This window comes from Streptomyces sp. P9-A4 (genome assembly GCF_036634195.1).
Classification (GTDB): Bacteria; Actinomycetota; Actinomycetes; order Streptomycetales; family Streptomycetaceae; genus Streptomyces.
This window is the reverse complement of sequence record NZ_JAZIFY010000001.1, coordinates 5086511-5201853: the sequence shown is the minus strand read 5'-3', so window position 1 is coordinate 5201853 and position 115343 is coordinate 5086511. Positions and strand designations below refer to the sequence as shown.

Genomic DNA, 115343 nt, shown 5'->3' with positions numbered 1-115343 from the left:
GCTCCCCCTACGGCCGGGTCATGGTCGAGCGGGCCGAGATCCGGCGCAATCCGCCGGACATCCTGATCACCAACTACAAGATGCTCGACCTCCTCCTCCAGCGGCAGCAGGACGCCCCGCTGTGGGCGGACGCCGACGTGGCGTACATCGTGATCGACGAGTTCCATACCTACGACGGCGCCCAGGGCACCGACGTGGCCATGCTGCTGCGCCGGCTCGGTGCGGTCCTCGGGGCGGCCGAGGAGGGACGGCCGCTCGGGTCGATCTGCCCGGTGGCGACCTCGGCGACCCTCGGCGAGGCCGCGGTCAAGGACAAGCAGGTGGTGGGCGGGGCCGGGCCGCGGGCGATGCTCGACGTGGCCTCGCAGGTGTTCGGCGTGCGGTTCCCCGACGATGCGGTCATCGGGGAGGACCGGCGGGATCTGAACGCCTTCCTCCGTCCTGCGGACCTGACCCTGCCGCTGCCCTCCCCCGCCGAGCTGGCGGCCCTGCCCGATCCCGCCGCGAGCCCGGACGGTCTGGACGCGATCGCCAAGGCCGTCCTCGGCTGCGATGCCTCGGACCCCCGCGAGCTCGGGCGCCGGCTGCTGGCCCATCCTCTGATGCACGAGCTGCTCGCGCGGGACGTGGACCAGCCGCTGACCGCCGTGGAAATACTCGGCGCCTTCCCCACGAGCTCCGCGTGGCGCGTGGCCGCGATCCAGGATCCCGAGATCGCCGCCGAGGCGCTGGCCCGGTTCGTCGCCCTGATCTCGGTGGCCCGCGATCCGGATGCCTCCGCGGACCGGGAGCGGCCGCTGCTGCTCGTCGAGACGCACCTGTGGGTTCGGTCCCTGTCCCGAGTACTGCGGTTCGTCGCGCCCCGGCCGGTCTTCTCCTGGTCGGACACCGATCAGGCCGCCGCCGCTGCCGTCGCGTCCGCCGCGCAGGAGGAACGGCGCCACTCGGTGGCACGCTCCGGGCGGCTGCCGTCCGCGTACTGTCGGCACTGCGGACGCTCCGGCTGGAGCGCCATCTGCCCCGAGCGCAACCCCATGTCACTGGAGAGCGCGCCGGACCACATCTACCGGCAGAGCGTGGGCAGCGGCAAGGCCCGGGTCCGGGCCCTCATCGCGGCCACCCCCGCCGAGGCCGCGGAGCAGGCGCGCCGGGCACTGGCTCGCAGCACCCGGCGCGGACGCCGGTCCGCGACCCGCGAGGCGAGCGTGCTCGTGCTGGAAGACAGCGGCGAGGCACTGCGGCGCATCGACCCCGACGAGGTGTTCCGCGCCGACGGCTCGATCGCCGAGGCACCGGAGAACGGTGTCTTCGTCAAGGTCTGGTACGACACCCCCGACCAGGACGAGTACGCGCGGCAGGACCGCTGTCCCGCCTGCGGGCAAGCCCAGGGCATCCGCTTCCTGGGTGCCGGTGTGGCCCCACTCGCCTCGGTCGCGGTCACCCAGCTGTTCACCGGCGGGGAGCTGCCCAAGAAGGACGAGGAGGGCAGGGACCGGCGTCGGACGCTGATCTTCAACGACTCGGTGCAGGACCAGCGGATCGAGGCGTACCGGATGGCCAGTCCCGACCGCTACCGCCAGGAACAGCAGAGGGCGCGCTCCCTGCTCTTCGTCGCGGCCACCCGGGCCAGGGACGAACTCGTCGTCACCTGGAACGGCAAGGCCAGCCGATTCCTGCCCGAACGCGCTGATCAGGACGCCGGGAACGCTGTGGCACTCCTGTCCGGCGACGGTCCACCGTCCGGTTCGGCCGCCGCATGAGATCCGGACCGCCGTGGGCATCGCCCGACACGCCCAGCCTGCCGATCGCAGCTCACGTGCCCGGACGGCACCCCGTGACGTCCGGAACGGCAACGGTTCCGAGCACGAAGCTCCCGTCCCCGTCCCTGTCGCCCCGGTGCCTTGTGCGCCAGACGTGGGCGCCGAAGGCGATGTCTGACGCGCGCCTCCTAGCCGGCCGCGGTGAGGGTGGCGGCCAGTAGGCGGGCGCTCGCAGGGGCGCCGCGACCCGGTTCACCGTAGGCAGCGTGAGCGTGGTCCAGGGTCGGCATGAGGGTCGGGGCGCGGTCGGTGGGGGCGCGGTCGAGGAGCGTGGTGCCTGTCTCGGCTTCCTGGGTGGGGGCGTAGCCGGCCGTGCGGAGGGCTGACAGGGTCTCCTCCGGCGGGGCTGTGGAGATCAGGACCGTGGGGGCGATCCGGCGCAGGCGGAGTTTGGCCAGGCCGCGGGCCTGGGCGACCTCGGCGATCAGGGCGGTGTCGTCCGAGCGGATGCAGCAGGCGGAGCGGACGACCTTGAGTTGTCCGTGGGTGCGGGCGGTGTCCTTGATCGTGTAGGCCAGTGGTTGGGGGAGGGGGGTGTCGCGCTCGCTTGCCTCCGTGAGGCGGTCGAGGAGTTCGTCCGCGGTCCAGCCGGCGTCCAGGGCCCAGCGGATGGAGGTTGCCGAGATGCGCCAGACCACCGCATGCCCCTCGGACTCGATGTCGCCGACAGCGGAGAGCAGGTCGGCGAGGGCGGGCGCGGGCGCGCCGGTGACCGTGGCGGTCAGGTCGCTCTGGAACCGGGCCTTGTCGCTGGGCTCGGGCAGCGCTGCGTGCAGCTCCTCGCGGAGGGTGGTCACCGCCTTCGCCAGGGTGGGGCGGAGAGCGAGATCTTCGCCCAGGCCCTCCGAGCCGCGGGCGGACGGGTCGGCGCCCGCGCCGGGCACTGCCGGATAGTGGTGGGCGGCTCCCGCCTCCAGCAGCCGGCACAGGGCCCGCCCGGCAGGGGTGAGCGCGCCGTGGGCCACCACACCGAGCAGGGCCGCCTCCGTCAGGGTGGCCGCCATGCGGTCGAGAACTTCGTCCAGGCCGGTCAGCTCCCCCGTGGCGTCTGTGGCCAGGTGAGCGCGCAGGGCGGGCTGGAACCATGCGGCCAGTGAGAGCAGTTCGGTGTATCCGCGCGCGTTCGCGGTCAGCCCGTGTCCGTCGGGGAGGACGGCGAGCGCTCGCAGGACTCCGGTGCGGAGGGTCACGGCGTCCTCGTCCTGCGGACTGATGAGCGCGACCGGGGTCTCGTCGGGGTCCGGCCAGTGGCTGAGTACTGCGGGGACCACGGCCCAGGCGACCAGGAGCGGCAGCAGTTTGCCCGCGGGCGGAGCGGCGGCCCAGGCGTCGTAGCGGTCGCTCGGCGAAGCCGGGCGGAGGGCTTGGGGCTCTTGGAGTTCCGGCGGCCGCGGGAAGCGGGGGCCGGTTCGTCGTCCTGAGGCGCGGCCAGGCCGGCGTTCACCGCGAGATCCAGCCACAGCCGGGTGCCGGCCTCATCGGCCCCGGCCGCCTTGGCCAGCCGCCGGGTGTCCCGCACGGCGATCCCGCCCGCCTTGCGGATCGCGACCGGCTGGGCGGCCAGCGCCCGCAGTACGAGTTCGGCCCGCCAGGCGGCCGCCGCGGCGGCCCTGCCACCCTCGCCCTCCCAGCCGGACGGCAGCGGCGCGGTGGCGGTGAACGGCTCCGGTTCCAGCCGGGGGCTGGGCGCCGCGCCCGCATCGCGGAGCGCACGGGCGACCTCGTACGGAAGTTCCACCAGGTCGAGGCCGGAGGGGATAAGCAGTCCGCGCCCGGCCAGCCAGTCGGTGCCCTCGTCTCCGCTGCCGCCCTCCCGGAAGACGTACTTGGCGTCCGGGCCCGCGTACTGCGACCCGTACCGGCTGACGAAGCAGTGGGTCCGCAGCAGCGGCGGGCCGGGTACCAGGTGGTCCAGCAGCTCCAGCGCCCGGACCGGGGCGTCCGCCACCAGTGCCCGCACCCGGGCGGGATCGGCGAGCAGAGCGGTGATCAGATCCTGGGCCTGGTCGCGGGTACGGGCCGCGCCCTCACCGAAGAGGGTTGCGGCGATCCGCTTGACCTCGGGGGCGTTGTAGGCGGTGGTCAGCAGCCGGTCGGCCGTACGCCCGTAACCGTCGAACCCGGCGGCGCGGACGTGCAGCAGTGGTGGGAGCGCCAGTCGGCCCTTGGGCGCGGGGAGCAACAGCGCGCGCTCCCGCAGTCGGGTGAGTGTGTGTTCCGCCCGCTGCCGCTTCTCCCCCGGCTCGAACCAGGACAGTACGTCCCGCTCAGGCACCAATCGGTCCGCGGGTTCCACCGGGGGAACGGGCTTCCGCTGTTGCCAGGGATATCCGGGCCCGTCCTCGGCCTCGCCACCGGCTGCGGGGCCGTGCCGCTCCAGGGCAAGGGCGGCGATGGAAGCGAGCAATTCCAGCTCTCCGGCGGTGCCCGCCATCAGGCCCTGCCCCACCGACTCGTCGGTAAGCAAGTGTTCGGCGAGCTCGCGGAGGGTGGTGATCCGTCGGTACCCGGCGGCGAGCGGCAGATCCCGCTCCTCCAGCAACGCGGCCAGCCGCTGAGGATCCAGGGTTCCCAGCCATTTCACAAGGGCGGTACGCGCATTCACCCGGCCAGGCTAGCGCCGTCCGGTCACCCCGCGGGGGTGAACCCGGCCGCGTCACCACCCTCGCGGTTTCCCTGACTACTGCCAGGCGCGAACAAGGTCCTCCGGACCCCAATGCGCCGCAACAGGCAGATCGTCCTCAACACCACAGCGGGACACTGCCACCAGCGCCGTGTCCGGCTCGGCACCGGGCACGGCGAGCATGTCTCGTACCAGGGCGTCGTACTCGCGTCGGCCGAACGGCTGCGACTCCAGCCACTTCACCGAGCCGATGAAGTGAACCTGCCCTGCCACGGGTTCGCGGTCGGCTCCGATCAGGTCGATCTCCGGGTTGTTCTGCCGGTTCCACCAACCCCCGACCGCCTCTGTCTGCGGCCACCTCTCATCGGGCAGCAGGCGCAGCAGCGACTCGCGGACGACCGGCTCGACGGCCCGGCCCCGCCAGGTCGTCCACGACCGCTCAATGCGCTCCAGCGCCAGATCGCCGCGACCGCGCTCGATGAGCGGGATCCCGCGCTGCAGGAAAGCCAGCCAGAACCGGAGATACGGATCGGCGATGCGATAGCGCTTGTTCTTGCTGTCCGCCTTGACCGACAGCGGCAGGTCAGCGGCCAGGACCCGCTTGGCCAGCAGCGTGTTCAACAGCGGAGACAGCGTGCCCGAGGGCAGCGCGCCCGCACCACCGGCCTGTGCGGCAATGGTGGAGAAGGTCCGCTCGCCACTGCCGACCGCTTCCAGGATCGCGCGCGAGTGGGACGCCTCGGGAAACTCCCCCAGCAGCGACAGTTCGCCCGCCACCAACAGCGGCGCAAGCGGGTTGGACACAGCCTCGCGCAGGAAGTCTCTGCGGCCCATCCCCGGCCGCCAGGACTGAACGATCTCCGGGAACCCTCCGGTGATCAGCAGCGCGTCCACCGCTTCCGCCGCGTCAAGACCGGTCATCGCCTGCACATCGGCCAGGTGCAGCGGCTGTACGGTCATCTTGGCCGCCCGGCCGAAGAACGGGCGGCCATAGGACTGCAGCGCCTCCATCACCGACATGTCACTGCCGACCAGGATCACCAGGACCGGCTTGGCGGACAGGTGCCGGTCCCAGACCGTCTGCAGCGCCCCCTCGAACTCCCCGTCCTGCTCCACCAGCCACGGCACCTCGTCGAGTACCGCAATGCTCGGGACATCGTCCGGAATCGCGACCGCCAGGGAACGCAGTGCCTGGTTCCAGTCGGAGGCCTGCAGCCCGGCCACCAGCTCAGCCCCGGGAAGAGGGGAATGCGCCAGCGTCGAGGCGAAGTCCGCCCGCTCGGCCACCGCGTTGCGTCCCCGGGTCGCCTGGAAGACCACGTACGGAAGCCCGGAACGGTCGCAGAACTCCTGGACCAGACGAGACTTGCCCACCCGGCGCCGGCCCGTCACGGTTACAGCCTGACCACGCGTGGCCCCCGTACCGCTGACCACCAGCCCCAGCTGCCGAGTCAACTGATCCAGGTCGGCAGACCTGCCCTTGAACTCCATCAGCGCCCATCCCTAGCATTCATCAAACGTAGTTTCGATATTACGTAGATTGAATCTTACTTAGATCCTAGCTCGCTTTTGGCGCTCTCCTGGCAACCCCACCGAGGCGGAGGGGAAGGGATCGGCGCGCCGGCGCATCAGTCACCGAGGCCCACACCCCTCAGATTCTGTGACATTCGGCGCATTTCTCAATCGTGGGACATGTGTGGGACAGCAAGCCTGACAACTCATCAGCTAGGCGCCTGACCTGGGCAAACACCTGGGTGCGATCCGGCCTCCGGAGCCGTGTGCGCAGGTTCGAATCCTGCCGGGGGCACTTCGCAGGAAGTGCCACACAGACCCCGTGATCAGCGGAAACGCTGAGCGCGGGGTCTTGTTGTATGTGCAGGCGTGTGCCGGGGCCGAGTCCTGGGGCACCTTCCCCCATCTATGCAATGTCACACTGCATCGATAGTTTGCTGGGGTGCGGCCCGTGGTGGTCGTGCGTGATTTCTATCGAGAGGCAGGCCATGCACCCCGCTTACGCGGTCACCGATCACGTCTTCACCGTTCCGCTCGACCACTCCTCGCCCCAGGGGGGTGTCATCGAGGTGTTCGCGCGCGAGGTGGTCGATCCCTCGCTCGTCGGGGAGCGGTTGCCCTGGCTGCTCTATCTGCAGGGTGGGCCCGGTGGTAAGTCGCCTCGGCCTTCCGTCGGTTCGCCCGGGTGGCTCGCTCACGCGCTCAAGACCCATCGGGTGCTGCTGATGGACCAGCGCGGCACCGGGCGTTCCACCCCCGTCACCGCGCGCCTCGCCGGCCGGTTCGGTTCGCCTCAGCGGCTCGCCGAGTACCTGGGGCACTTCCGCGCCGACTCCATCGTCGCCGACGCCGAGCTGATTCGACGTCAGCTCTGTGGCGACGAGCCCTGGGAGACGCTCGGGCAGAGTTACGGCGGCTTCATCACCCTGTCCTATCTCTCCCGCGCCCCCGAAGGGCTCCGCGCCTGCTACGTGACCGGCGGGCTGCCCGGGCTCGCCACCACCGCCGACGACGTCTACGCCCGCACCTATCCGCGCGTCCGCGACCGCGTCCTCGACTTCTACTCCCGCTACCCCGACGACGCCCCCCTCCTACGCCGGATCGCCGACCTGCTCCACTCCACCGACGTCCGCCTGCCCGACGGCGACCGGCTCACCGTCCGGCGGCTCCGCACCCTCGGCCTCGCGCTCGGCATGGGTGACGGCTTCGAGCGGATCCACTGGCTCCTCGACGAAGCCTTCGACGCGGACGGCGAGTTGACCGACACCTTCCTCCAGCAGGTCGCCGGCCTCACCGGCTTCGTCGACAACCCGCTCTTCGTCGTTCTGCAGGAGTCGCTCTACGGGCAGGGCGCCGGGCCCACCGCCTGGGCCGCCGACCGCGCCCTCTCCCGCTTCCCCGAGTTCGCCGAGGACGCCGATCCCCTGCTGCTCACCGGGGAGATGATGTACCCCTGGATGCTCCGGGAGATCAGGGGGCTCCGCCCCTTCGCCGACGCCGCCGACCTGCTCGCCGCCCGTACCGACTGGGCCCCGCTCTACGACCCCGCCCGGCTCGCCGCCAACCGCGTCCCCGTCGCCGCCGCCGTCTACCACGACGACATGTACGTCGACGCCGGCCTCTCCCTGCGTACCGCACGCGAAGTCGGCGCTCTGCAGGCCTGGGTCACCAACGAGTGGGAACACGACGGCCTCTCCGCCTCCTCGGGCCGCGTCCTGGCCCGCCTGATGGACATGGCTGCCGGTCGCGCCGCCGTCGCATAGACCCCGTATCGACCCGTATAGACCCCGCGCCGTCGTCGCCGCATAGACCCGCGTAGCCCCCGGGGAGTCGTCCCGCCCACGGCTCCCCGGCTTCCGCACGCCCGAGCCCCTCCCTCACAGCCCCCACGGCCTGCAGTGAGGCAGTGAAAGTTTTCTTTTTGCCCAGCAGGTTTGTCCTGCAACTTTGCAATCCAATCGTGCACAAGCGTTGACACCGCACCCGTCGAAGTCCTCAATAGGCGACACAGTTCAACTTCTTCCCACAGCACCTCGCCCTCCCCCAGAACGTAGACAACGTTGTCGCGCACGAAAGGATCCGATCGCACATGCGTCGTCGTCTTGCCTGTGCTCTCTCCGCCGTCCTCGCTTCCGTCGGTGCCGTCGTCGTCCTGCCCGGTCCACCCGCCGCGGCCACGGCGACCGCGGGGCCGTACGTGATCGAAGCCGAGAACATGTCGCTGACCAACTTCGCCACCGACACGGTCGACCACACCTGGAACGGCAACCCCGTCGACCACGTCACCTACGCCCTGGGCGCCGCCGGTCAGACGAGTACCGCCCGCACCGCCTTCTCCGGAGCCGCGGGGAGCTATGACCTCGTCACCCGCTACAACGGCAAGGCCGCGAGCGGCGTGACGTACACCCTCGCCGTCAACTCCACCACCGTGGACTCGTGGGCGACGTCCCAGCGCTACGGCCGCGACCACACCGATCCGATGAACATCGACACCCGTACGACCAGCCGGATCGCGCTCAAGGCCGGTGACACGATCGAGCTGACGGCCGTGTCCGCCGGCGAGGCGCCGCGCGTCGACAGGATCACGGTGCAGCAGCACGTGGGGCCGCCGACCAGCGCGCTGACCATCTCCTCGCCGAACGCGACGCTGAACGACGGCTTCGACTGGGGCAAGGGCCGCGCCCTCGGCATGACGTTCTATCCCGGCAACCCGATGATGGGCCACGAGCCCGAGTGGTGGCGCCTCAAGGACGCCACGCACTCCACGGTGACGCCGGGCTACTGGGGCTCGTACACCAGCCGGGAGTCCTTCTACAACCGGGACATCTCCCACCAGTCCGACGGCGCGCACGCGCTCGGTCTGGACGCCGAGACCTTCAACATGATGCGGACGTTCGCCGGCGACGCCGACGATCCGGGCCAGAACGGCTGGCCGCTGTGGGCGCACAGCTCGTACGGCGCCATGTACTACATCGACGGCACCGGCTTCCGTGAACTGCCCTCGCCGTTCAACGTGATGGCCAAGGCGTTCAAGCAGTACCAGTGGACGGGCGACGCGGCCTGGATCAACGATCCGGCCCTCTCCGCGTACTACGACTCGACGATGGGTGCGTTCCTGGACGGCCACGAGGTGACCTGGAACGACGCGAACCCGGCCGCCGAGCAGCCGGTGGCGAGGAAGCAGCCCGGGGAGTACACGGCGACGTTCTTCGAGTTCCCGAACGAGAACCTCGTCTCCGCGGCCGACGCGCTCGGGTACCAGTACCAGTCGATGCAGGCCTACGCGGAGATCCTGAAGGCGAAGGGCGACACCGCCGGCGGTGCCAAGTGGGCCGCGCGGGCGAAGCGGGTGCGCGACCACTTCGAGGCGAACTGGTGGGACGCGGCGAACAACCGGTACGTGCGCGGCAAGGACGCCGCCGGCACGGGCTACAGCAGCTGGGGCCACGAGGCCAGCTTCCTGATGATGCTGACCGGCCTCGGCGACCACGGCCCCCGGACCAGCGCCTACCTGGACTTCATCGCCGCCAACGACGACGACCTGAACGTCGAGGCGACCTCGTACCTGCCGGAGATGTACTACCAGTACAACCGGTCGGCCGAGGGCTGGGCATGGCTCAAGAAGCTCATGACCGGCAAGAACAGCTACCCCGAGGTCTCCTTCCTGGCGGTCAGCAGCGTCGTCGACGGCATGATGGGAGTGCAGCCGGACGCCCCCCACCACAAGGTGGCGACCGTCTCCCGGCTGACCTCCGACACCCCGTGGGTGGAGATCGACCACCTCAAGGTCGGTGACAGCGACCTGAAGCTCAAGCACACCGGGACAACGGCCTCCACGCTGACCAACAACTCCGGAGGGTCCGTCGACTGGGAGGCCCAGTTCTACGGGTCCCCCGCCTCGATCACCGTGAACGGCACCGCGTACACGCCGCAGACCAAGTCGCTGTACGGCAGGACGGTGTCCTACGTGACCGTTCCGGTGGCGGCCGGCGCGTCCGTGACCGCGACCGCTTCGAGCGGCGGGACCGGCGAGACGGTGGATCTGAGCGATCTCGGCTGGACCGACGCGCGGAGCGACTTCGGCACCGTCCAGAAGGACCGGAGCGTCGACTCGCACCCGCTCAGGCTGAACGGCGTCGCCTACGCCAAGGGCCTCGGCACCCACGCCAACGGCACCGTCACGTACCTCCTGAACGGCGCCTACACACGGTTCCGTTCGGATGTCGGGGTGGACGACGAGGTCGGCGCGAACTCGACGGTCCGGTTCGAGGTCTGGGGCGACGGCGTCAAGCTGTACGAGAGCCCCTCGGTGATGACGCCGTCGAGCGCGACCGCGTCCGTGGACGTCGACGTCACCGGCGTACGCACCCTGGAACTCAGGGTGCGGGACGCGGGCGACGGCATCAACAGCGACCATGCCGACTGGGCCGGGGCGAAGCTCCTGGGATAGGAGCGACGCCGGAGCCGGCGGGCCGCCCGGAAGGGCACCCGCCGGCTCATCGGCAGTCCCGGAAGGGCACTACCCCTTCGGCACCGGCCCCGTGGAGGCGCGGATGACCAGTTCGGGGTCGAAGAGGAGTTCCCCCGTCGGTACGTCCCGGTTGGTGACGAGCGCCAGGACGCTCCGCCCGACCTCCAGGGCGAGCCGGTCCGCTGGCTGGCGCACCGTCGTCAGGGGCGGGTCGACGAACTCGGTGATCATCGACCCGTCGTAGCCGACGACGGAGATGTCACCGGGCACGGAGTACCCCTGGCGGCGGATGCCCCGGATCGCGCCGAGCGCCATGTAGTCGCTCGCGGCGACGACGGCGGTGGCGCCGAGGCCCAGCAGGGAGGCGGCGGCGGCCTGGCCGCCCTCGACGGTGTACGACTGCCGGATCACCCACTGCTCGGCGTCCTCGACGCCGCGCCTGGCCATCGCCGCCACGAAGCCGCGCACCCGCCGGTCGGCGGGGTGGTTGCCCGTGGGGCCCGAGGCCATGCCGATCCGGCGGTGGCCGAGCTGGAAGAGATGGTCGACGGCCAGGTCGGCGGCGAGCATGTCGTCCGTGCTGAAGACGGGGGCGGGCACCCCGTCGGCGAACTCGCCGTTGACGCCGAGGTACGGGATGCGGCGCGCGCGGAGCAGTTCGTACGTGTCGGTGTCGGCGCCCTCCAGCGTGTTGGACGCGGAGAGGAAGACGACGGCCGCGATGCCCTTGTCGACGATGGACGTGATGAACTCGCGTTCCTGCACGCCGCCGGGGAAGGCCGGGCAGAGCACGGTCTTCAGCCCGTGCGGGGCGAGCGCGGACTCGATGCGCTCGGCGACGTCGGCGAAGAACGGGTTCGAGATGCGCTCGGTGACGACGGCGACGAGCTGGCCCTGCACCGGCCGCTCGTACCCCAGCTCGGTCATGGCGCCCTCGACCGCGTCCCGCGTCTTCTTCGCGACTCCCTGCCGCCGGTTGATCACCCGGCTGACGGTCGCCTCGCTCACTCCCGCGCGGGCCGCGATCTCGACGATGCCGACCTTCACCGGTCCCCCTTCGTCATGACGTTCATCCGATGCTCCTGACCACTGCCAGCCCCATCCGCGGAACGGGGAGGCTCCGCAGGCCGGGCCGGAGGGTGTGCGGGCTCCGCTCGATCATACGGCCGTCACAGGCGTGGATCACGATCTCCACAGCCGTCCCGGCGCCCTCGGCGCCCTCGATGTCGAGCACGATCCGGTCCGCGTCCGAGGCGTTGACCAGGACGGTCTCCGTGAACTCGGCCGGCCGGACCGGCACCGCGCGCTCGCTGTGGACGTCGACCACGCTCACCCCGTCGGCCTCCGAACGGACCAGGGTGTAGAGGTCGTCGGGACGGCCGGGCCGGACGGTCCCGTCGAGCAGCTGCGGACGCAGCCGCCGCCACTGCGCGAGCCAGAAGCGCAGCGCCGCCAGGTGGTCCGGGGGGAGCCGGTCGAGGCGTACGGAGATCTGCGGGACGGAGTGCAGGGCCCCGACGAGTTGCCGGGCGGCGGCCTCCACCGGTGCTGTCGCGTTCCACAGCAGCGGGTCGGAGTGCACGGCTCCGCCGACGGCGAGCAGGGCGGTGTCGATCGTGCGCACCCGGTTCGCGACGGCGTCGCCGGGGCAGTCGACGGACCGCAGCATGTTGCCGAAGGCCACCATGCCGGGGCCGACGTAGGGCTGCCGGAGTTCGAGCAGCAGCTCGGGGCGTACCGCTTCCAGCGCGGTCCGCAGCTCGGTGAGCAGCAGGGTGAGGGCCTGTCCGATGTCGCCGCCGCCGTCGCCCGCGTACACCATGGCCTGGTCGAGGAAGTCGAGCTTGAGCCCGTCGAGTCCGTGGTCGCGGACGAGGGTGACGCAGGTGTCGACGACATGGGCGCGCACCTCGGGCAGGCGGGGGTCGAGGACGTACGCCCCCGGTACCGTCGCGGCGAGCGGGGCGCGGGTCGCCCACCGCTCGTAGCACTCCGCCCTGGGGCCGAGCAGGAGCGGGGCGATCCAGGCGAGGTAGCGCAGGCCGGTGTCGCGGACGCGGGCGACGTGGGCCGTGAAGTCGGGGAACTTCGCGGTGTCGGGGGTCCAGTCGCCGCACCCGGCGTAACCTCGGCCGCTGCCCAGGTGCTGCCAGCCGTCGTCGAGGATGAGCACCCCGCAGCCGGCGTCGGCGGCGAGTGCGGCCTGCTGCTCGACGGAGGCCGCGTCCACCTGCTGGTTGAAGGCGTACCAGGTGGAGTACACGGGCAGCCGGGCCGCTTCGGGGACGGGCATCGCGCGCGTGCCGGCGGCGAACCGGTCGCGCAGGGCCCCGAGCGCCGTGGCGGCCGAGGGGCTCCGCGGGGCGAACAGGACGCGGTGCGGTTCCTCGGACGCGGGCAGCCGGAGGTGGACGACGTAGGTGTCGTGTTCCTCGGACACCCCGAAGCGGATCCGGACCTCGGGCACGGGGTCGGTGGCCGCGAAGGTGAGCAGGGTCGCGCCGGAGTGGTCGTACAGGCAGCCCGCGGCGAAGCCGTCGACGAGGCTGACGGTGGACCGCCCCTCCCAGTCGGCGACGATGGTGCGCGACCAGCCGGCCTGGGGGTGCCAGTAGCCGGCGGCGTCGCCCAGGGGCAGGGAGAGGCGGATCTCGACGGGTGCGCCTGCGGCGTCGACGCGCAGCATCCGCAGGCCGTCGGGGAGTTCGGACAGGGTCCAGGCCGGTTCGGTGCCGGGGGCGAGGACGGCGATCTCGACCGTGTCGAGCAGCGGCTCGTACGTCGCCGGCGTCAGCTCGGCGGTGGTGACGGCGTCGTGGGTCAGGGCGGTCACGTTACTCCTTGACGGCGCCGGCGAGCAGGCCGGAGACGAAGTGGCGTTGCAGGGCGAGGAAGACGACGGCCATGGGGATCGCGGCGACGGCCGTGCCGGCGAGGATGGCGCCGTAGTCGGTGTCGTCGACTCCCTGGAGGGAGGCGAGGGCGACGGGGATGGTGTACGAGGCTCCGTCGCGCAGCACGATCAGTGGCCAGATGAAGTCGTTCCACTGGTAGAGGAAGAGGAAGATGCCGAGGGCGGCCAGGGCCGGCCTCATCGGTGGCAGCACGACCGCGACGAAGAGCCGGAACTCTCCGCAGCCGTCCATGCGGCCGGAGTCGAGGAGTTCGTCGGGGAGCGCGGCCATGGACTGCCGCATCAGGAAGATCCCGAAGGGCAGGGCGAGGTTGGGCATGATCACGGCCTGGTAGGTGTTGAGCCATTCCAGTTCGGCCATGAGCTTGAAGAGGGGCACCAGGGTGACCTGGGCCGGGATGACCAGGCCCAGCATGATCACGCCGAACAGCGGGTCGCGGCCCCTGAAGCGGTACTTGGCGAAGGCGTAGCCGGCGAGGGTGCAGACCGCTCCCGCGCACAGGGTGTAGACGGCGGCGATGCCGGCCGAGTTGAGCACCACGCGGCCGAAGGACACCGTGTCCTGGAGGCTGGTGAGGTTCTCCGCGAGGTGGCCGCCGGGGAGCAGTGGGGGCGGGGAGTCGAAGACCTCCTGGGAGCTGTGGGTGCCGGCGATGACGAGCCAGTAGAAGGGGACGAGGACGGCGGCGAGGGCGATGGCCAGTCCGGAGGTCAGCATGATGCCGTTGCCCCGGCCCTTGCCTCGGGTACGGCTCCGGCGTGGGCCGCGGCCGGTGCGGGTTCCGGTCGTGGTGGTGGTCATTTCCTGTCTCCCAGGACGCGGAACTGGATCAGCCCGAGGATGCCGATCAGTACGGCGAGGGCGTAGGCGATCGCGGAGGCGTAGCCGAAGTCGAAGTACGTGAAGGCGTTCTGGTAGAGGTACACGCCGATGGTGAGCGTGGCGTTGTCCGGGCCGCCGCGGGTGAGGACGTAGGGCTCGTCGAAGATCTGCAGGGTGCCGATGGTGGACAGCACGGTGGTGAGCAGGAGCGCGGGCCGCAGTCCGGGGAGCGTCACGTGCCGGAAGGACTTCCAGGGGCCGGCGCCGTCGACCGAGGCCGCGTCGTACAGCTCCCCGGGGATCGACTGCAGCCTGGCGAGCAGGATCATCGCGTTGTAGCCGGTGTAGTGCCAGGTGAGGGCGAGGCCGAGGGAGATCTTCGCCCAGAGCGGGTCGACGAGCCAGGGCACCGAGTCGATGCCGACCAGCCCGAGGAGCCAGTTGACCAGTCCGTACTCCTCGTTGAGCAGGACCGAGAAGACGATGCCGTACGCCACCAGGCCGGTGACCATCGGCAGGAAGAAGCCGAGCCGGAAGACGGAGCGGGCGCGCAGCGCCGCCGAGTCGAAGGCGACGGCCAGTCCGGTGGCGAGGATCAGCATCACCGGCACCTGGACCACGAGGATCACCGCGGTGTTCCCCAGGGCGGTCCGGAACAGGGGGTCGTGGAGCAGCCGGGTGTAGTTGTCGGCGCCGACGAAGGTCTCGACGCCTCCCACCGTCTTGTGGAGGCTGAGGACGAAGGACCAGGCGATCGGGTAGAGCTTGAAGGCGGCGAAGAGCAGCAGGGCCGGCAGGACGAAGGCGTAGGGGGCGAGTCGCCGGGCGGTGAGCCGCGGCGGGCGGGTCCCCTGGGGGCCGCCCGCCGCGGGCTTCGTGCGGGCCGGTGTGGCGAGCGCGGTCATCACGCCTTCTTACGGCCGGTCTGCTGGGCGAGCTGGTCGGCGGCCTCGCGCAGCACCTTGGCCGGGTCGGCGCCCTTGAGGAGCACCTTGGTCTGGGCGTCGGTGGTGGCCTTGAGGGCGCGGGCGTAGTCGGCGGTGTAGTTGAACGCCGGCGAGTCGGCCTTCAGCGCGCCGAGGAAGATCTCGCCGGGCTTCCGGCCGCCGAAGAACGCCGAAGGGGTGTGGAAGACCGGGTCGTCGTAGGCCTTCATCAGGGCGGGGGCTATGCCCTTGCCCTTGTAGATCTTGACCTGGTTCTCGGGGCGGGTGAGGACGAACTCGACGAACTTCCAGGCGGCTGCCTGGTGCTTGCCGGCGCCGGCGAGGGCGAGGTGGGTCGAGTTGACGGTGGCGCTGGTCAGTCCGCCGCGGCGGACGGGCGGGGGCAGCCGGACGCCCCACTTGCCGGCCTCGCCGGGGACGGTCTCCTCGATGATCCCGCCGAACCAGGTGGGCCAGGGCACCACGGCGGCGGTGCCCTTCTTGATGGAGCTGATGAGCGCGTTCCAGCCGCCGGAGATGTCGTTGACGAGTCCGGCGTCGTTCATCCGCTTGATGATCGTCATCGCCCTGACGGCCTCGGGCGAGTCGAGCGTGATCCGCCCGTCCAGGTCGAAGTAGAAGGCGCCCTGGAGTTGCAGCAGCATCTGGAAGAAGTTCGCGGAGTCGGCCTGCGAGGCGGGCTTGTCGATGCCCAGGAGGTACTTCCCGGTCCTGGCCTTGATCTGCTTGCCGGCCTCGATGGCGGCGTCCCAGGTGTCGATCGCGTCGACGTCGACGCCGGCGGCCTCGAAGACGTCGGACCGGTAGTAGAAGCCGGCGGAGTTGGCTTCCCAGGGGAGGGCGCTGACGCGGCCGTCCTTGGAGGAGACGGTCCGCCACAGGCCGGCGGCGAAGGCGTCCTTGTAGGTGTCCGCGCCGAGCTTGCTCAGGTCGGCGAGGCCGTTCGGGAACTTCTCGACGTAGCCCGGCAGGTAGTCGACGCCGATGTGGAGCACGTCCGCGAGGCCGCCGCCGCCGGCCGCGAGGCCTGTGGTGATCTTGTCCCAGATGGCGGGGTTGCCGATGTCCTGGACGGTCACCTTGATGTCCGGGAACTGCTTGTTGAAGGCCGGTACGAGCGCCTTCAGCTCGGCGGCCGGGCCCGCCCAGCTCCAGACCGTGATGTCACCCTTCGCGGCGTCGCCGGCCGCGCCGCCCCCCTGCCCGGTGCTCCCCGTGCCGGAGCAGGCGGTGAGGCCGCCCAGTCCGGCGCCGGCGCTGAGCACGCCGCCCGCCCTCAGTACATCGCGACGGTTCATGACCACGGCACATCCCCTTGCCTCGCAGATCGAAGGGCCAGGCCGGCGGGCGCCAGGCTGACGAGCCGCGACGTTAACAATCAGCCAGGGAGACTTGCAATACTCAGATGAAAACTTGCTGACTGATCCTGCAATTGGATGTTGCAGGAGTCTTGTACGGCGGTGAAGTGCGCTGTTAGCGTCCGGGCGCCACCCGTACGGCCCGCTGACCCCGGAGAGCCCCCATGAGACACACGCGCCCCGCACGTCTGGCCCTCGTCGCGGCCACGACCCTGCTGACCACACTGGCCCCGGCACTCGGCGGCGGCCCCGCCGCGGCGGCCGCCCAGCCTCCGCTGACGATCACGAACCCCGGTTTCGAGCAGGGCTCCACCGGCTGGACCTTCACCCAGGGCACCGGCGTCGCCACCAACATCCCGCACGGCGGCTCCCGGCTGATCTACCTCGACGCGGGCGCGGGCCGGAAGGTCTCGCAGACGGTCACCGCCGGCGGACCCGGCACGTACGACTTCTCCGCCTGGATCGCCACCAACGGCACCGGAGCGAGGTTCGCCGTCCGGGTCAACGGCGCCGCCGCCGGGGCGGTCGACCTGCCGAACCGCTCCACCTACGCGCGCTACACCGTCAGCCGGGTGGGCCTGAAGGCCGGCGACCGGCTGGAGATCGCCTTCGAATCCGGTACGGGCTGGGTCAACGCCGACGACGTCATGGTCTCCCCCGCCGCCCCCGCCGACCCGGTCGTGACCTCGTCCGACCCGAAGATCGTCGAGATGTTCGGCTGGGCCAAGCGCAAGGCCAACAGCTGGGTCCAACTGCCCGGCACCGTCGGCCCGTTGAACGTCGACGAGCGCTACCCCTCGGGCTCCGGCACCGGCACGTACGGCCCCTCCTACTGGGCGGGGTACGCCCACCGGAGCGCCTACTACTCACGCGACATGGCCCACCAGCTGGGCGGCGCGGCCGTGCTCGGACTGCACGACGAGAACAAGAACATGCTGCGCGCGTTCGCCGCCTCGTCCACGGCCACGCACACCTACTTCCCCGTGTGGGCGGTCAACTTCGACAACCGGACCTATCTGTCGATCGACTACCGCAGCTCCACCAACTACGTACGCGAGGTCCCGGCGCCCTTCGAGCTGGTGGAGAAGGCCAACGAGGCCTACCGCTGGAGCGGCGACCCCGCCTATCTGGACGACCCCGTCCTGTGGGACTTCTACCGGCACACCACCAAGGAGTTCGTCGAGCTTCACGACGCCAGGAAGCCCAACGGCATCGCCGAGGGCACCGGCAACGGCATCTTCGCCGGAGCCGCGAGCTACAACGAGGTCGGCACGGAACGGCTCGCCGAGTCCGGCGACGCCATCGGCTCCCAGTACCAGGCGTACCTGGCGATGGCGGCCCTGGCCACCAGCAAGGGCGACAGCGCGCTGGCCGCCGGCTTCACGACGAAGGCCGCCGCCCTCAAGGAGTACTTCAACACCACCTGGAGCGGCACCGGGTCCGGCGGCTCCATGGTCCGGGGCTACACCGTCGACGGGCAGGCGCTCACCGGCTGGGGCAAGGAGAACAGCTGGTTCATGCCCATGAAGCGGATCATCGCCCCCGGAGCGAGGAACGACGCCTACCTCGCGTACGTCGACCAGCAGGCGAGCGGGAGCGGCCGGCCGGGCAACATCGAGGCGATCTCGTACCTGCCCGACACCTTCTTCGCGCACAACCGCAACGACACCGCGTGGAAGTGGATGAAGTACGTCTACGACCAGCGCGACGTCCAGCACCCGGTGTCGCGGCAGGGCCCCAACGGCGACTACCCGGAGGTCTCGTACACCCTGGTCGGCCAGACGGTGAAGGGTCTGATGGGTGTCGAGCCCGACGCGCCCGCCCGCCGGCTCACCACGCAGTCGCGGCTGCCGTCGGGCATGGACTGGCTGGGGATCGACGGGCTGGAGATCGGCGGCGAACCCTTCGCGCTGCGCCACGACGGCGCCACGCGGTCGACGCTGACCAACGACGGCTCGGCCACGTACACCTGGGAGGCCCGCTTCCCCGGCGTCCACACATCGGTCGAGGTCGACGGCGCGGCCCGGGAGGCGAGGACGAAGGTGGTCGACGGGACGACGTACACCTACGCCGAGGTCTCCGTACGGCCGGGGACGACGGTGACCGTCCAGGCCCGCTGAGAGACATCCGCCGGCCGGGGTACGCCGGGACCGGGACGCCTCACGGCCTCACCGGTCCCGGTCCCCCTCAGGGCGCCTCATCGGTCCCGGTCCCCCTCAGGGCCTCATCGGTCCCGGCTCCACGCGCCGAGCGCCGGGACGCAGCGCTCGGCGAAGTCCTCGAAGTCGGCCGGGGTGTTGTACAGGTGCGTCGAGAGGCGCAGATAGCCGACGCCGCCGAAGCTGGTGACGGCCGTGGCGACCCCCAGCTCCCGCAGCACCCGGTCGCGCAGCGCGTCGGCCTCGGCGTGCGTGGTGGCCAGCGGTTCCGGCAGCCGTACCAGCCGCAGGGCGGCGACCGGCATGCCGACGTCCACCCGGCAGTCCCGGCCCGTGAGCTCCGAGAACGCCTCGGCGACGATCCGCTCGGCGTAGTCGGCCAGTTCGCGCAGATAGGTGCGGGCCGTGTCCCATCCCCAGGTGTCCTCGATGAAGCCGAGGGCGGTGGGCGCGGCGAGGTAGCTCGTGGCGTCGACGGTCCCCTGGGTGTCGAAGCGGGCGGGGAACGGTTCGGGAGCGCCCCAGGAGTCGATCAGCGGGTGGAGGTCGTCGCGCAGCCCGGTGCGCGCCACGAGCGCGGCGGTGCCCCGTGGGGCGCAGCCGAACTTGTGGAGGTTGCCGACCCAGAAGTCGCAGGAGAGGCCGTCGAGGGGGCTCTCGGCGAGGCCGGGCACGTGCGCCCCGTCGACGAGGACCGGGATGCCGCGCCGGGCGGCCTCGGCGGCGATCCGCTCCACCGGCATCCAGCGTGCCGTGGGGGAGGTGATGTGGTCGATGACGAGGAGACCGGTGGCCTCGCCCAGCTCCCCGACGACGTGCTCGTACGCGGTGTCCGCGTCGGCGTCGAGCGGGACGCGCGCCGTGCGCACCCGGCCGCCCCAGCGCCTGGCCAGCCGCTCGGCCCCCATGGTCACGGCGCCGTAGCCGTGGTCGGTGACCACGATCTCGCCACCGGGACGCGCGGCGGCTCCGGCGTAGACGACGCTCGCGCCGGCGCTGGCGTTGGGCACGAGGGCCAGGTCGCCGGGGGCCACCCGGAGGAAGCGGGCGATCTCGGTGCGCGCCGCCGCCACCCGCCCGGGCAACTCGGGGAACCACTCGACGGGTGAGGCGTCCATCCGCCGGCGCAGCCGGTTCTGCTCCTCCTGGGCGAGGAGGGGAACCGCGCCGAACGACCCGTGGTTGAGGTGCCTGACCGCCGGATCGAGCGACCACGCGGCGGCGGCCGGACGACCGTCCGGGAGCGCCGGCGGAGTCGGTGCGGTGGTGGTGGTGTCGACCGTGCTCACGATTCTCCCGGGGACTGCCGGTGGGGCCGCCCGGCGCGATGTGCTCGCCGGACGGCCCCACGGGTGTGGTGCGGTCGCGTGCCGACGACGTGGTGCGGGTGTCGTGCGGCTACGCGGTGCTGACCGCTGTGCTGTTACTTGACGTTGATCGCCGTCCAGGCCTTCGCGACCGCGTTGTACTCGGCACTGCCGGCGCCGTACAGGTCGGTGGCCGCGCTCAGCGTAGCCGTACGCGCGCCGGCGTAGCTGGTGGACGAGGTCATGTAGGTGGACAGGGCCTTGTACCAGATCTTGTAGGCCTTGGTGCGGCCGATGCCCGTGACGGTGGAGCCGTCGGACGTCGGGGAGTCGTAGGCGACGCCGTTGACGGTCTTGGCGCCGCTGCCCTCGGAGAGCAGGTAGAAGAAGTGGTTCGCCGGGCCCGAGGAGTAGTGGACGTCCAGGCGGCCGACGGACTTCGACCAGTAGTCGGCGGAGCTGCCGTCCTTGCTGGGCTTGTCCATGTAGCGGAGCGGGGTGCCGTTGCCCCGGATGTCGATCTCCTCGCCGATGAGGTAGTCGCCCTGGTCCGAGGCGTTGGCGGCGTAGAACTCGACCGAGGTGCCGAAGATGTCGGAGGTGGCCTCGTTGAGGCCGCCGGACTCGCCGCTGTAGCGCAGGCCCGCGGTGGAGGCGGTCAGGCCGTGGGACATCTCGTGGCCGGCCACGTCGAGCGAGGTGAGCGGCTTGAGGTTGCCCGTGCCGTCGCCGTACGTCATGCAGAAGCAGGAGTCGGACCAGAAGGCGTTGACGTACGCGTTGCCGTAGTGGACGCGCGAGTACGCGGCGGCGCCGTCGCCCCGGATGCCGTTGCGGCCGAGCTCGTTCTTGTAGAAGTCCCAGGTGACGGCCGCGCCGTAGTGGGCGTCGGCGGCGGCGGTCTCGCGGTTGGTGGCGAGACCGTTGCCCCAGGTGTCGGTGCTGTTGGTGAAGAGGGTGCCGGTGCCGTTGCCCGTGCCGCCGGCCAGGTCGTACGTCTTGTGGCCGCCGCGCGCGGTGTCGTTCAGGGTGAACGAGGGCGAGGTGCCGAGCGTGACGCTGCCGCTGTACTGGGTGTTGCCGGTGCCCGTCTCGATCGCCTCGTAGGAGTAGAGCTCCTTGCCGGTGGTGGCGTCGGTGATGACGTGGCGCTCGCTCGGGGTGCCGTCGGTCTGGACGCCCGTGACGGTCGTCTCCCAGGCGAGGGCCGGCTTGCCCGTGGCGGCCCAGATGACCTTGCGGGAGGAGGCGGGGGCGGCGGAGCGCGCGTCGGAGGAGGCGGCGGCGGCCTTCCCGGCGGTCGTCGCGGCGACGGCGGGGGCCGTGCTCGCCACGGATATCCGGGCCTCGGTCGCCTTGGTGGTGGCGCGGGCGCCGTTCTTCTTCTCGTGCACGACGAGGTCGCCGCCGAGGACGGGGAGGCCCTCGTAGGTGCGCTCGTAGCGGGTGTGGACGGTGCCGTCGGCGTCCTTGACGACGTCCCGGACGACCAGCTTCTCCTTGCCGGAGAGGCCGATGGCCTGGGCGGTGGCGGCGGCACCGGCCTGGGCCTCGTGGACGGCGGCGGCACGCTGGGAGCCGGTGAGGACCAGCGCGGTGGCGCCGGCTTCGCGCTGGACATCGGCGCTGGCGGATCCGGTCTGGACTCCGACGACGACCATGGCGGCCGATGCGATCAGGGCGGCGGTGCGGGCGGGGGTGATACGGCGGTGCGAGGACTGCTGGCGGGTCACGCGGGCTCCTTCGCTGCGAAGCGTGGGGGGGGTTGTGGGGGGTGGTGCGGCTGAGAGCGTGCCAGCGAAGGATCCCGTTTGACAGGTCTGCAACAAGAATTTGACCAGCTGTTGTCCGAAGGAAAGTGAACTGTGTTCGCTATTCGGGGTGTTGGCGGTTAACGAGCGTTCCGCTGCCCGCAAACGGGCAGCGAGAAGCCCCCGGAGTGATCTCCGGGGGCTTGGGTGCGCGGGGCCGTGTCAGGCGGTTCGCTTGCGCGGGGCCGCCTTCTTCGCCGTCGACTTGGAGGCGGTCTTGGAGGCGGTCTTGGAGGCGGCCGGGGGCGTGGCCTTGGACGCGCTCTTGGAGGTGGCCTTGGACGCGGTCCTGGACGTGGCCTTGGACGGTGTCGCCTTCGACGCCGTCTTCGACGCCGTCTTGGCCGGGGTCCCGGTCCGGGCCTTCCCCGCCGCCTCGGACGTCGTCTTCGCCGTACTCTTCCTCGCCGCCGCCGCCTTCTTCGCCGGCGCCCTCGACGTCGACTTCTTGCCCCCCGTCTCCTTCGGCGTCCCGCGCGGCTTGAGCTCCGTCACCACCGCGTCCTCGCCTCGCGCCTCCCTCGCCGCCCGCACGCTGCTCTCCAGCGCCGCCATCAGATCGATGACCTGGCCGCCCGGCTCCTCCCCGGGCTCCGCGGCCGGCACGCCCTCGCCGCCCTCCGCCTTGGCCGCGATCATCTCCTCGACCGCCGTCCGGTAGTCGTCGTGCAGGCTGCCGATGTCGACCTCCCCCAGCGTGGCCATCAGCGCGTCCGCCAGGTCGAGTTCGGCCTCCCGCACGCTCACCGGGGTCTCCGGGGCCACCCCCTCCGGGGCGCGGATCTCGTCCGGCCAGAGCAGACCGTGCATGGCGATGACGTCGTCGACCACCCGGAGCATCCCGAGCCGCTCCCGGCCCCGGAGCGCGTACTTGGCCACGGCCACCTTGTCGCTGCGCTTCAGGGCCTCGCGCAGCAGGGTGTACGGCTTGGCCGCCGGCACCCCGTTCGCCGAGAGGTAGTACGCGGCGTCCATCTGGAGCGGGTCGATCTCGCCGGCCGGCACGAAGGCGACGATCTCGATCGTCCGCGCCGTGGGGAGCGGCAGCGCGGCCAGGTCCTCGTCGGTGATCGGGATCATGGCCCCGTCGGCTTCCTCGTACGCCTTGCCGATCTCCGCCGGGGCGACCTCCTCGCCGTCGAGCTCGCACACCTTGCGGTAGCGGATGCGTCCGCCGTCCTCGGTGTGGATCTGCCGGAAGGACACGGAGCGGCTCTCGGTGGCGTTCACCAGCTTGATCGGGATGCTGACCAGGCCGAAGGATATGGCGCCGTTCCAGATGGATCGCACGGTTCTTCCTTTCGGGCCGAATCATCGTTGATCGGGACGAATCGTGGGATTCTCATCGTATGACGCCGATCACAGAGGTGGAGGGGCGACGCCTGACGCTCAGCAACCTCGACAAGGTGCTCCACCCGGTCACCGGCACCACCAAGGGCGAGCTGCTCCACCACTACGCGACCGTGGGGCCCGTGATCCTGCCGCATCTGCGCGATCGTCCGGTGTCGTTCCTGCGCTATCCGGACGGTCCGGACGGGCAGCTCTTCTTCACCAAGAATCCGCCGCCCGGCACACCCTCCTGGGTGAGGACCACCCCCGTGCCCCGCTCCGAGGACCCCCGGGCCCGGCAAGTCGTGATCGAGGACCTGGCCTCGCTGATGTGGGCGGCGAACCTGGTCGTGGAGTTCCACACCCCCCAGTGGCGGGCCTCCTCCCCCGCCGTCGCCGACCGGCTCGTGCTCGATCTGGACCCCGGGCCGCCCGCGACGGTCGTCGAGTGCTGCCGGGTCGCCGTCCGGCTGCGCGAGCGGCTCGCGCGGGACGGCCTCGACGCGTACGCCAAGACCTCCGGCGCCAAGGGGCTGCACCTGCTCGTACCGGTGGTGCCGACGCCCTCGGCGCGGGTCTCCGCGTACGCGCGACAGCTCGCCGTCGAGACGGAGGCGGAGCTTCCCGGGCTCGTCGTGCACCGGATGGCCCGCGCGCTGCGGCCGGGGAAGGTGTTCGTCGACCACAGCCAGAACGCCGCCGCCAAGACCACCGCCACCCCCTACACCCTGCGGGCCCGGACCCTGCCCACCGTCTCGGCCCCGGTCACCTGGGAGGAGGTGGAGGCCTGCGCCCGCCCCGGCACGGATCCGGCGGCCCTCGCCTTCCTCATGGACGACATCGCGCCACGTCTGGAGCGGTACGGGGACCTCCTGGCGCCCCTTTTCGCGCCGGAGCGGGCGGGGGAGGTGCCGTGAGCGGGGCGGTGGGAGGGGGCGCGGGCCGGGGTTCGGACGCGGGCGCGGGTGCGGGTGCGGGCGCGGGTGCGGGCGCGGGCGCGGGCGCGGGTCCGAGTGAGGGCGCGGGGACGGGTGAGGGCGCGGGGACGGGAGCGCGCGCGGGCGCAGGGACGGGAGCGGGCGCAGGGACGGGAGCGCGTGCGGGTACGGGGACGGGAGCGCGTGCGGGCGCAGGGACGGGAGCACGTGCGGGTACGGGGACGGGAGCACGTGCGGGTACGGGCGCGGGCGCGGGCGCGTACGGGAGCGAGGCGGTCGTGCTGCCTCCGCCCGTCGACGTCATGCGGCCCCGGGCCGCCGACGGGATTCCCGTACAGGCCGAGCCGCCCCGGGAGCTGCAGTACTCCCTCAAGCTGGACGGCTTCCGCGCGCTCGCCTTCGTCCTCGGCGACGGGAAGGTCGTCCTCCAGTCCCGCTCCCGCCGGGACCTCGCCCCCGAGTTCCCCGGGATCGCCGCGCACCTGCGGGACCGGCTGCCGCCCGGGATCGTGCTCGACGGCGAGCTGTGCGCGTACCGGGAGGGGCGGCTGAGCTTCACCGACCTGCTGCGTTCGCCCGCCGACCGGGCCCGGGAGGGGGTGCCGGTCTCGTACATCGCCTTCGACCTGCTGGCCGTGCCGGGGCGGGATGTGCGCGGCCTGCCGCTCCGCGACCGGTGGGAGCTGCTCGGCACCGCCCTGCGGGACGCCGGGCCGCCGCTCCAGCGGGTCCTGGCGACGCTCGACGAGGAGACCGCGCACGGCTGGTTCCGGGACCTGCGGGCCGCCGGGGTGGAGGGGATCGTAGCGAAGCGGATGGGCTCGGCCTACCGGGCCGGGCCCACCTGGGCCTGGCGGAAGATCCGGCACGTCGACACCGACGACGGGGTGCTCCTCGGACTGATCGGCCCGCCTGGGCGGCCCCGGGCCCTGGTCGTACGGCTGGCCGACGGCCGTACGGTGACCACCTCGCCCCGGCTCACCCCGGCCCAGTCCCGCGAGGTCGGCGCGCTGGTCGGCGACCGCGCGGGCCCGCTCGCCCAGGACCCCGAGCACGGGCCGGTGCGCCCGGTGGACCCGCCGGTCCCCGTGGAGCTGCGCCGGCTCGCGGGCCGGCAGCCGCAGGAGAACGCGACCTTCGTCAGGGTCCGGTCGGAGGGCTGAGGCGCCGACGGCACCTCCCCTTCGTACGACCGCCGCAGGGCCCTGCCTCCGTACCGTCGGCGTCCCCGCCCCCACGCCCGCAACCCAGTGCAACTGCCGCGCTCCGCACCGTACATGGCGCAAAGAAGTCGCAACTGGGGCCCCCTGCGCAGTGGGTGTCGCTTGTAAGGCCTTGCTGTCCGTCACGTGGTGCACACTTGCTGCCTTGGTACAGCGCTCACGGGGAAGGCGGCCTGGCAATGCTGACGGGGATCGAGGAGGTCGACTGGGCCTCGCTGGGGCACGCCTACGGCCCCGCGGACGACGTGCCGGAGCTGCTCCGCGGACTCGCCTCCGCCGATCCCGCGGAGCGCGAGACCTCCCTCGACGGCATGTACGGGGCCGTGCACCACCAGGGCGACGTCTACGACTCCACGCTCGCCTGCATCCCCTTCCTCCTCGAACTGGTCGCCGACCCCGGCGTCCAGGACCGCGGCTGCATCGTCGAACTACTCACCAGCATCGGCGGCATCGAGCTCGACGACGAGGAGGAGCTGGACGAACTGGACCCCGACGACGAGGAGTTCATCCCCGCCGCGAACTACGCGATGGCCGCCGCCGCCATCGCCGCCGGTGCCGACGTCTTCCTCGGGCTGGTCTCGGACCCGGACCCCGAGGTACGGCTGGCCGCGCCCTGCGCCCTCGCCTCGCTGCACCCCGAGCCCGCCCGGGTCCTGACCCTGCTGCGGGAGCGGCTCACCGTCGAGCGGGACAACGAGGTACGGCTCGCCCTGGTGGCCGCCGTCGGGCGGATCGCCCTGCGGCACGCGTCGCTGCGCGCCGAGACCGTCGACTGGCTCGACTGGCTGGCCCGCGCGGCCCACGACCCCGGGCTGCGGCTCGCGGCCCTCGCCCAGCGGGCGCGCTGCGCGCCCGGCGACATCCCCGACGACGTGGTCCCGTGGGTGACGGGCCTCCTGGAGGAGATCCGGACGACCGCGCGGGGACCGGCCTCGCCCGGCACCGAGCGGGCCGCGACGCCGACCCTGATCGGGCAGGTCCGCGAGCTGCTGGAGGAGCACGCAGCCGGGCGGCCCGCGCCCTGGACGGAGGAGTTGCTGCGGACCCTGCACGCGGCGCTCGACGACCGGGTCGACGACCGCATCGCGCTGATCCTCGCGCAGCTGCGCAGCCCGGACTGGGGGCAGCGCTCGGACGCGATCTGGCTGTGCGGCGGGTTGATACGGATCTGGCGCGGGCGGTACGAGGAGGTCGTCCGGCTCGTCGGCGCGCAGCTCGACGATCCGGAGCCACGGCTCCGGGAGGCGGCCACCACCTTCCTGGAGCGGCTCTTCGAGCTGGGGGCGCCCGCCGCCGACGCCCTGGCGACCCGCCTGTCCGGGGGCCCATCGGGGGCGCAGGGGCGGACCCGGCGGGGGCGTACCGGACCGGGGAAGCCCGACCTCGGGCAGCTGGGACCGGGGAGGTCCGGCGCCGGGCAGATCGGCCCTGGGCGGATCGACACCGGGTGGACCGGCTCCGGGTTGACCGGCTCCGGGCAGTTCGGACCGGGGCAGCTCGGCTCCGGACAGTTCGGAGCCCAGCAGCCCGGCTCCGGACAGTTCGGACCAGGACGGTTCGGACCGGAGAAGCCCGGCTCCGGACAGCTCGGCTCCGGACAGCTCGACCCGGGAAAGCCGGGACCGGGGCAGCCGGGACCGGGGCAGCTCGGACCGGAGCAGCCCGGACCGGAGCAGCCCGGGACCGGGCTGAGCGACAGCGCGAGCACCGGCACCGGCACCGGCACCACCGACGACAGCACCGGCGCCGGCAGCGACAGCACCGGCGCCGACACTTCGAGCGGTTTCGCCGGCCGGTCCGGGCGGGACGGGGCGCTCCTCGCGCTGGCCCGCGCCGGCGACACCCGGGCCGTCCCGCTGCTCGCCCGCGCGCTTGAGGAGCGCGAGGTGCGGCGGGAGCTGCTGTACGCGATGGACGGCCTCGGCCCCTCGGCCGCGATGCTCGCCCCGCTGCTACGGCGCCGCCTCGCGGAGGTCGACCTCGACGAGCGGCTCTACGACCGGGCCGCCCCACTGTTGTACGCCCTCGCGGCGGTACGCGGCGCCCAGGCCGTCCCCGAGGTCCTGCGGGTCCTGCGCGGTGCGCCCTCGAACCGGCGCGACTGGGTGCGGGAGGCCGCCCTGCGGGCGCTGGCCGCCTTCGGGCCGGCCGCGCAGGAGGCCGTACCGGACATGCGGAGGCTCCTGGACGCCGAGTCCGCCACCGTCGCCACGACGGCGGCGCGCGCCCTCTGGGCGGCCGAGGGCGACCGGGGCGATGTCCTGCCCGCCCTGGAACGGTGGCTCGGCCCCGACGCCTCCGGCGCGGACCGGTGCGCCGCCGCCCAGGCCCTCGGCGAGATCGGCCCGGCCGCCGCCGGTTCGGCCGAGGCCCTCAGGCCCGGTCTGGCCTCGCGGGACCTGTGGGTCCGGGTCCGCTGCGCGGCGGCCCTGTGGCGGGTCTCCGGGGACGCGTCGGCGGCCCTGCCCGTGCTGCTCGCGGCCTGGGAGGAGAACCGGCACGCGCGCGTGGACGTCGCCGAGTGTCTGGCGGAGATGGGTCCGGCGGCCTCGGAAGCCCAGCTGGTGATCCTCACCGAGCTGACCCGCCGACGGCGTCACAACGCCCGCGAGGGGGCATCGGGCAGCCATGACATCCACCTCGACGAGAAGCTGCTGACCCTGTGCCGGGCCGCCCTGGCGCGGATGGAGCGGGGCAGGTTCTGACCACGGTGCCGGTCGCCGCCGGGGCGTACCGACGACCCCGACAACCATACGAATAGACAAAAAGGACTTCCTTCCGAATAAGGTCTACGGGGAGGAGGCCCGAACGGGTCCCCTCGGCCACCCGACCGAACGAGGAGCAGCGTGGGACCGCGCGGAGTGCCGATCGCCGCCACCGGAGTCCTGTGCGCCCTCGGCCTCGCCCTCGCCCTCACCGGCTGCGGCGACGGGAGCGGCGGCCAGGGCGGGCTGAAGAGTGCCGGGACGACGCCCACGGCCGTCGGGCCCGCGCGGCTGTGGCCCGATCTGCCGCCCGCGACCAATCCGCCGATCGACTACGGCGAGTCGAACACCGGGCGCGTCCCCGGCATCAAGGCGCCCGGCGACGACGTCCACGCCGTCGACCCCGTGGCGGTCGTCCGCGCCGAGGAGCACGCCAGGACCGCCGCCCCCGACGCGCTGGACGAGCGGACCCTGCGCGCCCTGGACGCCTGCGGCTCCGCGTCGGCCGGGTGTCCCGTCCTGCGGCCGTACTACCACGACCTCAGCGGCAACGGCCGGGACGAGCTGATCGTCGGCATCCGGATGCCGGACCAGCAGTTCGGGGTACGGGTGTACCTCGCGGAGAACGGCGGGCTCACCCGGATCATGTCCACCGTCGACCAGGTCGTGAGCGTGGAGATCGCCGGCCGGGACCTGATCATGCGGTCCAGTTCGGCGGGCATCCCGGGGTACGAGTACCGCACCGCCTGGACCTGGGACGAGCAGCAGCGGAGCATGCTGCCCACCCGGGACGAGATCATCCGCGTGAAGCCCCCGGGGACCGGCCCTTCGACCGTGCCCGCACCCCGGCTCGTGAGCCCGGCCCCGACTCCGACCCCCACCCCGGCACCGCCCCCGGGCGTGGCCCCCGACTCCCGAGCGGCATCCGCGTCCCCACCCGCGTCCGCAGCACCCGCCCCCGCCGGGTCCCGCCCGTGAGGGCTCCCCGGCTGCCCGCCTGGACCGCGACCCTCACCTGGAAGGCCGCCGTCTTCATCGCGGTGATGTGCTGCGCCCTCGCCGCGCTGCTCGGCACCCTCGTCCATGTGTCGGTGACCGGCCAGACCGTGCACGACTCGCGCGAGAAGGCGCTCGCGCGGCTCACCGACGTCAGCAGGCTGTACGAGGCGGGCGAGCCGCTCCCCCGGTTCGCCGGCATCGACCCCGCCGGGCTCCCCGCGCCGCTGCGCGCGCTCGCCGTGCGCGGGGAGCGCGGCACGATGGTCGCCGACGACCGGGGCCGCCCGACGATGTGGGCGGCGGGCCCGGCGGACCGTCCCGCCGACGGCCCGGCGAACGGCCCCACCGACGGCCGCGTCGGGGGTCGCGCCCTCGCCGTGCGCGTCGACTACACGCAGAGCGCCGAGACGATCGACGCCCTCGACCGTTCGATCGTCGGCTCCTCCGTCCTCGCGATCGGCGCGACGCTGCTCGTGGGCGCCTTCGCCGTCACCCGGGTCACCCGGCGGCTGCATCTGACCTCCCAGGTGGCCCGCCGGATCAGCGCCGGCGACCTGGACGCGCGCGTCGACGACCCCCGTACGAAGGACCCCTCGCGTCCGCAGGACGAGGTGGCCACCGTGTCCGGGGCACTCGACACGATGGCCTCCTCGCTCCAGCGCCAGCTGCAGAGCGAGCAGCGGTTCACCGCCGATGTGGCGCACGAGCTGCGCACCCCGCTGACCGGGCTCTCGGCCGCCGCCGAACTGCTGCCCGAGGGGCGGCCCTCGGAGCTCGTACGGGACCGGGTGCGGGCGATGCGCGCTCTCACCGAGGACCTGCTGGAGATCTCCCGGCTCGACGCCCGCAACGAGACCGTGGACCTCGCGGTGCACGAACTGGGCCCGCTCACCGAGCGGGTGGTCCGCGTCTCGGGCACCGACACGGAGGTGCGGATCGTCCGGGACGCGGCGGTGGTGACGGACCGGCGGCGCGTCGAGCGCGTGCTCGGCAACCTGGTGGCCAACGCGCACCGGCACGGGGCGCCGCCGGTGGTGGTGACGGTGGACGGGCCGCTGGTCTCGGTCCGGGACCACGGGCCCGGCTACCCCCGCTATCTGCTGGACTCGGGGCCGCAGCGCTTCCGCACCGAGAGCGGCGGCAAGGGGCACGGCCTCGGTCTGACGATCGCGGTCGGGCAGACGGAGGTCATCGGCGCCGAGCTGGTCTTCGCCGTCGCCCCGGACGGGGGCGCCGAGGCCCGGCTGCGGCTGCCGGAGTACGTGCCTCCCGCCCCGGCCGAGCCGGCGGACTGACGGCGCGCACTCCACGGCACACCGTCACACAAAAGGGACATAGGGCATACCGCTTGCTACGTTGCGGCCATGACCGCACCGCGCCCGGACGCTCCCCCGCCCGGGGTACGCATCCCGAAGCGCCGCGGCGTGGAACTCTCCCTCCTCGTCTGCGCCGTCCTCATCTCCGTCTACGGCTACGCCGAGGTCGGCCTCGCCCGCAGCGGAGCCGTACCGCCGGACGCGGCCCGCTACGGGGCCGGGCTCGGGCTGCTCGCGCTCCTCGCCCATCTCGCGGTCAGGTTCCGTGCCCCGTACGCCGATCCGCTGCTGCTGCCGATCGCGGTCCTGCTCAACGGCCTCGGTCTGGTGCTGATCTACCGCCTCGACCTGGAGACACCGAACGACCAGGCGGCGGCGACCCAGCTGGTCTGGTCGACGCTGGGGGTGGGCCTGTTCATCGTGGTCGTGCTGCTGCTCCGCGACCATCGGGCGCTCCAGGGGTACGCGTACGTGTCGGTGGCCGCCGCGCTCGCCCTGATGATCCTGCCGATCTTCTTCCCGGCGGTGAACGGCGCCAAGATCTGGATCCGGATCGGCGGTCTCTCCTTCCAGCCGGGCGAGTTCGCCAAGATCCTGCTCGCGGTCTTCTTCGCCGCCTACCTCGCCGCCAACCGCAACGCGCTCGCGTACACCGGCCGCCGGATCTGGAAGTTCCAGTTCCCGACCGGGCGGGTGCTCGGGCCGATCGTGGCGATCTGGCTGCTGAGCGTCGGGGTCCTCGTCCTCGAACGGGACCTGGGCACCTCGCTGCTCTTCTTCGGGATCTTCGTGATCATGCTGTACGTGGCCACCGGCCGCATCGGCTGGATCGCGGTCGGGCTCGTCCTCGCCTCCGCCGGGGCCTTCCTCGTCGGCTCCCTCGAACCCCATGTGCACAGCCGGGTGCAGGACTGGCTCGACCCCTTCGCCTCCATCCGGGCGGGCGACGGCCCCGGACAGCTCGCCCAGTCGCTGTTCGCCTTCGCGGCCGGGGGGATGCTCGGCACGGGGCTCGGTCTCGGCCGTTCCGTCCTCATCGGCTTCGCCGCCAAGTCCGACTTCATCCTCGCCACGGCCGGCGAGGAACTGGGCCTCTCCGGACTGACCGCGCTCTTCCTGCTGTACGCGCTGCTCGTCGCCCGCGGCTACCGCGCCGGCCTCTCGCTGCGCGACCCCTTCGGGCGGCTCCTCGCGATCGGGCTCGCCTCGATCGTGGCGCTCCAGGTCTTCGTGATCGCGGGCGGGGTGATGGGGCTGATCCCGCTGACCGGCATGGCGATGCCGTTCCTGGCCCAGGGCGGCTCGTCGGTGGTGACCAACTGGGTGATCGTGGCGCTCCTCATCCGCGTCAGCGACTCGGCCCGCGCGCCCCAGCCCGACGACGCCGACACCGGGACGCTCGCGCCCGTGAAGGAGGGTGCCTCGTGACCAGGCCGTACGCCCCGGGGAGAACCACGTGATCCGGTACGCCCGGCGGGCCGCCGCGCTCTGTCTGGTCCTCCTGGTGGCACTGCTCGTCAACGCCGCCCGTGTGATGGTCTTCGAGGCCGACTCGCTCGACGACAACCCGGCCAACCGGCGGATCGCCATCGACCGGTACACCGAGCCGCGCGGCGAGATCGTCGTCGACGGGAAGCCGGTGACGTCCTCCCGGGACAGCGGGCAGCAGCTGCGCTGGGAACGGACCTACCCCCAGGGCCCGTTGTACGCACCGGTGACCGGCTACTCCTCGCAGACGTACGGCACGACCCTCGTCGAGCACGCCGAGGACGCGGTCCTGGCCGGTACGGACCCGATGCTGGCGCCGCTGCCGCTCTGGAACGACCTCACCCGGGGCCGGCAGCCCGGCGGCGACGTGGTGACGACGATCCGGTCCTCGATGCAGGAGGCCGCCTACCGGGGTCTCGACGGGAAGCGGGGCGCGGTCGCCGCCGTCGAACCGTCCAGCGGGCGCGTCCTGGCGCTCGTCAGCTCCCCCTCGTACGACCCCGGCGTCCTGTCCGGCACCGGCCGGGAGGTCGAGGACGCCTGGCGACGGCTCAACACCTCGCCCAACCAGCCGATGCTGAACCGGGCGCTGCGGCAGACGTACCCGCCGGGCTCCACGTTCAAGATCGTGACGGCGGCGGCGGCCCTGGACGCGGGGGTGGTCCGCGACGTGGACGCGCCCACCGACACCCCGGACCCCTTCGTGCTGCCCGGCACCCGGCAGGTGCTGCCCAACGAGGCGACGGGCTGCGCCGACGCGTCGCTCGCCGCCGCGATCCAGTGGTCGTGCAACACGGTGATGGCCGGCCTCGGGGTGAAGGTGGGCCTCGCCGGGATGGTCGACGCGGTGGAGCGGTTCGGCTTCAACGACACCGGGCTCCGGGTGCCGTCCTGGGTGGCGAAGTCCAACTTCGACCGGAAGATGAGCCCGGACCAGCTGGCCCTCTCGTCGATCGGGCAGTTCGACACGACCGCGACGCCACTCCAGATGGCCATGGTGGCGTCGGCCGTCGCCAACAACGGCGAGATCGCCCGTCCGTACCTCGTCGACCGCACCACCACCTCCGGCGGCACGACCGTGGACCGGACGGGCCGCCGCAGCTACCGGCAGGCGATGAACCCCTCGACCGCGATCCAGCTCCAGCGGCTGATGGTGAAGGCGGTCGAGGAGGGCACGGGCACGAACGCGGCGATCCCCGGCGCCCGGGTCGGCGGCAAGACGGGCACCGCGCAGCACGGCTTCGGCAACACGGGGACCCCGTACGCCTGGTTCATCGCCTGGGCGCAGGCCGAGGACTCCGCCCAGCCGGCGGTCGCGGTCGCGGTGGTCGTGGAGGACGCGGAGGCCTCCCGTACGGACATCAGCGGGGGCGGCAGCGCGGCCCCCGTCGCCAAGGCGGTGATGGAGGAGGCGCTGCGGCTGGAGGCGGAGGCGCGGAGGTGACCAGCACGCGGGGCGCGCCGGCCGGGCGGCGGTGTCAGTCGAGCGGCTTGCGGGTCTCCGCCCGGACCTTGGCCGTGGTCTCGGCGAGTGCGGCCAGGTCGATTCCCTTGGGGTCGGCGGTGGCCGACGCGGGGTCGACGAGGGCGACGGCCGCCGCGGTGTTGTCGTCGCCCCAGGCGCACATGGGGAGCGTGGTCGTGCCGAGCGCGGTCTTCGACGTGGTGACCTGGCAGCTCACGGTCACGCCGTACCCGGCGGGGGTGAACTCCTCGGGCCCGACGACGAGCGTGGAGCCCTTGTCCTTGGCGGCGCCCTCCAGGATGGACGCGCGGCTGGCCTCGCCGCTCTTGATGCGTCCGTACATTCCGGAGAGGACGAGGACGGCCCCGTCCTTGCCGCTGTACTGCCCGACCGCCGCCGTCGCGTCCTTCACCGTGAGGTCGGGGGTGTCCTCGATCTCCTTGCCCTGGGTGTCGGACAGGTCGGAGACGAGGGTGTACTTCCCGCCGAGGAGGGTCTTGGGGACGACGAGCTTGTGCGTCGCCTCGGGGAAGGACCCGGTGACGCCCGCGAGCCCGGCCTTGGCCGCGTAGCCGAGACCGCCGACCACGACCAGCGATCCGAGGACGATGGCGACGATCGCCCCGGCCGACATCTTCTTCTTCGGCGGCGGCCCCATGGGCGGCTGCCCCCAGGCCCCGGCGCCGGGCCCCGGGTACTGCGGGGGGACGCCGTGCGGCGGGTGGCCCGGCTGGGGGTGACCCTGCTGCGGGAAGCCCTGGGGGGAGCCGTACGGCCCGGGGTGCTGCGGGGGCGGTACGGGTCCGCCGTACGGCTGGTGGGGCGGCTGGCTCGGCGAGGGCGGCATGGTCATGACGAGCACGCTACGTCAGACGTATGACAACGGGGTCCGCCGGGTGCGGTGGCGGGGTGCGGTCCGCCGGGTGCGGTCTCCCGGACTTCCCCCTACGCCTCCACCGCCCCCGCCTCGATCGCGTCCGCGACCTCCGTGACCCGGGCCCGTTCCTCCCGCGCGAAGCGCTCCGCGTCGAGCGCCTCCGCGATCTCCTCGTCCTGGGTCATCAGCAGGTCGAGGTTGGAGTCGCCGAGATCGAAGACGCCCATGTCGAGGTAGGCCTTCTGGAGGCGTTCGCCCCACAGGCCGATGTCCTTGACGCAGGGGACGATCCGGCTGAAGAGGAGCTTGCGGAAGAGCTGGAGGAACTCGCTCTGCTCGCTGAGTTCCTCCGCCTCCCTCTTCGGGATGCCGAAGTTCTCCAGGACCTCGACGCCGCGCAGCCGGTCGCGCATCAGATAGCAGCCCTCGATGACGAACTCCTCGCGCTCGCGGAGTTCGGCGTCGGTGAGCTGCTTGTAGTAGTCGCGCAGGGCCATCCGCCCGAAGGCCACGTGCCGGGCCTCGTCCTGCATCACGTACGCGAGGATCTGCTTCGGCAGCGGCTTGTCGGTGGTGTCGCGGATCATACCGAACGCGGCGAGCGCGAGCCCCTCGATGAGGACCTGCATGCCGAGGTAGGGCATGTCCCAGCGGGAGTCGCGCAGGGTGTCGTCCAGCAGGCCCTGGAGGTTGTCGTTGATCGGGTAGAGCATGCCGATCTTGTCGTGCAGGAAGCGCCCGTAGATCTCGGCGTGCCGGGCCTCGTCCATGGTCTGGGTGGCCGAGTAGAACTTGGCGTCGAGGTCGGGCACGGACTCGACGATCCGGGCGGCGCAGATCATGGCGCCCTGCTCGCCGTGGAGGAACTGGCTGAACTGCCAGGAGGAGTAGTGCCGGCGCAGGTCGCCCTTGTCCTTCTCGGTCATCTTCGCCCAGTGGCGGGTGCCGTGGAGGGTCAGGACCTCGTCGGGGGTGCCGAGCGGGTCGTACGGGTCGACCTCGATGCCCCAGTCGATGCGGGTCGCGCCGTCCCACTGCTTGTCCTTGCCCTTCTGGTAGAGGGCGAGGAGACGCTCGCGGCCGTCGTCGTAGTCCCAGGAGAAGCGGGCGGAGCCGGTGGCGGGCACCTGCCAGACAGGTGCGGACGGAGCCGAGGTGTAGAGGTCGCGCGTCGACACTGACGCCTCCTTCGGGAGCGGGTCCTGCCAGCCAGGCTCACACGTTGGTAGACGGATCGTCAACAAGTCGTACACGACCGATCGGTGGCGTCACGAGGACGGCCGCTCCGGGACACCCCCGCGCGTTCCGCTGCGGATACCCTGCGGGGCATGACGAGCCCCGCCACCCCCGCGTACCGCCGGCTCAGCGTCGAGGAGCGGCGCGGGCAGCTCCTCGACGCCGCCCAGGAGCTCTTCGCGCACCGGTCGCCCGAGGACGTCTCGCTCGACGACGTGGCCGAGGCGGCGGGCGTCTCACGGCCGCTCGTCTACCGCTACTTCCCCGGCGGCAAGCAGCAGCTGTACGAAGCCGCCCTGCGTTCCTCCGCCGACGCCCTGAACCGCTGCTTCGCCGAACCGCCGGCCGGACCGCCCACCGAGCGGCTCGGCCGGGTGCTCGACCGCTACCTGGCCTTCGTCGACGGCCACGACGCCGGGTTCAGCGCCCTGCTGCGCGGCGGCAGCGTCGCCGAGACCTCCCGGACCAGCGCCATCGTCGACGAGGTGCGGCGGGCCGCCGCGGAGCAGATCCTCGTCCATCTGGGGGCGGAGAAGCCGGGCCCCCGGCTCGGCATGCTGGTCAGGACGTGGATCGCGGCCGTGGAGGCGGCCTCGCTGATCTGGCTCGACGAGGACCCCCGGCCACCGGCCGGGGAGCTGCGGGACTGGCTGGTGGACCATCTCGTCGCCCTGCTCGCGGCGACCGCGGCGGGCGACGAGGAGACGGCGCGGGTGATCGGGCTGCTCCTCGCCCAGGAGACCCCCGAGGGACCGGTCGCGCGGCTGGCCCGGCGGGTGCTGCCGGTGGTGGGCGGGGCGGCCCACCTGCTGTGACCGGTGGGGAGGTCCGGCGGGACGGCGGACCGGAGGGGAGACTGGTGGGGTGAAGAGCGAGAACACCCCCTTCCGCGGCGGCCCCCTCGACGGCCGGGTCCTGCCGATCCTGCTCGGCCCGACCGGCCACCCGCCGAAGTGGTACGAGATCCCGGTCCCGGCCCACGACGGGCGCCCGCCGATGCTGTACGCGTACCGGCGCGAACCGGCGGGCTACACGAAGCGGCTCGGGCTCCAGCGGGGCTGGGTCTACGAGTACGCCCCCGAGGGCCGCGAGCGGCGCGAGCTGAGGTGGCCGTGGTCGAAGCCGGGCGGCGGGGCCCGCTCCGGGGACGCTGAGCCGGACGGGTGAGGCCGCCGGGCGCGCCCCTATTCGTACGGTAATCAGATGAAGTGAGGCGTCATCATCCCCGTGGAGGTGATGACGTGTCACGCAAGCTGCTGCGTACGGTCTGCACGGGGGCGCTGGCCGCGATGACGGCGCTCACGGGAGTCGCTCCGGTGGGTGCGAAGGCGCCCGGGCCGCAGGACGACCCGCCGGCGGAGGCGCCGATCGCGTGGGCGGACCCGGCGGCGGAGCCGGTGGGGCCGGTGGATCCGGGGGCGGGGTCGGGGACGGGGTCGGGGACGGACACGGTCGAGGGGACGACCCAGACCGACGGGACGACCCAGACCGACGGGATGAGGCCGGACGCCCCGACGGCTCCCGCCTCCCCCGCTGTCCCCGCTGCCCCCGACGCCCCCGCGTCCCCTGCCGTCCCCGACGACGCCGTTGCCTCCTCCGACGCCCCGGCAGCTCCCGTATCCCCCGGCACCCCCATCCCCCCTGACACTCCCGAGTCCCCAGCGGGTGCGAGTCCCCCCGCCACAACCGACGACGCCGCAGCCCTCCCCCCCTCCGGCGGTGACTCCGTCACCGCCCTCCTCACCCGGATGCGGACGCTCTACCAGCAGGCCGAGGAGGCCACCGAGCGGTTCAACGCCGCCGAGGAGGCCCTCAAGGTGCGGACCGCCGACACCAAGAAGGTCACCGCGCGGCTCACCGCCGCCCGGACCGCACTGGCCCAGGGACGGGCGGCGGCCGGCCGGATCGCCCGGGACCAGTACCAGGGCAGGTCCGAGTTCTCGTCGTACCTGCGGCTGCTGTTCGCGTCGGACCCGCAGTCGGCGCTGGACCAGGGGCATCTGATGGCCCGTGCGGCCCGCGACCGGGCCACGACCGTGTCGCGGCTGGAGGGGGCCGAGCGGCAGGCGGACACGCTGGCGGCGGCCTCGCGGAAGGCGCTGGACCGGCAGCAGACCCTCGCAGCCGCGCAGCGCACCCGGCGGGACGAGGTGCGGGCACGGCTCGCGGAGGTCGAGAAGCTGCTCGCCGGCCTCTCGCCGGAGCAGCTGGCGCGGCTGACGGAGCTGGAACGCACCCAGACGGCGGGCGCGCAGCGCGAACTGCTCGACTCGGGGGTCCTGGACGTCCGGCGCACCCCGTCACGGGCGGGCGCGGAGGCGCTGCGGTTCGCGGTGGGGCAGATCGGCAAGCCGTACGAGTGGGGGGCGGAGGGCCCGGAGGCGTACGACTGCTCGGGGCTGACGCAGCAGGCGTGGGCGGCGGCGGGCAGAGAGCTGCCGCGCACCAGCCAGGAGCAGTGGGCGGAGCTGCCCAGGGTGCCGCTGACGGAACTGCGGCCGGGTGACCTGGTGGTGTACTTCCCGGGCGCGACGCATGTGGCGCTCTATCTGGGCGAGGGCCTGGTGGTACAGGCGCCGAGGCCGGGCGGGAAGGTGAAGGTGTCCCCGATCGCGGCGAACCCGCTGCTCGGGGCGGTGCGCCCGGACGAGGAGGGGAAGGCACTGGCCGCGTACACCCTGCCGGAGCTTCCGGCGGGGGCGAGGGACGGCGGGGACGAGGGGTACGACCGGGGCGAAGGGGCCGGGGACCGGAGCGGCGGGGCCGGGGACCGGAGCGGCGGGGCCGAGGGGCCCGACCGCTCCTGAACTCCCCCTGAACCCCCCTTCCCCACACACCCCTTGCTCCTGCAAGCCGCTCGCGGTGGGGATCGGGGTCGGCCATCTCGCGGACCGGCACGGAGCGTGGGGGGTGTACGTGGCCACGCTGCTGGTGCAGGCGGTGGCGACGGGCGCGTTCGTCCTCGCCGACAGCTTCTGGCCGTTCGTCCTCGCGGTCTCGACGGCCACCGGGGCGAAGGCGGCGGGGCTGGCGGCCCGTGCGCCGCTCGTCCGCCACCACGGAGGGGAACGGCCCCAGGAGTTCCGGGCCTATCTGCGGGCCGTGACCAGGTGGGCCCCGCCCTCCTCATAGCCCTGTGCGTGGGCTGGGGCCGCCCCGGCTGGTACGTGGTCGGCGCCCTGTTCGCGACGACGGGCCTGCTGGCGCCGGCGGCGGTCCGGTGGGCGGAGGAGAGCCGTCAGTCGCTGAAGAGGGCGATGACGCCGAGCACCCAGACCCATACGAAGGCGACGACCCCCACGAGGCAGCCGGCACCCGCGACGAACCCGCCGACCGACCACCCGCCGACGTCCGACGCGCGCTCCTCGTACGTGTCCTCGCCGTAGGACGACGGGTCGTCCCAGTCGACCGGACGTCCCAGCCGCTCGGCGCACGCGGTCCGCACCGCCACCAGCTGTCCGTGTGCGAAGGCGGTGGCGGCGAGCTCCTCGGGCCCGCGCCATGCGAGGGCCTTCATCCGCCGCCCGGGAGATCCGTACCGCGCCTCGAAGGCGGCGGTCTCCTCGGCGCTCCGGTCCTCCTCGAGGTACGTCCAGCGCCCGGCCTCCGCCGCGTCCCCGTACAGCCGGTACACCTCGGCGAGCCGGCGCCGCAGCGTCAGGTCGTACGGGAACGAGGCGACGAGCCCGCGCAGCCGCTGCCGCGCCATGGGGACCCGACCGGCGACGAGGTCGGCGTCCACGCGGGCCAGGGTGTTCGACTGAGACATGAACACATGATCGAGCCTCGGGGCGTGGCGGCTCGACCGGTTTTACGGCCCCCGTCCCGACGCGACGGCCGGTGCCCGAAGCCCGGGCCGCGGTTCACCGGGCCCGGGTCAGGCCCCGGCGACCTCTGCCAGGTACGCCGACGTCTTCTCCGGGTCGAAGAAGAAGTTCTCGAAGTCCGACGGGTCGTTGAAGCCGTTGGCGAAGCGGTTGGCGACCGGCTGGAGTCCGCCTGCCGCGCCCAGGAGGTTCAGGACGTGCTCCGGCGGGGGTGCCAGCATCGCGTTCGTCCACTTGGTGACGTGCTGGGCCGTCTGCCAGTAGCGGTCGAAGGCGCTCTGCATCCACTCCGCGTCGAAGGGCTTGTCACCCTGCTCGACGATCGCCGCGAGGTACGCGGCGGCGCACTTGGACGCCGAGTTCGACCCCTGGCCGGTGATCGGGTCGTTGGCCACGACGACGTCCGCGACGCCGAGGACCAGGCCGCCGCCGGGCAGCCGGCCGATCGGGTTGCGGACGGTCGGGGCGTAGCGGCCGGCCAACGTGCCGCCCGCGTCGGTCAGTTCGACCCGGGTGGCCCGCGCGTACTCCCAGGGGACGAACTTCTCCATCAGCTCCAGGGTCAGCGCCAGGTGCTCGGAGGGGTCCTTGACGCCGCGGAACACATCGAGCGGGCCGTCCGGGACGCCCTCCCAGAAGAGGATGTCGGCGCGGCCGCCCGTCGTCAGGGTCGGCATGACGAAGAGCTCGCCCACGCCCGGGACCACGTTGCAGCGGACCGCGTCGAAGTCGGGGTGCTCGGGGCGCGGCCCGAGGCCGTGGACGTACGCCACGGCCAGCGCCCGCTGCGGCGCGTCGTACGGCGAACGGGAGGCGTCCCGGCCGAACATCGACACCAGCTCGCCCTTGCCCGCCGCGACCAGCACCAGGTCGTAGCCGCGGGCGAAGAAGTCCAGATCGCCGACGGCCACACCGTGGATCACCAGCTGGCCGCCGCGCTGGGCGAAGGTCTCCATCCAGCCGGCCATCTTCACCCGCTGGTCGACGGACTGCGCGTACCCGTCGAGCCGGCCGACCCAGTCGATCGCGCGCGTGGAGTCGGGCGCGGCGACCGAGATGCCGACGCCCTCCGTCCTCGGCGCCTGCGACTCCCAGAAGTTGAGGCCGAGGTCCCGCTCGTGCTGGAGCGCGGTGTCGAACATGCACTGGGTGGACATGACCCGGCCGGACCGGATCTCGTCCGCCGTCCGGTTCGACATGAGGGTGACCTCGTACCCCCGCGTCTGGAGTCCGAGGGCGAGCTGGAGGCCGGACTGACCGGCGCCGACTATGAGTATCTTCCGCATGGGTGGAGCTCCTGGCGTGACGGGGAGAACTATTCGGGGGTGGCTTCGAGGGCGTGCGCGACCATCGCGAGCAGGCTCTCGACGACGCTGTACCGCTTGCGCGCGTCCATGATCACCACGGGTACGTCCGGGGACACGGTCAGCGCCTCCCGCACGTCGTCCGCATCGAACAGCTCCGTGCCCTCGAAGTGGTTGACCGCCACGATGTACGGCAGCCCACAGCTCTCGAAGTAGTCGAGCGCCGGGAAGCAGTCCGTGAGCCGCCGCGTGTCGGCCAGCACGATCGCGCCTATCGCCCCGCGCACCAGGTCGTCCCACATGAACCAGAAGCGCTGCTGCCCCGGCGTGCCGAAGACGTACAGGACGAGGTCGTTGTCGAGCGTGATCCGCCCGAAGTCCATCGCCACGGTCGTCGTCAGCTTGTCCGGGGTCGCGCTGAGGTCGTCGGTGTCCTCGCTCGCCCGGGTCATCAGCGCCTCGGTCTGGAGCGGGGTGATCTCCGAGACCGCGCGGACGAAGGTGGTCTTGCCGACGCCGAACCCGCCCGCGACGACGATCTTCGTCGCGATCGGGGCGCGCGTGTGGTCGAGCTGCCAGTCCCGCGCCCCGTCCTCGGGGTCCGGGGCGGCGTCCTCCGCCCCCGCGGTGTCCCGCGTGAACAGGTCGGCCCCGGGCTGCGCGGGAATGCCCGCGACCACCGGTGAGTCGGAGACGGCGGAGGCGTCAGAGACGACGGAGTCCACTCAGCACCCTTTCGAGGAGCGCGCGGTCGGGCTGGCCGGTGCCGTGACCGGTCCCGTACACGCGGATCTTTCCCTGGTCGGCCAGGTCGCTGAGCAGCACCCGGACGACACCCAACGGCATCTTCAGCAGTGCCGAGATCTCCGCCACCGTGCGCATCCGGCGGCAGATCTCGACGATGGCCCGCATCTCCGGCATCAGGCCGCGGGCGCCGGGCCCGCCGTCCGTCAGGACCTTGCGCACGGCGGGCGCTTCGAGCGCCGCCACGAAGGTCTCGACGAGCAGGACGTGGCCGAAGCGGGTACGGCCGCCGGTCAGCGAGTACGGGCGTACGCGCGCGGGGCGGCGCGCGTCTCCGCGTACCGGCAGCCGGTGGGCGGAAGCTGACGTCACTGGGTGCTCTCCATCGATTTGCGCAGCTCGCTGCGGACTTCGGGGGTGAGTACGTGACCGGCGCGGCCCACGAAGAGCGCCATGTGGTACGCCACGACGCTCATGTCGCAGTCGGGCGTGGCGTGCACGCCGAGCAGCGAGCCGTCGCTGATCGACATCACGAAGACGCTGCCCTCCTCCATCGCGACCATGGTCTGCTTGACCCCGCCGCCGTCCATCAGCCGTGCGGCGCCGATGGTCAGGCTGCCGATGCCGGAGACGATGGTGGCCAGGTCGGCGCTGGAACCGCGCGGCCCTTCGAAACGGCCGGCCTCGGCGGCGGCCGGCGGATGCTGCTGGGTGGCCGGGTCGGACGAGAGCAGCATCAGGCCGTCGGAGGACACGACGGCGACCGAGCGGACGCCGGGCACCTCCTCCACCAGGTTCCCGAGCAGCCATTGCAGGTTGCGGGCTTCCGTGCTCAGTCCGAACGTTCCCGTCGCAGTCAACTGCGTGCCTCCTCGACTGTGTCCCCCGACATCTCCTCTGTACGTGCAGTCCTTACGTCTTCCGTCCCCGCCGTGTCCAACTCCGCTTCCACGTCACGGCGCCCCGCTTTGGCCCCCTGGTGGAATCCGCCCAGGCGGCGGCGCAGTGCCTCCGCGTCCACACCACCCGTTCGGGGGGTGGCGGTGGCGCCGGCCTGACGCACCACCTGCGGGGTGCGCTTGGGCAGGCCCTTGTCGGTGACCCGCTCCCACTGCGCGGCCCGCGGCCCTGGAACCGACTGGTCCGCTTCGGGCTCGGGGGCCGGTTCGGGGACCGGTTCGGGGGTGACGGCGCTGCCCGCGTCGGCGGCGCGCTCATGGGTGTCCGGCTCCGGCGGCGGGTCGGGCAGCCGGACCTGGAGCGTGGTCTCGGAGAGGGACTCACCGAGGGCGGGCGACGCCTCGGGGGCGGGCTCGTCGTGGACGGGGGCTTCGGGGGCGGGGTCGTACGCGCTGACCGGCTCGGGGGCGTACGCCTGCTCGGGCTCGGGGGCGTACACCTGCTCGGGCTCGGGCACGTACGCCTGCTCGGGCTCGGGGGCGTACGCCTGCTCCGGTGCCTGCTCCGGCTCGTACGTCCGCTCCGGCTCCGGCTCCGGCTCCGGTGTCGGCTCGGCGGCGGGCTCCGGGGGCTCCTCGCCCCGCTCCCTCGCCGCGTTCGCCTCCGCCTCCATGAACGCCCGCTCCGCCGCCTCCACCAGCGGGTCCCGGCTCCGGGACGGCAGCGCGTTGGAGTTGGCCTCCGCCGCCGAGCCCGGCAGTTGGAGCACGGGGGCCGCGCCCGCCACCCGTACGGGCTCCGTCACGGTGGCCGGCGGGGCGGTGGGGAGCAGCGGCGGCGGCAGGACCACGACGGCGGCCGTGCCGCCCGGCTGCTGCTCGCGCAGCTCGACGCGGACGCCGTGGCGGGCGGCGAGCACGGCGATGACGCGCATGCCCAGGCCCTCGCCCTCGAAGGCGGACGGGTCGGCCTTCGCCAGGCTCGTGTTGAGCTCGGAGCGGCGGCCGGGCGTCATGCCGATGCCCGCGTCCTGGACGGAGAGCATGACCTCGCCGGTCTCCAGGAGCCAGCCGGAGAGCTGGACCTCGGCGTCGGGCGGCGAGAAGGAGGTGGCGTTCTCCAGGAGTTCGGCGATCAGATGGCTCAGGTCGTCGGCGGCGAAGCCGGCGAGCTGGGCGTGCGGCGGCAGGGACTGGATGGTGACCCGCTCGTACCGCTCGATCTCGCTGACGGCGGCCCGCAGCACGTCGACCAGCGGAACGGGTCCGGCGTGGCCGTGGACGTGCTCGTGCCCGGCGAGGACGAGGAGGTTCTCGCTGTGGCGGCGCATGACGGTCGCCATGTGGTCGAGCTTGAAGAGGGTCGCGAGGCGGTCCGGGTCCTGCTCGCGCTCCTCCAGCTTCTCGATGACGCCGAGCTGCCGCTCGACGAGCCCGAGGCTGCGGAGCGAGAGGTTGACGAAGGTGTGGTGGACGGTGCCGCGGAGCCGTTCGAGGTCGGCGGTGAGGAGGGCGACCTGACCCTGGAGTTCGGCGCGCTGGGTGGCGAGTTCGGCGCCGAGGGCGTCCTTGGCGGCGGCCAGGTCGTCCTGTCCGTCGCTGAGCCGGCCGGTGAGCGACTCGTTGTGCGCGGAGAGGCCGGTGAGCTTGCCGTGCAGGGTGTTGAGGGAGCGTACGACCTGGGCGAACTCGTCGTTGCGGCCGGTGAAGCGGACCGGCTCGGCCTCCTCGCCGGACTGCGCGACGGGGGCGGCGGCGAGCCGGGCGGCGCCGATACGGAGGACGGCGAGCGGCCGGGTGAGGGTGCGGGCCACATAGGTGGAGATGCCGATCGCGACGAGCAGGCAGCCGCCGAGGAAGGCGATGCGCAGTTCGAGCGCGGTGACATCGTCGTCGCGGAGCGCGGCGAGCCGCTCGACGCGCTGGGTGGCGAGGGCGGACTCGACGCCGCGCATCTGCTCGACGCGGGAGGAGAGGGCGGCCTCCAGGCCGGCCGGGTCGGTCTCGCGCTCGCCCTCGGTCAGCTTCGGCTGGTCCGTGAGCGAGGCGAGGGAGCGCTCCGCGCTCTTGACGTCGGGGCCGGAGACGGTGGCGGCGAGGGAGTCGCGGGCGGCGGAACCGGCGGCCTGGTCGAAGTCGCCGAGTGCGGCGAGCTCACGGACCCGGGCCTGCTGGGCGGCGGCGGTGAGGGTGTCACGGGCCCGCTCGGCCTCGGCCGCGCCCTCGGGCACGTCGGAGACGTACCTGTCGGTCTCGGGGTCGTAGTGGACGTCTCCGGTGGGCTCCGGCTGCGTCACGGAGAGGGCGGCCAGCAGCAGACCCCGGGTGGCGGAGGCCTGTTCGACGGCGCGGCCGAGGGCGGCGGGGGCGCGGGTGGCCTCGGTGAGCGCGGTGTCGGCGGCGCGGGCCGGGGTCTTGTCGGCCAGTTCGTCGGCGAGGGCCTGGAGCTTGCCGATGATCTCCGAGTACGCCCGGTGGGCCTCCAGGGCGGTGCCCTTGCCGGTGAGGGCGGCGCGGCGGACGGAGGGGACCCCGGCGAGGTCGCGGCGGAGTTCGGTGGTGGCGGCGGGCCGGATCTCGTCGATCTGACGGTCGACGCGGGTGGACCGGGCGCTGGTGATCTGGCGCTTGTGCTTGGCGTCGCCGGTCTGGTTGTCGCGGCCCGCGGCGATGTACGCGACGACCTCGTCGCGTTCGTCGGCGAGGGAGTGGGAGAGGGTGACGGCCTGCCGGTCGAATTCGGCGAGCGTCACCAGGTTCTGGGTGTCGGTCAGCTCGGCGGAGGCGGCGAGGATCGCGGGGGCTCCGGCGGCGAGGACGGTGATGCCGACGAGGGCGACGCCGGCGACCAGCCGGTTGCGGACGCGCTTGGGGCGGCCGGCGGGCGGCTGGGCCTGCGCGAGGGGCGCCGTCGCGGTGCCGTCCGGGGTCGGTGCTGCGCCGGGGGTCCGGCTCCGCGTGCCGTTCTTGCTCCGAGGCCGCTTCATCTGCACCGGTGCTCGCATTCTTGACTCGTCCACCCACAAAGCAGAGGTGACGACCGGTCACGTGGAGCGCCCCCACCCCTGGTACGGCTTCCGACCATTCCAGCGCTTCTGGGTAGGAGGCGCGCATCGGCCGCTCCGCCACCCGAACGAGTGAACAGCACTCATGAGTTGGCGAACAACTTGCCAAGGCGGGCGGGACGGGGCCCGACGGGGTGCCGGTTGGATCTTCCGCGCGGCCTTTGGCAGGATGCCCGCCCGCAGCCCGACGGAGGTGGCCGTTCCGCCTCCCGGTCCGTCACCGGCAGCTTGGTACAGGCCATTTCCGGTCATTTGCAGGTCCTGTGAAGGAGTACGGCCGGGCGGGCACACTGGACGTCATGCGCAGCGATGTCGCCTCTCTTCCCGGCAGCCCCGAACGCCCCAACGAGGACTGGGCGGCCGCCGCCCTGCCCGCCTCGGGCCGGGGTGGAACCGTCGTCCTCCTCGATGGCGTCACACCACCCGCGACCGATGACGGTTGTGTGCACTCCGTGCCGTGGTTCACCGCCCGCCTGGGTGGGGCTTTGGCCGAACTGTCCGCTTCCCGGCCGGACGTGCCCCTGTCCGAGATCCTGTCCCGGGCGATCCGGCGCACCGCGGACGCCCACCGGGACACCTGTGACCTTTCTCACGTGCGTACGCCCCAGGCGACCGTGGTCCTCGTCCGCTGGGACGACACCCGTGTCGAGCACCTCGTGCTCTCCGACTCGGTCCTCCTGGTCGAGGCGCCGGACGGGGCGGTACGGGCGGTGCTCGACGACCGGCTCGACCGGGTGCCGGACGAGATCCTGCGCTCCCTGGAGGCGACGGACCGGCTGCGGAACCGGGAGGGCGGCTTCTTCACGGCGGCGGCCGACCCGGCGGTCGCGGCGCGGGCGGTGACGGGGACGACCCCGCGCGCGGAGGTGCGGTCGCTGGCCGCGCTGACGGACGGGGCGAGCCGCTGGGTGGACCTGTTCGGCGCGGGCGACTGGACGGACTGCCTCGGCGTCCTGCGCAAGGAGGGGTCGCTCGGCCTGCTCCACCGGGTGCGGGCCCTGGAGACGGCGGACGAGCGGGCGGGCGGGGCGCGCCGCTGGAAGCGGCACGACGACGCGACGGCGGTCTACACGGAGCTGTCGGGCGACTGAGGGAGGGCCGTCGGGGAGTCCGGGGCGGCCGGACAGCGGGAACGGCCGTCGGCGGGCGTCCCGGGCGGACGCGGCCCGGGCGGCCGGACAGCCGGAACAGCCGTCGGCGGACGCGACCCGCGGCCCCGCGGCCCGCGTTCAGCCCTCCGAGCGGACGTTGAAGTGGTTCAGGAGGCGGGCGAGTTCGGCGACCTCGGCGCGGTCCCAGTCGGCGAGCTTGCGGACGTAGCGCTCGCGCCGGGCGTCGCGGACGCTGCGGAAGCGGTCGCGGCCCTCCTCGGTGAGGCGGACGAGCGAGGCGCGGCCGTCGGCGGGGTCGGGGTCGCGGGCGACCAGTCCCAGGTCTTCGAGGGCGCGGAGCTGGCGGCTCATCGTGGCCTTGCCGACGCCGAAGTACCCGGCGAGTTCGGTGGCCCGCTGGGGCCCGGCGTCGTCGAGGCGTACGAAGAGGCCGTAGGCGGCGGGCTCCAGTTCGGGGTGGACCTCGCGGGCCATCTCGCCGGACTGGGCGCGGGCGCGGCGCAGAAAGACCGCCAGCTCCCGTTCGAGGGCCAGGAATTCCTGGTCCACACCACCTCCGGGGGTGGCCCGGCCTTCACTTCCCGTACCGCTTCCGTGCACGTCAGCACCTCCCATGTGCTTTCCGGCCGCTGAAAGTTTCTTCCGGCGGCGCTCATCGCCGCAGCTCCTTCAGTATTTCGCAGGAGTAGACCAACGGCAGCCATCAGGCCCCCTTCCGCCGGGCGGGTCTACGTGCGTAGCGTCTTCCCCGGCAGCCCTAATGACATGTCCACACCAGGGCCCGCCGACACCGCTCCCCCACCGAGCCTTTCGGAGGCACGCAATGCGTGTGCACAGATCCGGAACGTCCCTCGCCGGCGCCGCCCTCGCGGCCCTGGCCCTCCTCCTCCCCCTCGCCGGGTCCGCCGGTGCCGCCCAGGACCCGGGCACCCGCGTGGTGCCCCCGCGCGGTTCCGCCAGCATGGGCATGGGCGTCATCGCCCACGACGGACAGGGCTCCGCGCCCGGCGGCGCCTCCGCCCAGGCCGTCCAGACCGAAGGCGTGGACGTCTCCAGCCACAACGGCAACGTGGCCTGGTCCACCCTGTGGAACAGCGGGGTCAAGTGGGCCTACGTCAAGGCGACGGAGGGCACCTACTACAAGAACACCTCGTTCAACCAGCAGTACACCGGCTCGTACAACGTCGGCATGATCCGGGGCACGTACCACTTCGCCACCCCGGACACGACGACCGGCGCGGCCCAGGCGGACTACTTCGTCAACAACGGCGGCGGCTGGTCGAAGGACGGCAAGACCCTGCCGGGCGTGCTGGACATCGAGTGGAACCCGTACGGCGCCACCTGCTACAGCAAGACCCAGGCCGGGATGGTGTCCTGGATCCGCGACTTCGTCGACCGGTACAAGTACCGGACCGGGCGGGACGCCGTCATCTACACGGCGACCAGCTGGTGGACCCAGTGCACCGGCAACTCCGCCGCCTTCGCCACGACCAACCCGCTGTGGATCGCGCGGTACTCCTCGAACGTGGGCGAACTCCCGGCCGGCTGGCAGTACTACACGATCTGGCAGTACACCTCCTCCGGCCCCACGGTCGGCGACCACAACCACTTCAACGGCGACTACTCGCGGGTGCAGGCGCTCGCGAACGGCTGACGCCTCCTTCTTCCCAGCGGTCCCCGGGTGCGCGGCACCCCGGGGGCCGCTTCGGCTTTTTCCGCCCACCCTCTTGCTCATTGGTATGGACCAATGCGACGCTCTATCGCGGTCGCCCGGGATTCAACTTCCTTCCGCTCAGCGCGCGTTGCTCGTTCCGTCCTCCCCCACGCACGAGAGAGAGCCCCCGCATGCCGTCCTACCGCCGCACCGCCACCGGCGTCGCCGCCCTGTCCGCCGCCACCGCACTCGTCGGCCTGACCCCCACCACCGCCGCCGCCCACGGGGCCGTCTTCAACCCGGTCAGCCGCATCGCCGCCTGTTACGCCGAGGGCCCCGAGACCCCCAGGTCCCAGGTGTGCAAGGACCTCGTCGCCGACTCCGGCACCCAGCCGCTCTACGACTGGAACGAGGTCAACATCGCCAACGCCGCGGGGCAGCACCAGGCCCTCATCCCCGACGGCAAGCTCTGCTCGGCGAACCGCGAGAAGTACCGGGCGCTGGACTGGGCCCGCACCGACTGGCCGGCGACCGCGGTCGCCGCGGGCTCCTTCGACTTCAAGGTCCGGGTGACGGCCGCCCACTCGGGCACCATGACCGTCTACATCACCAAGCCCGGCTTCGACCCGACGCAGCCCCTGAAGTGGTCGGACCTGGACGCGACCCCCGTCGCCGTCTACAACACCACCCGCACCGCCACCGACGGCTACTACAACTTCACGGGCAACCTCCCCGCCCGCACCGGCCGTCACATCGTCTACAAGGTGTGGCAGCGCAACGACAGCCCCGAGGCCTTCTACAGCTGCTCGGACGTCACCTTCGGCGGGGCGGCGGCGCAGGCCGGCACGGCCCGGGCGCAGGCCCCCACCGAGGCGAAGATCGCGGCGGGCGCCGAACTGTCCACCGTGAGCCACGCGGGCCACGGCGGCGACGAGCAGCCCCCGGCCCTCTCCGCCGAGACCGCCGAGACCCCCGCCTCGCCGCTCCCCCTGGCCCTCGCGGGCGCGGGCGGGCTCGCCGTCTTCGCGGCGGGCACCCTGCTCCTGGGCCGCCGCCGGAACCCGTCCGCCTCCTAGTCCCGGCGGAATCCGCCGGGTACCGGCGCGGACCGCACGGTCCGTGCCGGTACCCGCGCGGAACCCGTCAGGAGCCGGACGTCCCGAGCGGGAAGAGGGCGGTGAGCCGGGGCAGCGCCACCCCTTCCGGGCGAGAGCCCCGGGAATCGTCGTCCTCTTCCCACTCCCCCGCCGCCTCGGCGGCCTCCTCGGCCTCCTCCACGGCGTCGAGGAACTCCTCGCCGTCGTCGCCCTCCTGGCCGGTCAGCTCGTCGTAGGCGTCCTGCGCGACATAGTCGAGCTCCTCCCACTCGGGCCACTCGTCGTCGTCCCAGTCGTCTTGGGGCCGCCCCACCAGGAGCCGTATCCCCGGCACGTCCGCCAGTGCGTCTGGGTCGGTGACGACCGACTCGTACACCTTGCGTCCCTGGCCCACCAGCCAGAGCGTGAAGTAGTGGAAGCCGTCGTCCGTGCAGTCGCCGCCCTCGATCCGGTTCGCAGCCCTCCACAGGTCCTTCCGGTCGGCGGTCTCGCACGCCCGCTCCAGCCGTACCTGGAACTCCACGCTCTCGGCGGCGGGACGCCGGAGCAGCTCTCCGCCCAGCCACTCCAGCCGCTCGTCCCGGTCACCGGGGCGGCGGCTCAACTCGTCGATGAGAGCCCAGAAGGCGTCTTCGTTCATGCGTACGAGCATGACAGCCCCAACTGACATCCGGGTCACGATTTACCCCCGGGTACGGCGGAGCGGGACGCCTTCGAGGACACCCCGGGGCACGACGGAGCGGGGCGCCCGTCGAGGACACCCCGCTCCGCCGCGCGAACGTCAGGCCGCCACGCCCACCGGCACCGCCGCCGGCGCCAGCGCGATCTCCAGGACCTGGCGGACGTCGGTCACCGGGTGGACCTCCAGCTTCTCCAGGATCTCGGCCGGGACGTCGTCCAGATCGGCCTCGTTCCGCTTGGGGATCACGACCGTCGTGATGCCCGCCCGGTGCGCGGCCAGGAGCTTCTGCTTCACGCCGCCGATCGGGAGGACCCGGCCGGTGAGGGAGACCTCGCCGGTCATGGCCACGTCCGTACGGACCAGCCGGCCGCTCAGCAGGGAGGCCAGCGCCGTCGTCATGGTGACGCCCGCGCTCGGACCGTCCTTGGGGACGGCGCCCGCCGGGAAGTGGATGTGCACGCCACGGTCCTTCAGACCGGTGACGGGCAGCTCCAGTTCCGCGCCGTGCGAGCGGAGGAAGGAGAGCGCGATCTGCGCCGACTCCTTCATCACGTCGCCCAGCTGGCCCGTGAGGGTCAGCCCGGCCGCGCCGGTCTCCGGGTCGGCGAGGGACGCCTCGACGAAGAGCACGTCACCGCCCGCCCCGGTCACCGCGAGCCCGGTGGCGACACCCGGCACGGCCGTACGGCGCTCCGCCGGGTCCTGCGCGGACTCGGGGACGTGGTGCGGCCGGCCGATGAGGTCCCGCAGGTCGTCCGGTCCGACCGTGAACGGCAGTTCGCGGTCGCCCAGTTCGTGCTGTGCGGCGATCTTGCGGAGCAGCCGGGAGACGGCCCGCTCCAGGGTGCGGACGCCCGCCTCGCGGGTGTACTCGCCGGCGAGCCTGCGCAGGCTCGCGTCCTCGAGGACGACCTCGCCGGGCTCGAGGCCCGCGCGCTCCAGCTGCCGGGGCAGCAGGTGGTCGCGGGCGATGACGACCTTCTCGTCCTCGGTGTAGCCGTCGAGCCTGACCAGCTCCATGCGGTCGAGCAGGGCCTCGGGGATGGCTTCCAGGACGTTGGCCGTGGCCAGGAAGACGACGTCGGAGAGGTCGAGTTCGACCTCCAGGTAGTGGTCGCGGAAGGTGTGGTTCTGCGCCGGGTCGAGGACTTCGAGGAGGGCTGCGGCGGGGTCGCCGCGGAAGTCGGAGCCGACCTTGTCGATCTCGTCGAGCAGCACCACCGGGTTCATGGACCCGGCCTCCTTGATCGCCCGGACGATCCGGCCGGGCAGGGCGCCCACGTACGTACGCCGGTGGCCGCGGATCTCGGCCTCGTCCCGTACGCCACCGAGGGCGACCCGGACGAACTCGCGTCCCATCGCGTGCGCGACGGACTCACCGAGGGAGGTCTTGCCGACGCCGGGCGGGCCGACGAGGGCCAGCACGGCGCCGCCGCGACGCCCGCCGACGACGCCGAGGCCGCGCTCGGAGCGCCGCTTGCGCACCGCCAGGTACTCGGTGATGCGCTCCTTCACGTCGTCCAGGCCCGCGTGCTCGGCGTCGAGCACGGCGCGGGCGCCCCGGATGTCGTACCGGTCCTCGGTCCGCTCGTTCCAGGGCAGTTCGAGAACGGTGTCCAGCCAGGTGCGGATCCAGGAGCCCTCGGGGGACTGGTCGCTGGACCGCTCCAGCTTCTCGACCTCCTTGAGGGCGGCCTCGCGGACCTTCTCGGGCAGGTCGGCGGCCTCCACGCGGGCGCGGTAGTCGTCGGACTCGTCTCCCTCGGCCTCGCCGTTGAGGTCGCGGAGCTCCTTGCGGACGGCTTCGAGCTGACGGCGGAGCAGGAACTCTCGCTGCTGCTTGTCGACGCCCTCCTGGACGTCCTTGGCGATGGTCTCGGCGACGTCCTGCTCGGCGAGGTGCTCGCGGAGCTGGGCGGTGGCGAGCCTGAGACGGGCGACCGGATCGGCGGTCTCCAGGATGGCGACCTTCTGCTCGACGGTGAGGAAGGGCGAGTACCCGGAGTTGTCGGCGAGGGCGCCGACGCCTTCGATCTGCTGGACGCGGTCGACGACCTGCCAGGCACCGCGCTTCTTGAGCCAGCTGGTGGCCAGCGCCTTGTACTCCTTGACCAGATCGGTGACCTGGCCGGGCAGCGGGTCGGGCAGGGTCTCCTCGACGGTGCTGCCCTCCACCCACAGGGCGGCGCCGGGTCCGGTCGTGCCGGCACCGATGCGGACGCGGCCGACGCCGCGGATCAGGGCGCCGGGATCGCCGTCGGACAGCCGTCCGACCTGTTCGACGGTCCCCAGGACGCCGGTCCCGGCGTAGGTCCCGTCGACACGGGGCACCAGCAGCACCCTGGGCTTGCCGGCGCCGGGCCGCGCGGCGGCCTGGGCCGCCTCGACGGCGGCGCGCACGTCGTTGTCGGACAGGTCGAGCGGCACCACCATTCCGGGCAGCACGACCTCGTCGTCGAGCGGCAGCACAGGCAGAGTGAGCGGCACGGACGGCTTGGAGTCAGAAGCCATGATCTCCCCTTCGGCAGTCAAGTTGAGCTATGTGGACTCAATGCATGTGAGCCGAGGAATGTTCCCGGACGCCTGTTCGCCCTGAGCGATCAGACCCCTACACAGAGCCTCCCGCCGATGTAATGCCTGCATGGATATCTCGTCTATTACATCGGCCTGGGTGGCGGGCTGGGCCGTCTCCCGGGGGACCCCGGCCCCCGTCGCCGAGCCCTGGGGCCACCGGATCGACGTGGGCCTGCCCCGGCACGTCGTACGCCATGTCCTGCCCGCCCCCGACGCGGCCTCCGTCGGCGCGCTCTGCGCCCGGCTCACCGCCCCGTACAGCTGGCTCAAGATCATGGCGGGACCCGAGGACGCGGGCGCGTGGATCACCGAGGGCTGGGCCGTCCCCGACGACCCGGGCTTCATGATGGTCAAGCCGCTGGACCCCGCCGCCAGGCCCGCACCGCCCGAGGGGTACGCGCGGACCACCGAGCTGCGCGAAGGCGTCATCCGGGTCCGGATCTTCGCCCCCGACGGCACGCTCGCCGCGCGCGGCCGGATCGCACCGACCGGCTCCACCGCCGTCGCCGACCAGATCGAGACCGACCCCGGCCACCGGCGGCGCGGCCTCGGCGCCAACGTCATGCGCACCCTGGAGGCCGCCGCCGCCCAGGCGGGCGCGCGGACCGGGGTACTCGCCGCGACCACGGACGGCCTCGCGCTGTACGACTCCCTCGACTGGCGCTACCGGGGGCCGGTGACGGGGATCGTGCGGACGGAGGGCTGACGGTCCCGAGCCGCCGCGGGCAGGCGACCTCCACCGTCCGGGCGGAATCCCGGCCGTCCGGCTGCGCGCGGTGCCCCCTTGCGGGCATGCTCGGACCATGGTGCGAGGCGTACGGAAGACCTGGTGCGGGAGCCTGCTGCTGATCGGGGCCCTGGTCGGCGGTGCGAGCGGCTGCGGGCCCGGGATCACCCCCGCGCCCGGCGGGCCGCCGTCCGCGGTGAGCGGACCGGCCGTGCCGAGCGTCACGACCGGCCCCGGCACCCCGGCGGCCGACCCCCAGCCGGGTGAGGTCCTCGTCGAGGTGGCCGTCAGCGGCGGCTTCGCGGGCGTCGCCAACCGTCTCGTCGTCCGCTACGACGGCACCTGGACCAGCCGCTCCGGCGCCGAGCCGCCCCGCACCGGGCACCAGACCCCCGCCGAGGCCGCCGAGCTCCGGGCCGCCCTGGAGGACCCCGCCTACGCGCAGGTCCCCGAGCGCCCGGCCGGCCGCCCGATCGCCGACGGCTTCCAGTACTCCGTGACGTACCGCGGCCGGGTCGTCGTCGCGGGCGACGGCGAACGCCCGCCCGCCCTCCAGCGGGTCTTCGCCGCCCTCCCCGACGGCGGCCCGCCCACGAGTCCCTGACTTCGCGGCCCGCGCGGTGAACCGAACCGGGGCACGCGCGCGATAGAGAGGGCGTGAGACTGTTGCGCCCCGCAGGGGGAGGCCCCTCCGGGGGCGACGGGAAGGACGACGCGGCGCTGCTGCGCGCGGTCGCCCGGGGGGACACCGAGGCGCTCGCCGTGCTGTACGACCGGCACGCCGGCTGGCTGCACGCGCGCCTCGCCCGGCGCTGCCCCGACGAGGAGACCGTGCGGGAGGTCCTCCAGGACACCTTCGTCACGGTCTGGCGCTCGGCCGGCGGACACCGGGGCCGGGGCGAGGCCGGTGGCTGGCTGTGGGTCATCGCCGCCCGGCGGCTCGTCGACGCCCAGCGGGCCGGGGCCCGCGCGGAACGGGCCGTGGAACGGGCCGCCGCGCACGCCGCCGCGCCCACGGAGCCGCCAGCCGACGCGCTCGCGGCCGAGGACCGGGTGCTCGCGGGTCTGGAGTACGGGGAGGTCGGCGCCGCGCTCGACCGCATCTCGCCCGAACTCGCCGAGGTCCTGCGGGCGACCGTCGTCGACGGCCTGACGACCCGCGAGACCGCCCGGCTCCTCGGCATACCCGAGGGCACCGTCAAGACCCGCGCCCTCCGTGCCCGCCGCGAACTGCGCGCCGCGCTCGGGGCGGCCCGGCCCGGCGGCCCGAACGCCCTGGGAGGCACCGCATGACGACACCACGGCCACCCCGCCGACGGTTCCCCCGGTTCGCCGGATCGCGTCTCTCGGGATCCCGGTTCGCCGGATCGCGCTTCTCAGGATCATCCCTCTCCGGATCGCGCCTCTCCGGATCGTCCTCCCCGCCCGCCAGGCCGTCCGGCCACCCGCCGTCGGCCTGGCACGTCAGCGACGCCCTCGCCCTCCGGTACGCCGAGGGCTCGGCCGCCGAGACCGACGCCTGGTCCCTGGAGAAGCACGTCGAGTCCTGCACGTCCTGTGCGGGCCGCGTCTCGGAGACCGTCCGGGCCGGCGCGGCGGGCCCCGCCCTCGCGGCCGTACGCGACGAGCTCCTGGCCTCCCTCGGCCACCGGCCCGCCCCTGCGACCGCCGCGATCGCCACCCACAGCCCCCTCGGACGCCGGGCCCGGCTCTGGTACGCCGTCGGGCCCGCGCTCCGCGGGTCCTGGGTGGTGGCCGTGCTCCTCGTCGTCGGCGGCGCCTTCGGGCTCGCCCACGGCGCCGGGGTCCAGGGCGCGCGGGGCCTGCTGCTCGCCGTCTCCCCCGTCCTGCCGCTCGCCGGTGTCGCCGTCTCGTACGGGCGGCACGCCGACCCCCTGTACGAGATCACCGCCGCCACCCCCTCCGGCGGGCTGCGGCTGCTGCTCACCCGTGCGGCCGCCGTCCTCGCCGTGTGCGTACCGCTGCTGACCGCCGGCGGGGCGCTGCTGCCGTCGGCTGCCGGGGTCCCCGGGGCCGCCGCCTGGCTGCTGCCGGGGCTCGCGCTGACCCTGGCCACGCTCGCCCTCGGCTCGTTCGTCGGCTGCCGGGCCGCCGCCGCGACGCTCGGCGGCGGCTGGCTGCTCGCCGTCACGGGCCCGCTCCTCGGCCCGCCGGACACCCCGGGCGCGGGAGCCGCCGCGCTCGCCCCCTACTTCTCCGGCCCCGCCGCGCAGGGCGCCTGGGCCGCCGCCGCACTCGTCTGCGCCGCCCTGCTCGCGCTGCGGCGCCGTTCCTTCGACCACCTGGAGCCCCGGTGAACATCCTGCCCACCGTCGCGGTGCGCGGACTGACCGTCCGCCACCGCCGTACCGTCGCGCTCGACCGGCTCGATCTGTCCCTCGGCCCCGGCGTGCACGGCCTGCTCGGCCCGAACGGGGCCGGGAAGACCTCCCTCATCCGGGTCCTCGCGACCGTCGCCGCACCCGCCTCAGGCGGGGTCGAACTGCTCGGCGGGGACGCCACGAGCCACCGCGAACGGACCGGCATACGGCGCCGTCTCGGGTATCTGCCGCAGGAGTTCGGGTACTACCCGGCCTTCACGGTGCGGGAGTTCGTCGCCTACGTCGCCTGGCTGAAAGAGGTGCCCGCGGACCGGGTCCCGGCGGCGGTGGAACGCGCGGTGGAGCGGGTCGGGCTCGGGGACCGGATCGACGCGCGGATGAAGACGCTGTCCGGCGGCATGGTCCGGCGGGCCGGCATCGCCCAGGCCATCGTGAACGAACCGGAGCTGCTGCTGCTCGACGAGCCGACGGCCGGTCTCGACCCGGAACAGCGGGTCGACTTCCGGGCGCTGCTGCGGGAGCTGGGCGGCACGGCGACGGTGGTGGTCTCGACACACCTGGTCGAGGACGTGGCCGCGGCCTGCACCGGGGTCGCCCTGATCGAGGCGGGCCGGCTCGCCTTCCAGGGCACGACGGCCGAGCTCACGGCGCTCGGCGGCGAGCCGGCCGGGGCGGACGACTCCACCACGCACGCCGTGGAGCGCGGCTACACCGCCGCGCTGCGCGCCCACCGCAGCCCTACGGGCCCGGAGCGGGAGGCACTGCGATGACCGCCGCCCTCACCCCCTCCCGTACGGAGCCACGCGCGCGCGTACGGGCGGTCTCCCCGCTCCGGGCCGAACTGCGGCGCGGGCTCGGTCCCTGGACCGGGGCCGCCGTCGTCCTCACCGTGCTGGTGACGATGTACGGCAAGGCGCCCGGCTGGCAGGGCCGCTGGGCCGACGCCACGAACATGCTGCACGTCACCGCCGGGCTGCTCGCCGGGCCGCTCGCCCTCGCGGCGGGCTGCTGGCAGGGCGGCCGGGAGCGGCGGCGCGGGACGGCGGAGCTGTGGGAGTCCGTCCCCCGCCCGCCGCTGCGCCGGCTGCTGGTCGCGGTCGCCCCGGCGTCGCTCTGGCCGGCCGCCGCCGTGCTCCTCGCCGACGCCGTCTGTCTCCTCGCCACCTGGCCGTACGTCTCCGGGGGCCGCCCGTACGTCGAGCTGCTCGCCGCCGACGCGGTCGCCGTCGCCGCCCTCGGCGCGCTCGGCCATGTCGTGGGGCGGGTGGCCCCCTGGCGGCTCACGGCCCCGCTCCTCGGGATCGTCGGGTACGTCGGGCTCGCCGTCGGCGCGTACGCCGTGGGCCCCGCGCGCTGGCTCTCGCCGGGGGCCGAGCACCAGTTCTTCTGGGACCGTCCGGTGTGGTGGTTCGGCCCGGTGTCGGCGGCGTGGACGGCGGGGCTCGCGCTCACCGCGCTCCTCGCGTACGGGCTGCGCCGGGGCCGGGGCCGGGCGCTCGCCCTGGTCCCGCCGGCCGTGGCGGTCGCCGCCGCCGCTCTGATCCTGCGGCTGCCGCAGGACGAGGGCCCCTGGCGCCACGACCCTGCCCTGGCCCGGCAGGTCTGCGACGACGGCACCCCGCAGGTGTGTCTGACGGCCGTGGACGAGGGGCTGCTGCCCGAGGTGTCGGCGGCGCTCGCCCCGCTGAACGCCCGGCTCAAGGGTCTGCCCGGCGCCCCGGTCCGCTGGATCGGCGGCCCATTCGGGCCCGGCCGCCCCGGCGACATGGAGCTGCCCAACGCGGCGCAGGACGCGGTGCGCGGCCGGCTTCCGCACCCCGATCTGTTTCTGAACTCGGCCGTGACCTGGCTGTTCTCGGACACGTGCGCGCCGGGCGACTTCACGGGGGCGGACGCGGAACGGGCGAGCGAGGTGCACCTCGCCGTCACCGAGTGGCTGGCCCCGACACCGGACGACTACGGCCCCGACACCACCGCCGCCCGGCCGTACATGGAGCGGCTCCGCGCCAAGTCCCCCGCCGCCCAGCGCGACTACCTGGCCCGCTACCTCGCGGCGAACACCTGCCACCCGGACGAGGTGCCGATCCCGTGAGCCACCCCCGAACCGGCCCCGCGGGGCTCCCCCGGCCCGAGAAGGCGTATCCGCCGAGGCTCGGCCCGCCGGCGCTCTACCTCCGCTCCCGGGCCCTGCCCGGTGCGCTCGCCGCTCTCGTCGGTGTCGCCGTGGCCGCCGCCTGGGTGGCCAGGTGGCTTGAATCGCTCCCCGGTCTCGACCACACGGCCCGGCTGCCGGTCGTGGTCTTCGGCCCGCTGGTCGCGGCGGCGGCGGTCGGCACCAGCCTCTACGCGCCCAGCGACGAGCTGGACCGCACGGCGGTACGCGCGTGGTGGCCGCGCCGGCTGGCCCACGTCCTCGTCCCGACGGCCCTCGCCGCCGCGCTGTTCGCCCTGGCGCTGCCGGGCCACCCGGAGGCGTTCGGCGCGCCCGCCGCCGTACGGGACACGCTGGGGCTCGTGGGGATGGCGGCGGCCTCCGCCGCCGTGGTCGGCGCCCGGCTGAGCTGGCTGCCTCCCGCCTTCTTCGTGGGCGCGGTCTATCTGGCGGCCCCGGCCCGGCCGGGCGGTGCGGCGCAGTGGTGGGCCTGGGTGATGCAGCCGGGCCCGCAGGCCGGGGCCTGGACGGTGGCGGCCGGGGCGTTCGTGGCCGGAACGGGCCTGTACGCGTGGCGGGGCGCGCGGCGGACGACGACGGAGGCGTAGCCCCGTGGCCGCCGGCGATCCGTAGCCCGTAGGCCATGACCCGCGGTCCGTGGCCCGTACCCCGTGACCCCGCGGACCCGAACGGGTGTCCGGACCCCGTCTCGCCTCCCCCGCAAAGGGTTTGTCCCGCTCGTCCCCACCCCGTAAGGATGGGCCGGGACCGACTGCCGAGACGAGAGCGGAGCGACCGCCGATGTCAGGACCCGTGACCCTCGACCGCCGTGAAGGACCGTACGGAGAGGTCGTGCTGCGCCGGCGCGACGAGCACTTCGAGATCATCGCCAACGGGACCTTCCTGATTGACACCTCCGACGGGCGTTCGGAGCGGCTGCTGATCGACGCGGCGCAGGCCGCGCTGCCGGAAGGGGAGCGCGCCGGCGCCTCGGTCCTGGTCGGCGGGCTCGGCGTCGGGTTCTCGCTCGCCCATGCCGCCGCCGACCCCCGCTGGGGCCGGATCGCGGTCGTCGAGCGGGAGGAGGCGATCATCGACTGGCACCGGCGGGGGCCGCTCGCCGCGATCTCCGGGGCCGCTCTCGCCGATTCCCGGACCGTGATCCTGCACACGGACCTGGTGGCCCACCTCCGGACCTCCTCCGACCGCTACGACGCCCTCTGCCTGGACATCGACAACGGGCCCGACTGGACGGTCACCGAGGACAACGAATCCCTGTACACGGCCGAGGGGTTGGCGGCCTGCGCGGCCCGGCTGAAGCCGGGGGGCGTGCTCGCCGTGTGGTCGGCACGACCCTCCGGCGATTTCGAAGGGTCCTTGCGGAATGCCGGATTCAGCGGGGTACGGACGGAAGAGATCCCCGTTGCCCGGGGCGTCCCCGACGTGGTCCATCTCGCGGTCCGTCCCGGATAACTCCTGGATAGCCGGGACGCCACCGGTACCTCTAGGCTGCTGAGCCGACATCGGCGACGCGAGGCGGGGCAATGGAGCAGACACACACCACTCACCACGGTGCGGCGGCCACTCCGGGGGCCCAGCGGCGCGTCCTGGTGGTCGAGGACGACGTGACGATCGTGGAGGCGATCTCCGCGAGACTGCGCGCCGAGGGCTTCCTCGTGCAGATCGCGACGGACGGCCCGGCGGCCGTGGACGCGGCCGAGGCCTGGCAGCCGGACCTGATGGTCCTGGACGTGATGCTGCCCGGTTTCGACGGTCTGGAGGTGTGCCGGCGGGTCCAGGCGCAGCGGCCCGTCCCGGTCCTCATGCTGACCGCCCGCGACGACGAGACCGACATGCTGGTCGGTCTCGGGGTCGGCGCGGACGACTACATGACCAAGCCGTTCTCGATGCGCGAGCTGGCCGCCCGGGTGCACGTCCTGCTGCGCCGGGTGGAGCGGGCCGCGCTGGCCGCGGTGACCCCGCGCAGCGGCATCCTGCGGCTGGGCGAGCTGGAGATCGACCACGCGCAGCGCCGGGTCCGGGTGCGGGCCGAGGACGTGCACCTGACGCCGACCGAGTTCGACCTGCTGGTCTGCCTGGCGAGCACCCCCCGCGCGGTCCTCTCCCGCGAGCAGCTGCTCGCCGAGGTGTGGGACTGGGCGGACGCCTCCGGGACCCGGACCGTGGACAGCCACATCAAGGCGCTGCGCCGGAAGATCGGGGCCGAGCGGATCCGTACGGTCCACGGCGTCGGCTACGCGCTGGAGACCCCGGCGCCGTGAACCTGCGGGGGCCCGGCGGGCCGCGGGAGCAGCGGGGCCCGGACGGCGGTGCGCGCCGGCCGCGCCGGATCGTGATCTCGGTCAAGACCAAGCTCGGCGCGCTGGTCGTCGGGGCGGTCCTGCTGACCTCCGGTCTGGCCCTGGTGGCGATCCGGACGTCCACCGAGTTCCGGTACATCACGATCTTCGCGATGATCGCGACCCTGCTGATCACCCAGTTCGTGGCGCAGTCCCTGACGGCGCCGCTCGACGAGATGACCACCGTGGCCGGGACGATCTCGCGCGGCGACTTCTCCCGCCGGGTGCGGGGTGCGGACCGGCGGGACGAGCTGGGCGACCTCGCGTCGACGATCAACCGCATGGCGGACGACCTGGAGGCCGTGGACCGGCACCGCAAGGAGCTGGTGGCCAATGTGTCGCACGAGCTGCGGACCCCGATCGCCGCGCTCAGGGCCGTACTGGAGAACGTCGTGGACGGGGTGTCCGAGGCGGACCCGGAGACGATGCGGTCGGCGCTGAAGCAGACCGAGCGGCTGGGGCGGCTGGTGGAGACGCTGCTCGACCTGTCCCGTCTTGACAACGGTGTCGTGGCGCTGAAGGTGCGCCGTTTCGAGGTCTGGCCGTACCTCTCGGGGGTGCTGCGGGAGGCGAACCTCGCCGCGTCGCAGCGCGGCCTCTCCTCCACCTCGGGCCTGCACAACCGCACGGACGTCCATCTGCATCTGGACGTGTCGCCGCCCGAGCTGGTGGCGCACGCGGACGTGGAGCGGCTGCACCAGGTGATGGCGAACCTGATCGACAACGCGGTGAAGCACTCGCCGCCGCACGGCCGGGTCACGGTCAGGGCCCGGCGCGGCCCCTGTCCGGACTCGCTGGAGCTGGAGGTCGAGGACGAGGGTCCCGGCATTCCGGAGTCGGAGCGGCACAAGGTCTTCGAGCGGTTCGACCGGGGTTCCGCGCCGCGCCGGCACGGGCCGGGGAGCGACGGCGGCACGGGTCTGGGGCTGGCGATCGCGCGCTGGGCGGTGGATCTGCACGGCGGCGGGATCGGAGTGGCCGAATCGTCACGTGGCTGCCGGATCAGAGTCACTCTTCCGGGCAGCTTTCCGCCGAGAGATTGACGTAGGGTTCGAACCGGAAGCGCTCGTTCTGCGTGTAGATATGCGGGACCTGTTCAGGGGTGCGGTCGAAGGGGGCCGTGCTCGCTGTTTTCCGTACCCTCACACCTGTCGAACCACGCTTGTTTCCCGCCATTCACGGCTCCGAAACACCGCGTCAAGTGTGACTTGCGCGACGTTGGAGCGCCCGGCCTGCACCTCCCGGCCGGACAGGCGTAGCCTTTATTTCCGCTGTCCATCACCTTGTGAAGCGGAAGAGGGCGGTTGCCGCCGTGTCGTCTCAGTCCCCCAGTACCCCGAGCTCCCCGACCGACCAAGACGGGCAGGGCCAGAACCCTGCGACCGCCTTCGGTGCCAATGAGTGGCTCGTCGACGAGATCTACCAGCAGTACCTCCAGGACCCGAATTCGGTCGATCGTGCCTGGTGGGACTTCTTCGCCGACTACAAGCCGGGAGTGTCGGAGACCCCGGCCGCCCCGGCCGCCACCACCACTCAGAGCGCGTCCGCCGCGCCGCAGACGGGCCCCGCACAGGCCGCGCCTGCCGCTCCCGCGGCCGTTCCGGCCCCGGCGCCCGCCCCGGTCGCCGCCCCGGCTCCCGTGAAGCCCGCAGCGGCTCCCGCGGCTCCGGTCGCCGCGAAGCCCGCCGCCGCCGCTCCGGCCGCCGTGAAGGCGGCTCCGGCCAAGCCCGCCGCCGCCCCGGCGGCCGAGGCCCCCGCCGGCCCCGAGCTGATCACGCTGCGCGGCCCCGCCGCCGCGGTCGCGAAGAACATGAACGCCTCCCTGGAGGTGCCGACGGCCACGTCCGTCCGCGCCGTGCCGGTGAAGCTGCTCTTCGACAACCGGATCGTGATCAACAACCACCTGAAGCGCGCCCGGGGCGGGAAGATCTCCTTCACGCACCTCATCGGCTACGCGATGGTGCAGGCGATCAAGGCCATGCCGTCGATGAACTACTCCTTCGCGGAGAAGGACGGCAAGCCGACCCTGGTCAAGCCGGAGCACGTGAACTTCGGTCTCGCGATCGACCTGGTGAAGCCCAACGGCGACCGCCAGCTCGTCGTCGCGGGCATCAAGAAGGCCGAGACGCTCAACTTCTTCGAGTTCTGGCAGGCGTACGAGGACATCGTGAAGCGGGCCCGCGTGGGCAAGCTGACGATGGACGACTTCTCCGGCGTCACCGTCTCCCTGACCAACCCCGGCGGCCTCGGCACCGTGCACTCCGTGCCGCGGCTGATGCCCGGGCAGTCGGTCATCATGGGCGTCGGCTCGATGGACTACCCGGCCGAGTTCCAGGGCACCTCCCAGGACACCCTGAACAAGCTGGGCATCTCGAAGGTCATGACGCTGACCTCGACGTACGACCACCGGGTCATCCAGGGCGCCGCCTCCGGCGAGTTCCTGCGCGTCGTCGCCAACTTCCTGCTCGGCGAGCAGGGCTTCTACGACGACATCTTCAAGGCCCTGCGCATCCCCTACGAGCCGGTCCGCTGGTTCAAGGACATCGACGCCTCGCACGACGACGACGTCACCAAGGCCGCGCGCGTGTTCGAGCTGATCCACTCCTACCGGGTCCGCGGCCACGTCATGGCCGACACCGACCCGCTGGAGTACAAGCAGCGCAAGCACCCCGACCTGGACATCACCGAGCACGGCCTCACCCTGTGGGACCTGGAGCGTGAGTTCGCGGTCGGCGGCTTCGCCGGCAAGTCGATGATGAAGCTCCGCGACATCCTCGGCGTGCTGCGCGACTCGTACTGCCGCACCACCGGCGTCGAGTTCATGCACATCCAGGACCCGAAGCAGCGCAAGTGGATCCAGGACCGCGTCGAGCGCCCGCACTCCCGCGTGGAGCGCGAGGAGCAGCTGCGGATCCTGCGCAGGCTGAACGCGGCGGAGGCCTTCGAGACCTTCCTGCAGACGAAGTACGTCGGCCAGAAGCGCTTCTCCCTGGAGGGCGGCGAGTCCGTCATCCCGCTGCTCGACGCGGTCATCGACTCGGCCGCCGAGTCGCGCCTCGACGAGGTCGTCATCGGCATGGCCCACCGCGGCCGGCTGAACGTCCTGGCGAACATCGTGGGCAAGTCGTACGCGCAGATCTTCCGCGAGTTCGAGGGCAACCTCGACCCGAAGTCGATGCACGGCTCCGGCGACGTCAAGTACCACCTGGGCGCCGAGGGCACCTTCACGGGCCTCGACGGCGAGGAGATCAAGGTCTCCCTGGCCGCCAACCCCTCCCACCTGGAGGCGGTCGACCCGGTCCTGGAAGGCATCGTCCGCGCCAAGCAGGACGTCATCAACAAGGGCGGCACGGACTTCACCGTCCTGCCCGTCGCCCTGCACGGTGACGCGGCCTTCGCCGGCCAGGGTGTCGTCGCCGAGACGCTGAACATGTCGCAGCTGCGCGGTTACCGCACCGGCGGCACGGTCCACATCGTCATCAACAACCAGGTCGGCTTCACCGCCGCCCCGGAGTCCTCGCGTTCCTCGATGTACGCGACCGACGTGGCCCGCATGATCGAGGCGCCGATCTTCCACGTGAACGGCGACGACCCGGAGGCCGTGGTCCGCGTCGCGCGGCTCGCCTTCGAGTTCCGCCAGACGTTCAACAAGGACGTCGTGATCGACCTCATCTGCTACCGCCGCCGCGGTCACAACGAGGGCGACAACCCCTCGTTCACCAACCCGCAGATGTACAACCTGATCGACAAGAAGCGTTCGGTGCGCAAGCTGTACACCGAGTCGCTCATCGGTCGCGGCGACATCACCCTCGAAGAGGCGGAGCAGTCGCTCCAGGACTTCCAGGGCCAGCTGGAGAAGGTGTTCGCGGAGGTCCGCGAGGCCACCACCGCCCCGGCGGCGACGACCGTGCCGGACGCCAAGGCCGCCTTCCCGGTCAGCGTCACCACCGCGGTCTCCCAGGAGGTCGTGAAGCGGATCGCCGAGACGCAGGTCACCATCCCGGAGCGGATCACGGTCCACCCGCGTCTGATGCCTCAGATGCAGCGCCGTGCCGCCTCCATCGACGACGGCACCATCGACTGGGGCTTCGGTGAGACCCTCGCCATCGGCTCCCTGCTGATGGAGGGCACCCCGGTCCGGCTCTCCGGCCAGGACACCCGCCGCGGCACCTTCGGCCAGCGCCACGCGGTGCTGGTGGACCAGGAGACCGGCGAGGACTTCACCCCGCTGCTCTACCTGACCGACGAGCAGGCCCACTACAACGTCTACGACTCGCTGCTCAGCGAGTACGCGGCGATGGGCTTCGAGTACGGCTACTCGCTGGCCCGCCCCGAGGCCCTGGTCGTCTGGGAGGCCCAGTTCGGTGACTTCGTCAACGGCGCGCAGACCGTCGTCGACGAGTTCATCTCCTCGGCCGAGCAGAAGTGGGGCCAGACCTCCGGCGTCACGCTGCTCCTGCCGCACGGCTACGAGGGCCAGGGCCCGGACCACTCGTCCGCCCGCCCGGAGCGCTTCCTCCAGATGTGCGCGCAGGACAACATGACGATCGCGATGCCGACGCTGCCGTCGAACTACTTCCACCTGCTGCGCTGGCAGGTCCACAACCCGCACCACAAGCCGCTCATCGTCTTCACCCCGAAGTCGATGCTGCGTCTCAAGGCCGCGGCGTCCAAGGTGGAGGAGTTCACCACCGGCGGCTTCCGCCCGGTGATCGGTGACTCGACGGCGAACCCGGCCGACGTCCGCAAGGTCGTCTTCTGCGCCGGCAAGGTCTACTACGACCTGGAGGCCGAGCGTCAGAAGCGCGGTGACACGGAGACCGCGATCATCCGTCTGGAGCGCCTGTACCCGCTGCCGGGTGCCGAGCTCCAGGCCGAGATCGCCAAGTACCCGAACGCCGCGAAGTACATCTGGGCGCAGGAGGAGCCGGCGAACCAGGGTGCCTGGCCGTTCATCGCGCTCAACCTGATCGACCACCTGGACCTGGCGGTCGGCGCGGACATCCCGGCGGGCGAGCGCCTGCGCCGGATCTCGCGTCCGCACTCCTCCTCCCCGGCGGTCGGCTCGGCCAAGCGCCACCAGGCGGAGCAGCAGCAGCTGGTCAACGAGGTCTTCGACGCCTGATCGTCGTACCGAGTGAGGAGGCCCGGCACCCCGAGTGGGGTGCCGGGCCTCCGGCGTGTCCGGGGTACGTCAGAGGTTGGCCTCGAAGTCCCAGTACGGGCGGTTGCGCTGGCGGGCGGAGAGGGTGTGCGGGTGCTGGGCGCCGAGCGTCCTGGTGAGGGTGAGCAGGGCGTCCTCCTCCAGCTTCGCCGCCTCCTCGGTCTCGCGCAGACCGCGGAGGTCGGTGGCCAGGGCGACCTGGCAGGAGAGGGTCAGCGGGTGCTCGTTCCCGAGGATGTGCCGGGCCCTGCGGAGGGTGTCGCGGCTCAGCTCGGCCGCCTCGTACACCCGGCCGTTGAAGTTGCGGGCGGCGGTGGTGTTGAGGGCGCAGCCGAACACCCAGGGGTGGTCGGAGCCGAGGGTGGCGGTGAGTCCGGCGAGCGCGGACTCCAGCATGGTGAGGGCCGCGGACCGCTCGCCCGAGGCCTGCATGACGAGGGCGGTGTTGGCGAGGACGCCGGTGGAGACCGGGTGGGCGGGGCCGAGGAGGGCGCGGTAGCCGGCCTCCGCCTCGGTGATGAGTTCCCTCGCCAGGTCGAGGTCGCCGTGCTCGCGGAGGAAGTTGGCGTAGTTGGTGACGGCCGAGAGCGTCACGTAGTGGTCGCGGCCGTAGGCCTGCTCCAGGTGTTCCAGGACGGTGGCCATCATCGCGCCGATGTCCTGCTGGAAGCCGCCCTCGCGGCGGCGGCACAGCGCCAGCTGGCTGTGCGCGTACAGGGTGTGGAGGTGCTGGGGGCCCAGGATGCGCACATGCAGCCGGACGTTGGCCTCCTGGCGGCCGAGCGCCTCGCGGTAGCGGCCGAGCAGGCGCAGGTCCTGGGCGACGGCGTTGTTGGAGTTGAGCGTGGAGGCGTGGTGGGGACGCAGGATGCTCTCGCAGCGGGAGAGGGTGTCGGCGTCCTGCTCGTACGCCTCCTGGTAGCGGCCCAGCATGCGCAGGACCACGCCGAGGTTGTGGCGGGCGACGAGGGTGAGGAACTGGGTCTCGCCGAGCAGGCCCCTGGCCTCCGCGAGGGCTTCGCGCTGGAGGAGCTCCGACTCCTGGTACTGGCCGAGGAAGCGCAGGTCGCGCGCGATGGAGATCTTCGACTGGAGTGCGCCGAGCTGATCGGTGTTCCCGGCGGCGGTCAGCCGCTCGCGCTGGGCCAGGTCGAGGTCGTACGCCTCGCGGAAGCGGCCGTAGCGGCGCAGGATGTCGCCTTCGAGGGTGGTGAGTTCCTGCATGTGCGGGGCGAGCGGCTCCATGAAGGACGTCCACTCGTGGCGGATGCGCTGGGCGAGCCGGATGCCCGCCCGGTACTCGCCGCTGCGGTCGCAGAAGCGCAGGCAGTTGAGGACGGCGACCTGGATGCGGGGGTCGGTGCTGCGGAGCGCGCCGGAGGGTTCGAGGTGCGGCAGGAGTTCGGAGTAGCGGGGCCAGTGCCTGCTGTCCGTGGGGTTGCCGGGGTCGGCCTCGGCGAGCAGGGTGCGGACGGCCTTGCGGTGGGCGTCGCGGTGCTCGCCGTCGGTGAGCCGGGCGACGATGTCGTGCACCAGCCGGTGCATGTGGACCGACTCCTGGTGGGGGCCGATCTCGTCGGTGGTCACGGGGCCCCGGGTCTCGCGGGTGAGCACCGAGTAGTTGACGAGGGTGTCGAGGGCGCGGGTCCAGGCGGGCAGGTCGGTGGCCATCCAGCGGAGGTCCTCGGGCAGCTGCGCCTGGGGGTAGGCGCGGACGATGCCGAGCGGGATGCGGCCGGGGGCGAAGGAGGCGCACAGGCTGAGGATGTCGATGGCCTGCGGCTGGGCGCGACGGAGCCGGTTGATCAGTATCGACCAGGAGGTGAGGGAGGCGTTGGGCATGCCGTCGCCGGGCGAGGGCTCGTCGACGGTGGAGAGCCTTCCGTCGCGGACCATCCGGAGGTACTCGGGGGCCTCCATGCCGGACTCTCCGAGCCAGGCGGCGGCCTGGACGAGCGGCAGCGGTACGTCCCCGAACTCGGCGGCGACCTCGTCCGCCTCGGCCGCGTTGATCTGCGGGGCGCGGCGCATCAGATAGCCGGTGGACTCGCGCCGGTCGAAGCCGGGGATCTCCAGGACGTCGGTGTGCTCGCGCCAGCCGCGGTTGCGGGAGGTGATGAGGACGTGGCCGGGGCCCTGGGGGAGCATGACGTCGATGCCGTCGGTGTCGTCCCAGCCGTCGAAGACGACGAGCCAGCGGGAGTGCGGGTCGCCGCGGCGGAGGGCTTCGCGGACGGCCCGGATGCGTTCGCCGGGTTCGCTGCCGGTGGGCAGGGCGAGTTTCACGGCGAGTTCGCCGAGGCGGTCGCGCTGGACGTTGCGGTCGTCGGAGCTGACCCACCAGACGACGTCGTAGTCGGGGCTGAAGCGGTGGGCGTACTCGGCGGCGATCTGCGTCTTGCCGATGCCGGACATGCCGAGCAGGGTGCAGGCGGCGCTGCCGCGGTCGGCGTCCATCAGCCGTTCCTGGAGCTCGCTGAGAAGGTCGTCGCGGCCGGTGAACCGGAGGTTGCGGCGGGGGATGTCGCCCCAGATCTCCGGCGGGTTGTCCGGGTAGCGGGCGAGCGCGGCGGCCGGGATGCGGCGGCCGCCCGGCCTGCGGGGTTCGATGGCGAGCCGGCTGAGGACGCGCGCCTCGGCCTCCTCCTCGCCGACGCCCCAGAGGCTGACGGGTTCGAGGACGGCGGTGGAGGGGAGCAGGGGCCGGTTGGTGAGGTTGACGGCGGCGAAGCGGTCGGCGTGCGCGGCGACGAAGCCGCGCAGGACGTCGTTCCATTCGCCGGCCGGCCGGGGGCCCAGCTCGAAGAACCAGTCGTTGAGGACGAGGAGGACCTGGCCCCGGGCGAGCAGCAGGTCGCCGAGGGAGTCCTCCAGGGGGACTTCGCGGGGCGGGTCCCACCGCTGGAGCGTGGCGCGTACGCCGTGGGCCTCCAGGCGCTGGTTGATCCAGGCCGCCCAGGGGCGGTGGTATCCGGGGAAGACCACCAGGACGTGTTCGGGAGCGGCTCTGCCCCCGTGGCTCTCCGTGCCCCCGCCCGACCGCTGTTCCGCCATCTGTACGTCTCCCGTCCCGCTCACGCGCAACGCAGTGTCATGTGCCGTGGGCACAGTGTTACCCACGGGCCCTGGGGCTCGCGCCGAGGCTCGCATGGCGCTGCCTCATTTGCCGGGCGAACTCCCGGCCCTCATTGGTCAGTTCATCGGATTCAAGCAGCATCGTGAGCGCTTCGCCCACCTGATCGTGGACATGGTCGAACTGCTGCACGGCCCGCGCGCTCCACGTCCCCGGGACCCCGGGGGCGTCCCTCGCCCTCCGCCAAAGATCGGCCAACGCCAGGTGGGCGTACGCCCCTTGGAAGACCCCGGCGACCGGGCGCGCGTCGGTGCGCCAGCCGACCCGGTACAGCGCGGCCCGGCCGGGCCGGTAGAGCGGGACGAGTTCATGGAGGGTGGAGAGCTTGCTGTGGTGCAGCTCGTGGACGAGCGTCTCCGCCATGTCGTACGGGCCGGCCGAAGGCGTCATGAGGACGGCGCCGGGCGCGACGCTCAGGGTGGCGCCGACGGAGCGCGGCCCCTGCGGGCGCAGCGGCACGAGCGCGCCGACCGTCCCCCCGACCTCCTCCGCCCGCTCGCGGTCGGTCCGCCGCAGCAGCTCCCCGGCCGCCCGCCAGTGCCCGGACCAGGCGGCGTGGTCGATGTCCGGCCGCTCGGCGGCGACCCGAGCGGGGGTGCCCACGCCGCCGGGCGGCACCCGGTACGGGTCCAGGTCCTCCAGCCGGGCGGCTCCGCCGGGCAGGGCCCGCAGCCCGCGCCAGCCCGGGCCGGTGCCGGCCACGGCCCCGGTGCGGGCGTCTTGGAGCCGGAGGAGCGCGGCGGTGGCCCCGGGGGCGGAGCCGGAGTGGACACGGACGACTTGGGAGCGGGAGGTGAGCCGGACGGGGGTGGGGGTGCTCTTGGGAGTGGTCTTGGGGGTGCTGGTGGTCGTGGGGGGCGGGGTGCCGTGCGGGGGCGAGTCCGGGGCCCCGTCCGGTCCGGGGTCCGGCGCCCGCTCCGGGTTCACCACGACGTTCCCGACGCCGGGGAGCGAGAGCACGCCGCCCGGGGCCCCGACCACCAGGTCCAGCGGCCGTCCCGCACGCAGGGCGGCGGTGACGGCGACGAGTTCCAGCCGGGTCAGGTGCCGGTCGAAGGCGGGGCCAGGGGGCTCGGTCAGCGCGGCGGCGAGCCAGGCGCCGGTGGTCGGGTAGTCGAGGACCGCGCGGACGGTCGCGGGGGCGGCGCGCTCGGCCGTCTCCAGGAGGCGCCAGGCCGTCCGGAAGCCGCGCAGGACGTCGGGCGCCACCTCCTCGCGGTGGCGTCGCACCCGTACGAGCAGGGCCTTGAGCAGGAGCATGCGGCGGGCGTGCGCCCCGTGGCGCAGATAGGACGCGCCGGCCGGCGCGGGCCGGGTGGTGGCCAGGGCGGCGAAGGCCTCGGGGCGCGGCGGCGCGGCGATCACTCCCGGCTCCCGGAACGAGCCACCGGCCTCGGCGGTGTCGTGCCGGCAGGCCGGACGGATTCGGCCGGAACCGAGCGGTCGGCACGGTCGCGGGGCGCCACCGGCCGGAGGGTGCGGGCCGGGCGGGCGTCAGTCGACGAAGGCGTCCTCGGGCCAGGAGACGACCAGGTCCGAGGGATCGCGCAGTACTCTCTCGACCGCCTCGCCGAGGACGGCGTCGTTGCTGACGCGCAAGGTCCGCAGGTCAACGGCCGCGAGATCGGGCAGACGCGGAGACCGGCGGGCACCCCGGCCGATACCGGTCGCCCACTCCGTACGCTCGAACACTCTCGGCTCCTCCTCACCGACGCTGTCCCCCACGGTCGTAGCGGCGCAGCGGTTCTTCCCGACGCCGGGAGACCGGAAACCCATTCGATTCAACTGCGCCCATTCACGCCCCCGTTATCCGGCCGCTCGTCAGAAGCTCATTCGCCGATGCCGCTCCAGGCCCACCAGGGTGGTGAGATCCCGCGCCGGGCCTCGGCGGAGACCGTCCCGGGGGGCGCTCCCGTCACTCCCTCCACCTCCCTCAGCAGGGCCCTGGTCCGCTCCACGTCCTCCCAGTCCACCTCCACGAGCCGCCCCGTGAGCCGCCGCCACTGCTCGCTCGCCGCCCGCAGCGTGGCCCTGGCCCGTACCGGACGGCCCATCAGCCACAGGACCGCTCCCTGAGCGTGCAACGCGCGGGCGCCGGTGACCGTGCCCGGGTCGTCGCCGTGGGCGGTACGGGAGTCCTCCGCGGCGTTGCGGTAGGCGGTGAGGGCGTCGCCGATCACTCCGTCGCGCGCCACCTCGGCCAGTTCCAGCCGCACCCGGCCCAGTTGCAGCCACACCTCGGCCCGGTCGCCCGGGTCCTGGGTGCCGCGCAGCGCCTGTTCGAGGAGGTGGCGGCTCTCGAAGAGGTCGGGGAGGAACCCTGCGCGGTGGAAGCGGAGCGCGAGGACGCTGCCGATCAGGCTCCTCGCCCTGGCCCGCTCGGGCGCCCCGGCGGGCAGCCGGGTGAGGGCCTCGCGCAGGACGCCCTCGGCCCGGTCGACGGGGGCGGTGCCGGTGCCGGCCTCGGCGCGCCGCAGCAGCGATCCGCCCCAGGTGAGCAGGAGCGGGCCGCGCTGCTCGCTGTCGGCGGGGGCGAGCAGGGTGGCCTCCTCGTACGCCGCGTCGGCCGCGGCCCCGTCGCCCTCGGTGTCGTACAGGCGGGCGCGCGCGGTGGTGAAGCGCAGCCGGAGCGCGCGGGCGTCGCCGAGGAGGGGTTCGGCGCGGTCGAGCACGCGGCGGACGCGGCCCGGTTCGGCCTCGGCGAGGTGCAGGGCGTCGGCGAGGTCGAGGAAGGCGGCGGCGCTCTCGTGGAGGGTGAGGGCGGCGCCGAGTTCGCCGGCCGCCGCCTCGCCCTCGCCCCGGGCGAGGAGGAGTCGGCCGCGCCGCAGATGGAGGGTGTGGCGGGCGGTTTCGGGCCAGCTCTCGGCGTCCCCTTCGAGGGCGGTGAGGGCCGCGTCGAGGTGGCCGGGCTCGTCGGTGTCGCGCCACAGCGCGTGGTGGACGACGGCGAGTTCGAGCCGGGCCTCGGCCCAGGCCTCGCCGCCCGCCCTGGCGAGTTCCCCGGCCCGTACCAGCGTCTCGGCGGCCTGGTCGAGGAGTTCGGGGCGGCGGCCGGTGCGGCGGGCTGCGGCGGTGCCGGCCTCGGCGTACAGGGCGCGGGCGAGGACGATCCTGGCCTCGACGGGTTCGTCGGGGAGGGCCGCCTCGGCGCGCTCGCGGGCGCCGGCGAGGAGGGTCGGGTCGGACTGGCCGCGCCCCTGGTCGAGGAGGCGGCGGGCCTCGGTGAGGGGGTCGGGCGTGATCAGGTCGGGGTGGTAGAAGCGGAGCACGCGCGCGGGGATGCGGGCGAAGAGTTCGGTCTCGGCGCCTTCGGGACCGAGCGGTTCGTCGGTCTCCTCGGGGAGCCCGGTCCCCCGGGCGGCGTCCCGCTCGGCCGCGGCTCCGGTGTCGGCCCCCGAGAGGCGGGCGGCGGCGAGCGCCGGGAAGTTGCGCATGCCCTGGCCGAAATTGCGCTCCACGTACGCGGAGCAGTGTTTGAGGACGAGAGCGGCGGCGCTGGGGTCGAGCGAGCCGAGGAAGTGCTGCTGGATGCCGGGCGGATAGCTGAAGCAGGGGTACGGGGTGGGGCCGGGGAGCCGTCGCAGGAGGCCGCTGAGCAGGACCTCGGCCAGTTCCATGGGTCCGGTGTCGGGCAGCATGGCGCGCTGGACGAGTTGCATGACGGGCAGGGTCAGCGGGGCTGCCGCGAGGTGGACGGCCAGCCGGAGCGCCCCGGGTGAGGCGCCGGCCCGGAAGGCGCGCAGGAGTTCGTCCTCGCGGCGCGGGACGCGGGGGGTCCCGGGGGTGCGGGGCAGGGTCTGCTCGGGGCCGAGCCAGGCGGCCCAGCCGCGTACGGCGTTGCCGCCGTGCCCGGTGTGGAGCCGGGTCCAGGAGGCGAAGGCCTCGGGCGTCGGGGTGAGCACGGGGACGGCCCGGCGGCCCGGGACGCGGGGGCCCCAGGGCTCGTCGTCGGAGCGGAAGGTGGTGTGGCCGCCGGGGGTGGTGGAGCGCTGGAAGGTGCCGGGTTCGGCGGGGAGCGCGGTACGGGGCCACAGGCGGGGCGGCAGCGGCTGGACGAGGGCGAGCGGGGAGTTGCGGGGCCACTGGTGCAGGAAGCGCTGGGCGGCGCCGCGCTGCCAGAGGGGTCCGACGCAGTCGCTGACGATCAGGGTGAGGCGGCGGCCCGTGGGGTCGTGGAGCTGGTCGACGGGGCGCAGCCGTGGCCGGCCGTCGGCGCCGGAGGTGGTGGTGACGAGCGGGGGGCCGTCGCCGGTGTCGTACAGCCGGTGCACATGGACGTCCCGGAAGGCGCCGGACTGCTGGCAGGCCTGGCGGAGTTCCTCGACCATCCGGCTCCAGACGACCATGGCGGGTCCGGTGTCCATGAGGAGCTGGATGTCGGGGCGGCGGCCGGTCGCGGGGCGCACCACGAGGGTGAGGATGCCGGCGGCGGCGCTGCGCTCGGCGGTGGCCTCCTCGTCGAGGGTGCCCTCGCCGGGGCGCTGTGGCGCGAGGGCGTAGTCGCGCAGCGGGCGGAGGGCCTTCTGCAGGCCGAGGAGTCCGGGCAGGGCGTTGGCGCCGGGGGCGCGGACGGGCAGGGCCGCGCCCCGCTCCGCGCGCCGGGGGCGGCCTCCTGGCCCGCTGTTCCCGGTGATTCCCGTGACCTGGGTGGCGGTGGTGGTCCGGGCGGCCATGTGGAGGGAGACGGAGTCGCGTGCGTCCTCGGCCCCGGCGTCCGCTTCCTCGCCGGTCCCCTCCTCGCGTAACGCGCCGTCCTCGCCGCGGAGGGGGTCGGGGTCCCCGTCGGGACGGTCCGGACCGTCGGCGGCGTCCCCGGCCGTCCCCCGCCGTACGTCGTGCCCTTCCGGCCCCACCGCTCCCTCGGGTCCCTCCGGCCCCTCCGGTTCCGCCGGGGAAGGGCCGGGCAGCCACCGGGCCAGCCACACGGCGTCGGCGATGTCCTCGGCGGTGGGGTCCTGCCCGGCGGCCCGCAGCCTGCGGGTCAGCTCCTCCAGATGCGTCCGGAGCATCCGACCGTCACCTCGGCTGATCGAGCGGTTGCATGAGCATGTCGGCGATGCGTTCCCTGGTGACCCGTTCGGCGCGGGAGGCGTGCTGGGTCAGGTAGAGCGCGTTGAGGAGCTGGTCGGTGGCGATCACCTCGCCGGGCTCGCGGTTGAGGAAGCGCTGCACGAGCCCCTGCTCGGCCTCGCCCGCGGCGGCGTCGGAGCCGAGGTGGGCCTCGATCATGGCGCCGACCTGCTCCTCGCCGGGGGCTTCGAGCTCCAGGCGGATGCAACGGCGCAACAGGGCGGCGGGGAAGTCCCGTTCGCCGTTGGAGGTGAGCACGATGAAGGGGAAGGTGGTGCAGCGGACCCGGCCGCCGAACACCGGCACCTTGCGGCCGTCGTCGCTGAGCACCTCGACGACGGGCTCCCGGTCGGCGATCCGCTCCAGCTCCGGGACGGCGAACTCGCCCTCCTCCAGGGCGTTCAGAAGATCGTTGGGCAGGTCGAGGTCGCTCTTGTCGAGCTCGTCGATGAGCAGCACCCGGGGCTCGTCGGAGGGCAGCAGCGCCGTGCCCAGCGGACCGAGCCTGATGTACGAGCCGATGCCGGCCGGGGCCGCGGCGGCGGAGCCGGGCGATCCTGCCTGGGCGCGCTCCAGCTGGACGTCCTGGAGCCGGCCGATGGCGTCGTACCGGTAGAGGCCGTCCTGCAGCGTGGTACGGCTGACGATCGGCCAGCGCAGCACGCGCCCGAGGCGCAGCTCGTGCGCGACGGCGTGGGCGAGGGTGGACTTGCCGGTACCGGGGTTGCCGGTGACGAGGAGGGGGCGCCGCAGGTACAGGGCGGCGTTGACGGCGTCCGTCTCGGCGGGCCGGGGATGGTGGTTCTGGACGAGTCTGCGCCGGACGCCGAGCCGCCGGTCGGAACCGGCCAGGGTGTCGTCGGCGCTGCCCGCCGAGAAGTCCCGCCAGGGCGGCGGGGCGGGCAGTCGCTGAATCTCGTCGTGCGGAAGACCGGCACCACGGTAGATCCGCCAATCGCTCACGATGGACTCCTCCTGGCTGTGGTGTCGATGCCGGGCCCGTCGAACGTACCGCCCGGGGGCGGGGCCTGTTGATGCCGTAACCGGACGGATCCCGGTCGTGTCGTCCCGGTGGCCGCTCGGGTCACTGCTCCCCCTCCCCGAGCAGGGGCGGGACCTCTAGAGGGCCGCCGTACGGGGGCCGGTCGGGCGGGTCCAGCAGGATGGCGATGCTCTCCGCCCACGCGTACGCGGCGCGTGCCTCGGGGCCGGCCGCCGGGTCCGTCGCCCGGGTGCGCAGGGAGCGCACGCGCCCGCGTACGCCCCAGGCGCCGACGGCGTCCGCGAGGAGCCGGTCGGCGCGCTCGTGGAACTCCGCGCAGTCGGTGTGGTCGTGGGCTCCGGTCCGCCAGAGCGCGATCGGATGCCCGGCGGCCAGCGCCGCGTTCATCGCCATGAGCCCGTCGCCGCTGCCCACCGGGCCGCAGTAGACGGGGACGGTGCCGCCCTCCGCGTCCCTGAGCCGGTCGTACGTCTCCGCCCAGGTCTCCCGGCGTACGCGCGCGGTGTGGGCGTCCGGGCCCGCGCCGGGCACCTCGGCGCGCAGCGCCGCCGCGTGCAGCGGGCCGCACTCCCCCGCCTCCCAGCGCTCGCGCCACTCGGGGGCCGGTTCCAGGTCGTGGCGGCGGACGTCGCGGATGACGACGATCCTGCGCTGGCCGAGATTCGTCCCCCAGGCCTCGTCGGGGCCCTGCGGAGGTTCGAGCCGCCAGGTGTCGAGGGGTTCGTCGAAGAGCTCCAGTGGAAGCACCGCCTCCACGGCGGCCAGGTGCGGCCCGCTGTCGCCGCGCCGCAGGGCGTCCGCGAGCGGTTCGCGCAGGGTCTCCCGGAGCCGGGACCGCTCGACGCCCCGGTCGTCGCAGTGGAGCGGGCTGACGGTGTGCCCATCGAGGAGGAGCTTGACCTGCCAGGGGTACCGGCGGCCGTAGACGGGCTTGTCGATCTTCAGGAGGACGTCGGCACGCGCGCGGGGTTCGCGTACGGACAGGGGCGCGGGGCGGCCGGGGCTCACCAGCTGGTCGATCTCGCGCCTCAGGAAGCGGTCGGCGTCGCCCGCCTTGTCGACGATCCAGTGGGTGAGGCCCGCGATGTCGGCCCTCGGCCCGTACCGTCCGCCGACGTGCCGGACGACATGGGCCGCGTACAGGAGCACCGCGTCCAGCTCCAGGTCGCGGACGCCGTCCCGGCGCGGCGCGCGGAGCCCCCGCAGGAGCCCGGCGCCCTCGCTCCAGGTCCGCGGGTCCTGCTCCAGGGCGTCGGGCAGGTCGTCGTCCCTTATCCAGGCCTTGACCTGGTCGATCAGGTCGAGGATCTCGCCGGGCGCGGTGGGCGCGGGCAGTTCCGCGAAGTGCCCGTACAGCTGGGTGCGCACTCCGGGGCTCGGCCCCGGGGAGGCGGGAAGTTTCCCCTGGGCGCGGGTCCAGTCGGGCCGCTCGTCGAAGGAGTGGTAGCTGAGGAGGTGGTACCGGTCGTGGGCGCGCAGCGCCTCGGCCATCGCCTCTCCGCCGGGGAGGTCGTGCAGCCGGCGCAGGGCGGTGACGGGGACGACGGCGCCGCCGTCGGGCCCGCGCCCCTTGTTGAGCCCGACGACGACGCCCTGCCCGTCGTCGACGACGGGCCCGCCCGAGCAGCCCTCGACGGGCATGACCCCGTCGGTGACGAGGGCCTTGCCGTCGCTGCCGTTCAGGGTTCCGTGGACGTGCCGGACGCCCAGCTCGCCGGTCTCCCGCGACCAGCCGTGCAGCCCGACGGAGGCGGGCAGGACGGGCGGGCGCTCACTGAGGCGCACGCACGACGCCTTCTGCGTGCCGGGCACCCGGATGAGCGCGAGGTCGGGGAAGGGCCAGCGGTCGGGGGGCGCGTCGGGCTTGTCGGGGAGCGGCAGGGCGAGCACGACGGTGCCCGTGGTCCGCCGGGTGGTCGGGCCGTCCTCCCAGATGACGCCGACGGCAGGCTCGCTCCTCCACACCGCGCTTCCCCCCTCGGCCACGACATGGGCGCAGGTCAGCACCCAGCCGGGGGCGATGAAGAAGCCGGTGCCCCAGTACCGGTCGCCGTCGTGGTCATACCCGCCGTCGGGAGCCGCGATGCGTACGAGTGCGGGGCGCACGAGAGCGTCGAAGGCGCTCATACGGCGCCATCGGCCGCCGGACGCCCGTCGGAGGCGCTTTCCGGGGCTTCGGCGGCGGGGGCCGGGGGCGCGGACGGCGGCTCGGACGGGGCCGGAGGGGTGGCCGGAGGGGTGGCCGGAGGGGTGGCCGGAGGGGTGGCCGGAGGGGTGGCCGGAGGGGTGGCCGGAGGGGTGGCCGGTGCCGGGGGAACGGCCTCGGAGCGGGCCGGTGGGACGGTCGGCGCGGGAGGCACGCGCACGTGCGCGGGCGCGGGTGCATCGGAGGGTGCGGGTGCCTGCGGGGGTGCATCGGAGGGTGCGGGTGCCTGCGCGGGCGCCCGGTCCCGGCCCTCCTCGGTCCAGGTCAGCGAGACGTTCACGGAGGCCTTGCCCGAGCCGTCCGCGAGGACCCCGATGACCTTGCCGGACTGCGCCGACAGTTCGATACCGAAGCTGACGGCCACCTCCACCGGGCCCTGCGGGTCGAGTCCGGCGCGCAGCGAGCCGACCACCCCGCGCACCACGTCCGTGAGCCCGCCGGCCATCGAGACCACCCGGTCTCTGACGCCGGTGTCCGTGAACCCGCCTCCCCTGCCCAGCTCCTGCACGTCACTGACCCGGGCCCACACGTGCGTGCCGTCGTCCAGCCGAACCCGAGCGATCCCGTGCGTCACAGCGGCCCCCGCTCCCCGAAACGATGATGAGGAAGGCTAGTCGGTGGGACTGACGGGCGACAGGGGACGTGAGAGGTACGGCCTATCCTGATCGCATGTACTTCACCGACCGTGGCATCGAGGAACTGGAGAAGCGGCGAGGCGAGGAGGAGGTCACCTTCGAGTGGCTCGCCGAGCAGCTGCGGACGTTCGTCGACCTGAACCCCGACTTCGAGGTGCCTGTCGAGCGCCTCGCGACCTGGCTGGCCCGTCTGGACGACGACGAGGACGACGACGAGTAGCGGCGTCGGCGGCCACCGGTCACAGGCCGGGACGACGGGCGGGCGGCGTCGGTCCCGGTCACCCGCAAGGGTGACGACGCGCGGGTGACACCGGTACCGGTGTCACCGGCCGGACACCCGTCATCGGCCGGAAACGGCCCACGCGCGCATGCTCACGCCCGGCTCGGGAACCGCTGGGCCTCCGCGTCGCCGCGCGTGCTCACGTGGTCCGGGAGTACGGTCACCGCCTCGCCCCGCCGCGTGAGCACGCGCGCGCGTGCTCACGCCTCTCGCGGGCGGTCGTAGAAGAGCCCGAACGCACCGTGCGCGACGAGCAGCGCCCCGGCCGCCGTCCAGCCGCCGCTGCGCCGGCCGATGCCCCAGAGCAGCAGCGGCACCCCCGCCGCGAGCTGGGCACCGCTCAGTACGCGCGCCTTGGGGCCGCCGCGCAGATACGGGCCGAGGGGACTGCTCTCCACCACGTCGAGCTCGGCGCGCACGGCGTCGCCGCCCCAGGCCATCAGCTTCGTACGGGCGGCCGGGAAGACCCCCTCGTCGTGCTGTTCGAGCTGCTCGGCGCCCTGGGCCAGGGCCACGGAGCGGAGCCGGTCCGCGCTCTCGCCGGGGAGGAGCCCGGTGGGCAGGGCGAGCCCGGTACGGCGGAGCACCGCGACGACCCCGAGGAGCCGGGTGTGGGCGTCGGCGTCCGGATCCGGTCCGGTGAGCGGCTCCAGTTCCTGCACGTCCAGGACGGGGTCGAGGTCGAGCCGCGCGGCGAAGGTGCGCATGGCCTCGTCCTCGCCGACGGGGGTGCCGTCCGCGAGCCAGGTGTAGCCGACGGTACGGCGGAATCCGGCGGCGAGCGTCAGTCCGGCCCGGTCGCGGTCCCACCAGAGCGCGACGACCGGCCAGGTGGCGGCCGAGACGGCGAGGGCGGTGGCCCAGCCGGTGACGACCTGCTCGACGGGCTCCCCGCCGTGCAGCCAGGGCTTCCCCTCCGGCACGAGCACGCTCCAGCCCTCTCCCGCCGGGGCGAGGAGGAGCTGTTCCCGTAGCAGCCGGGCCGGCGGACGGACCGCCGTGGGATCGGCGCGGCAGAGCAGCAGCGCCCCGGCGGGGTTCGGTCCGGATGTCGCGTTCATGCGCCCTACGCTAGGCCAATTTGTCCGTGTACGGCGGTGATTGCCCCCACCCTGTCAGGGGAGAGTCAGGGTTGACTTCACTTCGCCGCGATATATCGTGTCTAGCGAGATACGCGATATGTTGCGTTGCCGAACGGGAGGTCAGCACCATGACAGAGTGGTCCGTCAGCGAGCCGACGAAGCTGACACCGGCTGAGCCCGTGACCCGGCTGCGGGTCCGCATCGTCAACGGCACGGTGAACGTGGTGGGGACCGACGAGAGTTCCGCCCGGGTGGAGATCTCCGAGATCGAGGGCCCGCCGCTGATCGTGTCGCAGGACGGCTCCACCCTGACCGTGAGCTACGAGGACCTGCAGTGGAAGAGCGTCCTCAAGTGGCTCGACCGCAAGGAGTACCGCCGCCGGGCCGTCGTCTCCGTCGCCGTCCCCGCGGGCGTCGACGTCGAGGTGGGAGTGGTCGGAGCCGAGGCCGTGGTGACCGGGATCAAGGGGCGTACGGAGGTGCGCGGCGTCACCGGCGGCACCACCCTCCTCCGGCTCTCCGGCCCGGTCCGCGCCGAGACGGTCTCGGGCAGCCTGGAGGCCCAGTCGGTGACCGGCGCCCTGCGGTTCAGCTCCGTGACCGGTGACGTGACGGTGATCGAGGGCGCGGGCGCCTCCGTGAAGGCCGAGACGGTCAGCGGTGACATGGTCATCGACCTCGACCCTGCCGAGCTCGACGGGCCGCCCGCCGACATCCGGCTCTCCAGCGTCTCCGGCGAGGTCGCCATCCGGCTCCCCCACCCCGCCGACGCGCAGGTGGAGGCGAGCACCACCAGCGGCTCCGTGTCGAACGCCTTCGAGGATCTGCGGGTGAGCGGCCAGTGGGGCGCCAAGTCCGTGACCGGCACCCTCGGTTCCGGCCGGGGCACCCTCAAGGCGACCACCGTCTCCGGCTCCATCGCCCTGCTCCGCCGCCCCGAGCCGGACGAGGACACCGGCTCGACCCCCTCCGCCACCCCCACCGCGTCCGGAAAGGTGCTCTGACATGCCGCCCGTCTTCGCGCACGGCCGCCTCCGCCTGTATCTGCTCAAGCTGCTTGACGAGGCCCCGCGCCACGGCTACGAGGTGATCCGCCTCCTGGAGGAGCGCTTCCAGGGGCTGTACGCACCCTCGGCCGGCACGGTCTACCCGCGACTGGCCAAACTGGAGGCCGAGGGCCTCGTCACCCACGCCAGCGAGGGTGGCCGGAAGGTCTACTCGATCACCGACGCGGGCCGCGCCGAACTGGCCGGGCGCGCGGACGAACTGGACGACCTGGAGCGCGAGATCCGCGAGTCGGTCTCGGAGCTCGCCGCGGAGATCCGCGACGACGTGCGCGGGGCGGCCGGCCGGGTGCGCAGCGAGATGCGCGCGGAGGCGGGGCGGACCCGCGCCTCGGAGTCCTCCTCGTTCGCCGACGCCAAGGAGGAGCTGCGCCGGGTCGGCCAGGAGTGGAAGGAGCAGGCCCGGCAGGCCCGCGCCGAGGCGAAGTCGGCCCGCCACCGGGCGAACGAGTTCCAGCGGGTCGCCCAGCAGGTGCAGGACGAGGTGCAGGACCGCTTCTCGCGGGGCGACTGGCCGAAGGGCGTCTGGGAGGGCCTCTCCGACATCACGGCGCAGCTCGGCGGTCTCGTGGCGGGCACCACCCACCCGAAGGCCGCCGCCGCCCAGGAGTCGCCGTTCGCCAAGGCGCCGGAGTGGGCCCGGGACACGGAGGGCTCCGGTGACCCGGCCCGCGATCTGGACCGCCTGCTCGACCGCTTCCGCGACGAGATCAGGGACGCGGCCCGCGACCACGGAGTGAGCCAGGACCAACTGACCGAGACCCGAGAGCAGTTGTCGGCGGCGGCACTCCACATCACGGGACTGCTGAGGTCCCGGCCGAGAACGTAGAGGGTGGCGGGGGCGGAGGCGCCCGAGCCTCCGCCCCCGCCCGCACCCCCCGGCTACCGCCTCCACCCCCGCCCGCACCCCCGGCTACCGCCGGCGGACCCGGCCGACGGGATAGGCCGACCGGCCGGGCCCGTGCGCTCAGCCCCGGGTGACCGTGACCGTCACCCTCGCTCCCGGGGCCGCGAGGACCCACGCCCTGCCCGGGGACTTGCGGAGGACGAGCGCGCCGCCCCGCGCCGTCACCCGCCAGTCGCCGGGCGGCAGGGAGAGTTCGGTGACCCGGGGGCCGCGGCGCCCGGCGGAGTCGTACGAGAGGCGGTAGACCCCGGCCCCCGGGTCGTACGTGGTGGAGCGGACCGTGCCCGCGACCGCCTCCGCGTACGGCTCGGCGGTCAGCTCCTTGTTGACACGGAAGGCGCCGGCGGCGTCCACCGCGCAGTAGCCGCCGCCGTAGCACCACGCCCACCCCGCCCAGCCGGAGCTGTAGCGGCCGAGGGAGGCCATGGCCTCACGGTAGAAGCGGTTCATGTTCGGCAGGGAGTTGTTGAGCGGACCCCACTCCCCCACCACCACGGGGACCTTGTACTCCTTGGGGTACAGAGTGACGGCCTCCTCGTAGTTCTCGAGCCAGCGGGCGGCGGGGTCGTAGTCGGTGCCCGCCTCCATGCCGGAGTTGTAGAAGTGGGGGGCGTAGACGATCTTCGGGTCGTCGATCCGGCCGAGTCCGGTGGGCACGCCCTCGCCGACGATCGGGGTCGGTTCGACGAAGATCCAGTGGGACCGGTCGACCGAACGGACCGCGTCCGCGATCCGGTTGTACATCGGGGTGAGCTGGTCGCGTTCGATGCGCCGGGCGGCCGTCGCGAGGTCCTCGCCCTCCCGCAGCTCGCCCATCGGCTCGTTGATCAGGTCGTAGCCGATGACGGCCGGGTGGTCCTTGAAGCGGTCGGCGAGCACCCGCCACATCCGGGCCTGGGCGCGCTGCAGGTCCTCGTCCTCGTAGAGATGGGTGAAGGCCCGCTGGACGGCGGGCTCGAAGTACTGGGAGAACCAGTCGTCCGGGTTGGGGGTGAAGGGCAGCCCGTCGGTCCTGGTCGCCCACGCGGGTATGCCCCGGCTGCCGAACGCGGGCCCGAAGACGTCCTGGTGGGCGTCGATGAGGACCTTGACGTCGTACTTCTCGGCCCAGTCCAGGACGCGCCCGATCTTCCGCAGATAGCCCTGGCTGTACTGGCCCGGCCGGGGCTCCAGGTCGTCCCAGAGGACGACGAGGCGGGCGAGGTTGAAGCCCTTCGCCCGCATGTCGCGGATGTGCTTCTCGGTGATCCCGGAGAGGGCGGCGTCGCCGCTGTTCGTCTTGTCGGTGAGGTTCCAGCCGCGCAGGGTGAGGGTGCGGCCGTACTCGTCGGTGATGACGGGGATCGTGTCGCCGCCGGCCTCCGCACGGGCGGCGGCGGTCGGGGCGAGCAGCGAGGCGGCGAGGGCGCCGGCCACGAGGGTGGTTCGCAACAAGGGAGGGCCTCCAGCACGATGAAGTGAGCGTTGTTCACGTTTTCGCGGTGGGGGAGATCCCATCAGTTCTACTGACGAGTCATCAAGACGTCGTCAGCACGATCTTTCCGAAGAGTTCACCGGAGGCCATCTTCTGGAAGCCCTCGCGGGCCCGGTCCAGCGGCAGCACCTCGTCGACGACCGGCCGTACGCCCGTCGTCGCGCAGAAGGAGAGCAGGTCCTCCAGCTCGTCCTTGGAGCCCATGGTCGAGCCGACGACCTTCAGCTCCAGGAAGAAGATCCGGGTCAGCTCGGCGTGGGCGGGCCGGTCGCCGCTCGTGGCGCCCGAGATGACGAGCGTGCCGCCCGGCCGCAGCGACTTGACCGAGTGCGACCAGGTGGCGGCGCCGACGGTCTCGATGACCGCGTCGACCCGCTGCGGGAGCCGGGCGCCGGGCTCGTACGCCTCGACGGCGCCGAGTTCGACCGCCCGCTTGCGCTTGGCCTCGTCCCGGCTGGTGGCGAAGACCCGCAGGCCGGCGGCCTTGCCGAGGGCGATGGCCGCGGTGGCGACGCCACCGCCCGCGCCCTGCACGAGCACCGAGTCGCCCGGGCGCACACCGGCGTTGGTGAAGAGCATGCGGTACGCGGTCAGCCAGGCGGTGGGCAGACAGGCGGCCTCCTCGAAGGAGAGCTCCTTCGGCTTGGGCAGCACGTTCCAGCGGGGCACGGTCACCCGCTCGGCGAAGGTGCCCTGGTAGCGCTCGGTGAGGATGGAGCGGGGCTCGTCGGGTCCGACGCCGTGGCCCGTCTGGCCGATCACGGAGTGCAGGACGACCTCGTTGCCGTCCTCGTCGATACCGGCCGCGTCGCAGCCGAGGATCATCGGCAGCTTCTCCTCGGGGAGGCCGACCCCGCGCAGCGACCAGAGGTCGTGGTGGTTGAGCGAGGCGGCCTTGACGGTGACGGTGGTCCAGCCGGGACGTACCTCGGGTTCGGGGCGTTCGCCCAGTTCAAGGCCGTTCAGGGGCTGGTCGCGGTCAATTCGGGCGGCGTAGGCAGCGAACATGGCCCCGACCCTAGGGCGCGGCGGCCGGACGGGGAACCACGCCCCGCTGTGACCCGTGTCGCCTGGACAGCACCGGGCCCTCCCCGTACGCGAAGAGCCCCGCCCGAACACCGGGGACCCGGCCGTACGCGCGGACCGCCGCCCGTACGCGAAAGGCCCGCCCGTACGCGAAAGGCCCCGTCCCGGCGTACGGAACAGGGCCCTTCGAGTCACGTCCGGCGCGTCAGCGGCGGGCGACACCCTCGGCGCGGGCGGCGGCGGCGACCGCGGCCGCGACGGCCGGGGCGACCCGCTCGTCGAACGGCGACGGGATGACGCAGTCGGCGGCGAGCTGGTCGCCGACGACGTCCGCGATGGCGTTGGCCGCGGCGATCTTCATGCCCTCGGTGATCCGGGAGGCCCGGACCTGGAGCGCGCCGGCGAAGATGCCGGGGAACGCGAGGACGTTGTTGATCTGGTTCGGGTAGTCCGAACGCCCGGTCGCCACGACGGCCGCGTACTTGTGCGCGATGTCGGGGTGGACCTCGGGGTTCGGGTTGGCCATGGCGAACACGAAGGCGTTCGGAGCCATGGACGCGACGGCCGCCTCGGGGACCGTGCCGCCGGAGACGCCGATGAAGACGTCGGCGCCGGCGAGGGCGGTCTCCAGGGAGCCGCTGAGGCCCGCCTTGTTGGTGAGCCCGGCGATCTCGCGCTTGACGTCCGTGAGGTCGTCCCGGTCGCTGCTGACGATTCCCTTGCGGTCGGCGACGGCCACGTCACCGAGGCCGGCCTCCAGCAGGAACTTGGCGATGGCGACACCGGCCGCACCGGCGCCGGAGATGACCGCGCGCAGGTCGCCGAGGGTCCGCCCGGTCAGCTTCGCCGCGTTACGGAGGGCGGCGAGGGTGACGATGGCGGTGCCGTGCTGGTCGTCGTGGAAGACGGGGATGTCCAGGCGCTCCTGGAGCTTGCGCTCGATCTCGAAGCACCGCGGGGCCGAGATGTCCTCCAGGTTCACGCCGCCGAAGGACGGGGCGAGCCGGACGACGGTGTCGACGATCTCGTCGGTGTCAGTGGTGGCGAGGGCGATCGGGACCGCGTCCACACCGCCGAACTGCTTGAAGAGGATGGCCTTCCCCTCCATGACCGGGAGGGAGGCCTCCGGGCCGATGTCGCCGAGGCCGAGCACGGCCGTTCCGTCGGTCACGACGGCGACGACCTGGGACTTCCAGGTGTAGTCGTTGACCAGGTCGGGCTGCTCGGCGATCGCGGTGCACACCTTGGCGACGCCGGGCGTGTACGCGAGGGACAGGTCGTCCTTGTCCCGGAGGGGGACGGTGGCCTGGATGGCCATCTTGCCGCCCCGGTGGAGGGCGAAGACAGGATCGAAGGGCTCCTCGGGAGCCCCTTCCGTACTGTCATTGCGAGGATTGACGATCTCCGCTGCCATTGGGTTGACCCCTTAAGTCTGCTTCGTCTGAGGGTTGGCCGCTCCTGGTGTGGAGCGGTGGGCGGGTCCCGCAGCCGCCGTGTCTGGCAGCCGCGCGGGCGCGCCGCACAACGCGCCCTGAGCCCCGGATGAGGGGTGTAAGGATCCTTCTTACCGGACGGACGGCACCGCAGACGAGTCCGTATCCACTCGGTGACACGACTCATACCGAGCGCATCCGGACACGGACGGAGAACGACACGTCACCCGATGTCCCGATAGATGGTTTCCGCACCCGATTGGCGGCCTTCGGCTCGTCCGAATGGCGAGACAAGCAGGAAATCCTTCGGCGGCGTGGAAGGTATTCCGTAGAAGGTCCGGCCTTGATGTACCGGCCTGTCGGTATTCGGCCATCACCCGTTACCCGATTTTGACATCCTTGGCCGTCGGTTTGAGGCGGTCCGAATGGCAAGATGCCGTAATCACACGAGGTCACGACACTCGAAGACGCGTACGTGACCCACCTGGCATCTCCCTCACACGCCGGAGGAACCCGATCATGACCGCACGCACCACGCGCTGTACGACCGCCAAGACCCGCACGTCCCGTCTTGCCGCGGTCGCCGCCATCGCGGTCGCCGGCTCCGTCCTGCTGACCGCCTGCGGCGACCAGACCGACAGCGGATCGACGAGCCCGACGAAGGGGGGCGGCTCCGCCTCCACGAACGCGGCCCCGCTCTTCTCGAAGCTCCCCGCCGACATCCAGAAGGCCGGTGTCATCAAGGTCGGCACCGACGCCTCGTACGCGCCGATGGAGTTCACCGAGGGCGGCAAGATCGTCGGTGTCGACCCCGACATCGCACAGGCCCTGAGCAAGCAGCTCGGTGTCGAGTTCCAGTTCACCTCGGGCACCTTCGACGGCCTGATCACCTCGATCTACACCGGCCGCCAGCAGCTGATCATGTCCTCGATGACGGACAACAAGAAGCGGCAGGAGGGGCTGGACGACAACGGCAAGAAGATCGGCAAGGGCATCGACTTCGTCGACTACTTCAGCTCCGGTGTCTCCCTGCTGGTCAAGAAGGGCAACCCGCAGGGCATCAACTCCCTCGACGACCTGTGCGGCAAGACCGTCGCCGTCCAGCGCGGCACGATCTACGAGGACACCTTCAAGGCCCAGGCCACGAAGTGCGGCGACAAGAAGCTGACGATCCAGGCCTTCGACACCGACGCCGAGGCCCAGACCCGCGTCAAGGCCGGCGGCGCCGTGGCCGACCTGAACGACTACCCGGTGGCCGCGTACATCGCGAAGACCTCGGGCGGCGGCAACGACTTCGAGGTCGTCGGCAGCCAGAGCGACGTCGGCCTCTTCGGCATCGGCGTCTCGAAGGACAACACCCAGCTGCGCGACGCGGTCAAGGAAGCGCTCGACGCGATCATCAAGGACGGCACCTACGCCGAGGCCCTGAAGAAGTGGAACGTCGAGGACAGCGCCGTCAAGTCGGCCACCGTCAACGCCGGCAAGTGACCTCCCCGCTCCACTGAAGGGCAGTCGTCATGACTGACAAGATCAGCAAGGACCCGGCCGCCGCTCCGGCCGGGCCCGGCGCCTCGGGCACCCCGTACGAGGCCATCAAGGCGATCCCCGTGCGCCACTACGGCCGCTGGGTCAGTGCCGTGGTGGTCGTCGTACTCCTCGGATGGCTCATCTACGCCTTCTCCCAGGGCGATGTCATCTGGGCCACGGTGTGGGACAAGGTGTTCGACCCGTCGGTCATCAGCGGCCTGTGGAACACGATCATCATCAGCGTCGCGTCCATGGCCCTGGGCCTGGCCCTCGGCATCCTCTTCGCGGTGATGCGACTCTCCAAGAACCCGGTGACGGGTGCGGTCGCATGGCTCTACATCTGGTTCTTCCGCGGTACCCCGGTGTACGTCCAGCTGCTGGTGTGGTTCAACCTGTCGCTGATCTTCCACTACATCAACCTGGGGCCGATCTACAAGAACGAGACCGTGGACGTCATGACGCCGTTCATGGTGGCGCTGCTCGGCCTCGGCCTCAACGAGGGCGCCTACATGGCGGAGATCGTCCGCGCCGGCATCCAGTCGGTCGACGAGGGCCAGACCGAGGCGGCGCACGCGCTCGGCATGTCCCAGACGAAGACCATGGGCCGCATCGTCCTTCCGCAGGCCATGCGGGTGATCGTGCCGCCGACGGGCAACGAGTTCATCAACATGCTGAAGACCTCGTCCCTGGTCTCGGCCGTGCAGTACACCGAGTTGCTGCGGGCCTCCTCGAACATCGGCAACACGGCGGGTGCCGTGATGGAGATGCTCTTCGTCGCCTCCATCTGGTACCTCGCGCTGACCAGCGTGTTCAGCGTCGGCCAGTACTACCTGGAGCGCCGTTTCGCCCGCGGTTCGACCCGTAACCTGCCGCCCACCCCGCTGCAGCGCATCAAGGCGAACCTGACCACGTTCAAGCGTTCCCCGGAGGCAGCGGCATGACCGGCCAGCCCATGGTCAAGGCGGAGGGCGTCCACAAGTCGTACGGCGCGGCCCACATCCTCCGTGGCATCGACCTCGAAGTGCAGAACGGCGAGGTCTTCTGCCTCGTCGGCCCGTCCGGCTCCGGCAAGTCGACCTTCCTGCGCTGCATCAACCACCTGGAGCGGGTGGACGGCGGCCGGCTCTCGGTCGACGGCCGGCTGGTCGGCTACCGGGAGAAGGCCGGCAAGCTCTACGAGCTGAAGGACAGCGAGGTCGCGGTCCAGCGCCGGGACATCGGCATGGTCTTCCAGCGCTTCAACCTCTTCCCGCACATGACGGCCCTGGGCAATGTCATGGAGGCCCCCATCCAGGTGAAGGGCGAGTCCAGGGCGGTGGCACGCGAGCGTGCCGAGCGCCTGCTCGACCGGGTCGGCCTGCGGGACAAGATGGGGAACTACCCGTCGCAGCTCTCCGGCGGCCAGCAGCAGCGCGTCGCCATCGCCCGCGCGCTGGCGATGGAGCCGAAGCTGATGCTCTTCGACGAGCCGACCTCGGCGCTCGACCCGGAGCTGGTGGGTGACGTCCTCGACGTCATGCGGGACCTCGCCGAGTCGGGCATGACGATGATCGTCGTCACGCACGAGATGGGCTTCGCCCGTGAGGTCGGCGACTCGCTGGTCTTCATGGACGGCGGCGTGGTCGTCGAGTCGGGCAACCCGCGGGACGTCCTGGGCAACCCGCAGCACGACCGGACGAAGGCGTTCCTGTCGAAGGTGCTGTAGGGCGCCGGACGAAGGCGCCGTAGGGCGTACGAAAGAGGAAGGGGCGGTACGGGATTCCCGTACCGCCCCTTCCCGCGTCCCCGGCGCTACTTCACGGCGAGGAGCAGCGTGTCGGAGGGCGAGGCCCAGACCGGCCGGGCCTCGCCGAAGCCGGCGGCGAGGAGGGTGTCGGCGTGCCAGCGCGGCGAGGGCATGTCGCCGTCGGCGTGCTCGCCGTAGATCTCGAAGCGGCGGGCGGTGGGCTCGGCGAGGACGGGGTCCTGGGCGGCGACGGCCCACCACTCGGCCCAGTCGAGGGCGCCGCCGGCCTTCGCGCGGTCCATGACGGCGTGGCGCTGGGCGCGCTCGGCGGCGTTGATGCGGGGGGTGGTGCCGTCGATCATGTGGTCGGCGTTCATGAAGACGCCGCCGTCGCGGACGAGGCCGGCGACCTGCCCGTAGAGCGCGGTCAGGGGTTCGCTGTGGAGCCAGTGGAGCGCGGTGGCGGTGAGGACGGCGTCGTACGAGTCGTGGGGCAGCCGGGCGGCCCACGACGGGTCCTTGAGGTCGGCGGTCACGAAGGTGACGCGCTCGTCGCCGGCGAAGTACCCCTCGGCGATGGCGAGGAGGGCGGGGTCGAGGTCGACACCGGTACTGGTCGCATCCGGGAACCTCTTGAGGAGCCGATCCGTGATACTTCCCGTACCGCACGCGAGGTCGAGGACGCGGGGCTTCGGCCCCACGAGGGCCTCGACCATGTCGAGCATCACGCGGAACCGCTCTTCACGGTCCGGCATGTACCACTCCTGCTGACGGTCCCAGCTCTGCTGCCAGCCCGCCCAGTCGGTTCCGGTCATCGCCGTTCCTCCCCGCCTTCGTAATACCCTCTAAGGGGAAACAGCCGTTACCCCTTTCGACCGAGACACTAGCCCGCCGGAGTAAGGACTACAAGTGGAACTGGCCTATTACTCGGATTACGCCGTGCGTCTGGTCAACACCGAGGAGCCGGCCCGCAACAAGGACGCCCTGACCTCCGTCGAGGTGATCCGCGAACTCTTCGGCCCCGCCACCCAGATGGCGCGCCGGGCCACCGACTCCGACGTGACCCGTTTCCGCGCGGTACGCACCCGGCTGCGGGCGATCTTCACCGCGGCCGACGAGGGCGACCACACGGGCGCCGTGGACCTGCTGAACTCACTCCTCCTGGAGTTCCCCGTCAGCCCCCAGATCTCCGGCCACGACACCCTCGACGAGGACGGCCGCCCCCGGTGGCACATGCACCTCGCCGACCACCCCTCGAACGCGACCGCGGGCTACGCGGCCATCGCGGCGATGGGGCTCGCCTTCCACCTGACGGAGTTCGGCGCCGACCGGCTCGGCCTCTGCCAGGCCCCGCCCTGCCGCAACGCCTACCTCGACACCTCCACCAACCGCTCCCGCCGCTACTGCTCGGACCGCTGCGCGACCCGCGCGAACGTGGCCGCCTACCGCGCCCGCAAGCGCCAGGAGGCCGAGCGGCCGGACCCCACCGGCCTGACCGCGGAGAACAGCCAGGAGAGCGTCACCCCCCAGGACCGCTGACGCCCCGGCGTCAGCGGCCGGTAGCGCGCCCGCACCCGCCCGAGAACCAGCTCGGGCGGTACGGCCCCGAAGACGCGGCTGTCCCCCTCGGCGTCCGGGTTGTCCCCCAGTACCCACCAGCCGCCGTCGCGTCGCTCGATCAGCCGCTTCACGATGAGGAGATCCTGCTGGAGCGGATGCCGCAGCACGGCCACGCACCCCGGCCGCAGCCGGCTGCCGTACCGCACGAGCAGCTGGTCGCCGTGGAGCAGCGTCGGCACCATCGACACCCCCGTCACCTCGGCGATCCCGAACGGAGCCCCGGCCTCCGCCACCTGCTCCCGCCCCGATTCCCTCATCCGGCACCTCCCGCTCCGCCCGTGCGCGCGCTCGTCCACTCGTACACGAGTCCCATGGTGACCCTGGACTTTTGACCTAAGCCCCAGGGGGCGCCCGCGAAAACGCCCTTCTCACCGAGTAATGTCCCACCTGAGAAGACGATCACGAGGAAGGACGGCTCAATGCTCTCCCGCCTGTTTGCCCCCAAGGTGAAGGTCAGCGCCCACTGCGACCTCCCGTGCGGCGTGTACGACCCGGCCCAGGCCCGCATCGAGGCCGAGTCGGTCAAGGCTGTCCAGGAGAAGTACCAGGCGAACGAGGACGCGCACTTCCGCGCCCGCGCCACGGTCATCAAGGAGCAGCGCGCGGAGCTCGCGAAGCACCACGTGTCGGTGCTCTGGAGCGACTACTTCAAGGCCCCGCACTTCGAGAAGTACCCCGAGCTCAACCAGCTGGTCAACGACACCCTGAAGGCCCTCTCGGCCGCGAAGGCGTCGACGGACCCGAAGACGGGCGAGAAGGCGCTGGAACTCATCGCCGAGATCGACCGCATCTTCTGGGAGACGAAGAAGGCCTGATCTCTGGTTAGGCGTTCTGACCTGCGGTTTCGCGGGCCATGTCGCCTACCTGTCCGCACCCGGTCCGCAGGCCGCCGAGCACGGCGTCCATGACGGCCCGGGTGCGGTCTTCTTCCCCGGGCCACAGGTGCGCGTAGATCCGCAGCGTGATGACGGCGGACGCGTGCCCGAGGACGAGCTGCACCTGCTTGACGCTCGCGCCGCCGGCGATGAGCGCGGAGGCGTAGAAGTGCCGCAGGTCGTGGGTGACGATGTGGGGCAGCTCGACGGCCTTACGGCCTTCCCGCTCGGCGGCCCCACTCTCAGCCGCCTGGAGCGCCTTGCGAGCCCCGTTCCACTCGGTCTTCCACCGCCGGTAATTGAGCGGCTCACCCTCCTCCATGGTGAACAGCCACTCCTTGGAGGGCCGTGCGGCGAGATGCGCGAGGAGCGCGTCGGTGACGACCTCGCCGACCGGGACCGTACGCCGGGACTTGGCGGTCTTCGGCGGGCCGATCTTGCCGGACTGAAGCCGCTGCCGGTCGACCCGGATGGTGCCGGCCTTGAAGTCGACGTCCGACACCTTGAGGCCGAGCAGTTCACCGATGCGCAGCCCTGATCCGGCGAGGGTGACGATCGCCGCGCGGATGTACGGCGGCATCGCCCCCGCCATCGCCTCGACCTGGGCGACCGTGGGCGGAGTGACCTCCTCGTCCGGCATGGCCGGGAGGGTGATCCGGCGGCACGGGCTGGAGGCGATGACCTTGTCGTCCACGGCCGCCGTCATGACGCGCACAAGGACGTCGTAGACGTTCCGCACGCTGCCGGGGCCGAGCTGGTCGGAGAGGTGCTTGAAGAGCACCTGGATGTCGTTGCGGCGTATCGCCGCCATGGATCGGGCGCCCAGTGCCGGTACGAGGTGGAGCCGCAGCGCGTTGTCGGTGATGCGCTCGCCCGCCTCGCTGGCGATGAGCGAGCCTTCCCACTTCTCGGCGTACTTCTCGAACGTGATCCGGCCAGCGCGCGGGTCGACGTACTGGCCGGTGACCATGCTCGCTGTGACCTCGTCGAGCCAGCGCTGGGCGTCAAGCTTCCGCTCGAAGTGGCGGGCGTGCTCCTTGCCGTCGAGGTCCGGTAGCGGGCCCGCCATTTACCGTTGGGGCGCTTCTGGATGTTGGCCAAGTGGCCTCTCCTTCATGTCGGTTGTCAGTAGTGACCACCGTCCTCGATGTCACTGCTGAGCGTGCGAGCGTCCCGCTCGTCGCCCATGAGGCGGAGGCACTGCTCGTGGATGGCCCGCGAGCTGTCGGGATGGGCCTTGATGTGGTCGGAGATGGCGACCACGGCGTGATGCAGGCGGCCGCAACCGGAACCCGGACCGAGGTTCCGGTCAACCCGGACCAGGAATCCGGACCGACGGAAAACGCGCAGCTCAGCGGCCTGACGGACCGGACCGAGAACCCGGACCATGCACCCGGTCCGGAAGCCGAGGACCGGGCGGAGAGTTCCGGTCGGTCGGCCGGCGAACCCGAACCGTCGGTCCGGGTTGCCCACGGTGCTGCGGGGACGGTCCACGAACCCGGACCAGGGACTGGGGACCGCGAGCGCGCCATCACCCTCGCCGACTCCTGGCCCAGGCCGCCTCCGAACGCGAACTGGACACCGCAGAGCACCCGGCCCAGGTCCTGATCTGGCCCATCAGCGCCGAGCCCGTCCGACAGGCAGCAACCTCACCTCGGCGAAACTCACTCGGGGTCCAGGCTGCGACGACCTCCACGACCATGGCCACTCACGCACGTCGAGTCCATCGCTGATCTCGCAACGGCTGAGGTAGGGGCCTGCAGCTTGCCTGGTGGCCACCGAGGATGATGCAGGGATGACTGACCAGCCTTCCCCTGCGGTTTCGGCGACCTCAGCACGGGCGTTCGATGTGGAGCGAGTGCCCGCGCTCGTCGGCGGCTCGGTGACAGCAGGACGCCACACGGTGGGGCTCGCTGAAGTAGCCATGGGCCCGGGCGGCATGGTGATCATCTTGGACGCCCACGACGCTCGCGACAGGAGTGGTGTGTGGAACGCTGAGGAGATCCGTCTGATCGGGCCTGCCCCTGAGGCGATCACAGAGCGACTGATGGGTTCACCCTGGGACGGGGATGGCCGCTTGTTGCCGATCCACATCGCGGTCCGCACAGGAGGAGAGGTCTTGCACCTTGACACCGCCCAAGTGAGCCAGGTCGGCACATCCGACGGCGTGCTCAGCGACTGCGAGCTACTCCTCGACACACCCTTGAGCAGGGACCTCCTCGACCGGGTGCGGCCACGATCGTCGCCGACCGCCCTACCAGGTCTGGGGTGGCTCGGGTCTGTGAACGGTGATCGGGCGACAGCGCTCGATCAGTTCCTGACCGGCTGGTATCCAAGCACAGGCGACACTGAATTGGCTTTCTCCTCCTCGGCATCACGCCTGCCGGATGGACTGAAGCAGCTGTACCGCATCTCTACGCGGCGGCCGAGTGTGCTGGACGTCCAGAACAGGATCCTGCCGGAGTCGCACCTGCACAGCGACCCACTTGGAGAGACGCTTGTCTTCGGCGTCGAGAACCAGGGTGGGTTCTTCTGGTCACTGCTGTGGACGATGGAGGAAGCCGAGCCTGATCCGACCGTCTGGTTTCGCGTATTCGACGAGGAACCGATCGCCGAGCAGGAACCTCTCAGCGGGTTCCTGATTCAGTTCTCCCTCTTCGAGGCTTCCATGGGGGCCGACTACTTGGCCCTGCCCCGCAAGCTCACGGCAGGGCAGGTCGAGCAATTCACTCAAGCACTGCGCCCTGTGCCCCTGCGCCCCTTCTGGCCGTGGGCCCCCACCCACTTCTACGTAGCTCCTGGCCTCGTCGTACATGTCAGCAGCGAGGACGGCCATGAATTCGATGTCTGGGCTGGGGCGACCCATCGCAGCGCTCTGGACCAACTGGCAGATCTCCCTGTCGACTGGATTCGCTTCGACGGGTGACTGGCACAAGACCAGCGCCATGGCACGCCATTCTCCATGGCCGCCCGACCGCTACTCCATCGCGATAGGGAGCCTGAGCGTGCCTCCGACGACGGTCAGCATCTGACCGAGCAGGTGCAGTGCTCGTGCGCGCGTGGGTGCTCTGCGTGCGGTGCCCGTCCAATAGACGTCCGTAAGCGTCTCGACTGCAGTAAGGGTGTGTTGGTCGTCGCCGGCGGCCACCACGAGGGCGAATCGCACGTAGTCACCGATGTCGGTGCCTTGAGGGTGCTGCACAGTGAAGCCCTCAAGCCGTGGGGTCAGTGCGGGCAGTGTGCGGACCGTTGGAAAGACGACGGCGATGCCTGCCAGCGCCAGACGGACTGCGGGGCATTCAATCGCCCACCGGGCAAGCAGGTCCGGGATGCAGGATCGGACGGCGTCACGGGCCCTGCCCTCGTTTTCAGGATCGGCATGTGGCGGGACGTCCGGCCAGCACTGGGCGAGGTGGCGGTCTGTGACCGTGGCGATCTCGAACAGCAGAACCACGGTCTGGAAGCGGAGCTGGGGAGGTACTCGGTCGTCGACGGACAAGGCTGCGAGCAATGCGACACCCTCTGCGGTGTCCGGATGGCAGGTGTCCTGATGAAGGATCGCGTTGTAGAAGTCGCCCAGGAAGAAACTGTCGCTGTCCCAGTGCGGATCCGCCAGGGGCTCAAGCAACATCGCTGCCTGCGGCGGCAGCGGACCTGAGAGACGGTCGGCGATGACGTCGCGAAAAGTCCGCCGGATCGGCGGGCCGAATACTCGACCGATCCGCCAAGCCTCGCGAAGGTCGGTCCCGGGTACCTCATCCCGCAAATCCTCGGGGGTGGCCTGCATGCTCATGATCGACGGAGCCTACTGCCCCTGGTCAGGGCCCGACCCACGCACTAGCGAGGACTCGAACCGAGGAGGCAGGTGTCCGTTAGCCTCAGGCCGACGTGCCGGGGCAGGATCGGCCAGAGTACTGGGGTGGGATCGCGTGCAGTTTTGGAAGAAGGCCAAGCAGGCGGGAGCCAGCGGGAGTCCGAGATTGCGATAGCCGCGTCTGCTACTCCCCCGCACGGGGCAGCAGACACCTTCTCCGAGGCGCTGGTTCGCGCTCTGGTGACATCGCTCGCCGACGGCACGACCGCTACCGCAGACGGACTGCGCGGGCTGTCAGCCGACCAGCTCGACGAGATCGAACGGGACCAGCCCGCTCCGCTGGCTGCGGCCTATGCCTGCTTCCTCCGCCTCGTCGGTGGCGGTGCCGGCCACTTCTTTCAAGGCAGTGACGTCTTCTACCCCCACGTCATCGGCCTTCGGGAAGCAGCGGACGAACTGCTGAGAGAGAACCAAGAGCCCTTTCACCTGCGCAGCTCCGATCGCGTGATCTTCATGCACCAGGGCTACCAATTCGAGTTCCTGCGCGGCGAAGGGCCCGATCCAGAGGTGTGGACCTACTCCGAGGGTGACGCCGAACCTTCTCGGGTCTACATCCGCTTCACGGACTGGTTGGAAGCGAACGTCCGTCAGCAAAGGGAAGCGTGGGCCCGCCTGGTTCCCTGGTACGAAGCCGAACAGCAGAAGCCCTCGGACGAGCGCCGCATGTACTTCTACCGCCACCATCCCGATGGCAGTGTGACCGACGAGCTGTAGCGACTCGCCCCGTCACCGGCTGCAGACGAGGATGCCTCCCACGCATGTGATCTCGTACGCGCCATGGCGGACGATGTGATCGGCGACGAGGGTGTGGGCACGGTCGATGGTCGCGTCGAAGGGCACGTCGTGCTGGTCTGCCCAGGCGCGGTACGAGGCCATGTGGGCAATGACGGGCTCGGGGTCGCGGACGGTGATGGTCCCCGGCAGTTCGACGACCTCCACGCGGCTGAACTCCTCGCCGAGGAAGGCCGGGGCCTTCTCCAGGGAGAAGCGGGCACTGAGCGAGATCCGGGCCGGACCACGATCGATGCCAAGAACGTCGCCAGCAGCCCGCTGCCACAGCTCGTCGAGTTCGGCCTTGTCTCGGTCACTGTTGGTGGAGGCGACCACCACCCCGCTGCGGGCGACGACACGGGCCAGCTCCCTGACCGCCTGAGGAATGTCGGGCACGTGGTACAGCATGTGGAGCGCGAGAGCCGCGTCGACGCTGCCCGCCGCCAGCGGAAGCCTCGTCGCGTCCGCCACGGCGACCGGGCCCGGGACGCCGACAAGGATTCCGGGCGCGATGTCGAGGCCGAGCAGGGACAGGTCCGGGCGGTCCTGACGGAGCCGCTGGATGAACTTGCCGTTGCCGCAGCCGATGTCGACGACTCGCCCGCGTACGCCGCCCAGCCGCTCGGCGACGAGACCCGGCAGGTCGTACCGGGGCGTCTGCCACCGGTAGAGCGACTGCCGGGCGGCCAGGTCCCGGTCTCCGTTGTAGGCGCTGCCCGCCAGGCGGGCCCGGTCGGTGACAGCGGCGTCGTGGGCGGCGGACAAGTCGGTCACGTCGGCAACTCCGAAGGATGGGCGGCAGGCAGGGACGCACGGACGACCGTGTGCTGGAGCCGGTCACGCAGTTGCACCGCCTGCGCGGCTCCACCGTACTGCGGCCCTCCCAGCTCCCGCCCGAGAACGGTGAGCCGGCGCACGATACTGGCCGACATGCGCTCCGGTGCGGACTGGAGAACGAAGCCAAGCATCTTCTCCGTGCCGTCCAGGTCGCCCAGGAGCAGGTGCCCGCTGGCGAGGTCGAGGTGCGCGGCGAACAGGTCACCGACCGACTGGTCATCTCCGTCCGCGCTGCGGTAGAGGCGGATCGCCGTCTCCGCGCTGACGATGGCCCGGTGGACGTGCTCCTGCCCGCCTACGGCCAAGAGGGTCGTTCCGGCGTACGCGAACTGCTTGGCCGCGGGGAAGTCGAAGACTCCCAGTACCTCGTCCCCACCCGAGATCGCCTCGCGCGATCGTTCGGCATCCGACAGGGCAGCGAGCGCACCTCCCGAATCGCCGACTATCGCCAACGCCCGCGCCTCCAGACTCGCCAACCGTGCACCGATGCTGCCGCTCGCCCGGTGCCGACGGCCGGCCTGCGCCAGCCGGGCCGCCTGCTCGTACCGCCCGGTCCAGTACGCGATCAACGACTCCACGGCCCGTACCCAGGCCAGCATCCCCTCGTGCCCCGCCGCTTCGGCACAGGCCCGTGCGGTGCGGGCGTGGGTGGCGGCGGAGTCGTAGGCGCCGAGGTCGAGGCACACGTGCGCGGACAGGCCGCAGAGGCGAGAAGCAGAGAGGTAGAGATCGGTGGTCTGCCTTGGATGCTGCCGCCCACGCAGCAGCTCGAACACCCCGTTTCGTAACCGCTTGATCTCGACGTACTGCTCCATCAGCGGGTGGCTGACGTAAATACGGGCGAGCCGGCCAACGTCGGCCTCCAGCTGCTCGACGACGAACTCGTCGGCGTTGCGCTGCGCGATGAACCGGGCAAACTCGGCCGACCGCACCGCGTCCTCAGAGAGCGGGTCTCCAGGGACGTGAGTGCCTTCGGGCGGCAGCACCGGCGGCACGACCTCGACCCCGGCGGCGTCGGCCCCGTCCCGCTGCCCCTTGCTGACGGCAACAGCTTGGTCGAGCACGGCGACATCGACACCGAAGACCTGCGCCAGGTACTTCCGGGCGTAGGGAACGGGAACCCGCGCTTCGCGCTCGTACCGCCCAATCTCTTTGCCGGTCTTCGCGGAACGCCCCTCCAGGGCGTTGTACTCGTCGGCAACCCTCTGCTGGCTCCAGCCGCGCGCGGTGCGCAGCCGGACGAGCAAGGCGCCGATCCCGGTGTCGCCCATGCCGTCCCCCAGGAACACGTGACCTCTGGCCCCCATAGTGGCCCCCGCCTTGGTCCCCGTGCTGGCTCCCGACCCAAATGAGTTAAGTCGCTTTGCTGTTGACCATGGCAAGCAGACTCACCAACAAGGCGACCGACGCCGCCCCGGATCTCCTTCCGGGCACGGGTCGGCACCGCACCATGCTGTTCTCCCGCCGCCGTACCACGCCGCGTACCGCTCGCGACTTCGTCGCCACCACGCTGACCGAATGGGGTGAGACGAGCCGCCTCGACGACATGCGGCTGTGCACCTCGGAGCTCGTCACCAACGCCGTGCTTCACGGGGTGCCCGTGGGCCGGCTGGTCCTGGTACGCGTCGAGTCCCTCGACGAGGAGCTGCGGATCGAGGTCCACGACAGCGGCGAGAACAGGCCGACGCAGCGCGTCCCCGAGGAGTCCGCCGTCGACGGCCGCGGTCTGCTGATCGTCGCCGCGACCGCCGACAGCTGGGGCGTGAAGGAGCGGACGGGCCCGGGAAAGTGCGTCTGGGCCGCATTCGACCGTGCCAACAGCGGGGCCGCGCCGCTGCCGCCCCACACCACCGGCCGCCAGGGAGACACCACGTGACCACACACCCGGTCTCGCCGAATACCGTCCTGGCCAACACCCTCCACCACGCCGAGGACGTCCTGACCCCGCGCATCCTGGCTGCCCCGCCCGAGCGGATCGTGCTGGTCGTCGGCACTCAGATCAACGGCGCCCCGCACATCGGCACCTCGCTCGTGCAGTCCCTGGCCTTCGCCATGGCGGCCCGCCTGCGCGACCGCTTCGGCCTCCCCACTGAGGTCCTCTTCAGCGCCCTCGACAACGCCCCGTACGAGCTGACCGCCGACCCCGCCAGTGGCCACCGCTACCAGCGCGCCTACGCCCAGGCCCTCGGCGAGCAGGCCCTGCACGACCTCGTCACCGCCCTCTACCAGCCCCTCTTCACCGCTCTGTCCAGGCGTCTGGGCATCCCACACCGTATCGAGACGTACACCCAGCAGCAGGCCGGCGAGCACTACCGCCGCACCTGGCTCCGGCTCCTCCCCCGCATCGACGCCGCCCGCTGGTGGCTCGCCCCCTCCACCGGCACCCCGCACCTCCGCGTCCCCTGCCCGCGCCCCGGCTGCGGCTGGGCGGAGAAGCACGCCGAACGCACCCGGGTCCGCCTCACCGGGCCCGAGTCAGCGGTGGTCTCCGCCGTCTGCCTCCACCACGGCCCGTACGAGGTCACCATCACGCCCACCGCCGGCGGCTACCTCGACCTGGCCACCCTCTACCGCAACCTGGTCAAGGAACTCGCCCTGACCAGCCCCCAGGGCACTCTGCACGTCATGGTCAAGGGCGGCGACTGGGTCTTCGGCTCCCACCTCGTCGACGAGGCCCTCCGGGCCGTGGGCCTCATCCGAGCCCAGCTCCCGGCGCGGCTGTTCTGCCCCCAGGTCGTCACCGACACCGGCGCCAAGCTGTCGAAATCCCTCATACGAGAAGGCCGTGCCCCCTTGCCCGAGGGAGCCGCCCCCTGGATGCTCGACACCCGGCAGTGGCCCGGCACCGTCAGCGAGCACGCCGACCAGCTGCTCGCCATGACCGAGACCCTGCTCTCCGACCCCCGCCACTTCTTCCGCTCGTACTCGGCCGCCGAAATCGGCCGCATGATCACCGCACCGTCCCCCAGGAGCGTTCCCTCCCGATGACCGACCGCACCGCCCGCGTCCGCGAGCTCAACCTCTACCGCCAGTACTTCGAGCTAGTCGCCGCGGGCACCAAGACCATCGAGGTGCGGGTCAAGTACCCGCACCTCGCGGACCTCACCGCCGGCGACACCATCCGCTTCCGCATCAAGGGCACGGACAAGACCTGCGACGTCGAGGTCCTCCGGGTCACCGAGTACCCCAACTTCGAGGCCCTCCTCGACGGCGAGGGCCCGTCCCACGTCAACCCGACCGCCACCCGCGACCAACAACTCGCCAACATCCGCACCATCTACGGCCCCGAGAAGGAGGCCCTCGGCGCCCTCGCCATCGAGATTCAGTTGTCGCGAGCCCAGCCCTGAGCGAGACGGCTCGGGCGCAGACGAACGGTCCCGTTGTCAGTGCCGTGCCTCATCATGCTCGGCATGGCAGATTACGCCCTCACCAACCTCGGGCCGCACCGGTTCGAGGAGCTGTCCCAGGCGCTAGCCCTCGAGGTGCTCGGACCGTCCGTAGAGATCTTCGGAGATGGCCCCGATGGTGGTCGCGAAGCCTCGTTTCAGGGCCTGAGTCACTTCCCTGCGCCCGATGCCCCTTGGAGCGGCTATGGCGTTTTGCAGGCAAAATTCCGCAAACGTCCAGAAGGTACCGCGAAGGATGCTGAGTGGCTGATCAACCAGATCAGCTCCGAGCTACGCGCTTGGGCAGATCCGCACTCGAACCGCGTCCGGAATGGACGCATGCCGGAGTACCTACTCATCGCTAGCAATGTCGTGCTCTCCTCGGTTCCAGGCAACGGGGGCATCGACCGTGTCCGAAAGACACTTCAGGAGTGCGCGCAGGCACTCCAACTCCCGCTCAAGGCCATGGAGATCTGGCACTACGACAAGATCTGCCGGCTGTTGGATGCCAGTGAGGGTGTTCGTCACGCCAATGCCGATGCCGTGTTGTCCGGTGACGTGCTGGCGAGACTGTACAACCATGTGCAGCAGATGGACGTCAGCCACCACCCAGCGCCCGGCCTTCAGGTACCCCCCTCCCTCCCAAGAGAACTGCGCCCTCTGTTCGGACGCGAGGAGGAGGTCGACAAGGGACGAAGGCTGCTCGAGAGGCAGGATGGCGACACCCGGTCGACCGTTGTGGTGACCGGACCACCCGGGATCGGCAAGAGCGCTGTCGCACTGCGGATTTCCCGAATCGCCGCAGGTTTCTATCCAGATGGGCAGCATCACATCGACCTCGCCTTGACCACGGGGGGCGGGGACCCCGCAGATCTGGTGCTGGCGCTCCTGCGCACAATGCGACCCGGCGAGACCCTCCCCGAAGGCCGTATGCAGCAACTCGCTGCGCTTCGTATGGCGCTGTTCGACAGCAAGGTCCTGCTGCTTATCGACGACATCGTCTCGGAGGAGGCACTTCTCGAGGTCCTCCAGATGGACGGACCGTTCGCATTGGTGTGCACGAGCCGGGCAAAGCTGAGTGGGCTGAGTGGGCTTGTTGACCTTATCGAGCTCGGCCCCTTGCCCGACCTACATGGTGAAGAGCTGGTCAGGGCGGTTGCCGGGCCCGCTCGGCTAACTGGCGAGCAGGTGTCTGCACTGGCAGAGGCGTGCGCCGGGCATCCCCTCGCCCTGCATGTCGCGGCCGCCCATCTGGCACGCCGCCCCAGAGTGAGCGTCGACCGATTTCTCCAGGACATCACAAGTCCCGACCGGGGCCTGCGAGCCCTGCGGGCGGGCCAGACCGCGCTGGAGCCTGTTCTCGAGCGAAGCTTCGCCGCACTCAGCCCAGAACAGGCAGATCTCTTCACTACCCTCGGGATCCTGCCGCACATGTCCATCACCCCGGACGTGGTTGCTGCCGCCATCACACCTCAGGGCGAACTCACTGACGCCCACGTCGATGCTGCGACGGAGCTACTGGACTCACTGTTCGAGCTCAGTCTCATCGAGCAGATCGACGAGGACCGGTTCGTATTCCACGACATTCTGCACCGCTTCGCCCGTCTGAAAGCGGCCTTGACCACAGCAGAGCGCCGGGAAACAGTCATCAAACAGACCTGCCTCGTGCTTGCTGTTCGAGTGGAGACGGCTACGGCGTCGATCGGCTTCGCTGACAGGGAAGCGAGGGTACCCGCGCAGGACAACGCAAGATCCCTGAAGACGCTGAACGCAGATCGCCCAGGGGCCGTCGCCATGACCGAGCTGGCCATGCAACACCAGATGTGGGACCCGCTCGTCGTTCTCGCCTCGGATCTCACTGCCTCGCTGTGGCATGGCAGCCACTGGAAGGATCTGGGCCGGGTCTATCAGGGCGTGCTCGAAGCCGGCACCCAGTCCGGAAACCGAGAATGGGTAGCGTTGGCTCTGTACAACCTGGGCATGGTGGCTGGCCACGTCGGTGACACACAGCGCGCCGCCGACCTCTATCAGCACAGCGCCGAGACCGCACACGAGGCCGGCAACGTGTACCAGATGCACATGGCGGAACTCGCTTTGGGCTCCTTGCTCATCAATCTCGGGCGTGCTCGGGATGCCATTCCGTTTCTGCGCAACGGGTTGTCGTTCTGGCGAGTCATTGAGGACAACCGCGTGCTCGCCCATGCCCTGGGGAATCTCGGCCAGGCCCACCTAGCGATTGGAAAGTTGCGCCGAGCTGACCAGTACCTCCGCAACAGCAGGAACTTGTCCAGTATCGACAGTCGTACAGAACTGTGGAACCGCGGGGCGCTCGCTGCGCTGATGCGCAGGACAGGCCGCTTGGCTGAGGCCGCCCACGATGCATCCCTCGACATCGAACGGGCACGAGCCGTCGGAAGCCGAGAATGGGAGGCAAGAGCCTTGATGGAACTCGCCGAAATTCCCCTGGAAGAGCGGCCAGCCTCAGCCCCCGTTAACCCCTTGGAGTCCGCGCTGGCCATCTACCAGGACACCGGCGATGTCCAGGGACAGGTTCGGGCTCTTTTTCGGCTCGGCACCCAGGCCGCAGAGCGAGCAGATATCCATCAGGCTGCCGAGTACCTCGGCGAGTGCACCAATCTCGCTGTCGGGATCGGCGACTACGAACACGCGGCTCGGTCACTGGCTTACTTGGGCTCCTACCACGGTGGAATCGGCCATCTCGATGAGGCGGAAACCTACTTCGCTGATGCCCGAGACATGGCCAACCATTTGGGGAACCCACTCGTCATCGCCCAAACCCATCAGAAGAACGCCGAATACCTTTGGCACCGGGGCCGGATCGGCGAGGCCGTCACCTATCTGACGGAAGCAGTTCAGCTATTGGAAGGGACCGAAGAGAAACGCGGCTTGGCCCAAGCCAGGGCTGCGCTTGGAGAAGCGCTTCTCGTCGCGGGCCGATGGCAGGAGGGTGCCCAGGCTTTGGAATCAGTGGTCTCCGTGATGTCGGATGAGGCATCCCCCGCCACGAAGGCGCAGGCATCCCGCGCCCTGGCCGTTCTCTACTCACGCCGGGGCCTCCACAAGGAGGCCATGTCGGCGATCACCAAAGCGCTTGACCAGTGTGAGCAGGCTGGCGATAAGTCAGCAGTCATGCAATGCAGGATGGCCCTGGCCAATGTACAGGCCCGGAACGAGAAGTGGAGCGAGGCACTCGATCAGTACGACAAGGTCGCCGAACTTGCTGCGACACAGAAGGATCTTCATGTGCTCCTTACTGCCCGCAGCATGGCCGCAGTGTGTCGACTTCATGGCCAGGACAGGGAAAAGGCCGTCGCCGAGATCATCAAACTCGTGCCCCTGGCCAAGCAGCTGGGGATGCAGTCACTTGAGGCCGCTCTACATCTCAATCTCGGAGCACATCATGGACACTCCGGTGATCACGAGAAGGCAGTCACTGACTTCTGCAAAGCCCTGGATCTCATCGACCAACTCAAGGATGCCACCTTGCGCGCCCCCTGCCTGCTCAACCTGGCGCGCTCGTACTGGGCACTGAGCGACATCGAGCGAGCCCGCACTCACGCACTCGAAGCCTTCGACCTCCACCAAGAATTGAGCAGTTGGCCAGATGCGGGCGAGGCGCTCGTGCTACTCAGAGGGCTATACCTGGACTCAACACGGGATGATCCCAGAGAGCCCACGATCGACGAGTTGCTGGGCACCAATCGAAGAGTCGACAATCGAACCTTGGAGGCCATCCGCACTCGCCTTCGCGCGACCAGTGAGGGGGCGGTCCCCAAAACCGATCACGAGGCCGGTCACCCCTCCACCGCCATCACCAGCAGGAGAAGGATCAACATCTCGGATGCCGTACGGCAAGCGCTGGCCGAAGTTGACGGCGACCAGCTAACTGCCCACTTCGGGAACTCGCGACAGAAATGCGCGGCTTGCAATCTGTTGATCGACGAGGCCGGGGAGGCCGAACTAATCCTGATGAGCCACCATCAGATGGATCGCCTCATGGTGCGGCTAGCCCACCCTCACTGTGCGACCTCCCAGGTGCTCCAACTGAAGGGCAAGGCACCGAAAGAACCGCAGGTCGTCTTCGAAGCGGAATGCATCCTGTTCGGCGGAGATCGAGCTGGGGTCATTGTGGACTGCTACGGCGGGGTGGGATCCTATGGCCACGGACAAGTCGAGGACCTTGTCCTTGCAAGTTGCCGCGAGGCCGGATTCATCGATCTGCAGAAGCTGCTCGAGGCAGAGAGCGACAAGCCGCTGGACTTCCGTGAAATTCCTACTGTCGAAGGCAGTGGTGCACAGGCTCAACTCGACGACAACTTCCTCTCCATCACGACCCCAGACGGCAAACTCTTCTCCCGAATGCCTCTGAATTTCCTCCCGCGCTGGTACAGGAAGGCGACCGAAGGATCGTTGATCGTCGTAGTGGGCCGGAATCTGCAAGGGATGACTGCCGACGACCCCTCCTACCTGGTGCGTGCGATGGCTCTTGGAAAGACGGTGGGCCTCACCGTCCCCCTGGCCGTGCCGCGGCCCAGCAGAAACCGCCCATGCCCATGCATGATGCGCAAGGGACGCAAGTTCAAGCACTGCTGCGGGCGAAACGCCACCGTGGAATAGCCGCCGCTTGGAGGGCGCTCAGAGCACTTGGGCCCTATCAGTTTCGCAAAACTCCACGGAGCCCGCCCTAACAGCTCCCTGCGAACCCAGGGCGCGCGCGTCAAGGCCCTACGTGACGCGCGCAAAGCCCGCCAGTCCGCACACAGTCCGCAGGACACCCGATCAAGACCGTCGTACCCATCGCCAACCATCAGCAAAAGGCCAGGTCAGCGCCCCACAAGGAAGATCCCCGCAGGTCACCGACCCGGCCCATTACTAGGAGACGAAGAAGGCCTGATCCAGGCCCTCCCCGCCCCCTGCTCGACCCCAGGTCAGAGGGCAAACGAGACGGCCCGCCCGGACATCCCGGAGCGGGCCGTTCGCGTTTCCGGGATCCGATGGGATCTGGCCGCCACTGGGCTGATCTCACCGGCGGCAGACGAGGATCCCGGCAAAGGTAGTGACCTCGTACGCCCCGTGGCGGTCGATGTGCTCGGCCACCAGCGTGCGGGCCCTGTCGATGGTCGCGTCGAACGGGACATCGAGCTGGTCGGACCAGGCTCGGTACGAGGCCATGTGGGCGATGACCGGGTCGGGGTCGCGGACCGTGACGGTCCCCGGCAGTTCGACGACCTCCACGCGGGTGAACTCCTCATCGAGGAAGCCTGGAGCCTTCTCAAGGGAGAAGCGACCGCCGAGCGAGATCCTGGCCGGCCCGCACTCGACGCCGAGGACGTCACCGGCGGCGCGCTGCCAGAGGTCGTCGAGTTCGGCCTTGTCGCCGTCGCTGTTGGTGGAGGCGACCACCAGCCCGTCACGGGACACGACCCGGGCCAGCTCCCTGACCGCCTGAGGAATGTCGGGCACGTGGTACAGCATGTGGAGCGCGAGAGCCGCGTCGACGCTGCCCGCCGCCAGCGGAAGCCTCGTCGCGTCCGCCACGGCGACCGGGCCCGGGACGCCGGCAAGGATTCCGGGCGCGATGTCGAGACCGAGCAGGGACAGGTCCGGGCGGTCCTGACGGAGCCGCTGGATGAACTTGCCGTTGCCGCAGCCGATGTCGACGACTCGCCCGCGTACGTCCACCAGCCGCTCGGCGACGAGGGCGGGCAGGTCGTGCCGGGGCGTCTGCCACCGGTAGAGCGATTGCCGGGCGGCCAGGTCCCGGTCCCCGTTGTAGGCGCTGCCCGCCAGGCGGGCTCGGTCGGTGACTGCGGCGTCGTGGGCGGCGGACAGGTCGGTCACGTCGGCAACTCCGGAGGGTGGGCTGGGGGTACCTCCCACGCCCTTGAGGCAGTGGGGGACGCACGGGCGGCCGTGTGCTGGAGTTGTTCATGCAGGTGCACCGCCTGCGCGGCTCCACCGTACTGCGGCCCTTCCAACTCCCGCCCGAGAAGGGTGAGCCGGGGCACGAGACTGGCCGAGATTCGCTTGGGCGAGGCTGTGAGGACGAATTCCTGGGCTGGGAGCGGGTCGAGGGGATCGACGGCCGACGGCGGGACTTCTGCGTACGGCAGTTGCGGGACTGGAAGGGCGTCGCCGTGGCCGAGGACATGGTGCCGCGAGACATGCGGACGTTCGGCGCTCCGTGCGGCGCCACGCCGACCGCTGCGAGCAGTCCGGCGCGGCGCCGTTTCCCCCGCTGAGCTCGTCGTCCCGGAAGATGTCGCCGCGGCTCCGAGACCGGGCCGGCACGGGTCTCACAGGCGGATGACGACCAGTGCCGTGTCGTCGGTGTTGCCGGCGGGTCCGAGGAGGTCGGCCAGGAGTGCGTCGGCCAGGACCTCGGGGTCGGCCTGCCCGTGGCGGACGAGGCAGTCGGCAAGGCGGGCCAGGCCGGTGTCGATGTCCTCGGTGCGGCGTTCGATCAGGCCGTCGGTGTAGAGGACCAGGGTGGCGCCCTCGGCGAAGGCTGTGGAGGCCTCCGGCCGCGCGACGTGTTCGGGGCGCGCGCCGAGAGGCGGGTCGGTCGCCTGGTCGAGGAAGGTCACGGCGCCGTCGGGGTGGAGCAGCGCGGGTGGTGGATGGCCCGCGCAGCTGTACGTGAGGGTGTGCGTGCCCCAGTCGATGAAGGTCTTCACCACAGTGGTCGACTCGGCACCCTCGACATGGCGGGCATACAGTCCGAGGGCCTCCAGCGCCCGGGCCGGGCCTTCGGCGACACGGGCAGCCGCGCTCAGCGCGCTGCGCAGCTGCCCCATGACGCAGGCCGCTTCCAGGCCGTGGCCGACGACGTCGCCGACAGCGACCGCGATCCGGTCACCCGGCAGGTCGACCAGGTCGAACCAGTCACCGCACACGTTCAGGGTGCCCACAGCGGGCCGGTAGCGGACGGCTGCCCGGTGGTGCCCGACCGGCGTGGGGGCAGGCAGCATCGCCGCCTGCAGGGCCAGGGCGATCTCGCGGTCGCGCACTTGAGCCCGGCGCAGGCGTTCGTTGATTTCCTGCAGTTCACGGGAGCGCGTGAAGAGCTCGGCCTCCAGCACGCGGTCCCGGTTGCTGTCGCTGCCCCTGCGCTCGCGGGCACGGATGAGCTCGGTGACCTCTTCCACCCGGTGGACGATCAGCACGACTCGCCCGTCCGGGCCCGGCACGGGTGCGTTGACCGGGCTCCAGAAGTGCTCCACCCAGTGGCCGGGCCGCTCGGGATCCTCGATGTCATAGCGCAGCAGCGCCATCGTGTCGCGGTCGCCGGTGGCCACGACGCGCAGCATCGACGCCTGGGTCTCCCGCCGGCCGGCCGCGGCCGGGTCGTTGGGGTTCTCGGGGAAGACGTCGAAGATGTAGCGGCCCAGCAGCTGGTCAAGGCTGCGCCCGGCCAACCGGAGGAAGTCCTCGTTGGCGTCGGCGTACACCAGGTCGGGGGTGAGCAGAGCCACCATGCCCGGCAAGGCGTGGAAGACCGCCGCATAGTCGATCTGCGGTTTCCTCATGTGCTGCCCACCTCGGCGCCGACCGTCAGTTTGCTGATGCTCCACGATAAGAGCGACGCTGTCTGGAACCGGGCCAATGCTCCCCGCGGGTCCCTGTGGTCAGAGCTGAAGACCCGGCCCGACATCACCCTCCGAGACCACCCCGGCGCGCGCACTCGGCGATGGGCCGCCGGCCGCGCACCAGGGCCGGGACCGGGGACCACGGGCGCGCCTCCTACCCCTCCGCCGGGAGGCTGTACCGGCGCTTCTCCCTGGACGTCGCCCCCAGCCGGTCGTAGAAGCGGATCGCGTTCTCGTTCCAGGACGGGGTCTGCCACTGGATCTCCGCGAGGCCCAGGCGCGCCGCCTCCTCCCGGACCGCGTTCATCAGCAGCGGGCCCAGGCCGTGGCCCCGGGAGGTCTCCGTGAGGTAGAGGCAGTCCATGTGGAGGTATTCCGTACCGTCCCAGGTGGAGACCTCCGGGGCGCAGGTCGCGTACCCCACGAGGGTCCCGTCGGGGAGGGTGGCGACCAGGCAGCGGAGTCGCGCGGGGCCGGGTCCCGGGCCGAAGAGAAGGCCGGTCAGGCGGTTCGCGAGGCCGGGCGCCGGAGGGGCCGACTTCTCGTACGCCGCGTGCTCGGCGATGAGTTCCACGACCCGCGTCAGGTCCTCCGGGCGGGCGTGCCGGACCCCAGCCCGCGCGCGGCCCAGGGCCGGTCCGTCCTCGTGTTCGTGTTCGCTCATGCCGTCATCATGCCCTCGTCAGAGCCCGTCGCGGTCCCCGTACGCCCCCGGGAGCAACACCCGCCCCCGTCGCCCTCACGCCGTCATCAGGCCCGGTCCCACGAACGCCCCCGGCGCCGCCCCCTGGCCGCGGAGCCACTCGCGGTACGGGGCCGCCCGCAGCGCCACCTCCCGGTACGCCGCCGCGAGTTCCGCGTACAGGATGTCCAGCGGCGCTCCCGGCCGCGCGAACAGCAGCAGCCGGACGGCCAGCGGGTCGCCGCGCAGGGGGCGGATGGCCATGTCCTCGCGCGGGCCCGACGTGGGCTGGCACGGGGCGACGGCCTCGCCGAGGACGACGAGCGCGGCGGCCGTGTGGTAGTCGGCGTGCAGCAGGGGCGGGTCGATGCCCGCGGCGCCCAGGACCCGGCGCAGGCCGTCCCATTCGCCGTCCACGGTCGGGTCGACCATCCAGTGGTCGTCCGCCAGGTCGGCGAGGTCCACCACGGGCCCGGCGGCGGCCGGGTGGTCGCGGGCCATGGAGATGAACTGCGGTTCGCGGGCGACCAGGACGCGCCCCCGGAGGCCGTCCGGGACCCGTAACGGGCTGCCCTCGACCTCGTGGACGAAGGCCACGTCGAGCTGGCCGGCGGCGACCGTGCGCAGCAGCGCGTTGGCGGAGACGTCCATTCGGAGGCCGACGTCGGTGCCGGGCAGGCGCCGGCGGATTCCGCGCAGCCAGCCGGGGAGCGCCCGGCTCGCGGTGGAGCCGACGCGGAGCCCGGGGCCGTCGGCGCGGGCGGCGGCGGCGCGGGCCTCGGTGACGAGCGCGGCCATGTCGGCGACGAGGGGGCGGGCCCGGCTGAGCAGGGAGTGTCCGAGCGGGGTGGGGCGACAGCCGGTGCGGCCCCGGGAGAAGAGTTCGGCGCCCAGGGAGTTCTCGATGCGCCGCAGTTGGGTGGTCAACGAGGGCTGTGTCATGCCCAGTTGGCGGGCCGCCTTGTGCAGGCTGCCCGTGTCCGCGATGGCGCAGAGCGCGCGCAGGTGTCTCACCTCCAGCTCCATGCCCCGAGGGTAGGGCGGCTCCCTGAGTCGCACCAGACACCCGGAACCGTTCAATCACCTTTCATTCCAAGGCAGTTGAAGGTGATCGGGAGTTGTATCGGGGGCCTTCGCGGTCGGGTCGCGTGGGGGTGATGCGGTGGGGCTATCGGCGGTTGACATCATCCGCGCACGGCCCGGCTGCCCCGAGACTCGCTCCGACCCCAACAGGAGGAGCCCCCCATGCGTCACCCCAAGGTCCTCACCTCCGTACTGACCGCCGCCCTCGGCCTCGGTCTCGCCGCCTCCGTCGGTACGGCCCCGGCGGCGGCCGTGAGCACCGTCCACGCGGGCAACGCCACCGTGGCGTACGCCGGTTCGGCCGAGGAGGCCAAGGCCAACCAGGCCTTCTTCGAGGCCGTCATGAAGTCGGTGGCGAAGAAGCGTGCCGCCACGCCCGGCGCGACCGCCGTCACCGTCGTCTACAGCACCGCCAACGCGCCGAGCTTCCGCACCCAGATCTCCCGCTCGGCGCAGATATGGAACAGCTCGGTGGCGAACGTCCGCCTCGTCGAGGGCGGCAACCCGGACTTCGCGTACTACGAGGGCAACGACTCCCGCGGCTCGTACGCGAGCACCGACGGTCACGGCGGCGGCTACATCTTCCTCGACTACCAGCAGAACCAGCAGTACAACTCGACCCGTGTGACCGCCCACGAGACCGGGCACGTCCTCGGGCTGCCGGACCACTACAGCGGTCCGTGCAGCGAGCTGATGTCGGGTGGCGGACCCGGTACGTCCTGCCAGAACGCCCAGCCGAACGCACAGGAGCGCTCCCGCGTCGACCAGCTGTGGCGCTACGGCCTCACCTCCGCCTTCAAGGGCTGATCCCGGCCCCTTCCCGCACACGGGCCGAGCCTCGGCCCTTCCCGTACACGGGCTGATTCCCGGCCCGTTCCGAGCCCCCCACGTACGACGACGGCGGCGCCCCCTCCCTCTCCGCGTTCGAGGGGGCGCCGCCGTCCCGTGCTTCTCAGGCCGGCTGGAGCAGGCGGCGGCCGAAGTCCGCGCCGGGCGGGAGCTGGCGCCGGACCCGGTCGAGCGCCCCGTCGAAGTCACCCCCGGCGACGCACGCTTCGAAGGCCGCGCCGCCGTAGTGCAGCGTCAGGCTGAGGTCCCCCCGCTCGCCGAGCGTCAGCAGACAGGCCAGTGTGGCCTGTTGGGAGGCGCCGTCCACGACGACGGGGAGCGGCAGGTCCCACTCCAGGACGCAGCCGGTGAGGGGCTGCCCGCCCTCGCCGTCCGCGCTGAGGGCCGCGAAGCCCTCACCCTTGTACTCGATACCCCTGATGCGGGCGGTGACGTGCCGCCCATCGGCTGTGATGACCAGCGCTTCCGCGCCGTTGCGGTCCCGGTACCAGCCGGTCCAGACTTCCGTCGACTCCGATGACATGCGCGGACTGTAGCGGTATGACCGGCTCCGGCGCGCGCCCGGTCACCCTGCGGCCGGACTTCTCCCGATCTTGCCGTTTGTGCCGGTCACCTACGTGCTCGCGGCTTCCGCGCCCGTCCCGGTCCCCGGCTCGGCGTCGGCGTCCGCGGGCTCGTGGAGCGGGCAGTCGGGGTTGCGGCAGGGCTGGATCTCCCACTCCGGCACCCAGGCCCCGAGGACCTTGTGCCGGGTGGCCACCGTGGCCCGTTGACGGCCGCAGGCCGGGCAGTCGAACTCGGCCCGGGGATCCCGCGTCGTGCGGGGCGCCTCGTCACCCATGGTTCCAGGGTAGGACGCCCCGCGCGGCGGCGCTCGTCGCCGCTACCGCTGCCTGGTGTACGTACGGACGAGCACGCCGTTGTCGAAGGCGCGCACCGCCCCGAGTTCGAAGTCGCGGGGCTCGAAGCCGGCGCCGAACATCGGCATGCCGCTGCCGTAGACCTGCGGGTAGGTCTTGATGATCAGCTCGTCGATCTCCTCGATGAGCTCACCGGCGATGGTGGAGCCGCCGCAGAGGTAGATGCCCAGGGGGCTGTCCTCGGCCTTGAGTGCGCGGACGCGGCCGACGAGGTCGTCGGCGATCAGCTCCACGTTGGTGTGGGGCGACTCGGCCAGCGAGCGGGTGGCGACGAACTCGCGCAGGTGGTTGTACGGGCTGGTGACGCCGATGTCCAGGGCGAGCTGGTAGGACCGCATCCCCTGGATCAGGGTGTCGAAGTGCTTGTTCTCGGCGTCGATCCCGAAGATCTCCCGTACGTGCGTCGGGACGGTGTCGGGGTACTCGGCGTTCATGGCCTCCATGTACGCGCCGGTCGAGTACTTGAACATGGACGAGGCATCGCCCTCGGGGTCACCGATGAAGCCGTCGATGGTGCAGGCGATGTAGTACGTGAGCTTGCGCAAGCCGGTCCTCTTCTCCTTCGGAACGCGGCTGCGATCGCAACCACGACGGCTATAGTGCTTCACCTGTAGTGGTTGCGCAAGACCCTATTTCGAGAAGATCCGCTCTACCCGGAGGGAGCCCGAGATGGCCAAGAACCCGGAACGCCGTACGGCACTGCTCGACGCCGCGATCGAGGTCCTGGCGGACGAAGGCGCCCGCGGGCTGACCTTCCGCGCGGTCGACACCCGCGCCGGGGTCCCGACGGGCACCTCGTCCAACTACTTCCGCGACCGGGACCAGTTGCTCTCCCAGGTCGGTGACCGGATCTTCGTACGGCTGACCCCGGCGCCGGAATCCGTGGAGACCGCCTTCGCCCCCGCGCCCAGCCGGGAGCTGGTGGTGGAGCTGATGCGCTGGATCGCCCGGCGTCTGGCGGCCGAGCGCACCTGCTACCTCGGGCTGTTCGAACTCCGCCTGGAAGCCGTACGCCGCCCCGAGCTGCGCACCCAGCTCACCAAGGTGCTCCGCTCCGACCTGGACGAGAACGTCCGGGGGCACCTCGCCGCCGGGATGCCCGGGGACGCCGACACGGTCCGGCTGCTCTACTTCGCCCTCACCGGACTGCTGCTCGACCACTTCACCGTCCCCGGCCTCCTCGGCGACCGCGACCTGGACGACATGATCGAGACCGTGGTCACCCGGATCGTCCCCGAGGCGTGACCCACCGCGGCCTGGATCAGCGCGTGCGGCGCGTGACGAACTCCGCCAGGGCCAGCAGGTCCCCCGCCGCCGCCGGGTCCGGGACCGCCCGCGCCAGGTACTCGACCGCGCGGCCCATCCGCTCGGCCGCCTGCGCCTGCGCCCAGTCGCGCCCGCCGGCCCGCTCGACCGCGTCCGCCGCCGCTCGTACCGCCGCCGCGTCCAGCACCGGACGGGCGTAGATCTCGGCCAGCTCCTCGCCCGCCGGGGTCCCCGAGGTCAGCGCCGCCACCACGGGGAGCGACTTCTTGTGGGCGGCCAGATCGGCCCCGGCCGGCTTGCCCGTCCGGTCCGGGTCGCCCCAGATCCCGATCAGGTCGTCGATCAGCTGGAAGGCGAGGCCCGCCTCCCGGCCGAACGCGTCCAGCGCCGCGACCTCCTCCTCGCCCGCGCCCGCGTAGAGCGCGCCGATGGCGCAGGAGGCGCCGAGCAGCGCCCCGGTCTTCGCGGTGGCCATGGCCAGGCACTCGTCGAGCGTGACCTCGCGGGAGTCGCGCTGTTCGAGTGCGCAGTCCGCCTGCTGCCCGGCACACAGCTCGATGACGCAGGCCGCCAGGCGCGCGGAGGCGGCGGGCGAGGCCGGGTGCGGGTCCTCGGCGAGCAGCCGCAGCGCGAGCGCGCTCATCGCGTCACCGGCGATCAGCGCGTCCGGGATGCCGAAGACGGTCCAGGCGGTGGGCCGGTGCCTCCGGGTCACGTCCTCGTCGACGATGTCGTCGTGGAGCAGGGTGAAGTTGTGCGCGAGTTCGACGGCGGCGGCGGCCTTCACCGCCTGGGCCTCTTCGGCGCCGAGCGCCCGCGCCGCCGCGAGGACCAGGGCGGGCCTGATCGCCTTGCCCGGCTGCTCCGCGGCGGGTGTGCCGTCGGCGTGCTCCCAGCCGAAGTGGTACATCGCGACCCGCCGCATGGAGCCGGGCAGGGTCTCGACGGTCGAGCGCAATTGGGGATTGACAGCGGTCCGCGTCCGGTCCAGGAGCCGCACGGCCCCCTGACCGTCGGTGACGGCATCCGCGCTGGCCATGGTCACGGTCACTTCCTTCGTATCCTCCGTGGCGGTACTGCGCGGCGACGAGCCGGGAACACCCGGGGGCGGGAGGGTTCGGTCCCCGCCACCGGGCGTCGTCGGGCTCAGCGCCAGCGGCCGACCTCGACGTTCTCCAGGACGCCGAGCGCGTCCGGGACGAGGACCGCCGCCGAGTAGTAGGCCGTGACCAGGTAGGAGATGATCGCCTGCTCGTCGATCCCCATGAAGCGGACGGAGAGGCTGGGCTCGATCTCGTCGGGCAGGCCGGTCTGGTGCAGACCGATCACGCCCTGGTCGGCCTCGCCGGTACGCATGCAGATGATCGAGGTGGTGCGGGCGTCCGACACCGGGATCTTGTTGCACGGGTAGATCGGCACACCGCGCCAGGTCGGGATGCGGTTGCCGTTGATGTCGATCGTCTCGGGCACCAGACCGCGCTTGTTGAGCTCACGGCCGAAGGCGGCGATGGCGCGCGGGTGCGCCAGGAAGAGCTTGGAGCCCCGGCGGCGGGAGAGCAGCTCGTCCATGTCGTCAGGGGTGGGGGCGCCGTCGTGGGGCTGGATCCGCTGCCCGTAGTCGCAGTTGGCGAGGAGGCCGAACTCCTTGTGGTTGACCAGCTCGTGCTCCTGGCGCTCGCGGAGCGCCTCGACCGTGAGCCGCAACTGCTGCTCGGTCTGGTTCATCGGCTGGTTGTAGAGGTCGGCGACGCGGCTGTGGACCTTCAGCACGGTCTGGGCGACGCTCAGCTCGTACTCGCGGGGCGAGGCGTCGTAGTCGACGTACGTGTGCGGGACGACGGCCTCGCCGACGTGGCCGGCGGAGAGGTCGATGGCGGCCTCGCCGTAGGTGTTGGTGCGCTGGTCCGGCAGGGCGGCCACCGTCGCGAGGTGGGCGGCGAGCGAGCCGGCGCGGTCCGCGAGGTTCCGCACGTCGTCCCGGGTGAGCTCAAGGACCGTACAGGCGGTGGCCGCGCGGGCGGTCCACTCCCAGGAGGCCTCCGCGTCGACGAGGGCGTCGTCGCCGAAGTAGGCGCCGTCGGCCAGGACGCCGATCACGGCCTCGTCCCCGTACGGCCCCTCGCCGATCTGCTCGACCCTGCCGTGCGCGAGGAGGTGGACCCGGTCGGTCGGCTCGCCCGCGACGGCGATCACCTCACCCGCCGCGTACTCCCGCTGGCGGCAGCGGGACGCCAGCTCGGTCAGCGCCTCCTCGTCCTCGTAGCCGCGCAGGGCGGGGAGCTCGCCGAGTTCGGCGGGGATGACCGCGACGCGCTCTCCGGTCTGGACGAAGGTGACCCGGCCGTCACCCACGGAGTAGCTGAGCCTCCGGTTCACCCGGTACGTACCGCCCTGCACCTGGACCCACGGCAGCGCCCGCAGCAGCCACCGCGAGGTGATCTCCTGCATCTGCGGTGCCGACTTGGTGGTCGTGGCGAGGTTCCGCGCGGCGGCGGTACCGAGACTCTGCTGCGGGGACTGCTGCTCCGCGCGGACCTCGTCGCCAACCGAACCAACGGACATGGAACTCCCTCTCGTATGACCTCGAAAAAGACTGAGTTGCGAGAGGAAGCCTTTCAGCACGGAGTGTGTCGGCGCCATTACACATTCGGGTGGGACTGTTCGACGATCTTCGGGGCATGTCACGTGATTTCCATCCGAACAGCGGAGCCCCACCCGCCCCATCGGCCGATGTCCGGATCGGCTCGCACACCGTCCGAACGGATGGCAGCGGAGTGGCGGACTCCGGTATTCCGGAAGCTCACCCCGTCCTCCGGAGGGAGTCGGTCATGTCCTCACCCATGTCGGCCAGCAGGTTCCTCGACGCGCTGCGCGACGAAGGCCTCACGGTCGTCCAGGTCGGCGAATGGTCCACCCACAACCGCAACCACAAGGGCCCCTGGGGGCCCGTGTACGGCGTGATGATCCACCACACCGTGACCCGGGGCACCGCGAACACCGTCCGGATCTGCCGGGACGGCTACGCGGCCCTGCCGGGACCGCTCTGCCACGGCGTGATCGCCAAGGACGGCACGGTCCACCTCGTCGGCTACGGCCGCGCCAACCACGCGGGGCTCGGCGACGACGAGGTGCTCCGGGCGGTCATCGCCGAGCAGGGGCTGCCGCCGGACGACGAGGCCACGACGGACGGCAACCGGTACTTCTACGGCTTCGAGTGCGAGAACCTCGGGGACGGCGAGGACCCGTGGCCGAAGGTCCAGCTGGAGGCCATCGCGAAGGCGGCGGCCGCGTTGTGCCGGGTGCACGGCTGGACGCAGCGCTCGGTGATCGGGCACCGGGAGTGGCAGCCCGGGAAGGTCGACCCGCGCGGCTTCACGATGGCCTCGATGCGGGAGCGGATCGCCGACGTCCTGAGCTGAGCGCGCGTGGGGCGGTTCCACGGCTCCGCCGGCCACGGACAATGGCCGGGTGAACGCGTTCGACCTCTCCCGTCTCCGGCCCCGGCTCCCCTCGCCCCTGGAGCCGGTGGAGGACGCGCGCTTCGCCCGGCGCGGCCTCACACTGCTCCTCAAGCGCGAGGACCTGATCCACCCCGACCTGCCGGGCAACAAGTGGCGCAAGCTCGCCCTCAACCTGGGTGCCGCCGCCGGGCGTCCCGTGCTGACCTTCGGCGGCGCGTACTCCAACCACCTGCGGGCGACCGCCGCCGCCGGGCGGCTGCTCGGCTTCCCCACGGTCGGGATCGTCCGGGGCGACGAGCTGGCCGGGCGCCCGCTCAACCCCTCCCTCGCACGGTGCGCGGCGGACGGGATGCGGCTGGAGTTCGTGGACCGGGCCACGTACCGCGCGAAGAACGATCCGGCGACCCTCGCACGGCTCCTCGGCCGTGCCCCCGCGGGCGCGTACGTGGTCCCCGAGGGCGGCAGCAACGCGCTCGCGGTGCGGGGCTGCGTCGAGCTGGGCCGGGAGCTCGCCGGAGT

At 72.0% G+C, this 115343-nt stretch carries 95 protein-coding genes and 3 pseudogenes (2 of these 98 running past the window's edge); 49 read left to right on the top strand and 49 right to left on the bottom strand.

Features of this window, described 5'->3' with window-relative positions:
• Window positions 1-66, top strand: the end of a protein-coding gene (locus tag V4Y03_RS33940; protein WP_443079886.1) for a DEAD/DEAH box helicase. 663 nt of this gene lie to the left of the window's left edge; 66 of the gene's 729 nt are visible here — the last part of the coding sequence; the start codon falls outside the window, past its left edge; the stop codon is at window positions 64-66.
• Window positions 21-1760, top strand: coding sequence for a hypothetical protein (locus V4Y03_RS23585; protein WP_332436215.1), 1740 nt, complete (start codon window positions 21-23; stop codon window positions 1758-1760). Before V4Y03_RS33940 ends, V4Y03_RS23585 begins: the two co-directional genes overlap by 46 nt.
• Window positions 1761-1948: 188 nt before the next feature.
• Here V4Y03_RS23585 and V4Y03_RS23580 read toward each other — a convergent pair whose 3' ends face one another.
• The 3 genes from V4Y03_RS23580 to V4Y03_RS23570 form a co-directional block, all read right to left on the bottom strand.
• Window positions 1949-3010: a helicase-associated domain-containing protein gene (locus V4Y03_RS23580; protein WP_332436214.1), complete on the bottom strand. Its 1062-nt coding sequence runs from the start codon at window positions 3008-3010 to the stop codon at window positions 1949-1951.
• On the bottom strand, window positions 3007-4425 hold the full coding sequence (locus V4Y03_RS23575) for a hypothetical protein (protein ID WP_332436213.1): 1419 nt from the start codon (window positions 4423-4425) through the stop codon (window positions 3007-3009). The genes V4Y03_RS23580 and V4Y03_RS23575 overlap by 4 nt, the downstream gene beginning before the upstream one ends.
• A 75-nt stretch (window positions 4426-4500) precedes the next feature.
• The gene (locus V4Y03_RS23570) at window positions 4501-5934 is read right to left on the bottom strand and encodes an ATP-binding protein (RefSeq protein ID WP_332436212.1); all 1434 of its coding nucleotides are present in this window, start codon (window positions 5932-5934) and stop codon (window positions 4501-4503) included.
• Window positions 5935-6443: 509 nt separating this feature from the next.
• Between V4Y03_RS23570 and V4Y03_RS23565 the strand changes: the two genes are divergently transcribed.
• Window positions 6444-7718: an alpha/beta fold hydrolase gene (locus V4Y03_RS23565; protein ID WP_332437253.1), complete on the top strand. Its 1275-nt coding sequence runs from the start codon at window positions 6444-6446 to the stop codon at window positions 7716-7718.
• Window positions 7719-8044: 326 nt separating this feature from the next.
• A complete protein-coding gene (locus V4Y03_RS23560) occupies window positions 8045-10405 on the top strand; it encodes an NPCBM/NEW2 domain-containing protein (protein ID WP_332436211.1) in 2361 nt (786 codons plus the stop codon).
• 69 nt (window positions 10406-10474) lie between these two features.
• Here the strand turns inward: V4Y03_RS23560 and V4Y03_RS23555 are convergent, their stop codons facing one another.
• From V4Y03_RS23555 to V4Y03_RS23535, 5 genes are read right to left on the bottom strand one after another with little or no spacing between them, the layout of a single operon-like run.
• Window positions 10475-11473 carry a LacI family DNA-binding transcriptional regulator gene (locus V4Y03_RS23555; protein WP_332436210.1) on the bottom strand — a complete coding sequence of 333 codons (999 nt, stop codon included), beginning with the start codon at window positions 11471-11473 and terminating at the stop codon, window positions 10475-10477.
• Window positions 11474-11495: 22 nt separating this feature from the next.
• Window positions 11496-13259, bottom strand: coding sequence for a glycoside hydrolase family 36 protein (locus V4Y03_RS23550; protein WP_332436209.1), 1764 nt, complete (start codon window positions 13257-13259; stop codon window positions 11496-11498).
• Window position 13260: 1 nt separating this feature from the next.
• On the bottom strand, window positions 13261-14142 hold the full coding sequence (locus V4Y03_RS23545; RefSeq protein ID WP_332436208.1) for a carbohydrate ABC transporter permease: 882 nt from the start codon (window positions 14140-14142) through the stop codon (window positions 13261-13263).
• Window positions 14139-15068, bottom strand: a complete 930-nt coding sequence (locus V4Y03_RS23540) for a carbohydrate ABC transporter permease (protein ID WP_332436207.1) — start codon at window positions 15066-15068, stop codon at window positions 14139-14141. The genes V4Y03_RS23545 and V4Y03_RS23540 overlap by 4 nt, the downstream gene beginning before the upstream one ends.
• Window positions 15068-16408 (bottom strand): ABC transporter substrate-binding protein, encoded by a 1341-nt coding sequence (locus tag V4Y03_RS23535; protein WP_332436206.1) that lies wholly within the window; start codon window positions 16406-16408, stop codon window positions 15068-15070. Before V4Y03_RS23535 ends, V4Y03_RS23540 begins: the two co-directional genes overlap by 1 nt.
• A 224-nt stretch (window positions 16409-16632) precedes the next feature.
• Between V4Y03_RS23535 and V4Y03_RS23530 the strand changes: the two genes are divergently transcribed.
• Entirely contained in the window at window positions 16633-18588 is a 1956-nt protein-coding gene (locus V4Y03_RS23530) for a hypothetical protein (protein WP_332436205.1), read from the top strand.
• 104 nt (window positions 18589-18692) lie between these two features.
• Here V4Y03_RS23530 and V4Y03_RS23525 read toward each other — a convergent pair whose 3' ends face one another.
• The 3 genes from V4Y03_RS23525 to ku all read right to left on the bottom strand — a co-directional run bounded on the left by V4Y03_RS23525 (window position 18693) and on the right by ku (window position 23035).
• Entirely contained in the window at window positions 18693-19916 is a 1224-nt protein-coding gene (locus V4Y03_RS23525; RefSeq protein WP_317874060.1) for an aminotransferase class V-fold PLP-dependent enzyme, read from the bottom strand.
• 134 nt (window positions 19917-20050) lie between these two features.
• Complete coding sequence (locus V4Y03_RS23520) at window positions 20051-21667, bottom strand: M4 family metallopeptidase (RefSeq protein ID WP_442809560.1); 1617 nt, start codon at window positions 21665-21667, stop codon at window positions 20051-20053.
• A 240-nt stretch (window positions 21668-21907) separates the two neighbouring features.
• Window positions 21908-23035, bottom strand: a complete 1128-nt coding sequence (ku, locus tag V4Y03_RS23515; RefSeq protein WP_332436204.1) for a non-homologous end joining protein Ku — start codon at window positions 23033-23035, stop codon at window positions 21908-21910.
• A gap of 59 nt (window positions 23036-23094) precedes the next feature.
• Between ku and ligD the strand changes: the two genes are divergently transcribed.
• The 7 genes from ligD (at window position 23095) to V4Y03_RS23480 (ending at window position 33187) form a co-directional block, all read left to right on the top strand.
• Window positions 23095-23991 (top strand): non-homologous end-joining DNA ligase, encoded by an 897-nt coding sequence (gene ligD / locus V4Y03_RS23510; protein WP_317874058.1) that lies wholly within the window; start codon window positions 23095-23097, stop codon window positions 23989-23991.
• A gap of 299 nt (window positions 23992-24290) precedes the next feature.
• Window positions 24291-25175: an ATP-dependent DNA ligase gene (locus V4Y03_RS23505; RefSeq protein ID WP_332436203.1), complete on the top strand. Its 885-nt coding sequence runs from the start codon at window positions 24291-24293 to the stop codon at window positions 25173-25175.
• A 239-nt stretch (window positions 25176-25414) separates the two neighbouring features.
• Window positions 25415-27940 carry a PBS lyase gene (locus V4Y03_RS23500; protein ID WP_332436202.1) on the top strand — a complete coding sequence of 842 codons (2526 nt, stop codon included), beginning with the start codon at window positions 25415-25417 and terminating at the stop codon, window positions 27938-27940.
• A 141-nt stretch (window positions 27941-28081) separates the two neighbouring features.
• The gene (locus V4Y03_RS23495) at window positions 28082-28918 is read left to right on the top strand and encodes a hypothetical protein (RefSeq protein WP_332436201.1); all 837 of its coding nucleotides are present in this window, start codon (window positions 28082-28084) and stop codon (window positions 28916-28918) included.
• Window positions 28915-30234 (top strand): HAMP domain-containing sensor histidine kinase, encoded by a 1320-nt coding sequence (locus V4Y03_RS23490; protein WP_332436200.1) that lies wholly within the window; start codon window positions 28915-28917, stop codon window positions 30232-30234. The genes V4Y03_RS23495 and V4Y03_RS23490 overlap by 4 nt, the downstream gene beginning before the upstream one ends.
• A gap of 69 nt (window positions 30235-30303) precedes the next feature.
• A complete protein-coding gene (locus tag V4Y03_RS23485) occupies window positions 30304-31683 on the top strand; it encodes an FtsW/RodA/SpoVE family cell cycle protein (RefSeq protein WP_317876182.1) in 1380 nt (459 codons plus the stop codon).
• Window positions 31684-31711: 28 nt separating this feature from the next.
• Window positions 31712-33187 (top strand): peptidoglycan D,D-transpeptidase FtsI family protein, encoded by a 1476-nt coding sequence (locus V4Y03_RS23480; RefSeq protein WP_332437252.1) that lies wholly within the window; start codon window positions 31712-31714, stop codon window positions 33185-33187.
• A gap of 34 nt (window positions 33188-33221) precedes the next feature.
• Here the strand turns inward: V4Y03_RS23480 and V4Y03_RS23475 are convergent, their stop codons facing one another.
• Together V4Y03_RS23475 and V4Y03_RS23470 are read right to left on the bottom strand one after the other, a co-directional pair.
• Complete coding sequence (locus V4Y03_RS23475) at window positions 33222-34061, bottom strand: hypothetical protein (protein WP_332436199.1); 840 nt, start codon at window positions 34059-34061, stop codon at window positions 33222-33224.
• A gap of 92 nt (window positions 34062-34153) precedes the next feature.
• Window positions 34154-35263, bottom strand: coding sequence for a ferritin-like domain-containing protein (locus tag V4Y03_RS23470; protein WP_332436198.1), 1110 nt, complete (start codon window positions 35261-35263; stop codon window positions 34154-34156).
• A gap of 150 nt (window positions 35264-35413) precedes the next feature.
• Here V4Y03_RS23470 and V4Y03_RS23465 point away from each other — a divergent pair, with 150 nt between their 5' ends.
• From V4Y03_RS23465 to V4Y03_RS23450, 4 genes are all read left to right on the top strand, one after another.
• Window positions 35414-36136, top strand: coding sequence for a TetR/AcrR family transcriptional regulator (locus V4Y03_RS23465; protein WP_332436197.1), 723 nt, complete (start codon window positions 35414-35416; stop codon window positions 36134-36136).
• A 49-nt stretch (window positions 36137-36185) separates the two neighbouring features.
• Window positions 36186-36488 (top strand): hypothetical protein, encoded by a 303-nt coding sequence (locus tag V4Y03_RS23460; RefSeq protein ID WP_317876177.1) that lies wholly within the window; start codon window positions 36186-36188, stop codon window positions 36486-36488.
• A 329-nt stretch (window positions 36489-36817) separates the two neighbouring features.
• Window positions 36818-38128, top strand: coding sequence for an NlpC/P60 family protein (locus tag V4Y03_RS23455; RefSeq protein ID WP_443079885.1), 1311 nt, complete (start codon window positions 36818-36820; stop codon window positions 38126-38128).
• 103 nt (window positions 38129-38231) lie between these two features.
• On the top strand, window positions 38232-38453 hold the full coding sequence (locus V4Y03_RS23450) for a hypothetical protein (protein ID WP_317876175.1): 222 nt from the start codon (window positions 38232-38234) through the stop codon (window positions 38451-38453).
• Window positions 38454-38559: 106 nt separating this feature from the next.
• Here V4Y03_RS23450 and V4Y03_RS23445 read toward each other — a convergent pair whose 3' ends face one another.
• From V4Y03_RS23445 to V4Y03_RS23420, 6 genes are all read right to left on the bottom strand, one after another.
• A complete protein-coding gene (locus V4Y03_RS23445) occupies window positions 38560-39090 on the bottom strand; it encodes a DUF6584 family protein (protein WP_317876174.1) in 531 nt (176 codons plus the stop codon).
• Between the two features lie 108 nt (window positions 39091-39198).
• On the bottom strand, window positions 39199-40434 hold the full coding sequence (locus tag V4Y03_RS23440; protein ID WP_317876173.1) for a styrene monooxygenase/indole monooxygenase family protein: 1236 nt from the start codon (window positions 40432-40434) through the stop codon (window positions 39199-39201).
• 29 nt (window positions 40435-40463) lie between these two features.
• Complete coding sequence (locus tag V4Y03_RS23435; RefSeq protein ID WP_317876172.1) at window positions 40464-41177, bottom strand: GTP-binding protein; 714 nt, start codon at window positions 41175-41177, stop codon at window positions 40464-40466.
• Window positions 41158-41568: a DUF742 domain-containing protein gene (locus V4Y03_RS23430; protein WP_317876171.1), complete on the bottom strand. Its 411-nt coding sequence runs from the start codon at window positions 41566-41568 to the stop codon at window positions 41158-41160. The genes V4Y03_RS23435 and V4Y03_RS23430 overlap by 20 nt, the downstream gene beginning before the upstream one ends.
• Entirely contained in the window at window positions 41565-42056 is a 492-nt protein-coding gene (locus V4Y03_RS23425; protein ID WP_317876170.1) for a roadblock/LC7 domain-containing protein, read from the bottom strand. Before V4Y03_RS23425 ends, V4Y03_RS23430 begins: the two co-directional genes overlap by 4 nt.
• Window positions 42053-45100, bottom strand: a complete 3048-nt coding sequence (locus V4Y03_RS23420) for a nitrate- and nitrite sensing domain-containing protein (protein ID WP_332436195.1) — start codon at window positions 45098-45100, stop codon at window positions 42053-42055. The genes V4Y03_RS23425 and V4Y03_RS23420 overlap by 4 nt, the downstream gene beginning before the upstream one ends.
• A 359-nt stretch (window positions 45101-45459) precedes the next feature.
• Between V4Y03_RS23420 and V4Y03_RS23415 the strand changes: the two genes are divergently transcribed.
• Entirely contained in the window at window positions 45460-46251 is a 792-nt protein-coding gene (locus tag V4Y03_RS23415; protein WP_332436194.1) for a hypothetical protein, read from the top strand.
• Between the two features lie 138 nt (window positions 46252-46389).
• On the opposite strand, the gene V4Y03_RS23410 is transcribed toward V4Y03_RS23415, so the two are convergent.
• Window positions 46390-46887 carry a MarR family winged helix-turn-helix transcriptional regulator gene (locus tag V4Y03_RS23410; protein WP_443079820.1) on the bottom strand — a complete coding sequence of 166 codons (498 nt, stop codon included), beginning with the start codon at window positions 46885-46887 and terminating at the stop codon, window positions 46390-46392.
• Window positions 46888-47095: 208 nt separating this feature from the next.
• Between V4Y03_RS23410 and V4Y03_RS23405 the strand changes: the two genes are divergently transcribed.
• Together V4Y03_RS23405 and V4Y03_RS23400 are read left to right on the top strand one after the other, a co-directional pair.
• Complete coding sequence (locus V4Y03_RS23405) at window positions 47096-47926, top strand: lysozyme (protein ID WP_332436193.1); 831 nt, start codon at window positions 47096-47098, stop codon at window positions 47924-47926.
• A gap of 191 nt (window positions 47927-48117) precedes the next feature.
• Complete coding sequence (locus tag V4Y03_RS23400; RefSeq protein WP_332436192.1) at window positions 48118-49002, top strand: lytic polysaccharide monooxygenase auxiliary activity family 9 protein; 885 nt, start codon at window positions 48118-48120, stop codon at window positions 49000-49002.
• Between the two features lie 67 nt (window positions 49003-49069).
• Here V4Y03_RS23400 and V4Y03_RS23395 read toward each other — a convergent pair whose 3' ends face one another.
• Both V4Y03_RS23395 and lon read right to left on the bottom strand, forming a co-directional pair.
• Window positions 49070-49663 (bottom strand): DUF4240 domain-containing protein, encoded by a 594-nt coding sequence (locus V4Y03_RS23395; protein WP_317878135.1) that lies wholly within the window; start codon window positions 49661-49663, stop codon window positions 49070-49072.
• 141 nt (window positions 49664-49804) lie between these two features.
• A complete protein-coding gene (lon, locus tag V4Y03_RS23390) occupies window positions 49805-52216 on the bottom strand; it encodes an endopeptidase La (RefSeq protein WP_332436191.1) in 2412 nt (803 codons plus the stop codon).
• Window positions 52217-52346: 130 nt separating this feature from the next.
• Between lon and V4Y03_RS23385 the strand changes: the two genes are divergently transcribed.
• From V4Y03_RS23385 to V4Y03_RS23335, 11 genes are all read left to right on the top strand, one after another.
• Window positions 52347-52985: a GNAT family N-acetyltransferase gene (locus tag V4Y03_RS23385; RefSeq protein ID WP_332436190.1), complete on the top strand. Its 639-nt coding sequence runs from the start codon at window positions 52347-52349 to the stop codon at window positions 52983-52985.
• A 97-nt stretch (window positions 52986-53082) separates the two neighbouring features.
• Entirely contained in the window at window positions 53083-53610 is a 528-nt protein-coding gene (locus tag V4Y03_RS23380; protein WP_332436189.1) for a hypothetical protein, read from the top strand.
• 53 nt (window positions 53611-53663) lie between these two features.
• On the top strand, window positions 53664-54299 hold the full coding sequence (locus tag V4Y03_RS23375) for an RNA polymerase sigma factor (protein WP_332436188.1): 636 nt from the start codon (window positions 53664-53666) through the stop codon (window positions 54297-54299).
• Window positions 54296-55324: a pentapeptide repeat-containing protein gene (locus V4Y03_RS23370; RefSeq protein WP_332436187.1), complete on the top strand. Its 1029-nt coding sequence runs from the start codon at window positions 54296-54298 to the stop codon at window positions 55322-55324. Before V4Y03_RS23375 ends, V4Y03_RS23370 begins: the two co-directional genes overlap by 4 nt.
• On the top strand, window positions 55321-56118 hold the full coding sequence (locus V4Y03_RS23365; protein WP_332436186.1) for an ABC transporter ATP-binding protein: 798 nt from the start codon (window positions 55321-55323) through the stop codon (window positions 56116-56118). The genes V4Y03_RS23370 and V4Y03_RS23365 overlap by 4 nt, the downstream gene beginning before the upstream one ends.
• On the top strand, window positions 56115-57440 hold the full coding sequence (locus V4Y03_RS23360) for a hypothetical protein (protein ID WP_332436185.1): 1326 nt from the start codon (window positions 56115-56117) through the stop codon (window positions 57438-57440). Before V4Y03_RS23365 ends, V4Y03_RS23360 begins: the two co-directional genes overlap by 4 nt.
• Window positions 57441-57535: 95 nt before the next feature.
• Window positions 57536-58108: a hypothetical protein gene (locus tag V4Y03_RS23355; protein ID WP_332437250.1), complete on the top strand. Its 573-nt coding sequence runs from the start codon at window positions 57536-57538 to the stop codon at window positions 58106-58108.
• 193 nt (window positions 58109-58301) lie between these two features.
• The gene (locus tag V4Y03_RS23350) at window positions 58302-58973 is read left to right on the top strand and encodes a spermidine synthase (protein ID WP_332436184.1); all 672 of its coding nucleotides are present in this window, start codon (window positions 58302-58304) and stop codon (window positions 58971-58973) included.
• Between the two features lie 71 nt (window positions 58974-59044).
• Window positions 59045-59782 carry a response regulator transcription factor gene (locus V4Y03_RS23345; RefSeq protein WP_332436183.1) on the top strand — a complete coding sequence of 246 codons (738 nt, stop codon included), beginning with the start codon at window positions 59045-59047 and terminating at the stop codon, window positions 59780-59782.
• A 68-nt stretch (window positions 59783-59850) separates the two neighbouring features.
• Window positions 59851-60903: a HAMP domain-containing sensor histidine kinase gene (locus V4Y03_RS23340; RefSeq protein ID WP_317878596.1), complete on the top strand. Its 1053-nt coding sequence runs from the start codon at window positions 59851-59853 to the stop codon at window positions 60901-60903.
• A 269-nt stretch (window positions 60904-61172) separates the two neighbouring features.
• Window positions 61173-64985 (top strand): multifunctional oxoglutarate decarboxylase/oxoglutarate dehydrogenase thiamine pyrophosphate-binding subunit/dihydrolipoyllysine-residue succinyltransferase subunit, encoded by a 3813-nt coding sequence (locus tag V4Y03_RS23335; RefSeq protein ID WP_332436182.1) that lies wholly within the window; start codon window positions 61173-61175, stop codon window positions 64983-64985.
• A 69-nt stretch (window positions 64986-65054) separates the two neighbouring features.
• On the opposite strand, the gene fxsT is transcribed toward V4Y03_RS23335, so the two are convergent.
• The 7 genes from fxsT to V4Y03_RS23300 all read right to left on the bottom strand — a co-directional run bounded on the left by fxsT (window position 65055) and on the right by V4Y03_RS23300 (window position 77010).
• Window positions 65055-68078, bottom strand: a complete 3024-nt coding sequence (fxsT, locus tag V4Y03_RS23330) for an FxSxx-COOH system tetratricopeptide repeat protein (RefSeq protein WP_317877704.1) — start codon at window positions 68076-68078, stop codon at window positions 65055-65057.
• A 58-nt stretch (window positions 68079-68136) separates the two neighbouring features.
• Window positions 68137-69522 (bottom strand): HEXXH motif domain-containing protein, encoded by a 1386-nt coding sequence (locus V4Y03_RS23325; protein ID WP_332436181.1) that lies wholly within the window; start codon window positions 69520-69522, stop codon window positions 68137-68139.
• Window positions 69523-69651: 129 nt separating this feature from the next.
• Window positions 69652-69849, bottom strand: a complete 198-nt coding sequence (locus V4Y03_RS23320; protein WP_317879095.1) for a hypothetical protein — start codon at window positions 69847-69849, stop codon at window positions 69652-69654.
• Between the two features lie 137 nt (window positions 69850-69986).
• On the bottom strand, window positions 69987-73166 hold the full coding sequence (locus tag V4Y03_RS23315) for an SAV_2336 N-terminal domain-related protein (RefSeq protein ID WP_332436180.1): 3180 nt from the start codon (window positions 73164-73166) through the stop codon (window positions 69987-69989).
• Window positions 73167-73173: 7 nt separating this feature from the next.
• The gene (locus V4Y03_RS23310; protein ID WP_317878538.1) at window positions 73174-74190 is read right to left on the bottom strand and encodes an AAA family ATPase; all 1017 of its coding nucleotides are present in this window, start codon (window positions 74188-74190) and stop codon (window positions 73174-73176) included.
• A 121-nt stretch (window positions 74191-74311) separates the two neighbouring features.
• Window positions 74312-76357 (bottom strand): VMAP-C domain-containing protein, encoded by a 2046-nt coding sequence (locus V4Y03_RS23305; RefSeq protein WP_332436179.1) that lies wholly within the window; start codon window positions 76355-76357, stop codon window positions 74312-74314.
• A complete protein-coding gene (locus tag V4Y03_RS23300) occupies window positions 76354-77010 on the bottom strand; it encodes a CU044_2847 family protein (RefSeq protein WP_332436178.1) in 657 nt (218 codons plus the stop codon). The genes V4Y03_RS23305 and V4Y03_RS23300 overlap by 4 nt, the downstream gene beginning before the upstream one ends.
• Before the next feature lie 95 nt (window positions 77011-77105).
• Between V4Y03_RS23300 and V4Y03_RS23295 the strand changes: the two genes are divergently transcribed.
• Window positions 77106-77291 (top strand): DUF6104 family protein, encoded by a 186-nt coding sequence (locus tag V4Y03_RS23295; RefSeq protein ID WP_024761804.1) that lies wholly within the window; start codon window positions 77106-77108, stop codon window positions 77289-77291.
• Between the two features lie 260 nt (window positions 77292-77551).
• Here V4Y03_RS23295 and V4Y03_RS23290 read toward each other — a convergent pair whose 3' ends face one another.
• Window positions 77552-78412, bottom strand: a complete 861-nt coding sequence (locus V4Y03_RS23290) for a hypothetical protein (RefSeq protein WP_332436177.1) — start codon at window positions 78410-78412, stop codon at window positions 77552-77554.
• Between the two features lie 149 nt (window positions 78413-78561).
• Between V4Y03_RS23290 and V4Y03_RS23285 the strand changes: the two genes are divergently transcribed.
• On the top strand, window positions 78562-79437 hold the full coding sequence (locus tag V4Y03_RS23285) for a DUF4097 family beta strand repeat-containing protein (protein WP_317878572.1): 876 nt from the start codon (window positions 78562-78564) through the stop codon (window positions 79435-79437).
• Window position 79438: 1 nt separating this feature from the next.
• The gene (locus V4Y03_RS23280) at window positions 79439-80326 is read left to right on the top strand and encodes a PadR family transcriptional regulator (protein WP_332436176.1); all 888 of its coding nucleotides are present in this window, start codon (window positions 79439-79441) and stop codon (window positions 80324-80326) included.
• Between the two features lie 138 nt (window positions 80327-80464).
• Here V4Y03_RS23280 and V4Y03_RS23275 read toward each other — a convergent pair whose 3' ends face one another.
• The 3 genes from V4Y03_RS23275 to V4Y03_RS23265 all read right to left on the bottom strand — a co-directional run bounded on the left by V4Y03_RS23275 (window position 80465) and on the right by V4Y03_RS23265 (window position 84318).
• Window positions 80465-81838 (bottom strand): cellulase family glycosylhydrolase, encoded by a 1374-nt coding sequence (locus V4Y03_RS23275; protein ID WP_332436175.1) that lies wholly within the window; start codon window positions 81836-81838, stop codon window positions 80465-80467.
• A gap of 82 nt (window positions 81839-81920) precedes the next feature.
• The gene (locus V4Y03_RS23270; protein ID WP_317878410.1) at window positions 81921-82886 is read right to left on the bottom strand and encodes a zinc-binding dehydrogenase; all 966 of its coding nucleotides are present in this window, start codon (window positions 82884-82886) and stop codon (window positions 81921-81923) included.
• Window positions 82887-83109: 223 nt separating this feature from the next.
• Window positions 83110-84318, bottom strand: coding sequence for an NAD(P)-dependent malic enzyme (locus tag V4Y03_RS23265; RefSeq protein WP_332436174.1), 1209 nt, complete (start codon window positions 84316-84318; stop codon window positions 83110-83112).
• A 538-nt stretch (window positions 84319-84856) separates the two neighbouring features.
• Here V4Y03_RS23265 and V4Y03_RS23260 point away from each other — a divergent pair.
• Genes V4Y03_RS23260 through V4Y03_RS23250 form a run of 3 tightly spaced genes read left to right on the top strand, consistent with a single transcriptional unit; the run spans window position 84857 to window position 87569 of the window.
• Window positions 84857-85825 (top strand): ABC transporter substrate-binding protein, encoded by a 969-nt coding sequence (locus V4Y03_RS23260; protein ID WP_317874975.1) that lies wholly within the window; start codon window positions 84857-84859, stop codon window positions 85823-85825.
• Between the two features lie 29 nt (window positions 85826-85854).
• Window positions 85855-86805: an amino acid ABC transporter permease gene (locus tag V4Y03_RS23255; RefSeq protein ID WP_317874974.1), complete on the top strand. Its 951-nt coding sequence runs from the start codon at window positions 85855-85857 to the stop codon at window positions 86803-86805.
• Window positions 86802-87569 carry an amino acid ABC transporter ATP-binding protein gene (locus V4Y03_RS23250; RefSeq protein WP_332436173.1) on the top strand — a complete coding sequence of 256 codons (768 nt, stop codon included), beginning with the start codon at window positions 86802-86804 and terminating at the stop codon, window positions 87567-87569. The genes V4Y03_RS23255 and V4Y03_RS23250 overlap by 4 nt, the downstream gene beginning before the upstream one ends.
• 86 nt (window positions 87570-87655) lie before the next feature.
• Here the strand turns inward: V4Y03_RS23250 and V4Y03_RS23245 are convergent, their stop codons facing one another.
• Window positions 87656-88405 carry a class I SAM-dependent methyltransferase gene (locus tag V4Y03_RS23245; RefSeq protein ID WP_332436172.1) on the bottom strand — a complete coding sequence of 250 codons (750 nt, stop codon included), beginning with the start codon at window positions 88403-88405 and terminating at the stop codon, window positions 87656-87658.
• Between the two features lie 94 nt (window positions 88406-88499).
• On the opposite strand from V4Y03_RS23245, the gene V4Y03_RS23240 reads away from it, so the two are divergent.
• Window positions 88500-89129, top strand: a complete 630-nt coding sequence (locus tag V4Y03_RS23240; protein ID WP_317874964.1) for a CGNR zinc finger domain-containing protein — start codon at window positions 88500-88502, stop codon at window positions 89127-89129.
• Here V4Y03_RS23240 and sodX read toward each other — a convergent pair.
• Entirely contained in the window at window positions 89033-89467 is a 435-nt protein-coding gene (gene sodX / locus V4Y03_RS23235; RefSeq protein ID WP_317874963.1) for a nickel-type superoxide dismutase maturation protease, read from the bottom strand. The two genes, V4Y03_RS23240 and sodX, sit on opposite strands and share 97 nt — an antisense overlap.
• Before the next feature lie 162 nt (window positions 89468-89629).
• Here sodX and sodN point away from each other — a divergent pair, with 162 nt between their 5' ends.
• On the top strand, window positions 89630-90025 hold the full coding sequence (gene sodN / locus V4Y03_RS23230) for a superoxide dismutase, Ni (RefSeq protein WP_030320908.1): 396 nt from the start codon (window positions 89630-89632) through the stop codon (window positions 90023-90025).
• 7 nt (window positions 90026-90032) lie between these two features.
• Here the strand turns inward: sodN and V4Y03_RS23225 are convergent.
• Together V4Y03_RS23225 and V4Y03_RS23220 are read right to left on the bottom strand one after the other, a co-directional pair.
• A pseudogene (locus V4Y03_RS23225) lies at window positions 90033-91186 on the bottom strand (tyrosine-type recombinase/integrase).
• A 24-nt stretch (window positions 91187-91210) separates the two neighbouring features.
• Window positions 91211-91363 (bottom strand): annotated as a pseudogene (locus V4Y03_RS23220) (XRE family transcriptional regulator); the annotation flags it as partial.
• 517 nt (window positions 91364-91880) lie between these two features.
• Here V4Y03_RS23220 and V4Y03_RS23215 point away from each other — a divergent pair.
• Complete coding sequence (locus tag V4Y03_RS23215; RefSeq protein WP_332436171.1) at window positions 91881-93011, top strand: hypothetical protein; 1131 nt, start codon at window positions 91881-91883, stop codon at window positions 93009-93011.
• Window positions 93012-93062: 51 nt separating this feature from the next.
• On the opposite strand, the gene V4Y03_RS23210 is transcribed toward V4Y03_RS23215, so the two are convergent.
• Window positions 93063-93878 (bottom strand): hypothetical protein, encoded by an 816-nt coding sequence (locus tag V4Y03_RS23210; RefSeq protein WP_332436170.1) that lies wholly within the window; start codon window positions 93876-93878, stop codon window positions 93063-93065.
• Window positions 93879-94004: 126 nt separating this feature from the next.
• Between V4Y03_RS23210 and V4Y03_RS23205 the strand changes: the two genes are divergently transcribed.
• Complete coding sequence (locus V4Y03_RS23205) at window positions 94005-94673, top strand: SMI1/KNR4 family protein (RefSeq protein WP_332436169.1); 669 nt, start codon at window positions 94005-94007, stop codon at window positions 94671-94673.
• Window positions 94674-94685: 12 nt separating this feature from the next.
• Here the strand turns inward: V4Y03_RS23205 and V4Y03_RS23200 are convergent, their stop codons facing one another.
• Window positions 94686-95504 carry a class I SAM-dependent methyltransferase gene (locus tag V4Y03_RS23200; protein WP_332436168.1) on the bottom strand — a complete coding sequence of 273 codons (819 nt, stop codon included), beginning with the start codon at window positions 95502-95504 and terminating at the stop codon, window positions 94686-94688.
• A complete protein-coding gene (locus V4Y03_RS23195) occupies window positions 95501-96838 on the bottom strand; it encodes a helix-turn-helix domain-containing protein (RefSeq protein WP_443079884.1) in 1338 nt (445 codons plus the stop codon). Before V4Y03_RS23195 ends, V4Y03_RS23200 begins: the two co-directional genes overlap by 4 nt.
• Window positions 96839-96942: 104 nt before the next feature.
• Here V4Y03_RS23195 and V4Y03_RS23190 point away from each other — a divergent pair, with 104 nt between their 5' ends.
• The 4 genes from V4Y03_RS23190 (at window position 96943) to V4Y03_RS23175 (ending at window position 103591) form a co-directional block, all read left to right on the top strand.
• A complete protein-coding gene (locus V4Y03_RS23190; protein WP_332436166.1) occupies window positions 96943-97443 on the top strand; it encodes an ATP-binding protein in 501 nt (166 codons plus the stop codon).
• Window positions 97440-98555: a hypothetical protein gene (locus V4Y03_RS23185; protein WP_332436165.1), complete on the top strand. Its 1116-nt coding sequence runs from the start codon at window positions 97440-97442 to the stop codon at window positions 98553-98555. The genes V4Y03_RS23190 and V4Y03_RS23185 overlap by 4 nt, the downstream gene beginning before the upstream one ends.
• Window positions 98552-98914, top strand: a complete 363-nt coding sequence (locus V4Y03_RS23180; RefSeq protein ID WP_332436164.1) for an ASCH domain-containing protein — start codon at window positions 98552-98554, stop codon at window positions 98912-98914. The genes V4Y03_RS23185 and V4Y03_RS23180 overlap by 4 nt, the downstream gene beginning before the upstream one ends.
• Before the next feature lie 63 nt (window positions 98915-98977).
• Window positions 98978-103591 (top strand): tetratricopeptide repeat protein, encoded by a 4614-nt coding sequence (locus V4Y03_RS23175; protein ID WP_332436163.1) that lies wholly within the window; start codon window positions 98978-98980, stop codon window positions 103589-103591.
• Between the two features lie 405 nt (window positions 103592-103996).
• On the opposite strand, the gene V4Y03_RS23170 is transcribed toward V4Y03_RS23175, so the two are convergent.
• Window positions 103997-104815, bottom strand: coding sequence for a class I SAM-dependent methyltransferase (locus tag V4Y03_RS23170; protein ID WP_332436162.1), 819 nt, complete (start codon window positions 104813-104815; stop codon window positions 103997-103999).
• Window positions 104816-105018: 203 nt separating this feature from the next.
• Here V4Y03_RS23170 and V4Y03_RS23165 point away from each other — a divergent pair.
• Window positions 105019-105171, top strand: a pseudogene (locus V4Y03_RS23165) (DUF2252 family protein); the annotation flags it as partial.
• A 99-nt stretch (window positions 105172-105270) separates the two neighbouring features.
• On the opposite strand, the gene V4Y03_RS23160 reads toward V4Y03_RS23165, so the two are convergent.
• The 3 genes from V4Y03_RS23160 to V4Y03_RS23150 form a co-directional block, all read right to left on the bottom strand.
• Window positions 105271-106503 (bottom strand): PP2C family protein-serine/threonine phosphatase, encoded by a 1233-nt coding sequence (locus V4Y03_RS23160; RefSeq protein WP_332436161.1) that lies wholly within the window; start codon window positions 106501-106503, stop codon window positions 105271-105273.
• A 214-nt stretch (window positions 106504-106717) separates the two neighbouring features.
• The gene (locus V4Y03_RS23155; RefSeq protein ID WP_332436160.1) at window positions 106718-107227 is read right to left on the bottom strand and encodes a GNAT family N-acetyltransferase; all 510 of its coding nucleotides are present in this window, start codon (window positions 107225-107227) and stop codon (window positions 106718-106720) included.
• Between the two features lie 75 nt (window positions 107228-107302).
• On the bottom strand, window positions 107303-108271 hold the full coding sequence (locus V4Y03_RS23150; protein WP_332436159.1) for a LysR family transcriptional regulator: 969 nt from the start codon (window positions 108269-108271) through the stop codon (window positions 107303-107305).
• Window positions 108272-108490: 219 nt separating this feature from the next.
• Between V4Y03_RS23150 and snpA the strand changes: the two genes are divergently transcribed.
• Window positions 108491-109135 (top strand): snapalysin, encoded by a 645-nt coding sequence (snpA, locus tag V4Y03_RS23145; RefSeq protein WP_332436158.1) that lies wholly within the window; start codon window positions 108491-108493, stop codon window positions 109133-109135.
• A gap of 145 nt (window positions 109136-109280) precedes the next feature.
• Here snpA and V4Y03_RS23140 read toward each other — a convergent pair whose 3' ends face one another.
• From V4Y03_RS23140 to V4Y03_RS23130, 3 genes are all read right to left on the bottom strand, one after another.
• Window positions 109281-109700 (bottom strand): DUF6304 family protein, encoded by a 420-nt coding sequence (locus V4Y03_RS23140; protein WP_317878672.1) that lies wholly within the window; start codon window positions 109698-109700, stop codon window positions 109281-109283.
• Window positions 109701-109790: 90 nt separating this feature from the next.
• The gene (locus tag V4Y03_RS23135) at window positions 109791-110018 is read right to left on the bottom strand and encodes a hypothetical protein (RefSeq protein WP_332436157.1); all 228 of its coding nucleotides are present in this window, start codon (window positions 110016-110018) and stop codon (window positions 109791-109793) included.
• A 42-nt stretch (window positions 110019-110060) separates the two neighbouring features.
• The gene (locus V4Y03_RS23130) at window positions 110061-110642 is read right to left on the bottom strand and encodes a dihydrofolate reductase family protein (protein ID WP_332436156.1); all 582 of its coding nucleotides are present in this window, start codon (window positions 110640-110642) and stop codon (window positions 110061-110063) included.
• A 124-nt stretch (window positions 110643-110766) separates the two neighbouring features.
• Between V4Y03_RS23130 and V4Y03_RS23125 the strand changes: the two genes are divergently transcribed.
• Window positions 110767-111342, top strand: a complete 576-nt coding sequence (locus V4Y03_RS23125) for a TetR/AcrR family transcriptional regulator (RefSeq protein WP_332436155.1) — start codon at window positions 110767-110769, stop codon at window positions 111340-111342.
• A 16-nt stretch (window positions 111343-111358) separates the two neighbouring features.
• Here the strand turns inward: V4Y03_RS23125 and V4Y03_RS23120 are convergent, their stop codons facing one another.
• Together V4Y03_RS23120 and V4Y03_RS23115 are read right to left on the bottom strand one after the other, a co-directional pair.
• Entirely contained in the window at window positions 111359-112402 is a 1044-nt protein-coding gene (locus V4Y03_RS23120; protein WP_332437249.1) for a family 2 encapsulin nanocompartment cargo protein polyprenyl transferase, read from the bottom strand.
• Between the two features lie 107 nt (window positions 112403-112509).
• Window positions 112510-113925 carry a family 2B encapsulin nanocompartment shell protein gene (locus V4Y03_RS23115; RefSeq protein WP_317878561.1) on the bottom strand — a complete coding sequence of 472 codons (1416 nt, stop codon included), beginning with the start codon at window positions 113923-113925 and terminating at the stop codon, window positions 112510-112512.
• Window positions 113926-114191: 266 nt separating this feature from the next.
• Here V4Y03_RS23115 and V4Y03_RS23110 point away from each other — a divergent pair, with 266 nt between their 5' ends.
• Window positions 114192-114782 (top strand): N-acetylmuramoyl-L-alanine amidase, encoded by a 591-nt coding sequence (locus V4Y03_RS23110; RefSeq protein ID WP_317878560.1) that lies wholly within the window; start codon window positions 114192-114194, stop codon window positions 114780-114782.
• Window positions 114783-114831: 49 nt separating this feature from the next.
• Window positions 114832-115343 carry the 5' portion of a 1-aminocyclopropane-1-carboxylate deaminase/D-cysteine desulfhydrase gene (locus V4Y03_RS23105; RefSeq protein WP_332436154.1) on the top strand. It continues 433 nt past the right edge of the window, so only the first 512 of its 945 coding nucleotides appear in the window; it begins with the start codon at window positions 114832-114834; its stop codon lies off the right edge, out of view.

Excerpts from the sequence above, each read along its gene's own strand:
- V4Y03_RS23500 (WP_332436202.1), top strand. The coding sequence starts at position 25,415 with ATGCTGACGGGGATCGAGGAGGTCGACTGGGCCTCGCTGGGGCACGCC.
- V4Y03_RS23175 (WP_332436163.1), top strand. The coding sequence starts at position 98,978 with ATGGCAGATTACGCCCTCACCAACCTCGGGCCGCACCGGTTCGAGGAG.
- V4Y03_RS23485 (WP_317876182.1), top strand. The coding sequence starts at position 30,304 with ATGACCGCACCGCGCCCGGACGCTCCCCCGCCCGGGGTACGCATCCCG.
- V4Y03_RS23265 (WP_332436174.1), bottom strand. The coding sequence starts at position 84,318 with ATGGCAGCGGAGATCGTCAATCCTCGCAATGACAGTACGGAAGGGGCT.
- V4Y03_RS23360 (WP_332436185.1), top strand. The coding sequence starts at position 56,115 with ATGACCGCCGCCCTCACCCCCTCCCGTACGGAGCCACGCGCGCGCGTA.
- V4Y03_RS23215 (WP_332436171.1), top strand. The coding sequence starts at position 91,881 with ATGACTGACCAGCCTTCCCCTGCGGTTTCGGCGACCTCAGCACGGGCG.
- V4Y03_RS23370 (WP_332436187.1), top strand. The coding sequence starts at position 54,296 with ATGACGACACCACGGCCACCCCGCCGACGGTTCCCCCGGTTCGCCGGA.
- V4Y03_RS23150 (WP_332436159.1), bottom strand. The coding sequence starts at position 108,271 with ATGGAGCTGGAGGTGAGACACCTGCGCGCGCTCTGCGCCATCGCGGAC.
- V4Y03_RS23285 (WP_317878572.1), top strand. The coding sequence starts at position 78,562 with ATGACAGAGTGGTCCGTCAGCGAGCCGACGAAGCTGACACCGGCTGAG.
- V4Y03_RS23350 (WP_332436184.1), top strand. The coding sequence starts at position 58,302 with ATGTCAGGACCCGTGACCCTCGACCGCCGTGAAGGACCGTACGGAGAG.
- V4Y03_RS23210 (WP_332436170.1), bottom strand. The coding sequence starts at position 93,878 with ATGAGCATGCAGGCCACCCCCGAGGATTTGCGGGATGAGGTACCCGGG.
- ligD (WP_317874058.1), top strand. The coding sequence starts at position 23,095 with ATGACGCCGATCACAGAGGTGGAGGGGCGACGCCTGACGCTCAGCAAC.
- V4Y03_RS23535 (WP_332436206.1), bottom strand. The coding sequence starts at position 16,408 with ATGAACCGTCGCGATGTACTGAGGGCGGGCGGCGTGCTCAGCGCCGGC.
- V4Y03_RS23440 (WP_317876173.1), bottom strand. The coding sequence starts at position 40,434 with ATGCGGAAGATACTCATAGTCGGCGCCGGTCAGTCCGGCCTCCAGCTC.
- V4Y03_RS23120 (WP_332437249.1), bottom strand. The coding sequence starts at position 112,402 with ATGGCCAGCGCGGATGCCGTCACCGACGGTCAGGGGGCCGTGCGGCTC.
- V4Y03_RS23475 (WP_332436199.1), bottom strand. The coding sequence starts at position 34,061 with ATGACCATGCCGCCCTCGCCGAGCCAGCCGCCCCACCAGCCGTACGGC.
- V4Y03_RS23140 (WP_317878672.1), bottom strand. The coding sequence starts at position 109,700 with ATGTCATCGGAGTCGACGGAAGTCTGGACCGGCTGGTACCGGGACCGC.
- V4Y03_RS23415 (WP_332436194.1), top strand. The coding sequence starts at position 45,460 with ATGCGCAGCGATGTCGCCTCTCTTCCCGGCAGCCCCGAACGCCCCAAC.
- V4Y03_RS23110 (WP_317878560.1), top strand. The coding sequence starts at position 114,192 with ATGTCCTCACCCATGTCGGCCAGCAGGTTCCTCGACGCGCTGCGCGAC.
- V4Y03_RS23115 (WP_317878561.1), bottom strand. The coding sequence starts at position 113,925 with ATGTCCGTTGGTTCGGTTGGCGACGAGGTCCGCGCGGAGCAGCAGTCC.
- V4Y03_RS23410 (WP_443079820.1), bottom strand. The coding sequence starts at position 46,887 with ATGGGAGGTGCTGACGTGCACGGAAGCGGTACGGGAAGTGAAGGCCGG.
- V4Y03_RS23125 (WP_332436155.1), top strand. The coding sequence starts at position 110,767 with ATGGCCAAGAACCCGGAACGCCGTACGGCACTGCTCGACGCCGCGATC.
- V4Y03_RS23455 (WP_443079885.1), top strand. The coding sequence starts at position 36,818 with ATGAGGCCGGACGCCCCGACGGCTCCCGCCTCCCCCGCTGTCCCCGCT.
- V4Y03_RS23585 (WP_332436215.1), top strand. The coding sequence starts at position 21 with ATGGTCGAGCGGGCCGAGATCCGGCGCAATCCGCCGGACATCCTGATC.
- V4Y03_RS23190 (WP_332436166.1), top strand. The coding sequence starts at position 96,943 with ATGGCAAGCAGACTCACCAACAAGGCGACCGACGCCGCCCCGGATCTC.
- V4Y03_RS23250 (WP_332436173.1), top strand. The coding sequence starts at position 86,802 with ATGACCGGCCAGCCCATGGTCAAGGCGGAGGGCGTCCACAAGTCGTAC.
- lon (WP_332436191.1), bottom strand. The coding sequence starts at position 52,216 with ATGGCTTCTGACTCCAAGCCGTCCGTGCCGCTCACTCTGCCTGTGCTG.
- V4Y03_RS23260 (WP_317874975.1), top strand. The coding sequence starts at position 84,857 with ATGACCGCACGCACCACGCGCTGTACGACCGCCAAGACCCGCACGTCC.
- V4Y03_RS23380 (WP_332436189.1), top strand. The coding sequence starts at position 53,083 with ATGGTGCGAGGCGTACGGAAGACCTGGTGCGGGAGCCTGCTGCTGATC.
- V4Y03_RS23180 (WP_332436164.1), top strand. The coding sequence starts at position 98,552 with ATGACCGACCGCACCGCCCGCGTCCGCGAGCTCAACCTCTACCGCCAG.
- V4Y03_RS23420 (WP_332436195.1), bottom strand. The coding sequence starts at position 45,100 with ATGCGAGCACCGGTGCAGATGAAGCGGCCTCGGAGCAAGAACGGCACG.
- V4Y03_RS23405 (WP_332436193.1), top strand. The coding sequence starts at position 47,096 with ATGCGTGTGCACAGATCCGGAACGTCCCTCGCCGGCGCCGCCCTCGCG.
- V4Y03_RS23305 (WP_332436179.1), bottom strand. The coding sequence starts at position 76,357 with ATGAGCGCCTTCGACGCTCTCGTGCGCCCCGCACTCGTACGCATCGCG.
- snpA (WP_332436158.1), top strand. The coding sequence starts at position 108,491 with ATGCGTCACCCCAAGGTCCTCACCTCCGTACTGACCGCCGCCCTCGGC.
- V4Y03_RS23195 (WP_443079884.1), bottom strand. The coding sequence starts at position 96,838 with ATGGGCGACACCGGGATCGGCGCCTTGCTCGTCCGGCTGCGCACCGCG.
- V4Y03_RS23400 (WP_332436192.1), top strand. The coding sequence starts at position 48,118 with ATGCCGTCCTACCGCCGCACCGCCACCGGCGTCGCCGCCCTGTCCGCC.
- V4Y03_RS23560 (WP_332436211.1), top strand. The coding sequence starts at position 8,045 with ATGCGTCGTCGTCTTGCCTGTGCTCTCTCCGCCGTCCTCGCTTCCGTC.
- V4Y03_RS23135 (WP_332436157.1), bottom strand. The coding sequence starts at position 110,018 with ATGGGTGACGAGGCGCCCCGCACGACGCGGGATCCCCGGGCCGAGTTC.
- V4Y03_RS23160 (WP_332436161.1), bottom strand. The coding sequence starts at position 106,503 with ATGAGGAAACCGCAGATCGACTATGCGGCGGTCTTCCACGCCTTGCCG.
- V4Y03_RS23545 (WP_332436208.1), bottom strand. The coding sequence starts at position 14,142 with ATGACCACCACCACGACCGGAACCCGCACCGGCCGCGGCCCACGCCGG.
- V4Y03_RS23155 (WP_332436160.1), bottom strand. The coding sequence starts at position 107,227 with ATGAGCGAACACGAACACGAGGACGGACCGGCCCTGGGCCGCGCGCGG.
- V4Y03_RS23540 (WP_332436207.1), bottom strand. The coding sequence starts at position 15,068 with ATGACCGCGCTCGCCACACCGGCCCGCACGAAGCCCGCGGCGGGCGGC.
- sodN (WP_030320908.1), top strand. The coding sequence starts at position 89,630 with ATGCTCTCCCGCCTGTTTGCCCCCAAGGTGAAGGTCAGCGCCCACTGC.
- V4Y03_RS23395 (WP_317878135.1), bottom strand. The coding sequence starts at position 49,663 with ATGAACGAAGACGCCTTCTGGGCTCTCATCGACGAGTTGAGCCGCCGC.
- V4Y03_RS23290 (WP_332436177.1), bottom strand. The coding sequence starts at position 78,412 with ATGAACGCGACATCCGGACCGAACCCCGCCGGGGCGCTGCTGCTCTGC.
- V4Y03_RS23270 (WP_317878410.1), bottom strand. The coding sequence starts at position 82,886 with ATGTTCGCTGCCTACGCCGCCCGAATTGACCGCGACCAGCCCCTGAAC.
- V4Y03_RS23280 (WP_332436176.1), top strand. The coding sequence starts at position 79,439 with ATGCCGCCCGTCTTCGCGCACGGCCGCCTCCGCCTGTATCTGCTCAAG.
- V4Y03_RS23465 (WP_332436197.1), top strand. The coding sequence starts at position 35,414 with ATGACGAGCCCCGCCACCCCCGCGTACCGCCGGCTCAGCGTCGAGGAG.
- V4Y03_RS23530 (WP_332436205.1), top strand. The coding sequence starts at position 16,633 with ATGAGACACACGCGCCCCGCACGTCTGGCCCTCGTCGCGGCCACGACC.
- sodX (WP_317874963.1), bottom strand. The coding sequence starts at position 89,467 with ATGAGGGAATCGGGGCGGGAGCAGGTGGCGGAGGCCGGGGCTCCGTTC.
- V4Y03_RS23315 (WP_332436180.1), bottom strand. The coding sequence starts at position 73,166 with ATGCTCCGGACGCATCTGGAGGAGCTGACCCGCAGGCTGCGGGCCGCC.
- V4Y03_RS23345 (WP_332436183.1), top strand. The coding sequence starts at position 59,045 with ATGGAGCAGACACACACCACTCACCACGGTGCGGCGGCCACTCCGGGG.
- V4Y03_RS23255 (WP_317874974.1), top strand. The coding sequence starts at position 85,855 with ATGACTGACAAGATCAGCAAGGACCCGGCCGCCGCTCCGGCCGGGCCC.
- V4Y03_RS23295 (WP_024761804.1), top strand. The coding sequence starts at position 77,106 with ATGTACTTCACCGACCGTGGCATCGAGGAACTGGAGAAGCGGCGAGGC.
- V4Y03_RS23385 (WP_332436190.1), top strand. The coding sequence starts at position 52,347 with ATGGATATCTCGTCTATTACATCGGCCTGGGTGGCGGGCTGGGCCGTC.
- V4Y03_RS23565 (WP_332437253.1), top strand. The coding sequence starts at position 6,444 with ATGCACCCCGCTTACGCGGTCACCGATCACGTCTTCACCGTTCCGCTC.
- V4Y03_RS23245 (WP_332436172.1), bottom strand. The coding sequence starts at position 88,405 with ATGACCGGAACCGACTGGGCGGGCTGGCAGCAGAGCTGGGACCGTCAG.
- fxsT (WP_317877704.1), bottom strand. The coding sequence starts at position 68,078 with ATGGCGGAACAGCGGTCGGGCGGGGGCACGGAGAGCCACGGGGGCAGA.
- V4Y03_RS23570 (WP_332436212.1), bottom strand. The coding sequence starts at position 5,934 with ATGGAGTTCAAGGGCAGGTCTGCCGACCTGGATCAGTTGACTCGGCAG.
- V4Y03_RS23445 (WP_317876174.1), bottom strand. The coding sequence starts at position 39,090 with ATGTCTCAGTCGAACACCCTGGCCCGCGTGGACGCCGACCTCGTCGCC.